Source organism: Mageeibacillus indolicus UPII9-5 (assembly GCF_000025225.2).
GTDB lineage: Bacteria > Bacillota > Clostridia > Saccharofermentanales > Fastidiosipilaceae > Mageeibacillus > Mageeibacillus indolicus.
The window spans coordinates 1,557,131-1,672,473 of the sequence record NC_013895.2 but is presented as its reverse complement, the minus strand read 5'-3'; the positions used below and the strand labels follow the sequence as shown (position 1 = coordinate 1,672,473).

Sequence of the window (115,343 nt, the reverse complement as noted above, 5' to 3'; positions counted from 1 at the left end):
TTAAAATTCTGGTCAGCAAAGTCAAAAAGGTGCCGGACAGCACGTTGGTAAAACAACTGAAAATATCCAAATATGATTTGCAGATGATTAAGTTTTATAACATGTTTATCGTGACATAAGTAGGATGCCTAATAGTAGCATCAAAGCTGGATGTTCGCTCAAATTTTAAAAGTGCGGTAATGTTTTCCTTGATTACTATTCGTTCTTCTTTGACCCTTATAATCCGGCCCGGTATCGGTAGCGACACCGGCGACGGCAGCGACCTTGGCCTCGGTGTATAAAGCTTCGGGTCGACAACCGGTCCGGTGCCGGTAGCGACATCGGTCATGCTGAAATGTAGCTGAGACCGGTGTTGGCAAGCCGGGAGACAAAGGCAGGAAGCGGTTTGTGGGGTTCGCGGGGGTTGCGCAAGCTGAGCTAGCCGCTTTAACCTGCCTGAAGGTCTGAAGATTTTCGCCAGCTTCACTAAGCGGCTTCAGTCTATGGATTGCAAGTGCTTGTCTTTTAAAGTAGCGCCGGTCTTGGCTAAAGCTGCATGGGTAGCTTCGATTTCTTTGGCGCGGCGTATTTTCAAGGTTGTGGTCAGGTTAAAGTCCTTTAATGTATATATACAATAGCGTATATACTTGTATTCTGCAAGCTGTTGATTCAATGCCGCGATATGCTCATCGAGATATTCCCGTACAGCGACAGTATCCAAGACTGAGTCGGCACCGACTTCGGTTACCGCAGCGGTGTCAGCCGGGCGGCGACAGTTTTCCGGTAATTCTTCCGGGTTAAGCTGCAACTTACAAACGACATCGACTTGTTCGCGATTGCCGGGCTCCCCCCAACAAAGGGCATTTTTAACGCCGGCGATCTGGCAAAGCTTGGCCTCGATTTCTTCCGGAAAAACTTTTTTGCCGTTGTTGAGGACAATCATCGACTTTATTCTTCCGGTTATGAACAGGCAGCCTTTCTCATTGAGATAGCCGACATCCCCGGTGTGCAGCCAACCTTCGGCGTCGATAGCGGCAGCCGTGGCCTCCGGGTCCCCAAAGTAGCCGAGCATGACATTTTTGCCCTTGACACAGATCTCACCTTTAACCGGCTCAGTCTCATTAGAGGTGAAAAAACGGAAAATGTTAAACATGTTGAGGCCGCTGTTGTCGGCGGTGTTTTCGTAATGGGCGGGTTGTTCGTCTGAAACTATTTTTAAAGACAAATCGGGGCAAACGACTCCGACCGAGTTGAGTATACTAAGTTCTTGGTTGTTGCAGGAAACCAACGGAGCCGATTCTGTCAGGCCGTAGCCGGTCCATAGTTCAATACCGATGTCGTTGAAAAAAGCAGCTTCGACTGGATCGAGGGCGGCCGCACCGACAATCATCCAACGTAAATCGCCAAGCCGGTCCAAAATAGCTTTGAATATTTGCCGGCGATTATCGAGGCCGACCATACGCATACTGTTGCTGGCCAATCTGGCCAGTTCGACTTGCCGCTCTTTGTTTTGCTTTTTTATTGTTCGCTGAATTTGCTTGTACAGCGCATCGACAATGGCCGGCACACATAGGACGAACTGTATTTTCCAATCTTGCAGATTGTACCCGACATAACGTAGGTTGTCGTTGATATGCACGGTCACACCGTAATTCCAAAGTCCGTAAAGCCCACAGGTGTTTTCAAATGTGTGGTGTAAAGGCAGGAGAGATAAGGCTCTTGTGCCGGTTGGAATATCTAACAGTCGCGCCGCCTGCCCCGCATTGTAAGCGATATTGCGATGGCTGAGCAACACTCCTTTAGATTGGGCGGAAGTACCGGAGGTGAAAATTAGGGCTGCCGGGGCGTCCGGGTCGAGACAGATACGGCTGAAACGGTCATCGCCGGCAGCCAAAGCCGCCCGTCCACCAGTTAAAAGGGTGTCAAGGCTGATGATTTGCGGATTCTCCGCCTCCAATTTTCGAGCAAGATTACCGTCATCCAGCAATACGAGGTGTTTAAGCGTGGGTACATCTGGCAAAACGGCGGCCAAAATCGGATAATGCTTGGCATCAAAACATATGATGTCGACTGCGGCGCGATTCAATAAGACTTTTAACTCGGGTTCGGAAAGTTGTTTGTCCAATGGCACGGAAATGCCGAGGCCGAAGAGATTGGCGTTGTGCTGCAAGATCCAAGCGTAGGAATTTTCACCGATAACGGCAATGCGAGATCGCGCGGAATCAAGTTCACAGCAGGACCCCGGTTCGCCGTAATGTGGTGGCAAAACGTCCGGAGTCGCTGCGGATCGGCGGGCGTAATCATCGGGGAGAGTGACCAGGCCGCGGGCCAAAAACCCGGTGCCGAGCGCGTTTATGTCGTCCCAGAAAGCCTGGTAGGTTTTGTGAGCACACCGGCCTTTAGGCTGCAAACGATAGACATAAGCATCATGGGAGGCAAAACGTTGCCGGCAGTTGTCAAGCAAGGTGCGTAAATCGGAAAATACAGGATGGTCAACATAAGTGCGACCGACAGTTGATTGCATGGTCAAAATCCTTTCACCTAATTTTTGTGAATCAAGTTGGTCTGTTTTAAACTTCAAAATTCAAGCTCCAAACTTCAACTTCCAAAATTCGACTTCCAAACTTCAAGTGCGGAACTTAAATTCCCAACTTTCAATTATTCTAACATCAAACTAACAAAAATTAAAAGCGGTTACATACTGTTTTGTAAGATAATAGTATTGTTGGTGTCAATATTTTTTAGAAATATAACAAACGACCGTAATATTTAAGCCGCGATATCAACCAGCCATATGTTATACTTACGCACATGAATTTTCAGAGCAGAGCAGGTCGACGGTAGGGTTAATTGCGGTGCAGCGATGATTAGTGCGGTGAAACAAGGGCGCAAAGAGCAAAGGAACAAATACTAATCTTAATTTTGCGCTAGATAGAGTAGGGCGCAACGAACATTGTCCGCTACGCCCTGATGATTCACAAGAAATTTCGAATTAAGACCTCAATTTTTGGTGCTTTCAATAGTTTGCTCGGCTTCCTTTACCTTAACTTTCAGCTCTTTGCACGAAGCATCAAGTTTCCCCTGCTCTTCTTCGGTTAAGCCGCACTGCAAGATAGACTGCACACCGTTGGCGTTGATAACCGCCGGAACACCGGCATATATACCTCTTTGATTATACTCGCCTCGCAAATACACAGAAACCGTCTGAATGGAATTTTCGTCTCCCAAAATAGCTTTGGTAATCCGGTTAAGCGCAGTTCCTATGCCGTAGTAAGTCGCCTTTTTAGCTTCAATAATTTTATAAGCAGCGGTTCTGACATCCACCTCAATTTTGGTTAGGGCTTCCTTGCTATAAACGCCGTTCGACTCCTCGACGATCTCAAGAATAGGCTTGGTTGATACACAAACGCGGCTCCAAGGGACGAATTCCGTATCACCATGCTCACCCATAACATAACCATGAATGCTTCGCGGATCGATTTTCAGATAATCGCCTAACAAATATCTCAATCTTGCTGTGTCCAGCGAAGTGCCGGTACCGATTATTCGCCGCGGATTAAAGCCGGACAAATCATATACAACTTTGGACATTACATCAACCGGGTTGGTAGCGACCAGGAAAATGCCGTTGAAGCCTGAATTTGAAACCGGCTCAACGATAGATTTAAAAACCGCAGTATTTCTTGCCAACAGATCCATTCTGCTTTCGCCGGGTTTCTGAGCGACGCCGGCACAAATTACTACGATATCAGCATCTTTGCAGTCCGAATAATTGCCGTTCCAAATTTTCATGTGCGAGCCGGAAAAAGCGAGACCATGATTTAAGTCCATCGCTTCACCTTCCGCCTTTTGTTTCACGTAATCAATCAGGACCAGTTCATCGCAGGTTTGCTGATTAAGCATTGCGTAAGCGTAACTCATACCAACCATTCCACAACCGACTAAAACTACTTTTCTTTTATCTACAGACATATTGTCCTCCTTAATATATGAAATAAGAAATACAACTACATCTATTACTTTATCACAAAGTGTTTTGCATGTACGAGATTTTTGGAGCAAAGAACAGAAAATTTTTTGGCTGACCAACCGTTGACGCGTGCGGCGGAGTTATATCCCCCACCGGGGCTTACTTTGAGGCGCTTAAGTCTGTAAAATATCAGTGCTTCAAAAGGAATAGCAAGCGTATGTCGAGAGACTTAACGTTGCGATGAAGGCGAAAGTGCGAAAGTATATGCAAATTAAATCTGCCGATCAACAGGCCAAGCGCGAATCAACGGAACAAACAGCAAAACCGGATCTTCCCACGATGGATGAATACTGGCAACTTCGCGCTGAAACATATGATCAGCACGTTGCTTACGAGATAAAGCAAGGCGGCTGCGAGGCCTGGTGGCAAGTCCTCAGCAAGTATGTCGGCGAGGTTTCCGGCCGAAAGGTTTTGGACCTTGGAACCGGCCCCGGTATGTTTGCGGCCATTTTTGCTGCTCATGGTGCTGCTGTGACCGCCCTGGATAAATCATCCAACATGTTGGCTATGGCTCGCAAAAATTTAGGAGATCTGGCGGCGACGACGAAATTTGTCTTGGGAGATGTGGAAAGCTATGCCTTTTCCGATGAAACTTTTGATTATATTGTGATGCGCAACGTCACTTGGATGCTCAAGTTCCCGGCGGTCACTTATGCTAAATGGCAAACTTGGCTGAAACCTGGCGGCAAGCTCCTTATAGTAGATGCCAACTGGTATGCTTATTTGCATGACGAATCGTTAAAATTACAGATGGAAAAAGATTTTCAGCTTGCGCTGCGGCACGGTTTGCAACCCCGGATAAGTGCAGCTGAATCGCAAGCTTGTGCGGCTTTGGCGGCGGAATTGCCGTTTACCTACACAACCAGGCCGAGTTTTGATTCGGCATTGCTGCAACAACTGAAGTTTAAGCGAGTCGAGACGGAGGAAAACTTGGATAAGCGTGTTTACGCCTTGCCGGAACAGATAGCTTACCGCACTAGCCCGACCTTTATCGTTGTCGCCGAGCGTTGATTAATACTGAGACTAAAAATATGAAGAAGTATATATTTACAAAAATTATGCATGGGATTTTGTTGCTGCTTTGCATAAGCTTGCTGGCGTTTGTGACTAATTTCCTTGCAGAAGGTGATCCGGTGGAAATGTATTATATTGCTCACAATGAGCCTCTGCCGTCCCCTGAGATCTTGGCGCAAAAGCGGGCGGAAGCTGGGCTTAATGATCCATGGCTGAAGCAATATTCACGCTGGCTCGGTCACTTCATCGAGGGCGATATGGGGCGGTCTTTTCGTGACGGACGCGCGGTCAGCGACAAAATTAAGGAAGCTTTGCCGCTCAGCCTGAGGTTGGCTTTGCCGTCTTTCGTATTTACATTTGTTTTGGCGATCGCGGCCGCCGTTTTATCTGCTTACCACAAAGGTGGTTTCCTTGATCGGCTGATCGGAGGGGTAAGTTTTACGTTAGCGTCGATCCCAAGCTTTGTTTCGGGCGTTATTTTATTGATTGTTTTTGCCGTAAAATTGAAAATATTTCCGGTGCTGGCCATGGGTAACGCGAATGGTTGGGTGTTGCCGTCGATCGCGCTCTCACTGCCGATGATTGGTAAATATACTCGGCAGATCCGAGCCGGTTTGATTGATGAACTCGGCGCACCCTATGTAACGGCATTAAAGGTACGAGGGTTTAAACCGTCGATTATTCTTTTCGGTAATGTGCTCAAAAATTGTTTGCCACTGGTGTTTAACTTGATGGCGATGGCACTAGGTTATTTGATGGCCGGGGTGACGATTGTGGAAAATCTTTTTGCCTGGCCGGGTTTGGGTTCGTTGGTAATGGAGTCGATTTTGTTCCGCGATTATCCGACAGTGCAGGCGTTTGTTTTGATCAGTGGGTTTACTTATTTGATTGTAAATATGCTAAGTGATATTTTACATAAGTTGGTGGATAGGAGGCCGGCGTTGACGAATGGGCAAGATTAGGCAAAATAATTTTCGCAGCGGCGCGGCCGACGAGGCCGCAGGCGGCGGAAACGCGGCCAACAGCGGCGCGGCCAACAACGGCGCGGCCAAAAATGGCGCGGCCAAAAATGGCGCGGCCAACAGCGGCGCGGCCAACAGAAGCGCGGCCGAACTGCCGATCCTTCGTATTTGCCGCCACACCAAAGCCAAGGTGCGCCGCCCCGACAAAATCCTTTATGTGCTTGTGGCCGTGTTCGTGGCGCTGCTGCTAGTCGGCCTTTTCGCCGATCAACTGGTGCCGAATCCCCCGAATGAAGCGGTGCCGCTACGGGCATTACAAGCGCCATCTGCGGCTTTCCCTTTTGGCACGGACAGCTACGGCCGCTGTGTTTTTTCGCGAGTGCTTGTCGGGATCCGAACCAGCCTGATTCCGGCGATCGGCTTGGTAATCGTTTCTGCTGTGGTTGGAACAGCAATCGGCATGATCAGCGGCTACTACGGCCGCGCCGTGGACGAAATTTTGATGCGCCTGACCGACCTAGTCATGGCTTTCCCGTCATTGCTGCTAGCAATTTTTATTTCCGGGATTTTAGGTGGCGGCGTCAAAAATGCCGGCCTGTCCCTACTTTGCGTCAGTTGGACCAATTATGCTCGATTGGTGCGAGCCTTCGTCCTATCGCATAAAGAAGACCTCTACGTCAAAGCGGCAATTTTATCCGGAGAACGAGGCCCGGAAATCCTGTTCCGTCACCTGCTGCCTAACTTTTGTTCGGTTGTTGCCGTAACGATGAGCCTACAAGTTGCAACCATGATGGTGAGCCTGGCCGGCCTGTCGTTTTTGGGCTTAGGTGCGCCGCTGCCCCAAGCAGAGTGGGGGTCAATGATCAGTGAAAATGTTCCGTACCTGCAACGTGCCGCTTGGACGGTACTTTGCCCGTGCGCTGCATTAATAATTTGCTCTTTTTTATTTAATATAATGAGCGATAGATTAAGGAAAAAGCTTTCATAACATGAAGGTCACAAAATGGAAGTAATAACATGGAGGTAAATATGAAAAAAATAATATTGGGACTTTTGTCCGGACTACTTGCCGCGAGTATGCTACTTACATCTTGCGGTGAAACGGCTAAAACTACCGGCGACACGACGAAAAATCCGGCAATGACGCAAGCTGCGGCAGCCGATAAAACCGCCGGAAGCAAAGGGGAAAAAGTGCTGAAAATCGGTTCATCCTACATCTACGCGTCTAATGATCCGCATAAGGATTGGAACGGCTGGGAGTTGGTAAAACTGGGCGTAGGTGAGACCTTGTTCACCTTGGATGCCAATTATAAATTGGTTGGCAATTTAGTGGAATCATACATGAATGTGGATCCGCAAACCTGGGTAATACAATTAAAAAGCGGACTTAAATTTTCGAATGGCAACCCGGTAACCGCCAAAAAAGTTGTCGCCAGCCTGCAAAGAACGATTGAACTGAATCCGGAAGCCGCCGCGCTAAAAGGCACGGAATTTCAGGTAGAAGAGAACGAATTCAGCATGAAAACGCCGGAACCGAATGCAACTGCTTTGAATGCCTTGGCCGATCCGCATTTCATTATTTGTGATGTGACCGATACATCGGAAATTGCTACCAAACCGATTTGCACCGGCCCATATATGATAGATAAGTTTGAACCCGAAAAGACCATGGAGTTGGTGCCGAACAAAAATTATTGGAACGGTACGCCGAAACTCAGCCGTATTGTGAATAAAGCAGTCGGCAAATCGACCACCTTGGGGCTAGCGGTTGAATCTGGTGATGTAGATTTGGCTCAGGTCGACACCGATACGGCAGATCGCTTAAGCAGCAATCCCGATTTTACTGTTACCCGCACCCCGAGTTCACGTGTGTACATGATTTACGCCAATCCGACCAAACTGCCTGATCCCAAGGTACGTGAAGGCCTTTTCCGGGCGATTAACCGGGAAGAAATTGCCAAAGATCTTTTGAAGGGCGGCATCGAAACCATTTACAGCCCCTTCGCACCCAATCTGCCTTTTGCTCTGAAAGAAAACGAGAGTGTCGGTTTCGACGCGGCAAAATCGAAAGCGTTGGCTGACGAGACGAAAGCCGGCGGAAACAAAGTAGCATTGAAGTTTTATGAGCGTTTGAATATTCCTAAGATCGCCACACAACTGCAAGCACAATTTACTAAAGCCGGTTGGTCAGTCGAAGCAATCCAACATGAAAATTCCAAATACTTAAATAAAGGCGACTTTGACTTGGGTATGTATGGCATGGTGACCCTGCGTATTGGTGACCCATATGACTATCTATCCTCAGTTTTTGGCACGAATGGGACTGCCAATTTCAACAAATACAGCAACACTGAAGTCGACGCCCTGCTGAAACAGATGAAAAGCGAATTTGACGCAACCAAACGTGATGAAATGGCGCGAAAAATTTTAAAGCTTGCATTGGCTGATAATCTGCATTACTATATCGGCAATGTAAAAATTGATCTGGCTTACAAGAAAAATGTCAAAAACTTGGACATCAGTCCATTTGAATACCGTATCGTTACGGTGAACACCGATATTGAATAATGAATCTATTAGAAGTAAAAAATTTGTATGCCGGTTATGGGGCCAAGGAAGTGCTGCACGGCCTTTCCTTTGACCTGCGACCGGGCGAAGTACTGTGCATTGTCGGTGAATCCGGCTCTGGCAAATCCACTCTGCTCAAGGCGGTTATCAATGCCGCCTTGACAGATTTTTATTATCGCGGTGAAATAAGACGTAATTCTGATTTTGGGGTTGTGTTTCAAAATCCATTTTCGTCTTTCAACCCGACCAATTGTATTTGGACACATTTCAAGCAGTTGGCGCACAGCAAGAGTTCGCTGCGTTCGTCTGAGATCAAAAATCGGGCGGTGCATTTGTTGGAAACAGTCGGCTTGAAGGACGCGGAAGAGTTGTTGCATGGTTACTCATACGAAATGAGCGGCGGTATGCTGCAGCGTATCTCGATTGCTATGGCTTTGTTTTTTGAACCGGGTTTCATTGTCGCCGATGAACCGACGTCGGCACTGGATATGGGCGTACGAAACATGGTCATGAAGGAATTCAGCCGTATTAAGGCGGAAAACAGGTCTATTTTGCTAGTAACGCATGATATGCGGGTAGTGGAAAAGATTGCGGATCGGGTGATGGTAATTTTTGGCGGCCATATTTTGGAAGCCGGCAGCCAAGCAGAGGTCATAGGGCGACCTATTCACCCGTATACAAAAGCGTTGTTGGGGGCGGTGCCAAAATTTAACGAAGGTTTGCCGGCGAAGGTTTCCTACAATGATTTTGACTACGGGGAGTTGCAGGAATATTTGTTGCAACCGGATTCGCGGCACTATGTTGCCCCGTGGCGCATAGTGGAAGAAAATTAAGTGAAAGAGGGTGAGTTACAATGGCCAAGCCGTTGATTGAACCAGAAAATGATTTGCCGGGTGCGGCAACTTCAGCTGAGTCGGGTGCGGCAACTTCAGCTGAGCCGGGTGCGGCAACTTCAGCTGAGCCGAGTGCGGCAATTTCAGCTGAGTCTGGCGAGGCAGCCTCAGTTGAAACTAGTGTGGCAACCTCAGCTGAGCCGAGTGCGGCGACTTCAGCTGAGCCGCCGTTAATCAGCTGTGCCAGCGTTACGTTGCGATACGGACGCAAAAAGGTGCTAAGCAAGCTCAGTTTTGACCTGCAAAAGTTTCAGATCCTCGGCTTGCTAGGGGACTCAGGCTGCGGCAAGTCCACGGCTGCCAGAATGCTCACGGGGCTGGCCAAGCCTTCTTCCGGCGAAGTTTTTCTCGATGGAACCAGCATTTATGCGCATATTAGGCTCAGTCGCCGTATTATAAACCAAAAAGTTCAAATGATTTATCAGGATTCGACCAATTCTTTCGATCCACTAAAGACGATTGGCACTTCGTTGGATATCGGTCAAAAACGAATCCTGAATCTAAACACGGCCGAGAGCAGAGCGCGGAGTCTTGCAATGCTGCGTCGGGTCGGGCTCGATGCCAAAGAAGCTTATTATGCCAAACCGGGCGATTTAAGCGGCGGCGAGTGTCAACGCGCCTCGATTGCGAGAGCTTTACTGACCGAGCCCAAAATTTTGATCTGTGACGAAGCAACCTCCAATCTTGATGCGGGGGTGGCGGCCAATATTATTAATTTATTGAAAGAACTGAAAGAGGAATATAAAATGTCGATCCTCTTTATTTCCCATGACTTGGTTTTGGCAACAGCTTTTTGCGATGAAATATTAATCATAAAAGACGGCACGATCTTGGAGCGGCTGCCGGCGAAAAGGATTGCCGAGACTATGAAAAATCCCTACACCATACAGCTTTTTTCGGATATAATCGGCAAGGATTCTCAAAGGCTTTGAGGAATACATGATAAAAAAAGATTTTTTGCGCTTGGCCGTTCCGCTGGCGGGGCAAGGCCTGTTTTTGAATTTTGCTATTTTGCTCGATTTGGCTATGGTGGGACAGCTGGGAATTGCCGGGTTGGCGGCAGTCGGGATTTGTTCACAGCCGAAAATGGTCTTGAGCATTTTGTACACGGCTTTGGCAGTGGCACTAACGGCTTTGGTGGGGCGGCGCTACGGTGAAAAAAATATTGAAGAAGCGAAAAGAATCTTTACTACCGGTATGCTTATTACGCTGGTCATGTACACAGTGCTTACCGTGCCGGCGATCATTTTTGCCACCGATATCGTGAAAATCGCGGGGGCGAAAAGTGATTACAGCGCAATTGCCGCGGCGTATTTTAAGTGGATAGCGGTCAGCAGGTTTTTTGATGCAATTAGCACGGTGTTGGCAGTGCCGTTTATGATGACGGGGCGCGGCAAAGTGATATTTTTCGCTGGAGCGGTCGGCAATATACTCAACGCCGGGCTAAATTACATTTTTATTTTCGGCAATTGCGGGGCGCCGGCCATGGGGGTAGCCGGAGCCGGTTTGGCGACCATGATATGTGCGGCTACAACGGCACTGATTCTCGCGCTCAGGCTGCAAAATACGGGCCTCGGCTTTACCAATCGTTTGATTAAGCCGCTTAAAATGGCTCGCCTGACAGTACATGCGGTGTCAGAGCAGATTTGTGAGCGTATCGGCTTGTTTATCTTTGCTAGGCTGATTGCCGATTTGGGCACGGTCGGCACGGGGACGGGCTACGTGACGATGATTATAGAGGATATTTTTTATTATATTTTCATCGGCATGGGACAGGCGGAGGCTACGCTAGTTAGCAAAAGTTTAGGGGCGCATGATGTGAAACAGGCGCGGCAATACATTCGCACGGGCTTGCTGTTCAGTTTGAGTGTAGGGGTATTGGGGTCGTTTTTGTTCATCGCGTTCGGGCGCAGTCTGGCCGGCTTGATGATGGCGGAGGGCGAGGTTCTGAGTCTGGCAACCCGGGTCTTGTTCGTGAGCGGCATCGCCCTGATTCCGGAGGCTATTGCCCCGATCAACGCGGGTGCTTTGCGCGGCGCCGGCGATACGTCTTTTGTGGCCAAATATTCTTTGATAATTATTGCCGTTTTCCGGCCGATCATAACGTATCTATTTATCTATCCATGGGGATTTGGTTTGCCGGGTGCCTGGATGGCGATTGCTTGCGACCAAGGTTTACGCGCTTTGATTTCGGCGTGGCGACTGCACGGCAATCGTTGGTGTCAACGGGAAATTTAACGAGTGATTAGTGATTCACCTGTTCTCACTTTCAAACGGAGTGGATTTGAGCCGTAGGCGAATAATTTCTTGCCGCAAGAAGAGCAGAAAAGCAACGGTGGTGACGATAGAGGAAATTATGTCGCTGACCGGTTCTGCGATATAGACGGCGTAAATTTCCGGCTTTATGAAATTTGGCAAAATGAAAATTAGAGGAATCAATAATACGATTTTGCGGAGCAAGGCCATGACAGCGGAAAGTTTGGCCTGTGAAAAGGCGATGAAAGCCTGTTGGCAGCTAATCTGCAAGCCGATCACGAAAGTTCCGGCCACGTAGATGCGCAGACAGGGAACGGTCGCGGCGAGCAGCTGATGATTGGCGGTGAATAAGCCGACAAAAAAGTGCGGCCAAAGTTCCAAAATTCCGGTGAACACAATGCCTACCGCCAAATTGGTGCAGAGCAAATATTTCAATGAAGCTGTGAGTCGCTCAATATTTTGCGCCCCGTAATTGTAGGAAATTAAGGCTACAGCACCTTGCGCAAAGCCGAAAATAGGTAGAATCGTCATCAGACTGATCATTGAATTGATGGACATAGTTGCGACTGCCAAATCACCGCCGAATTTAAAGAGTGAGCGGTTAAAAGATATTTGTAGCAACGATTCGGTGGCATTCATAATGAACGGCGAAAAGCCGAGGGCGAGGATGGCGAGTAGAACTTTGCCGCGTGGTTTTTCAAAGCGTAGCCGTAAAAATGACTTCCCGGAACGCAGAAAAGTGATAACGTAGCCGGCGGAAACGGCTTGTGAAATGATGGTTGCCCAAGCGGCTCCGGCTACCCCTAATTTGAACACAAAAATAAAAAGCGGGTCGAGAAAAATGTTCAAGACGGCACCGATTACGGTAGTGAGCATAGCGGCTTTGGCGAACCCCTGTACGGAAATGAATTGATTCATGCCCAAAGAAAACATCACGGCGGTCGTGCCGAGCAGATAGACGAAAGAGTAATCATAGGCGAAAGGAAGGGAATTAGGCCCCGCACCGAGCACTTGCAACAGCGGTTTCAAAATACTTATGAACAGGATGCTTAAGCCGATTCCGATGCCTAAAGAGGAAGATGCAGCCGTGTTTAACACGGACGAAGCGCCGCCCTGATCCCCGGCTCCCAAAAGTCGCGAAGCCCTTGGGGCACCGCCTGCCCCTAGCAAAACGGCAAAGGCGGAAACGGTCATCAACAGCGGTGAAGCGATGCCGATTCCGGAAAGTGCGATCGAGCCGACTTCCGGCATGTGACCGATGTACATGCGGTCAACCATGGTATAAAGCAGATTGACAATTTGTGCTACCAACGCCGGGATTGCTAGGCGAAAAAACAGGCGACCTATATTTTCTTGACCCAAGGGGTTAGAAGCAGCGGCAGCGAAATTAATAGAGATATTTCCTACCCCCTTGTGATTATTTTTGGTGCCTTGGGGATTATTTTTTGCTAACATTAAATTTAATAAAGCCTTTCTTTAAAGCATGAATTTTAGAAAATGCTAGTATAACGAGTATAAATTAAACTAATATAAAATAAGCACGAACTACTACTTAGCTTGAACAACGATTTAGCTTGAACTAGATAATTGCTGTGAATAACTATTTTAATGCAGTAAATTAGCTAAAGCAAGTCCGAAGGTGCGGAAAAAACTTTTGATGGAATAAAGCTTTTAAGAGATTTGGTATGATAGCAAATATTATGGTATAAGAACTTTGAAACGAAACAGACAGAATGAATGCAACAGTTGTGAAATGATGAGGGTAAGATAATGAAAAATGAATCGTTCATACGCGCGAACTGGCGAATTACTTTGCTGACGGAACGGCTAGTGCGTTTAGAATACGATCCGAGGCGGCGTTTTACCGATGCTTGCAGTTTAATAGTGGTAAACCGTGATTTCCCCGATGTGACGGCAGAAATAACGGAACAGGACGGAGTTGTGGCCATAAAAACTGCCGCGGCGGAGGTGTGGCTTAACACGGCTAAGGACCCTATGGATAATTTTTGTCCGGCAGAGGTTGAGGCGGATGGTGGTGGTCTAAATCGTGGCCTGAAATGTAGCCTAAACCGCTGGGCGAAGGTTATTGCCGTCCGTTTGGCCGGAAAGCAGAATATTTGGACGTGGGGCGAAAGTTTGCACAATTTGGGCGGAACGGTTCGTACTTTAGATAAGGCTGACGGGGCGGTCAGAATGGATGACGGCTTGTTTTCGCGGGAAGGTATCGGCATTTTACGTGACGACAGTTGCTTGCGCCCTGATGCGCAAAGTTTTTGGCCGCGGCCATCAGGCACGGAAGATATGTATTTATTCTTGTACGGTAAGGATTTTGTGGGCGGCTTGCGCGATTTTTATCGGTTGAGTGGGGCAACGCCGCTGCTGCCTGCTTTTGCTCTGGGAAATTGGTGGAGCAGGTATTGGCGCTACAGCCAGGCGGAATATCTGGCTTTAATCGAACGTTTTAAGCGAGAGAATTTGCCGTTTTCCGTGGCCGTAATCGACATGGACTGGCATTTGACTGACGTACCTGATGGCGGCAATGGCTGGACCGGGTTCTCGTGGAATCGCGAGCTGTTCCCTGATCCGGCAGGGTTCTTGCGGCGTTTGCATGCTGCCGGGCTAAAAACAGCTTTGAATCTGCACCCGGCGGCCGGGGTACAGCCGTTTGAAGACGAGTATCAAGCGTTTAAAGTTGCAATGGCGGGATCGGCGATACCGACTGCGGTTGCCGGCGGCAAGGAGGGCGGTACTAGTACAAGCGGAACGGAGACGGCAAGCGGAACGGGGACGATCCCCTTTGACTTCACAGACCCGAAATTCCGCCGGGCCTATTTCGACACGCTGCTTGCGCCGCTCGAAGCAGACGGCACGGATTTTTGGTGGATCGACTGGCAACAAGGCGAAAACAGCAAAATACCGGGACTTGACCCCCTGTGGTTGCTTAACTGCTACCATTTTGCGCATGCCGCCAGGCAATCGTTGCCACGATTAATTTTGTCACGCTATGCCGGCCCCGGCTCGCATCGCTACCCGATAGGTTTTTCCGGCGACACAGTGGTTTCGTGGGCGAGTTTGGCTTTTCAGCCGTATTTTACGGCCACGGCGGCCAATATCGGCTACGGTTGGTGGAGCCACGACATCGGCGGACACATGAACGGCATCCGCGATGACGAACTAGCTTGCCGCTGGCTGCAATTCGGCGTTTTTTCACCCATTAACCGCTTGCACAGCACCTGTAATCGCTTTGCCGGCAAAGAACCTTGGAACTATAGCATAGAAGTACGGACAATAATGGGAAATTTCCTACGTTTGCGCGCCAAGTTACTGCCCTATCTGCATTCTATGAATTACCGCAGCCATTTAGACGGGATACCTATAGTACGGCCACTCTATCACGCCTGGCCGGAGGAAGAAGCGGCCTATCATTACCCGAACGAATACCAATTCGGTTCCGAGATGCTCGTCGCGCCGGTGACGACAAAAATGAATGCCCTGCTCAGGCTGGCAGAAACAGAAGCTTGGCTACCCGAAGGGATGTTTTTTGACTTTTTCACCGGGGTGAGGTACCGGGGCGGCCGACGAGTAAAGCTGCATCGTCCTTTAGCCGAAATACCGGTGTTAGTGCCTGCCGGCGGTATTGTGCCGTTAGAGGGAGATAGCTTGACCATAAGGCTGTACCCGGGAGCTGACGGCGAGTTTACTTTATATGAAGATGATGAGTGTGGGGCGGATGGCGACTCCGCAAATCCGCGAAAAACTTGCATTCAATTAAAATGGGGCGAACATTCAGTCGAAGTGAATTTCGGGCTGGGCCGGATAAAATCGTTTGAAAAAGGGTTTGAGTTGCACTTCATGCGAACAAAAATAGAAACGATAACTTTGACGTTGAAAAATGCAAATACGTTGCAGCTTGAACCGCTTTATGAGGCGGCAACCCAAACGACTCGGGTGCTTTTGCCGGCGGTCGAGGACGTAAACTGCTTGCACCTTAATTTTACAGTTAGTCAGAATTTGCCCGGCACGGGAGCGGAGCAGCGCGAATTTATTGAGCCTTTGCTGGAGAAAATTCTCAACTATGCCCAGATTGACTTCGACTTTAAAGAACGAATTTTTCACCGTTTGCAGGCGAACGGTTTCACAGTTTGCCCGGATTTAGCGGAAGTTGCCGATGAAGTGCAAGTAGGGGTGAGCAAGGCAGCTCGCGAGATTTCCGGCTTGTTGACTGACGTTATAAATGAGCTGCTATAGGCTTTTCGGACGTGGGCGAGTGGAAGCTTAAGCCCAAGCCCAAGCCCAAGCCCAAGCCCAAGCCTAAGCCTAGGCCTAGGCTTAATTTTCAGGGCATTGTATGTTATACATGGCCAGAATAGCGGCACGTATCTCTTGCATTGTGCGGGTTTTGCGGATGTGGTTGTTTTCACAATAAGCTACCCGCCAAGCAATGGGGTGATTGACCGGCAGCATTTTCAACTGCTCGTCCATCTCTTTAGTAAAATAATTGCGGACGATTTCTGGCATCAAGCTGATGTAGTCAGTTTTAAGCAGACAGCTTACCTGAAAGTCCCAACCAGAGGTGGCGATCCCGATTTTTGGCTTCAAGCCACGCGAACGAATGGAGTTGACGATCAGATCATAAGTAGGAAAATGCGGCCCCGGGATAGCCAGCGGATACGGAACGATTTCCCGCCATTCCAAAATCTCGCGCCCGGCCAAAGGATGGTTGTTCTCTAAAACGGCCATGAAGCGTCCCTGATCAATGGTGACGACAAACAAACCGGCGCTGCGATAATCATTGGGTTCGGTGATCAGCCCGATATCGAAATGACCTTTTAATAATCCGCGTTTCAGCCCGGCCTCGTCGGCTTCACGAAAAAGGAACTCTACTTGGGGAAAACGATCTTTTAGAGCAAGCAGTATGGCAGCGGCGTAACTGCGGAGCAAAAAAGGCGGGGCGGCAATGGTGACAGTCTCCGAATCGTCGCTTTCGATACGCCTAGCCTGCTCTAAAATTTGGTTGTATTTGCGGAACAAAAACTTGCATTCGCCGTAGAGATATTTACCGCAGGGTGTAAGGCCGGTGTAACGGCCGTTGTTGCGCACGAACAGCGTCAGCTCTTCTTCTTTTTCAATGGCGTGAATGGCGTTGCTCAGGGCCGGTTGTGAGATAAACAGGCTTTGCGCCGCTTTGGATAAGTTGAAATTTTGTTCAACCACTGCCATAAAGTAGCTCATTTTTTGTAAGTCAAGCATCAAAACCCCCAATTAACTTTTGTGACTGCGTTTTTGCGCTGCGCCGGACGACCGGATATCGTTCTCTATATCCAACATCCGGAATCCGCGTATAGTTTAACACAAATAAATGGTGCAAAACGAATCAAATAGTCGAATGAAAATTTTAGCCGAAAAATCAATGAGCAGAATAAAAAATTCAGCGTTTTATTTAATTGCAAGAAGAAGGAGTATATTACAAAGAAATTACAGATATCATAATGCGTTTAAATTCTCTGGGGAAGTGGTAAAGTAGTAAATGTATAGTTTTATTTTGCTGTGAATAAATATGATTTCGCTGCAGCCTAAGGCTAGCTAAGATTAAAATGATTAATGTGCTCAATGATTAATGTGCTCGTAGATAATACAGTTGGAGGCAGGATATGAAGAGTTTTGTACGAAAAGTTGCGGCGGTGCTGAGCCTGACGATGTTGCTTACATCAGTGGATATCGGTTCTTTAAAGGTGGTTCGCGCTGAAACTGAGGGGAATAATCCGGTCAAACCGCCGGTAGCAGGCCCGGTTGTCGCTGGAAGTGGAACGGTAACGCCGGCGAGTAATGCGCCTGCGAGGAATACTCAAGGTGCCGGGAGAGCCGCTGCCGTCGGTGGCGGGGCGGGAGAGCAAGGCCGCGACCGGAGTAACGATGCAATCGGGGGCATCAAGATGCTTACTGCTTCGCCCAAAGATGCATATGATGCGAAGACCGATCTCGAACAAGGCGAGTATAAGGAACCCGGTTTGGATCCGAAAAACTTGGGAACCGATTACTTAAATAGAAATCTGCCTGCGTATGCTACGATATTAAGCACTAAAGATCCGAGTGACAAAAATGCCGCGAATGATCAGATCAAATATCCAGACAGCCCGAAAATCTACACTTATACGATGCATTTTAAGCTTGGAAAAGACACGATAAAAGATGGTAAATCAAATAGGGAATACAAGGAGTTTTACCAGCCCTATCAAATTACTGTTGGCAGCAAAGATGTGGCTACAGTTACGAATCCTGACGGTAGCACCGAACGAAAAAACTTTCCTATAACCTTCGAATTGCCGAAAATACCGGGATATAAAACGCCTACGAAAGGGGCTTCTAACCTTCCTGATGCCGGTACAAAATTGGAACCGTTAAGTGACGGAAAGTATAAAATTACTTTCGAAAATTCAGATGCGGTGAGAAAATTATCCCAAAAAACCTCTGACCAAAGTGGTAATCAAAATGGAGTGGTTTCCTTTTCGGAAGATTTCAATTACGAGCCTAAGAAAATTAAATATGAAATTTATGCTGATTTACAGTGGGTAAGTCAACCGGAAAAATTCGGCAAAGCCAAAGATAAAGAAGAAGCAGAAACAGAATATGGTTATACAGATGAAGAATATTCAAAAAAGATAGGCAATGGCGAAGCTACAGTCGGGGCGAAGATATATGTTAATCCGCCTACTATATACGGCTTTGAACCTGTTGTCAGCAAAGAAGAACAGGAAAAAGGCATTAGCTGTAACGTTCCTAACTCTGATGAAACATTTAAACTCGTAATTCGCTATAAACGTCGTATGTTCAATGTCGTCTTCCAAAAGGGCGTAACAGCCGCCACCGATGTGCCCAGCAAGTGCCTTGTTCACGGTCAAACCTTGAAAATGCCTGCGCTTCCATCTGCACCGGGGTTTACATTCACAAACTGGAGACCTAGCGAAAGAGAAAAATTCACAGCGAATGGTAAGGAGTATTATATAAACGATTTAATTGCTCCTCAATCTGAGTTAAAAAAACTTGAACCAACAAAGGAATTTTGGGAAAAACATTCTGGAGATGCTGTTCCGGATTTGATTTTTAGCGCAGATCATAATAAAGCGAAGATTGCCGACTACACGGTTACTTACTGGTTGGAAAAAGCTGATTATACTTTGGCCGATAAAGAGGCCCCTGATTCATTCGGCAGAACGCATGCTTTCCTTTTTTCCAAAAAATATAGGAGTGCTGTCCCCGAGGACCAACCGAGAGGCGGTAATACTGCTAGTCAGAACAGTGGTTCTACGGCCGGAAGTAGCAATCCTGTCACAAGAGATGCAAGTTCCGTTGAGATGAAAGACTATCCAGGAAAGCCAGAAGTACGTGAAAATTGGGCGAAGGAGATCCTCAATAATGCCTCGGAAGAAGAATTTAAGAAAGAAGGCCTTGCCGACAGGAATATGGGATTTGAATATGATGCTGCCACTACGGAAGCTTTAAATGCTGGCTTGAAATTCCCATCTGAATCCGGCATCACCAATGTTGCGATTGTTTTCAAACGCAAACGCTACCACTTTGTTTTTGGTGGCCGGCTCTCTGACATTGATTCGAACTATCTGCCGGTGGATAGTGCTAACAAGAGTATTGTGGAATACAAACTGACCGCAAAATATAGTGGAGAAAAGGATGCTGAAGGAAACCGTTTGCTAAGTAGCACTGGGAAACAGGCTGTAGAGATAAAACATAATACGAAATTGTATGATGATAATGAGTCGGTAGTTACGAAGACGCTTCCACTTGCTTCCGGTTGTCAGCAGCCTTATCAGTTCGTTGCACGTTTCGGTCAAGAGACAATTGGCCTCTGGCCGCTGCCGTTTAACAACTGCGAAATTTTCGGACTTCAGTATGGTAGTAAAGATAAGGACGGCAATCCTGCATACGGTTTTAACGGCTGGATTGCATCTGGTTACACCACTTTCTATGACAATCCGCCATATAGATTTGATGCCCGTATGTTAAACGGTAAGTACATGGCAGCCGATATCAATGGTAATGTGAATAAAACTAAGATATTTTCGCCTGTCGATAAACCAACAGAACAAGAACAACAAGCAGGTGAATCTCAACAAAACAAACCGAAGGAAATATTTGATAGAAAAGTGTTGACATTCTTCCCTACGGCATATCCAGGTGACCATATCATATACACTGAGTTTAAGATTCCTAAGCTTGGAGGCGGTTTTGATTTTAATTATCGCCACTTGTATTCCAAGCGCACAGATGCTAAGTATCACGATGGCCAAGTTTTCATTTCTCCTAGTCTGCGAGGATTTTCTCCCACTGAAGAAGAAACAGGAAATAAAAAATTGCCTGATGGTAGTAATAAGAAAGGATTCTCTCAAAAAACCTTTAAATTTCCTGAAGGAAAAGTGGAACCTACTGAAAAGGAACCTCCTGAAGTGAAAGCTGTTAGAGATCATCTTTCAGGTGCCGGTATGGATCCTGCTGCTCTCAATGATCGCCTTGGCAAAAACGGCTTTTATAGCGATTTTACTAACCCAGATGCAAATATAAAAGCAACAGAAGACATAGGAATTATTGTAGCTAAATATACACGCAATACCCATAAACTTATTGTGAATAACGGCGATAAAAAATACGAAGACAAAGGCGTCCCCTTTGAAACACCATTGGGAGGAAAGAATGGTGATACGGGTGCGTTGGGTGAATTGAAAAAAAAGTACAATATTGATAAGCAACAAGCTGCGGCAGGTCATCCCGAAACTTGGGAATTTGGCGGATTTTACCTCGATAAGGCTTGCACGATACCGGTCCCGAAAGAAGAAAAAATGCCGGATTACAATTTAAACGTGTATGTAAAATGGATTGACCCTAATTTTTATATGATTACGGTCGACTTGAATGTACCGAAAGACGAAAAGCTGCAAGGTTATAATGATATTCCGGTAATGCAGATGTTCCCGGAACTATATCAGAATGAGATAAATTCTAAACCTGAACTGCAGGATTTTTATGCTAAACATAAAGATCCTGTCGGTAGTCTGAGGGACGGTATACACAAAGCAACCTACTATATAAAATCAGGTGGCTCGATTCTCCGCCCCACAACTCCGAATGGCGGAAAAGAAGGCTTACATGCATTTGGCGGCTGGGAAGTGGTACACTGCAAAATTAATAGTGACGGAACACCGGAAGTTGATGAAAACGGACATTTGATTCCGCTTGAGATCGATAATAAAAATAAAGCGCCAGAGTACTTTTGCTTCAGTAGTAGCGTTGCAGAATCTTGTATTATTCGAGCGAAATGGTTAAAAATAAAAAAAGTTCCTATCCGAATCGAGCACCACTTCTATAACAAACGGGACGAGGAGATTGTGGGAAAACGGAATGATGGACAAGATTATGCGTATCATCAAGATGACTTTGACGGTGAGCCCAAGCTAATTAAGGATGGGCTGAAGGGTGTGCCGGAAGGATACAAAGGATACATAGGCATTGATCCTAATGGCATACCGACTATAAAATATGCCGCAATTTCCATTAGTGATGACACGTGGAACTTGATCGCCGATTCGAACACTCTTAAAAAAATTACGGGTCATACGGCTGAAGAGGTGAAAAACTATCAAGTAAAAAGTATTGAAGCCAAACAGTTCCCATCAGATGAAGAAAAAGAAAACAACCCGAACGTTATTAAGTTTTATTACCAACCGTTCAAGAAACGCTTCTACTACAAGAAATATGTCTGCACCGCGCCGAACAGCTTGCAAGGAGATGCGCAAACTGACAAAGCGGATATTCCGGTCAAATTGACCAAACTCGGAGAAGAGGAGAAAGATGCTCCCAAGCCTGACCCGTTTTTGATTACCCTGCCGGAAAAAGTCAAGAACGACAATCGTGATTTAGATACTTGCAATTTCCTTAAGATACCCGGCTTTAAGGTGAAGACAAAAGATATACAAAAAACGGTTCATTTTGAACTTAATGATAAAGGCGACATCCAGAAAATTAATGGCCAGTCCGTCCCGCCCTACGATTCGAAAGAGGCAAATATGGATCCGGAAAAAAGGAAGCATACGATGTCTCAAGGTGAACTTAGACGCGGCAAGGATAAACTTGGGGTCGAATTTGAATACATCGATGTCCGGGTCATCCTCCGCAATTCCGAGAAATCGCCTACACCGGACGGTTATCATCGGGTAGTAGTCACGTTGCCCGAGGAAAAGCTGCAATTTACCGACGGTTATGCAGGGTGGATTGACGAAAAATATAACAATGTTCCTAAGCCGCCAAAAAGAAATGTCTATGTCGTTGATGTAGTAGACGGCTACGAAGATGCCAATATACCCATACCAAACGTGGAGCCGATCAAAAAATTGCCGGTTAACAAGATTTGGTTGGATCAGCGCGGTCATAACGTCTACAGCGATGAGAAATATCCTGATTTGCCGGAAGACAAGGCTGAGGAGGAGTTGGATTTGGAAAGCGAGCTTGATGAAGCTGTCAAACCGATACCTAAGGTGTATTCCAAACCGCTCATGTTGCCGGACGAGACAACGATTATTTTTAGGAAAATTGTTGACGGCAAGGTTGAGGCTGAGAATCAGCCAATATCTGTTGCGATGAAAGCTCCGGACAATCTCAAGGTAACGGATGCTGACGGCAAGGCGATTCATCAGCCGTACTGGGCGAACAAAGTCGATCTGCCGATGCGCACCCCGTTTTTCTTGAGTTATATCGGTAACCTCAATGCGAACGGCCAACCCGGCGCTGCGCCTGGTGGCAATGCGAACGGCCAACCCGGCACTGCGCCTGCTGACAATGCGAACGGCCAAACTACCCCGCCGCCATCCCTTCATTTGAGCGATATAGCCGATAAAGACTCAACATGGGGAGTGAAGGACAATAGTAATCCGCCGGTTACTAGGTTTTCTGTTAACAGAAAGGATCCCTGGACTCACGAAGACTATGAAAATTTAAAGAAAATAGACAAAAAGGAGTACAGCTACTACCAATACACCGCTACCGAAAAAAATGCGCATGACGAGTTTGACGGCTACGAAAGGGGTGTGTTCATATACCACAAGGTAAAGTTGCACGAAAACGACCCGGATGCAGCCAAAAAGACCCGCCTGTTCGAGGTTAAACTCGGCGGAGTCAAAGAAAAAATGAAAGACGGGAAAAACGAAGTAATTCCCCCGAAGTCGATTGACGGCGAAGGAATTTCGGTTAATGAGCTGAAAGAACTCACGGTACTTAACGACGAAGTGCCGACCATAGATGTTGAAGTGCAAAAGAAATGGTTCGGGAAATACGGCAAGCCGCTCGATTTCAACACTCTGTCCGTAGGCTCGGCGGCCAACCCGAAACCATTGACGATGGAAATGCGCTTCATGGATCCGCTTATTGCGAAACATCTGCCGACCCGAAACACGGCGTTGACGGCCGGGAGCAAGTGGCATGGCTGGATAGAGGCGGTGCGGCTGAAATTCCGGCGCACCAGCCCACGCACCTATGATTACGAGTTGCACGAAGTCGGCGATTCCGGCGGAACGCTCAGCTATGGCGGCAAGAAATTTGACGCAATCTATATCGGGCGCTGCCTCGATGGCTTCAAGGTGATCAACCGCGAACAGACCTACGGCTTCCCACCGGTTGTAGCGATTTGCGACTGCGCCAGAATGGGCATGAACAAGGCTTATTCAGTCGCTGACAGAGCCTATACGGCCGTAAGCGAGGCGGCCAGCAAAGCCGGCAACTACATTAAACGCCAAGTCGGGAAATTGTTTGGCGGAAACGGTAGGCAGACTGAAACGAATGGACAGGGCGGCTGCTCGTCCTGCCATTTGGATTGAGGACAGACTGAAGTTGGAATGAAGTCGGACTGCAGCCGGACTGCAGTTGGACTGCAGTATTCGGCCGAGTCCTGTACATGAGCCAAGGGAACTTTGACGGAACCCTTCTCGGTTCGGGCATTTTTGCTCAGAAGCGGGGAGGGTTTTCTCTATTTGTTTTTGTGTGTTTGGATTTATTTTATTAAATAAAAATCAAGATAAACTGACGCGGTTATAGGGCGATTCTTCTTGTTACAAGTATTAAATTTGTGTTAAAATATGAAGTCGCAAAGGACTCAAAGCGCAACAAGCGCGTAATCTTTTTCTTATAATTTTACTACTAGGCGAGGCACAGCCGTTGTACCGCCGAAAATGGAGAGAATTATGAATAAATATCTACGTAAAATTGCCGCCGTGCTCAGTTTGACTCTTGTGCTTACTTCTTTTGATTGCACAGCTTTGCGAGCTGTTAATACGGCCGAAATAAATGCGGTGAGCAAAAATTTTAATGAAATGACTCAGCAGGGCGATGCGAATAAGTCTGACCAGGCGAAACCTGCGCAACCGAATGCAGCGGAACCTAACGCAGACAAAGCTGATGGAGCGGCAAAAAATCAATCTGCAACAAAGCAGGGTGAAGGCAAGGCGGAAGCGGATAAAGCAAATACTAAGGCTCTCTCTAAGCCGCAACCAAAATATATAATTGCTGAACCGGTAAAAAAAACGGGTGCCCGGAGTAAACGCTCCATCCGCGAGTCAGGCAGCGTTTCCGATGCACGGCAAGGATTGTTAGCTGACCTCAGTGCCTATCGTGATAATCATGTACAAGTACCGCTCGGGCTAGAGCAAGCGGCAGACGGTGGTATGGATCGTGCTGCTTACGAAGATCGCTCCGAAAATGGCATGGATCGTTCAACCCCTGAGGCAGGAAGTACGACAGGCACTCCTCAGCTTGGCGGCGCCAATAAGGCTGACAAAAATAGTGCCAACAGCTCAATAAAGTTCGGTTCGGAGCCGGACGGAAAAAATGTTGGCTTGGAAAAAGGCGAAAAACCGGATCCGAAGATCACGGAACCGGAAGGCGCTTACCTCAACCGCCATCTGCCGTTGCAAGCGCGTTATTTAGGCGATCCGACCGATCCGGATACAGCTAATGAACAGGTGAAAAACGAAGCACCTCCGTCGACTTACAGCTATAAGATGCATTTTGTGCTGAGACGTGTAATACAACGCAAAGGTGAACAAGATCAATATAAGTATGTCGAGTTCCATAAGCCTTACCAAATTACCGTGGGTAAATATCCCGATAAGAAACATCCAGTAGATGGTATAAAATACAAATTGCCGATCAAAGACGGTTATAAAAATCCTGTCCCATATCATGGGGATCTGAAGATGTTCGAAGAGCAGGCCAAAAATACGGACGAAGATAAAAAACCCAAGCAGATTACCTCTAATGCAGTTGCGGAAATTGAATTCAGACATGGTAACGATGTTCAGCTCGAAGCTAGTGATAACGGCAGAAAGGGCAATATATACTACGTGAAAAAATTGGCCGAGCTTCAACCAGAGAAGAAAACAACAGCTGAAAAAGATGCCGAAGGAAAAAACCAGAAACTGCGTGAAGAAATCTTCATCTACGAGCCTAAGGAAGCTTGCCTAACTCTTGAATACGAATTTCAGTCACAAGGAGATTCAACTAAATTTGAAACATCGCCCAAGGGTGGTAGTCGGGAAGTGCCATCAAGTATTGGAGCGGATTATGCTCCGAAAGGTGACGATATGTTACCTGAAACAAAACCTGGCGATGATTTTTCGGATGACGTTAAGAATGGATTTGAACCGGCGAACAAGGACATCCACATTCTCGTTCCTGAAACAGATAAATGCGGCGATTTTAGGGTAAAACTGCGTCTGCTGCGTAAAAACTCTCAATGCATATTTGATGTTGCGGCAGATAAGGCAGAAAAAGTACCGACACGGCAATTTGCATTCGGGCAAACAATTACGCTCCCGAAAAAAGAACCTAAATATGAGGGCTACAAGTTCTTAGGCTGGGAGCCCGATTGTGATGTATACGAGTATGATGTTTCCGGAAGTCGAGTAAAGCCTGTTTTTGACCATAAAGCCAAAAGTGATAGCCGTGAGGAGATTAAAAAGAAGTTACGTGACGGCCTCAGTGACGAAGAAAAAAAGATCAACGGTAAAGTGATGGATGATGAGGCTCAAGTCAATTTTGCTCTAATGAAAGCGAGCAAGGACGACGCAAGTGCAAAAGAAAAGGGCTTGCTTAAAGAATATAAGGACACTCTTCTGGGAAATAAAGACGTCACCAATGCCATGCCGGCGAAGAAGATAACTTTCAAGGCGCACTGGGTGATGAACACTTCGGCTAAATACACCTACAGTTACTGGCTGGAAAAACCGGAAGACCCGCAAGGGGATAACTTTGCCGATAAATATGTGTATCTGTATTCGGAGCCTAGTGAGCATGATGAAGCAACTTTTACTTTGTTCACTCCTCCCAACTGGGATTCCAACCTTCCCACCTCTCGGCCCCCTTGGATGAAAAAGCTTAAGGATAAAACAGATAAAATTATATCGGATGCCAATAATGACAAGTCTAAAAAAACTAATTTTTATGAATGGGACAAATTAAAAAAAGATCTGTACAATCGAGCAAGGTTCGATGACTTCTTTGAGTACGATGAAAAGGCGACTGCGGAAGCAAACAAAGGCATGTACGTAACGGGTGATGGCCGTGCGGACTGCAAGATTATCTTCAAGCGGCGGCGCTATACGGTGGTGTTTACGACCAATCCTTATAAAGACAATCCCAGGCTTCCGTATTCATTGACTTTTAGAAGTAAGGAAAAGGACAAGCTGGGCAACCCTATACTTTTGCCTAAGGATTCGAAGGAGGGAACTGAGTATACTTTCAACACGCCTAAGGATAGCAAAGTGGATACATTGCCGGATAAAATACCGGAGCTGAATGAGGAGGAACGCAAGACCGCACCTTATCAGTTTACGGCGCGTTTCGGCCAAACGCTTTACAATGTGTGGCCTAATCCCTATGAGAACTGCACTTTTAAAGAACCAGGCAATGATGAAAATTTTGATTTTAGATTCATAGGGTGGTTACCTATTGCATCTAAGTATTCGGGATACTTTGACTCGCCCCCGTATGTTCTTTCCTACGATATGCTATATGTACAGCGAGAAAATGTTAACAAAGAGGGTGCGCATTACTATAAATGCGATCGTAAGGGCAATGTTGTTAAAGAGGAGACGGGGATAAATAACGAAAAATTACCTTCAGTTATTTCTTTTTATCCGGATACTACTACGGAAAGCAATATGAGACCGTTTATAAGTGCCCTAAAAGTTCAGGGCTTGGACGGTAAATTGTCTGCTAAAAAAACAGAAAAATTTAGAACTTTGTATCTCAGAGGTGACGTGACAAATAGCGCTAAAAATTTTCCTAAGCCGAATCTGATTGGGTTTACTGCGGTAGCTAATGTAACAGAGGCCGAGAAAAGCGTTAATGAACCCATAAGTGGGGATACATCTGAAATTCCTACAAAGTCTTTGGATATGGATAAAATTAATGATATGGTTGATTATGTTCTAGATCCTAGCGGAACTGAAGATGATGAAAAGAAATCTCTAGAGGAAGATTACGGGGAAATTTTAAATAAGGATTATCTAGAGAAAATTTGTTTGTTTTTAGTTAAAGTTAAGAGGCTAATTGACGAGATGGACCCAGACGACGATGAAATAAAGGAGGAAGATAAAAAAATTCAAGAAGAGGGTATTTTGTCGGTGATTAAAAAAAATAAAGATGGTGAATATGAGTCATCTTTTCCTACTCTTGATAATTTGGGTGATTTTGGTGATATCGCTTATTTACAGTACTACTACGCCCGCAACCGCTACCCCATCACGATAAAAAATGTCAAGAAGGACATAACCCAGAACACTTTTTATGATGACAGCCTTCTCCATGCCTTGTATTCAAAGGATGCCAAGACTGGAAAAGAAAAACCGCTAGTCGATGATGAAAAAGATCGCCCGGACAACGACGACAAAATACAGCCAGGCTGGGTGTTCGACGGCTACACTTTTGATGAGCAAAACAAACTCCGCATTGATCAACCCGGCTACACCATGCCCGACAACCCGATTACCGTCTTTGCCAAATGGATGGATCCTCAAGTCTACGACTTGACGATTGACTTACAAGGCGGCCATTTTGATAAGTTGCCAGAACAAAGTGAGTTGACCGATTATCCATTCAATGATACTTTCTACAAGGCCGAAGCCAACCAAATTAGAGTGAATACCAAAGATGGTGAGAAGGCTGTCCCGGTTGACAAACTGAAGGATTGCGATCCGTATAGTGTAGATAACATAACCTACCGCATCAAATCCGGCAAAAACGTCCTCCCGTTTACCGAAGTCCCAACTAAGCCTGGCTACCTATTCCTCGGTTGGGAGGCGGTTCGCTATGAGCTTAACGACAAAAAAGAAATACAAAGGAAGGACGGCAAGCCGATAGAAGATAAGTCATATTGGGATAACTACAAAGCGCATGAATTTTTCTCTTTCAACAACCCGATGGCTGAACCTATGGGCATCCGCGCCATGTGGCTTCCTATAAACTATGTCCCAGTGTATTTTGAGCACCACTTCTTTGACAAGGACAATAACGAAATCGGTAGCCCGATAAATGTTTCAGAAGCGGATTTGCTCAAGTACATTAAGTCAAAAGATGTCAAGGCTTTCCCGCAAGGATTGAAAGGTGTTGTCGAGATTAATAGCAACGGTCAACCGGGATCTAACATGGCGGCTATGGCTGTCTACGAAGGCAAAGACTGGGTTTTGCTCAACTCAGAGGAATTGGCTACAGTCTATGAAAAGAATTATGGTGGAGATCTTCCACCCGAAATTACCAATAAATTTATTCAGAACAAATTTGTCTTGGATAGGGAGGACGGTAATCATAACCTCTTGACACCGAGCCCCAACATCTTTAAGTTCTACTATCACACGTTCGCGCGGCGTGTCTACTACAAGACTTACAATTGCGTCGATGACAGCGGTGAAGGCAGCAGTGGCACTGACCCAAGATACCAGATTATGCGTGAACCTGAAAAGGAAAAAAATGACAACTTCGACTATGATGTCATCAATTACAAACCGATTCACGGCTATAAGTTGTACAAATCCGACCCGAATGATCAGGAAGCTATGCAACAGGTAGCTAGGTTTAAGGACGTTGATGGCCATTTGGTGATCAATGATGATAAAGAAGACGGCAATAATTTCAAATTTAAGTACAAGGATTACCGGGTGTTGGTGCGCAATTCTGAAAATGCTAAAACGCCTAACGGCTACCACCGTGTTATCTTTGAGTTGGACAAAAATATGAAATTTGTGACCAACTATGAGGGTGCGTTTAACGGCATTACCAAAGGCAGTAAGCTAAAAGATATTGTTGATGGGCAGGGTAAAAACAAAACCATTTCCGATCTTCTCGGTATGGGGGATGAGTTGGATTATCGCGCGATAGATGCTGATAAAGTATGCAATCGTCGCTACATTGTCGATGTGGCCGACGGCGTTGATGATGCCAATATTCCATTGCCGCCCATCCATCCGGTTCGTTATCTGCCGGTGTCCTTGCTTTGGATCGATCAAAAAGGCCTTAATTTCTATAGCCACAAGCTGTATGAAAGCACTCCCGGTGAAATCGAGGAGGAAGACTTGGAAAAGACTTTGGATGAGGCAGTACCGCCGCAACCGGAGCCGGAAAGAAAGCTTTCATTCTCGAACGAATATAAAGTTAATGTTGAACTCACGCCGAAGAATAAAGGCACAGAACCGACAAAGAAGCTTACCCTGATGCCTAAAAATTTAAATGACAAAGGCGACTATAAGGATCAGCCGCGCTGGGTAAAGATTGAGGACATTCCGGCCAGCCAGGATCTTATTTGCCAGCGGGTCAGCGGCAGTCCGCGTAAGGATGCGAATGGCGCTTTGCCGGAACCGAAAGCACTCACAGATGGAACTTTGGCGAGAAATGAAAATGCAGATAATGCAAAATTAGAAGAAGATGCCGTGAAATGTTTGCACGATAAAGATTGCCCCGATCGTGCAAGTAATGCCGAGGGTCACAAAGGCGAGGGTAGATGGAATGTTGAAGAACCTGCAATGAATAAGCTGGAACTGACCGACTTTGCGGATTTGCAGGTAATTTGTGAAGAGAAGGTAACGCCTGAAGAACCAACACCGGCAGATCAACAGGGCAAAGTGCCGGATTGGCAAAAAAAGCCATACAAAAATAAGACAATTAAAGCTTTTGCTAAGGGCTCTGACGAAGCCACCGGTACACAACCAGGTCAGTGTGGACAGCCGGCACCGGGCGGACAGCTGACTCCGGGTACACAGCCTACACCGGGTGTACAGCCGACTCCGGGTACCCAACCTGCTCCCGGTACACAACCAGACCAAGGCACTGCCCCGGCTGCTGGGCAACCAGACTCTTGCAAGCAGTGCGACTTGGATAGTAACAGTTCAAAATTTGAAGATGACAAACTGCCACCCCGTATTTGGACCAAGGCCTTCCTGGATAAACTGAAAGAAATTGACGGCCAACCCCACGATATCTTCGAATGGTCTGCTTCTGAAGAAGGCGCACAAGAACAAACCGACGGAGTGGAGAAGGGCATTTTCGTCGAACACAAGGTTTTAGTCAATAATAAAGAAAGCACACGACTCTTCGAGGTCGAGCTGTTTGGCAGCACCGAAACTGAACTCTTCGTGGTCAACAGTGAAGTGCCGACCATTGATGTAGAAGTGCAGAAGTATTGGTATGGTAAGTACGGTCAGCCGCTCGATTTCAACACCCTGTCCGTAGGCTCGGCGGCCAATCCAAAGCCGTTGACGATGGAAATGCGCTTCATGGATCCGCGGATTTTGCTGAAACCCCAGACGGTAGATCTGACTGCTGCCAACAAATGGCACGATTGGATAAGAAATGTTCGTCTGAAATTCCGGCGCACCAGCCCACGCACCTATGATTACGAGTTGCACGAAGTCGGCGATTCCGGCGGAACGCTCAGCTATGGCGGCAAGAAATTTGACGCAATCTATATCGGGCGCTGCCTCGATGGCTTCAAGGTGATCAACCGCGAACAGACCTATGGCTTCCCACCGGTTGTAGCGATTTGCGACTGTGCCAGAATGGGCATGAACAAGGCTTATACGGCGGCCAACAGAGCCTATACGGCCGTAAGCGAAGCGGCCGGCAAAGCCGGCAACTACATTAAACGCCAAGTCGGGAAATTGTTTGGCGGAAACGGTAGGCAGACTGAAACGAATGGACAGGGCGGCTGCTCGTCCTGCCATTTGGATTGAGGCGCGATAAGAGGATGACACGTATGGGAAAGACAATAAAAATACTAGCCGGAGCTTTGACGATGACCATGCTGGCCACGAGCGGGGTGACAGCGTTGGAATACACATCATTCAGCCGCGAGGAAGCGAAACTGGTAGATCAGCTTTTTGAGGAACAGAACCGCGGCAAGGCGGCTGAGGCAAACGGCGCGAATGGCGGAGCGAAAGCTGCAGCTGACCAAAACGGCATGATTGAGCCGAACGTAATATATAAGTCATTTGCTACGCCGGAGTTTTACCGGACGCTTAAAAGATACGATCAAGCGCAAAAATCGGTCGCCCAGGACGCGGACGTGGTCGGTGCGCTCGGCACGGCAAGATGTGTAGCCCAATTTCGTTTGGACGAACTGAATCGCCAAATCTGCGCCACGCGTAAATTGATGGAATTGGCGGAAGGGATCAAACGCATCGACACCTACCGTTATAAACGTTCGCGTAAGACTAGCAATCCCAACAAACCGTACCAATTCTACCGCAATGATTTTCCGGTGATTACAGATGCTGTGCGCAGTGCAGCGAGAATATACGCGCTCGACAAAGATGCCCAAGCTCTGGACAAATTGATCAAGACGAATGCTGAGTTGGCTAGCAAAAACCTGAACGAAAAGCCGAAGTACGAGGCTTTAGGTATCGAATACATGGATCGAGTGACCGGGCGCGAGTTGAAAGACAACGTTTTGGCGATTCGCACCCTGATCGACAAAAAGATCATGACCCCGTTATATCGTGGTCTGGTCGAGAAACTGATGCTCTTTTACGGTAACAAACAAATCGCGGATCACACGGTGGGCGAATTGACCCGGCAAGCCAAGGTCGAGGCGGCCAAGATCCACCTGTTGGAGGCCTTTGCCAAGCAGAAGAAGTTCAGCCTGCGTTCTTGTCCGTTATGCGATTACGGTGCCAAAGTAACGCCTTTAGGAGTCGGGGCAGCGGAATTGGCGGAGAAGATCAAGCAAAAAGATCCGAACAAGGATGATGTGCCGAACACGGCGGCTGCAGTTGCTGCAGCTCCGGCCAAGCGTTTCGCTAACTGAGTGCGGTGACCTATTCTCGTCTGCTAATTGTTGGCAACTACCGCGGCTGGGTCAAATTACAGTTAAAGCTGCGGTGGCTGGCCGATGGCAGTAGATTAATCGGAGTTGACGAAGTTACGCAACTGATGAGTGCCATACAAAATATGTAAGCAAGTGAAAAATCCCTGCCGGTCTTGTTCCGGCGAGGGATTTTCCTTTATGGATAACTTGATAGCGGCTAGCGCGTGCGCGTTATTCCGCCGCGTCAATGGTGTGACTTCGGCTCGGCTCAGCGTGGGCGCATTATTTCGCTGCGTTAGTGCGACTGGATCAGCGCGTGCGCCTTATCTCGCCGCGTCAGAGCGGCTCAGCGTGAATCTTGAGCAACAACCGAACCAAGATAAATAAATGCAAATCATTGAAACCATAAACAAACATTTTATTACAGAAAGAATTACGAATCAAGAAAAAAAGTTAAATAAAAGTTTGCAATAACTAATTAACTGCGGTAAACTAGGTATGAAAAATTTCGCTGTTCTATTCTAATGTTTATAATTATAATTCACATTTAGAGTTTGGAGACGGCGTTTAGGGAGGCGTTATATGCGCAATAAAACAGGTTTAGCGATGCTGCTTGCCGTGTTACTGGTTATGCTTTTGCCATTAAGCTCAATAGTTGAAGCCAAAACCGCAAAGAAAAAGTACGCTAACTTTCAGGAAGTGGCCATCGACATGGAAACTTGTTTTCAGCGGGCGATCAAGTCCATTGAAGACGGTGACTCGAAGGCAGCTTACAAAGCAATGAACGATGCTTATTTTGGCCATTACGAAATACAAGGTTTTGAAAAATACGTAATGGTAAACATTTCAGCGAAGCGGGTAAGCAAAATTGAAGGAATGTTCCGCGATATTAAACATTCCATTCTCGGCAACATCAAAAAAGATAACAAAGAAATCATAAATAACATTAAGACTCTCTCCATGTGCGTCTGTCGAGATGCCTTGATTTTGGACGGCGTTGTTGGCGAAGACGCGCCGGAAGAAGAGGGCTTGAAAGTTCTCAAAGGCACTACCGTAACGGCTGATGCAGGCAAGGTCAAGCTTAAGTCATTCTTCGCGTCATTCGGCTTGCTGATTCGTGAAGGCCTTGAAGCGATCTTGGTTTGCATGGCCATAATCACCTATTTGATCAAGTCGGGCAACAAACAACTTTGCAAAGGTGTTTACCTCGGCATGTTGGCCGGCGTCGTCGGCAGCGGAATCTTGGCTGTATTGATCGATATTGCTTTACAAGGTGTCGGCCAGGAATTGATGGAAGGCTGGACGATGTTCTTGGCAGTGGCGGTTCTGTTCTACGTCAGCCACTGGATGTTGCATCAATCGGAAGAACACGCATGGAATGAATATATCAACAAAGCGGTGCAGAAATCAATTGATAAGCGTAATCAGTACGTTTTGATCGGTTCGGCGTTCTTGGCTGTTATCCGTGAAGGTGCTGAGTTGATCCTCTTCTACAAAGCCACATTATCCGGCGGCACAAGCAACGGAACATATGCGTTTTTTGGCTTTGTGGCTTGCGCAGTGGTTTTGGCTGCGATATACTTTATCATGCGCTATACGACGGTTCGTCTGCCGTTGCGCCCATTTTTCCTGTTCACCAGTATTTTGTTGTTCCTGATGTGCTTCACTTTCATCGGCAAGGGTGTGCAGGAACTCACCGAAGCCGGATTCATCTCCGGTGCGACCACACTGCCGTTTATGAAGGGCTTTAACATACCGGATCTCGGTTTCTACGATCGTGCTGAAACGATGCTGCCGCAGATGATGATTGTTATTGCTTCGTTGTGGCTGATTATCGGTAACCATGTAAACCGCAAAAGAACTATCCGTGAGGCCAAAGCGAATGCGTCGGCTGCCGTAGCAGCGGCAAATGATCACGCTGAAACGCCGGTGACTACCGCCGAAACAGTCGAAACAACTTCAGCTGAAACGGCGACTAAAGCCTAAAAACTGCGGTCGGAGGCTGGCGTTACTGCCATTGGCCTGTGACATAATTACGTGTACAATAAGTCATACTTCCGGTATGACCTGTCGAACAAAGTAGTAAAGAACCAATACAAGCTGTCAATAGTCGCAAGACTTTTGAATAAAAATTTAGGAGGATTAAGATGAACAAGAAATTTCTGAGTATTGTTTTAGCCGGTGCTATGGCTATGGCTATGGTTGCATGTAATAACTCGGAGAAACCTGCCGAGAGCAAAGCTGCTGAAAGCAAAATGGCAGAAGAGAGCAAGATGGAGAAAGAGTCCAAGCCGGAAGAAACCAAGGCTGCTGCTGAAAGCAAAAAGGACGAAAAGGCTCCGGATGCCAAAGCTGACGATAAAAAAGATGACAAAGCTGTTCCGGGTAGCTCAGGCTTTAACGAAATCCCGATCGGTGAAGCTACCGATTCCGGCCCGTTCCACATTGAAGCTGTTTATTTCCAAGCTGTTGATATGATCCCTGAGAACAAACAACCTTCAGCGGAAGAATCCGATATGCACTTGGAAGCTGATATCCACCTGAAGCCTGAAGCCGGTAAAGCATTTGGTTTCGGTGATGGCGAAGACATCTGGCCGGCTTACTTGACCGTTAACTACAAAGTTATGTCAGAAGATGGCAAGAAAGAAATTACTTCCGGTACTTTCATGCCGATGAATGCTGATGACGGTGCTCACTATGGTATCAACGTCAAAAAGGGTGTTATTCCTGTAGGCAAGTACAAACTGGTTCTGGAAATCAAAGCTTCTGATGACTATCTGCTCCATGTCGACAGCGAGACCGGTGTTCCGATCGCTCAAAAAGAGGGCAAAGAAGCCGCTGCTAAGTACTATGAGAAACAGACAGTTACTTTGGACTGGAATTATGACGGTAGCCAATTAGCTTCTAAGTAATTAGACAGTATTGCAGTTGACGAGGTCGACTACTGTGTAGTCGGCCTTTTCTGCATTATTTGTTCCTGAGAGGGGGACACAGTGTTAAGTTTTTTAATATATGTATTAGGAATGCTGTTGTTGTTTGCCGGAATTTTCGGCTTAACTATGGCTTATATTCGGCGAATTGAAGAGAATAACTTCCTGAAATATATTTTGGGTGTTTGCACCGGTATCGGTTTCCTAGCAGGAACAGCGATATATGTGGCAAAGAGGCTGCAACCGAAAAAGTTATTGCGTGCGTTGACCGCACTTAACCGGCAAGTTATCGTTGCGGCCTGGATGATTGCTAGTGTCGCGCTGATAATATTTATTGTGTTTTTGCTGCTACGAGCCTTCAGTTCGGCCGGCAAGACAGAAAATGGAAGTTTGCTAAGTTCCAAACCCGGGGCGGCAGGTTGCCGGGTGGGAAATGTTCTTTTATATGTAGCGTTGATATGTTTTTCACTGTCTTTAATTCCGTTGATGGCGCATATTTTGCCTCAACTCTATTTGAAGACGGGTGAATTTGTCGCTTTTAACGAAGAATCGGTGAGCACTGGTACTTTGTTCCGTTTCGGCGGCTATGCACTTGGCTGGCTGCTGGCATTTTTGACTTGCCTGAGTATATATCAAGCTTTCAGGCGATTAAACACCGATTCAATGTTGTTTGTGGGCGGCCTGTTCTATGTTTTACTTATCTTGGACTTGGCGATGCGCGGTATCAGCAGCGGTGCCAGACTCGGTATTTTGCCGCGGCGCAATAGCTTCGTTTTTGAGGTGATGATTTTTGAGGACAAGAGCATGCCTTATTTTGCCGTAGGTTATTTACTGATAGCCTTGATCGCGGCGATTATTGTTTATCTGTTGCATCGTAGTTTAAAAGGGGAGTTTCAAACTTCCGCCATGCGGCGTAAAGCGGCTTGGTGGCAAAGAAATTGCCGCCGTTGGGCCAAGAGTCTCGCCGTATTTATGTTGTTGAGTTGTCTGATGCTTACCGTGGTAAATGACTATATTACACGCCCGGTCGAGTTGGCCCCGGCCGAAGCCTATCAAGAAGAAAACGGTCGGATTATAATTCCGCTGTCGGCTGTGGAGGACGGCCATCTGCACCGCTTTGCGTATATGTACGAAAAACACAATATTCGTTTTATTGTCGTGCGCAAACCGGGCAGCAACGCTTACGGTGTCGGTCTTGATGCCTGTGAGATTTGCGGCATAGCCGGTTATTTTGAACGCGGTAATACGGTTGTCTGCAAACGCTGTGACGTTGTAATGAATAAAGCAACCATCGGATTCAAGGGCGGCTGTAACCCGGTACCCTTCCCGTATGAAGTCAAGGACGGTCGCATAATAATAAATAAATCCGATTTGGAAAAGGAAGCTAATCGTTTCCCGGTAGGAGCATAATATGTTTTGGAGAATGGTCGGCGGTACACTTTTCCGCCAAAAAAAGAAAATGGCAATGATTGCCTTCACGGTGGCGCTGGGAATATCTCTGGCGACAGCTTTGATGAACGTCATGCTAGGCGTGGGGGATAAAATAAATCAAGAACTTAAAGTTTACGGTGCCAATATCACGGTCGTGCCGAAGGATGCGTCATTGTTAGATGACTTGTACGGCATTCAAGACGGTGTTGGCGTTACAGATAAATATCTGTTTGAAGAAGATGCCCCCAAAATAAAGCAAATATTCTGGGGTTACAATATTGTTGATTTCGCTCCTTATCTCAAAGCCGGAGCGAAAATTGATGGCACAGAAGAAACTGTGCGAATGATTGGAACTTGGTACACCAAAAAACTAAGCTTGCCGACCGGCGAAAAACTGGAGGCCGGTGTGCGCAATTTAAAAACTTGGTGGCGGATAGACGGCGAATGGCTCAAAGATGAGGATGAAAACGGTGCTTTAGTCGGGTACTTGCTGGCGCAAGAACATAATTGGCAAATCGGCAGCAGGATCACGCTGACGAACGGCAGCCGTCACTCGGAATTTGTCATCCGCGGCTTGTTGAATGCCGGTGGCGATGAAGATAAGCAAATATTTGTTAATTTGCCTGCCTGTCAGGCTTTGGCCGGTTTAGCCGGAAAAATTTCCGGTATCGACGTATCAGCATTGACTACGCCGGACAACGATTTGGCGAAAAAAGCTTCCCGCAATCCGGATTCTCTTACCCCTACCGAATATGAAACATGGTATTGCACCGCTTATACCGGCTCGATTTGTTACCAGATTCAGGAAGTGGTACGTGACGGTGTCGCCAAAGCCATTCGTCAGGTCGCTGAATCGGAGGGTGCGATTTTGAACAAAACCAAACTGCTGATGTTGCTGATAACCATCTTAAGCTCAATCGGCTCGGCCCTGGGTATCAGCAATCTGGTCACCGCTTCAGTTATGGAGCGTGGGCAAGAGATCGGCCTGATCAAAGCGATCGGTGGGCGCGATATACGAATCATTCTATTGATTTTAACGGAAATCATGTTGACCGGCTTGTTCGGCGGGGCGATCGGCTACGGCATCGGGCTTGGCTTTGCTCAGATCATCGGTTTGACCGTTTTCGGTTCGACGATACCGCTGGCGGTAATGGTTATCCCGATTGACATCGTTTTGCTTATAGCGGTTATTTTGGTCGGCAGCATTCCGTCGATAAGATATCTGTTGAGATTAAAACCTACAGAAGTTTTGCACGGGAGGTAAAATCAGATGCGCAATAAATCGATGTTTTTTAAAATGGTATTGAGTTCTTTGCTGCGTCGCCGTTCCCGTATGGTGGTAGCCTTGCTGGCCGTGGCCATAGGTTCGACGATTATGTCCGGTATGATCACGATTTACTATGATATTCCGCGGCAGCTGGGCAAAGAGTTCCGTTCTTACGGAGCCAACTTTATGGTTCTTTCATCTACCGACAAAAAAATAACTGAAAAGCAGTTTGATGCTTTAGGCAAAGCACTGCCGGCGAAAAAAGTGGTCGGCCTAGCGCCTTACCGCTATGAAACGACAAAAATTAATCAGCATCCCTACATTTTGGCTGGAACTTATATGGAAGAGGCGAAGAAAAACAGTCCGTTCTGGTACATAGAGGGCGAATGGGCCACCAATTCAGATAAACAGGATGTCATGATCGGTAAGGAAGTGGCCAAAACATTAGACCTTAATTTGGGCGACACGTTCAAGGTCGAGGGCGTTAAATACGGCCGTGAGGTAGTGGCTTCCAAGGTAAGCGATTCGGCGGAAGCTAGCAAAAAAAAGGACGCGGCGGAAGATTATTACAGCAAAAAATTTCGAGTCAAAGGCATTATTACAACCGGCGGAGCGGAAGAAAGTTTTATCTTTCTGAACATCGACGTGCTGGACAAAATGCTGGAGGACGAAATGCGGTTAGACGGTGTCGAATGTAGTATTGAGGGGAATGCGATGGAACTTGACAAGACGGCAGCCGATTTGGCCAAGCGTGTTCCCGGTATTGTCGGTCGACCGGTGCGGCGAGTTACGCAGTCGCAAGACATAGTGCTCGGGAAACTGCAAGTTTTGGTATTGCTTGTTGATTTGGTCGTTTTACTGCTGACGATAATTTCCGTCCTAACCACGATGATTGCAGTGGTCACGGAGCGGCGCAAGGAGATTGGCCTGAAGAAGGCTTTGGGTGCATCTGACCGCAGTATTATTACAGAGTTCATGGGCGAAGGCGCCGGCTTAGGAATTTTGGGCGGCGTTTTGGGTGTGATTTTAGGCTTCTTCTTTGCCCAACAGGTCAGCTTGAGCGTTTTCGGGCGCACGATTGAATTTTCTTGGTGGATTATTCCGGTCACCCTGGGAATTTCAGTGATCATTACTATCGTGGCCAGTATTTGGCCGGTTAAACAAGCGACTAAGATTGATCCAGCGTTGGTTTTGCGTGGAGAATGATCTCGGCAAGTTTTTAGGCGAATCATTGATGTAAGTATGAGACGTAAATTTGAGATGTAAGTATGAAGTGAGGAGAAAAAATATGTCCGAAGAACGTTTAGCGAATAATGCGGCGGCAATTGAGCGTCTGCCGGGGGACACCGATCCGCGTCCGGTAATTTTGTCGATTAGAGGTATTTCGAAAATATATGAAAGCGTAAATGCTTTGCAAAATATCAACCTGGATGTGCATAAGGGAGAATGGGTTTCGATCATGGGCTCATCCGGCTCGGGTAAAACGACAATGATGAACATTATCGGTTGTATGGATAAACCGTCCGCCGGTTCTGTCTATTTGGATGGGCAGGATATCACCAAAAAGAATCAACATGAACTGACGACGATTCGGCGCGAGAAGATCGGCCTTGTTTTTCAGCAGTTCCATCTGATCCAGTATTTGACCGCGGTAGAAAATGTAATGGTGGCGCAATATTACCATAGTATGCCGGATGAAAAGGAGGCTTTGGCGGCCTTGGCTAAGGTCGGGCTGGAGAAGCGGGCCAAGCACTTGCCTAATCAGCTTTCCGGTGGTGAGCAGCAAAGAGTGTGCATAGCGCGGGCGTTGATTAACAATCCGGAAATCATTCTGGCCGATGAGCCTACAGGAAACCTTGATGAGGCAAATGAGAACATCGTTATCGGTATTATGCGTGAGCTACATAAGGAAGGTGCGACAATTATTGTAGTTACCCACGATCCTGAAGTCGGTGAGGAAGCGGAGCGCAAAGTGGTGCTGGATTACGGCAAAATTAAGGAGATCGTTACTTTGAAGCATTAATTTAGTTCCGAGATGCGGCGGGGCTACACCCATAGCGGAATTGCCGGCCGTCAGGGCTCTCGCGCTTTGCTTATGGGCAGGCCCCCTGAGCTTTGCCCCATGAACTAGCCCCACACCGTGGCCGTCGGTAGTTAGTAGGTGGCAGGTATTTGGCAGGTGGTAGGCGGCAGTGCGCAGGCAGGTTGCAGTTGCAAGTGGTAGGCAGGTGGTAGCTGCAAGAGGGTATTGAACCGGCTGCCGCGGGACGGTGCGATGGTCGGCAGTTTTCGCCCGATTTGTTGAATAACGGTTGAAAAGAGAATGCGTAACAATTATAATCATATCGGTTAAGTTAACTATATCTAACGTAAACACGTTCCGTAATGCTAAGACAAACGCGAGCGTGAAAATTTAGAGCAAGAGGTGGCTGATGAAAAAATTATTAACATTAGCAGTTGCGGCGGTCATAGGAATAACGGCGATGAGCCTGACGGCTTGCAGCGACAAAAAAGACTTCCAAAAGATGAAGTTGAAAGACGGAACATACACCGGAACCTACACATCCGAAGACGGAATGAAGGCAACCACTGAAGTTAAAATAACGATCAAAGACGGCAAAATAACCGCTGCCGAACGGGTCGAAAAAGATGCCAAGGGTGAAGTCAAAGATGAAAACTATGGCAAGGAAGCCGGCGATACCAACTTTGCGATAGCTCAGAAATCAGTAAAAGGCGCATCAACTTATGCCCCCAAACTGGTCGAAGTACAGGACCCCGACCTGGTCGATTCTGTTTCCGGAGCAACTGTATCCTACAAATCGTTCAAAGCGGCGGTTTGGGATGCTCTGAGCAAAGCGGAATAAGGCGATAAACTATTGCCGCACCTGCATAAATTTATGATGAAAATAAAGCACTGATGGGGGAGACATAGTGCTTCTCGCTTGCGAGAAAATTTTAAATTGAGGAGGTGCTGTTATGCACAAGGAAAAATGTTTAAAATCTATTAGTCTGATTCAAGTGATTATGGGAATCATCGTAGCGGCGATGTCCTTCGTTTTGGTACCGGTTTGCGGACCGATGCCCAACGGTAAGTACATGTCTTGTCACTATACCGGGATTTTGATTACCGTAGCCGGTGTGGTTTTAATTGTTCTCGCCTTGATTAATTATCTGGTGAAAAACGGCGCTTTGAATAAGGTTCTGGCCATTGTCCAAATCGTTGTCGCCGCACTGAGTTATATGATCCCGAGCAAGATTATTCCGGTCGCGATCGGAGTTGGCATGAACGGCAAAACCAGATACATCGGTCTCTGCATGAAACCGATGCAGTGCTGGAACAGTTTCCACGCTTCCAGCGTTTGCCTACTGATTGTCGTGATTTTGGCTTTGATTTATTTAGCTGTGCATTTTGTAATGAAAAAGGACTGATATATCTTCGGTAACAACCGATAGAGCATGACCGGAGGTCGCCGGGGCAAATCAACCGGCGACCGTCCTATGTCCGGTTAAGCGACAAAAAGGATAAGGATTTAATAATGAAAAAGAAGTTTAGCTTTCAAAAGATTGCTAAAGCCAATATACAGAGTAAACCGTTGCGCAGTTTCTTTTTGCTGCTGATGGTGTTTATTTTCAGCTTGGCGGTGTTGACAGGATCGTTGTTCATCAATGCCTTGTCGGACGGGGTGACCAAAGTTTCTAATCGAATGGGTGCGGACATAATGATCGTGCCGTCCGGCTACAAAACGAACGTGGAAGATGTTTTACTTAAAGGCGAACCTTCCACGTTTTATTTACCGGCCGATACGCTTGAAATTTTGCGTGACAAGCCCGGCATTTCAAAGATGACTCCGCAACTGTACATTGCTACGTTGTCCGCCTCGTGCTGCTCTTACCCTTTGCAGATCATCGGGATTGATACCAAAACCGACTTTCTGGTCCAACCATGGTTGAAAGAAACTCTGCCTCGCGAAATGAAAGACGGTGAGGCTTTGGTCGGACATAATATTGTCGGGGAAGCGGGTGAAAAGATCCGATTCTTCGGGCGTGAATTAAAAATCGCGGGGCATTTGAGCAAAACCGGTATGGGCTTTGACGGCACGGTATTTGTTAATATGAATACCGCTAAAGAGCTTGTTTTGGCGAGCGAAAGCAAAGGCGTCCAAAAAGCGGTTGATAACAGCCAGGTCAGCGTAGTTATGGTCAAAGTCAAATCGGGACTAGATCCGATCAAGGTGGCCGGCTATATTTCAAAAAATTTCAGCAACCGAGGTATTTTTGCGATGGCGAGCAAAAGTTTCGTCAATGACTTGGCCGACAAGTTGAACATGTTGGCCGGGTTCATTAAATTTTCGCTGGGTATCTTATGGTTGATGTCGATAATAATTTTGGCAATGAGCTTTACCACGATGATCAATGAACGGAAACGCGAGCTTAGTGCTTTACGTATTTTGGGGGCAACCGGCCAACAGTTGCGCCGCATCGTTTTGCTCGAAGCATGGCAGCTAAGCCGTGTGGGCAGTCTGGTTGGAACTTTGGTCGGCTTGGCGGTTACCGTGATTATGTTCCCTTTGATGGCCGATAAGTGGTCGATTCCCTTACCCGTCCCGACGTGGCAGACATATGTGGCTTACGGTATATTTACTTTAATCATCGGTATGCTGGTTGGACCGCTGGCTTCTTTACCGGCGGCGTGGCGAGTTAGCAAACGTGATGCTTATACGAGTATGCGGGAGACGGATTAATGTTACAAATAACTAATTTAACCAAAAAATATCACCGCGGCGAGCATGAGGTTTGCGCGGTGGATAACTTGAATTTACACGTTAAGCAGGGGGAATTTGTTCACATAATCGGGCATTCCGGCAGTGGTAAATCAACCCTGCTGAGCTTAACGGCCGGTTTGTTGACCCCTGACAGTGGGGAAATACGTATCGCCGGCGAGGCCTTTTCTTCGTTACCGGCTGAGAAACGGGCGGTTTTCCGCAACCGGCACATCGGGGTAGTCCCTCAAATGCCGACTCTGCTGGCTTCTCTTAATATTTTTGATAATGTGGCTTTGCCTTGGTACTTGGCCAAACGTGATGGCGATGTTTCCGGCCGGGTTTACTATTTATTGGAAGAACTGGGGATCAGAAATCTGGCTGAGTCAATGCCGCATACCCTTTCCGGTGGTGAGATTCGGCGCGCCTTGATTGCACGGGCGTTGATGATGGAGCCGGAACTTCTTTTGGCCGACGAGCCTACGTCTGATTTGGACCCGGAACGGACGACGGAAGTTATGCAGCTTTTCCAGCAGATTAACAAAAACGGCACAACTTTGTTGGTGGTTACGCATGAGCTTGATACGCTCAGCTACGGTGACCGGGTGCTGGAATTGGCGGGCGGTAAGTTTAAAGAATAATTCAGAGGTTACATACAATGTTTAATGTTAAACGGACCCTCAGTCTTGGTTTGGCTGTCGGCCTTATCATGGCTGTAGCGGCCGGCTGTGGCGGTAACGAAGCAAAGCTGTCCGAGGCGGAACGGGCGTTGCTGAAAGACAACGACAAGAGTCAGACGACGGCAAGCGTTCGGACGGATTTGCGCTTAGCGATCCAAACTGCTCCGCGTACTTTGCAACCTGAAATGCCGCATGATCTCAGCGAAAAAGCCGTGCTGGATCAGCTTTACGAAGGCTTGGTCAATTGGCGCAACAACCGGATTCGCCTGCAGCAGGCGGAAACAATTGAACCGGCGGAGGACGGCAAAGTTTGGCATGTCAAGCTGCGCCCTGATTTGAAATGGTCGGACGGCAGCAAATTGACAGCGGATGATTACCGCCGTAGCTGGCTCAAACATCTGACTACCGCCGGAGCCGAGGCCTACCGCGGCTTTGTGATTGAAAAGGCGGCAGAGTATAGTCGTGGCGAAGTAGCCGCTGAAGCAGTCGGCTTGCAGGCGGCCGGCGATATTCTGACCATAACTTTGACTCAACCCCAAACCAATTTCCCGGCTTGGCTGACGCAAGATTTCTTTTTCCCGACGAAAGAAGGGGCGGATGGCAAGCCGTTATACAACGGCGCGTATGTTCTGGAAGGCCAGGAAAAGGATGCGCTTACGCTGAAGGCCAACCCCGCATATTGGGATTTTGCTAATGTTTGGCTGAAAAATGTGCATATCGCGGTTATTCCGGATGAGGTTCAGGCCTATGAGGCTTATCACGCCGGCAATATTGATTTTATCGGAGATCCGTTTTACACCATCGGCAAAGATCGGCGTCAGGCCGCTTTAAGCAGTCCCGAAAAGCTGAGTTTCTCGGTTGCCCGGCTTGGTTATGTTAAACTAAACAATTTCACGCACAAGCTATTTGCAACTGAAAACAAACGACAGGCATTATATGATTTAACGGATGCTCCGTTCCAAGCCGATGTCATTTTGAAGGATGGATCAACCCCGTGGCCGCAGCGGAAGACGCCGACTCAAGCGATGCGTACCGAAATAGCGGCGCAGTTGACGGGTGATTTGTCAAAGCAGGAGCTTGAGGATCTGAAGGAAGAGTTTACGGTCGGTTTGGGTGGACCTACGATTTTGGAAAATCGGCTTTTGGTGGGTGTGAGCAAGGACTGGCTGAATGCTGTTAAAATTAAATTCCGTCTGATTCGGGTTCCGGATTCCGCCAAAGTGCCGGATTTTGAGTATACAACCGAGTTGGCACCGAATGGCGATATTGACGGTCTGCTGCGTTTGTGGGATTTGCGTGGCTGCCTAAAGCTTGACTCGACCGCAAAGGCGGCGGTTTGGGCGGATGGTGACCAAAAAGCGGCGCAGGCGGCAACTTTGGAAACTGTTTGGCAGCATTTGGCCGGAAAAAGTGGAATACTGCCGCTCACTACCCGCAATGCATTGGTCTTGGCCAGGCCGCATCTGGTTGGGGTAAGTGTCGATACGACAGGCAAAATGTTGCTCAGTGATTTGCAGTGGCGAGCAGCCGTGCCGCGCTAGTCTTTTCGTGTTAGGCTCTTCCATAGCGCATAAAAATGAACTCATAAAAATAAGGTCGACGATATGTCGGCCTTATTTTATCGGGGTACGGTTCTGTACCCTGTACTCTGCACTCTGTACTCTGCACTCTGTACCGATGCTGGCCCCGGCGTCTTTTAGGAGCTGGCCTAGAGCTTGTAGCAAGTACTTTGGAGCTTATACCAAGTACTTCGGATTAAACCATGTATTTCTTAATCTCAGCCGGAAGTGTTTCCGGTTCAGCGCTGAGCATGACCGTAGCATTGAACTTTTTGTCTTTGACAAAACTGTCGAGCTTGTCTAAGAAACCGGCCAAACTTTCCAGACATTCGGAACGAGCTACTTTGTAAATGCTGTCAATGTATAATTCATCCAAATCGAAATCTTTGGCACTGATGCCGGCAATAAATCCCAATAATTCTTGATAGCCGGTTACGGGATAATCTTCGATGTTCACCAGACGAACGGTATATTTGACATTTTTATCCAAGCGCTGCCCCGGTTCAATACACACAACATTTTTGCCTAGGGCGGTAAGTTGATTGAGTTCATCAACTAATCTCTTGGTCTTGCCGCTTCCTTTTAGTCCGACGATTAGTTTTACCATACGCTACTCTCCTTTGTTTAAATTGAGGTGTTCAGCTTTTGTTCATTATAACAAAAAAAAGTGTCTGCCGCTATGATTTTTGCTGCAAGAGCACGTAGGTTTTCTTGCTGTGGTTACTTAAAAGAGAAAATAGTAATGAAAAAATGGTCATTTACATGTTAAATAGGTCAGCGTGGTCTTTGTATTTAAGGTCTAGCGTTTCCCTAGCACAGAGTTTGTCAAGGACTTCTTTGAGTAAATAGATGTCAAGACCTCGCTTTTTGATGCGCTTGTAGTCCTTACGGAACTTGGATGTCGTTTGGATTTGAAGCATATAACCTAGTCCTCTGTATTGAGTGCTTTAAGAATCTCATCTGTGGTTTTATAGGATTTGGCTTGAATCTTACCGGACATGATGTCACGTGCTTCTTGCATTGCTGCCAGTGTTTCAGCATTAAATCTTGGTTGCTTGATTGTGAAAGGGAAACCACCTTCCATAATGGATGTACGCAAGAAAATATTGATGGCATCTGTTACAGAGATACCAAAGCTACCAAAAAGATCTTCAGCGTTTTGTTTAACTTCGGGTTCAATACGGACATTGATGTTTGCAGTTTTAGCCATAGTTTTATACCTCCTACTGGCTATATTGTATTTCAAAAGTGAAACAAATGCGACCAAAATAATGTTCAGGGGCGGTCAAAATCTCTAAAAACCTATTCCATGGGGAATGGGCGCATGGTCTCGCGTGCAAAAACAGCGTATTCAAAGGGTAATAGGGAAAATCAAACAATGTCGGCGGTCGTGGATTTCTTTAAATTGCCTTGTCAAAGCTGGGACGATGTGCTAGAATACTTATGTATTTATGCGTTCCGTGTAAAGAGTGGGTTTTGCCCACTCTTTCGTTTTATATTCCTCTCCGCTCCAAGTGAGCATGAGAAAAGGCAATTTCAGCTATTTGCCGTTGACAGTCAGTGCCGCTACAGCAGTGCCGTGACAACCAGTGTTGCGACAGAGCGCGGTCGAGCGGTGCGTGTAAAACGCGGTTTTTGAGATAGGAGGAAATATGGCCAAAAGTAAAATTGCTGCACAGGCGGAAAGCTTATGTGCGAAACTGATCAACGATATGGGCTACGATTTGGTGGACGTGGAGTTTGTTAAAGAAGGACCGGATCGGTTTTTGCGGTTTTATATTGACAAACGTGGCGGCGTCGGTTTGGACGACTGCACCGAGGTGAGCCGGTCCATTGACCCATTGATAGATGAAAACTTGACGATAGATCAGGCCTACTACTTAGAGGTATCCAGCCCCGGCCTTGATCGCCCGTTGAAAACAGACAGCGATTTGTTGCGCCATCAAGGCGAAAAAGTGGAAGTAACCTTGTATCAGGCCCGGGACGGTCACAAAAAATTTGTCGGCGAAATTGTTGCCGTGGATGATGGCGTTTTAAAGCTAGCGGTAGAAAATATGGGGGTTTTGAGCTTCACAGCCGCCGAGCGAGCAAAGGTCAAGCAAGTAATTACATTTGACTGAAATAACATGAGTTTAAAGATAATAACATATAAGATGCGAAAGGAAGGGCGAAACAGATGAATGTTGAACTTATAGAAGCTATAAAACTTTTGGAAAAAGAACGGGGAATTGACGCAGAGATACTTTTTCAATCAATTGAAGAAGCCTTGGTGTCAGCCTATAAACGTGAGTTTGACGTAAAGTCTTCGGATAATATCCGGGCTGAAGTAGATCGCGAAACCGGAGATATGCAGGTTTTTTTGGAAAAAGAGGTTGTGGAAGAGGTTGCCGATTCATCTTTGCAAGTTTCCTTGGAAGAAGCGCGCAAGTTTTCGCCGGATTTTGATATTGGCGATGTTTTGGAATACCAACTTTCACCGCAGGATTTCGGTCGTCTGGCCGCTGCTACCGCCAAAAATGTTATTAATCAGAAATTGTGCAACGCGGAACGGGAACGGATCCAAAATGAGTTCAGTTCGCGAATCAATGAATTGGCCAACGGGGTCGTGCAACGCCGCGATCGTCGCGATGTCATAGTTGATATTGGACGGGCTGAAGCCATTTTGCCGGGCAATGAGCAGGTTCGAGGTGAGAACTACGATTTCAACAAGCAAATGCGCCTGTATATTTTGCGCGTAAATGAAAAAATGGGTCGCCCGGTGGTCTACGTGTCCCGCAGCCATCCAAACCTTGTCCGCAAACTGTTTGAACATGAAGTGCCGGAAATCAAAGACGGCACAGTTGAGATTATGGCGGTTTCACGGGAAGCCGGTTCTCGCTCAAAAATTGCGGTGCGTTCCAATAATGAAAACGTTGACCCACTCGGTGCGTGTGTCGGCCAACGCGGCATGCGGGTGCAGGCGGTCATGGATGAACTGAATGGCGAAAGAATTGATATTATTCAATGGAGTCCCAACCCGGAAGAATTCATCGCCAACGCTCTTAGCCCGGCCAAAGTGGTCAGCGTTGAAGTCGCGCCGGAAAGCAAAATGGCCGCGGTGGTAGTTCCGGACAATCAACTGGCTCTGGCCATCGGCAAGGAAGGACAAAATGCGCATCTAGCGGCACGTCTGACCGGCTGGAAAATAGATATTAAGAGTGAAAGTCAAGTGCGCCAAAATTTGGAACAGGAATTAATACATCGTTTTGACCGCGCGGCCAGCGAATATGAGGCTGATAATGGCGAAAAAAATTGAACGCATGTGTGTGGTCTGTCGCCACAAAGGCGATAAAAGGCAGTTCCGCCGTATCGTTAATTTTGCCGGCACGATAGCCTTGGATAGAACTGGCAAGGCTCCTGGCCGCGGTGCTTATGTCTGCCGCAATACAGAGTGCTTTTATGGCGGTTTGCTCAGCGGCAAGCTGGCTGCGGCACTAAAGGCCCCAATTTCTGCTGCGGCCGCGACGGCTCTGCGAACTGAATGGCAAGAGTTGGAAAATGGAGAACGACCGGCTCAGGTGTTGGCGTTAATCGGATTGGGGCGGCGAGGGCGTAATCTTGTGGCCGGCAGTCAGGGGGCGGAGCTGGCAATTAAGCGCGGTGAAGCTGAACTGCTAATTTTGGCCGAGGACGTGGCGGCAAATACGTACAAGGATTTTGCGGAATTATGCCGTGACCGTGCGGTTGAACTGTATCGAATCTGCACGAAGGCGGAACTTGGACGGGTGACAGGGGCTGATATGCGGGTGGCAATCGCAGTCACCGGCGCTGATTTGGCGGCCGGGTTGCGCAGTGTTTTGGCTGGCGGCCAGAACATGGCCGGATCCGGTGACTCAGACGTCGCCTTGAGCGCAAATCTGACTACGGCCACGGATGTGGACCATGACTCGGCGGCCATCTCTATTCCGGAGACGTCCGAAGCCGAGAACGGGAAACGTAGCTAGCCCAAGAGCTGGCCACTGACTTGGCGGTTGTGGCAGTTGACTCGATCTTCGATGCGCCCTAAGGCCGGACTGCCGGTCAGGACGACGAAACGATAGACACCGAGGCCGGACTGCCGACAAGTTGTATAAAGTTGGTGTGTTAAAGAAGTTAAGTATATAGTATAATTATCGAATGAGTCGTTTGTCGGCGCAATCTTTTAACATTGCGACCGTTCAAAACACGGCGGCATGAATTGGAGGACAGAGAATTTATGACAGAAAAAGACCTGAAAGATATGGAAGCCGGCGCTTTACCAAATGAGAATCTTAAGGAAGACGAAGAAGGAAACCGTGGGCCAACCATAGTTATGCAGGGAGTTTCAGGTAAACGAATTACCGCAGATGTAAAAATGATTAAAGTCAAGAAAAAATCTGCCTCTAAGACCGCCGCAGACGACCTGACGGACTATATGGAAAACACAGCAGCCACAGCAGGTCATGCCGAGCAAGATACCTCGGATTATTCCGATGCATCGAACAAACAAGCTGAAGAGCAAGCGTCCGAGACCGCCGCCAGTTCAAACGGCACTGCGGACGGCATGCAAGGCGGTGGAGCTGAGGCAAGTAAAGAACCCCAATACAGTTCTAACAGCCTGAGCGAATATCCCAATAGAACTAATGAAAATAAAAACCCCGAGTTGAAAGATGAGGCCGAGGGCGGAAATAAGCACGCAAAAACCGGCACGGGTGAAACGGTAACCGACGCAGCGACGGCAACGACCGATGCTCAGTCATCAACTGCTAACGTCAGTGAAAAACCGACAATGCCGAACGCAGTGCGTGAATCAGATGCTGGTTTAGAAGTCGGTGGGGTGCCGACAGCCACAAAAGAAACATTGGCCGGAGCAGCTGCCGGAACGAAAACCGGAGAGGGTAACGCAGCACAAGCCAACTCGGACGAACCGACAAAATTGAAACAAGACAACAAAGCAGCGAGTGCTGCCAACAGGTCAAAACGACCTACAGAAGATAATCGTCAGCCCGACTCAAACGGGCATACAGTCAAGCATGGGGAGGGCAAAACGACGATAAATTCAGCGAATGTTTCAAAGGAAAATTCAGGCGAAAATAAAGGCGGTGAAGTAACCGGATCGGCTGCTACAGCCGATATGACCCGCGGATCTGGGAAAGACACTAAAAACGAGACGCATAAACATGTTGCCGGCACCGGAACAACTGCCCAACCGAACAAACCGGTAACCCCCGGCAATCCGGCCGGCGCGGAACGTAAGGTCGGCGCGGTGGTTGACCCGGCAAAGAGTGCATTGGCGGCAACTGCAGCCCGCTTTGCAGCTCAGGCGGCGGCGCGTAAGAAAGCGGCGGAGCAAAGAGCCAAGGCTAGCTCGCAACGCAGCAATTCCCCGGCCAACTATGGCAATCGCCGCAACGGCCAGGGCGCCGGAAACGCCCCTTACCATACTGAAAATGGTGGTAACTCTGCCAACAACAGCAACAACGGCAACAATGCCAACAACGGCAGCCGTGGCGGCAATGGATATGGTGGTAACCGCAATGGATATAGCAACGGCAATGCCGGCAGTAATGGCGGCTACCGCCAAGGCGGCTACGGCCCCGGCCGTGGCGGTCGCTCCGGTTTAGACATGAGATTCTCCGGCAAAGACAAAGACAGCGAAGACGAGCCAAAACTGCAAAGCCACTCCCGCAAACAGCCGGCCAAGCGTCCCGCATTTGAAGTGGAACTTCTGAACAACTCCCGCGAAGCGAGCCGGTCAGCCTTTGCGACCCGCGACAGCGCCGCCGGTAAGAAAAACGATTACCGTCACAAAGACGGTGACAACTTACGCAACCGGATAACCGCCAAACGCCGCAACAATGAAGTTTTTGACGACAGCGAATTTGAACGCGGCCGCCGCAACCGCGTCCGTAACAAAAAAGAGGCCGTTCCAGCCCCGGTGATCCATGCTGTATTGACCAACGTCAGCCTGCCCGAAATGATTACCGTGAAAGAGCTAGCCGAAGCCCTAAAAAAGACCTCGGCCGAAGTTATCAAGGTGCTTATGAAAATGGGCGTGATGGCAACACTTAACCAAGAACTTGATTACGATACAGCGTCAATCATCGCCGGCGAATTCAACATACAGACCGAAAAAATCGTTGAGGTTACCGAAGAAGATATTTTGTTTGATGACAGTGACGACAAAGATGAAAATCTGGAAACACGGCCGCCGGTCGTCTGCGTAATGGGCCATGTCGATCACGGTAAAACCTCACTGCTTGATTACATCAGAAACTCTTCCGTTGCGCACGGAGAGGCCGGCGGAATCACGCAGCACATAGGTGCTTACATGGTTAATTTGAACGGCCGCAAGATAACATTCCTTGATACCCCCGGCCACGAAGCGTTCACAACCATGCGTGCTCGCGGAGCACAAGCGACAGATATAGCCATTTTGGTAGTGGCTGCTGATGACGGTGTTATGCCCCAAACCATTGAGGCCATCAACCACGCCAAAGCGGCCAACACCCAAATTGTAGTCGCTATAAACAAAATTGACCGCCCTGGAGCCAACCCCGAACGTGTTAAAGAAGAACTGGCTGCACACGAATTAATTCCCGAAGAATGGGGCGGATCTACCGTTATGGTACCGGTTTCCGCCAAAACCGGGGAAGGCGTAGCGGAACTGTTGGAAATGGTGCTTTTGACGGCGGATATTTTGGACTTGAAGGCTAACCCCAACCGCCAAGCCAAAGGCATAGTTATTGAAGCGAAATTGGATAAACAACGCGGCCCGGTGGCTACGCTGCTGGTTAAACGCGGCACCTTGCATACCGGAGACTCTGTGGTTATGGGCGACATTTTCGGCCATATCCGGGCGATGACCGATGCTAGAGGAAAAACCATCAAACAGGCAGGACCGTCCGTTCCGGTAGAGATCATTGGTCTGCCGGGAGTGCCAGAAGCCGGTGAAACTTTCTATCAGGTGGCCGACGAAAAGACTGCCCGAGTTTTGGCCGAGAAACGCCGCATCAAAAATCGCGAAGCCTCAATCGGTGGCAGCTCGCGGATGAGCTTGGACAATCTGTTCAGCCGCATGGCCGCTGGTGAAGTAAAAGAGCTTAATTTGATCATTAAAGCTGACGTTAACGGTTCGGTTGAAGCGGTGGATCAAGCCATGCAAAAGCTAAGCAACGATGAAGTCAAGGTTAATATCGTCCACAGCGGTGTTGGCGCGATTACCGAAAGTGATATTCGCTTGGCCGAGGTTTCCAACGCTATCGTTATCGGCTTCAATGTTCGTCCGTCCGGCAATGTTGCTGACCAGGCGAAAGATGCCGGGGTTGACGTTCGCCTTTATCGAGTCATATATAATGCGATTGATGATGTTGAAGCGGCAATGAAAGGAATGCTGGCACCGAAAGTTGAAGAAGTAAACTTAGGTCAAGTGGAAATTCGACAGGTTTTCCGGGCCTCAAATATTGGAACTATCGGTGGCGGCTACGTTACCTCCGGCAAAATTCAGCGCAATTGCATGGTTCGCCTAGTGCGTGACGGTGTACAGATTTGGGACGGTAAACTAGCATCTTTAAAACGCTTTAAAGATGATGTCAAAGAGGTGGCCCAAGGCTATGAATGCGGTCTGTCTCTGGAAAATTACAACGATATTAAAGAAGGCGATGTTATAGAAGCTTACGCCATGCAGGAAGTTGAGCGTGAATAGTATGAGTGCGTTACGAGCTGAACGAGTAGGCGACCAAATAAAACGTGAGCTGAGCAAAATTTTGCAAAGAGGCCTGAAAGATCAGCGTGTATTACCGTTTACGGCGGTCACCGCCGTAGACGTTACCAATGATTTGAGCCATGCTACATGTTATATCAGCGTGTTAGGCGACGCGCTTGCGCAAAAGAATTGTTTGCTCGGATTGCAGTCGGCTTCCGGTTATTTACGGCGGCAGATTGCCGGGCTGATACGGCTGCGGATCGTGCCGGAGCTTCATTTCAAACCGGATAATTCGGTACAGGAGGGGCTGCGCATGGACAAGCTGATTGATGCTACGTTGGCCGCGGATGCCAAGGTGCGTGCGCAGGCAGCAACTGTGGCGGATAAGGATGAAGAAAGAGAACAAGATGAATAATTGGCTTGACTTTAATGCTCCGGCATTTGAAGATATGTCTCAACTAGCAAGCGACCTGCCGGCGCACTGCCGCGACGGTCGTTTTGTTTCGATTTTCCCGCATATAAACGCTGACGGCGATGCTTTAGGAGCGGCGATGGCTTTGGGGCTGGTTTTAAAGAAGATGGGTGCTTGTGTGCAAATTGTAGCCGAAGAAGCGGTGCCGCAGAAGATGCAGGTACTTCCGGCAAGTGGACGGGAGTTGGTAAAGGTATGGCCGGAGGCTGAGGTCGCGGAAGTTGGCATAGTGGTTGATTGTGGCGGAGGAGCGAGAATTGGCGAACGGGCCGATTTTTTTGCTAAGCATAAATTCAAATACATGATTGATCATCACATCGCTGAAAAGGACGCGCAGGCCGAGCGGGGTTGTCAGGTTTTGCGCGATTCCATGGCGGCGGCCACTTGTGAACTTTTGACCTACCTTATATATATGATGGAGAAAAATATCGGGGGCGACTTGTTCGATTTCGATGTGGCCGTTGCTTTAATCGTCGGTATAATCACCGATACCGGCCGGCTGTGTTATTCAAACACGCGTGAACAGACCCTTTTCGCGGTTGCTTTTTTGCGGCGTTTCAATGTTCCGGTGGCGGAACTGGCGGTGGCTCTTTTCGATGCCTGTACGCCGGCTAGATTGCGGTTGCTCGGCTTTTTGGGCGAAAATACGAAGTTTTACATGGCAGGCAAACTGGCAGTGTGTTTGTTCCCAGCTGAATTTATACAGAAAGTCGGTGCGGAAGACAGTGATTTTGAAGGGCTTACCAATCAAATTCGCAATGTAAACGGGGTCGAAACAGCGGTCGTTCTACGGGGAGAAGGCGGCGGTAAATGGCGCGGCAGTGCTCGGAGCAGTGAGAATTTCGATGCACAAAAATTGGCGGCCGGGCTGGGTGGCGGCGGTCATAAGCGTGCGGCTGGTTTCACAGTGACCGGGTTGACGGCGGAGGAGATTATTAGCCGAGTTGTGGCAAAAGCTATGCAGCAATTGGAATGATTTTGGGATAAGATAACCGGAGATGATCCGGAAAATACATCGAAATTCTTAATGTAGAATCATACTGAACAGATAATGGAGAATATGGAAACTCAGGGTATAATAAATATATATAAGCCTGTCGGGATGACTTCATTTGATGTCGTTAATCGGTTGCGCCGTTTGACGAGCATTAAGCGTATCGGACATTGCGGCACTCTTGATCCTTTTGCTGAGGGTTGTTTACCGATTTGCTTGGGTCGGGCGACTGCAGCGGTAAGATTCATGGACGGTTATGATAAAAGCTATTCGGCAACTTTGGTGCTTGGTGCGTCTACGGATAGCGGCGACTGTACCGGTCGGCTGACGGATGCTGATTCTCGTATCGCAGAAAAATGGTCTACTTGGCAGGCCGCGGACGGGGAGACTATTCGTCGGGCTGTTGCTAACTTGACTGGTGAGCAAATGCAGGTCCCGCCAATGTATTCGGCGGTCAAAGTCAACGGAAGGCCGCTTTACAAAGCAGCCCGGCAAGGCTTGGATATTCCTCGTTCTGCCCGTAAAATAAATGTTTATGCGGCTGCTCTGGCGGATTACGGCCTGACTTCAATTCCGGATTTGCCTGACAAAATTGGGGCGACAGAATTGAACTTTAAAGCCGCGGACGGTCCTGAAGCGGCAGAATGGCCGTGGTTGCGGTTAAACTTAGACGTGTCAAAAGGGACATATGTCAGGGCGTGGGCGGAACAACTGGCCGAGGCACTTGGTACCTGTGGGCATTTGATCGCCTTGGAACGTACCCGCTGCGGCCCGTTTACGTCTGCGGATGCGGTAAGACTGGTTGATCTAACCACGGAAAACTGGCAAAATTTTTTGTTACCATCGGAAACCGCGATACAGACTTTTCCACGGCTGGATTTGGAATATCGGCAAGGAGAAGACTTGATCAACGGCAAGCACTTACCGGTAGCTTGGCTTAGTGCTGAACAGCAGGCGATTTTGCGGCAAATCAGAGTAAGGTCTAAGGAGGCGGCTTCGCTCCAAGGGTCTGGAGCAGATATTTGTGGGGAGACGGCCGGCGACTCGGAGTTTGTTGCCATGTTTTATAAAGACTGCTTCCTCGGCATGGGTTTCCCGGCTGAAGAGAAGCCGCAAAGTTATCACCGTGGCCTTGCCGCGACGCAGGCGACAATCAAGGTATTATGCCCGGAAAGGATTTTTATTGCTCGTGAAGATTATCGAAACTGAATTATATTTGGCAAAATCAGCGACGGCTGGAGTGAAAGATGGCGTAAGTGAGGCGGGTGAGGTAAGTGAGGTGGTTTTTACCCCGGCACTTTCCGATGTCAAAGCGGAATCGGCGGCACCGGAGTTTTCGGCCTGCAACGGGGTGGGACTGTGCCTCGGCTTTTTTGACGGCGTGCATCAAGGCCATCGTGAACTTTTGCGCACCCTCATATACGAATGTGGCAAACACGGCTATTCCCCCGACGTCTGGACTTTTGACACTTTGCCCAAATTTAAACGCCCCGGCATTGTAACCGGCTTACTGCAAACCAAAGAACAGCGTTTACATGATCTAGCTTCCATAGGGGTAGCACGGACTTTCATCCAAAAATTCACCCCCGCCTTAGCCGATTTATCCGGTGAAGATTTCTTGACCAAAGTGGTTTTGCCCAATCTGCCGGTAAAACTGATTGTTGTTGGCTACGATTTCCGCTTCGGGCATAACATGTCTTGGGGCGTTGAAGAACTAGCGAATTTTTCGCGTGAACATAATATTGAGCTGCGCGTTGTTCCTCCGGTTACAATAGGGACGGAAACGGTACATTCCGCCAAAATCCGTACAGCTATCGCGGCCGGCGATCTGAGCTTGGCGGCAAAATTAAGCGGCAGGCATTTTACGTTGGCCGGCAGAGTAATCAAAGGCAATGCTATTGGCCGCGAACTGGGTTTTGCCACGGCGAATATTTTAGTGGACGAAAGCCGAGTTTTGCCGCCGCACGGCGTTTACCGTTCACTCACCCGCGTCAACGGAAGGGCTTATCGCAGCATATCTTTTTTAGGCATCAGACCTACAGTAAATGAAAAACAAAAGCATTTGCAACTGGAAACTCATATTTTTGATGCCGCAATTGACTTATATGGTAGTGAAATTAATGTAGAACTTTGGGAATTTATGCAGCCCGAGAAAAGTTTTGCGGACTTGGCTTCTTTGAAATCGGCGATAAAACAGTATTGTGCCACCGCGATCAAGCCAAACAAGGTAATGGAAGAAATGTATCTGAGCATGACCGTTGGCAATATAAATGTCTATTACCTCCCGACGGACCGTTTCGTCCTCAGCCGCGCCAGAATAATGTTCAGCCTGCCTCTCAAGCCGGAAAGTGCAGCCGTGTCTGTCGCTTTGAGTTATTTGACGTCGGTAACAGCGGCCTACCCGGAAGAAAATTTGTTGAATAAGCATTTAAAAAATTTGTATAACGCTTCGATTTATGCAGATGGTCAAAAAGCCGGTGACATTCAAGAGACGATGATCAGGGTCAATGCTTTACACCAGACCCCCGACGGGAGCAAACCCTTTGCCGAGGCGTTGGATCTGGCCTTGCAATGCTTACTCCGCCCGGCACTGAATGAAAAAGGAGGGTGGCGGCAGGATGTTTTTGACCGCGTGAAGCAAAATGCCCTTGATGAATGGGCGGCACAACAGGCCTACAAACCGACCGCGGCATGGTGCAAAACCTTGCGGTTAGCTTTTCCGGACAGCGTGTACAGCATGTCATCGATAGGTGATATAGAGTATTTGCGGCAACTTTCTATAGCGGACGTAGAGCGGGCTTACCGGGAGACTTTGTCGCGAGCCAAAGTCGACATATACATATTGGGACGGCCGGATGCGGATCTTGAGGCGGTTTTGGCAGAAAGATTGCCTGAATTGGCTAAGTTTTTCACAAACCCAATCGTAGAAATCGTGCCGGGACGCCGGCCACATCCTACATCCATACAAGGTTGTGGTTCATTCACGGATAACGGTCAACTGGAGCAAAGCAGGTTAAATGTGCTTTTGGACACGAAAATACCCTATACATCAATAAAACTCATCAGTTTGGCTTTGCTGAATTATGTTATAGGTGGGGACAGCAGCTCATTGATCTTTGACTTGGTGCGCGAAAAACACGGTTTGGCTTATGAAATTTATACGTCGATTTTGCCGTTTCGCTCCGTGCTGGCGGTTTGCGCCGGTATTCACCCCGGCGAGGAAATAAAAACAAAAACTTTGTTGCGGGAAGCTCTGCAAGAATGGAAGGAAAAGGGTTTGCCGGAAAAGGCGGTAGCTCGGGCCAAAAAAATGATGCAAAATGAGAAACTTCTGCTGCAGGATCGCCCGGCGGCGTTGCTCGAATATTATATCCGCCAATTGCAGTCCGGTTGGAATCTACGCCCGGAAACGTATTCTGAAATAGTGAAAGCCGTAACATTGCCGGAACTGCAGGCCTTGGCAGCTCAACTGGAGTGGAAAGTGGACTACAGTTTGCAACCGACGACAGATAACAAAAATTTTCAGGAGGAAATGTGGGGAAAAATAAAATAGCCAATTTTGTCGGCAGTGAAAAAAAAGTTCTAGGAACAGCCTTGACTTTGCGAAAGTTCATCCATGAGCCTACCGGCTTTGAAGTCACGTTCGTTCCAATGCCTGGCCGTGTGAATAAATACGCGCACTTTACCGTGCCATACGGCTCTAATTTCCTAAACTTTCGTGACTTGAACTATCATGGAGCGTCTGCTTCTGCGGCAACCTATACTGTCCCAGCTGGCACGGCCCATTATTTAGAGCATTGCGTTTTCAGCCGCGATGAGGATGGAGGCATGCTGAATCAGATGGCGATGCTAGGCTTTGACGCTAATGCTTTTACCTCCAATTATCATACAGAATTTTACATGAGCGGCCCTGATTTTTCCCCGAATGGCGAGAATTTTTTAACGGCCTTAGATGCCTATTTTAAAGCTTTGATGCACCCTGAGATCACCGCCGAACGAGTGGAAGCAGAACGCAAAATAATTTTGGCTGAATACAACATGTATTTGGACGACCCCGAGATAAACAGTTATTTGGATCTGATGAATGCTTTGTTTAAAAATCATCCGCAAAAAATCGATATCTGCGGCACGATTGAATCGATTACGACAATGACGGCGGAAAATTTGCAACCGGCGATCGATAATTTTTATTTGCCGAATAAAATCAAACTGACTTTGTCGGGTGAGTTGCCGGAAGAAGCTGTCTTAACCATGCTGGATAGACGACTGTCAGAATTGTTGCGGCTTGGGCGAATTGTGTCGCCGAGTGAGGCTCCCCAGCCTGAAATAATCTTGCCGTCGGAACCTTTTGCTGTAAATCTTCCGACTATTACGGTTGAGCGCGAAGTCGGTATTGATGCATTTATGTTGGGTATTAAAGATCCAATGGCGAATCCGGCGCAGCCGCTGACTGGTCGGCAATTGATCGAGCGACGATTGGTCGGCCAAATTTTGGGCGAGATACTTTTGGGGGACAGCAGCCCAAGCTGGCATAAACTTAGCGCGGCCGGTCTGATCAACGACAGCTTTGCCTGCCAATACATTTGCGAACCGGATGCGGCTTTCTGGTTCATTTGCGGTGATAGTCATCAGCCACAGTCGGCTGTTGCTGCCTTGAGCAAATTTTTGCAGACAGCGGAATTGAAAGTGTCACCGGAAGTTGTGGCGGTTGAAACAAGAGCCGTGATGGGCTCGTGGTTGGCGAGTTTGGATTCGGTTGGCTGCTGTGGATCGTCGAACGCCCGTCTGTGCGCCGAGGGCTTGGATTTGGCGGATTTTTCACAAATAGCCAAGGAAATAATGGCTGATTTAGATAAAATCATCGCAAATTTTGCCTATTTGAGTGACGAGATGTATTATTGTACAGTGTACGTAAATAGAAAGGATTGAATATAATATGACGGGTTTTAATGTTAGTTTCCCCGGTTTGGGCATTCATGATTTGCCGATAAAGCGTGAGCTTATCACCGTTTTCGGTTTCCCGATTTATTGGTATGGATTTTTAATTGCTGTCGCTGTGCTGCTGACTTTGTTTCTGGCGCGTCGGGCGAGCAAATCTTTCGGCATCAAAGAGGATGATGTCATTGATACGTATTTGATTATATTGCCGACAATAATTGTCTTTGCTAGATTGTATTATGTTATTTTCTCTTGGTCGGAATATAAAGATAATCTGTGGTTGATTCTCGATACGCGCCGCGGCGGACTGGCTTTTTATGGTGGTGTGATCGGCGGAATTCTTGCCTTCGCCTGTATTTGTGCTTTCAAAAAGAAGAGGTTTGTTAATTGGCTGGATTTTTTCGTTGTTTATTTGCCGCTCGGTCAGGCTATCGGTCGCTGGGGAAATTTTTTCAACCAGGAGGCGTTTGGCAGTAATACTGAACTGCCTTGGGGGATGATTTCTGAGGGGACGCGGGCTTACTTGCAGACTTTGCATGACAGCAATCTGAATCCTGCCGCCCCGGTACATCCGACATTTTTGTATGAATTTATTGGTAACATGTTGATTTTTGCGATTTTGCTTTACGTAAGGAAACATGCTACATTCTATTTGGAGACGGTGGCGTGGTACATCATGACCTACGGTTGTTTGCGTTTCTTCGTGGAGGCGGTGCGAACGGATGCGTTGTTCATCGGCAATACGGGGATCAGAGTTTCGATGTTGTTGTCGTTTCTAATGTTCGTGGCCGGAATTGTTTATCTGGCATACGGCTATTGGCAAATATCGCGGCAAAAGCTGCCGGCTAAACTGCGCCTGAGCTGGGGGGCGGCATTGGAAATCGCAACGGCCTCGGACGCTACAGCTACTGCGGCAACTGATACGTCAGCCGAGGATGTGCCCCTTGAGAACCCGTCATCTGAGGAAGAGAATCCGGCAGATGAGAATCAGTCCCCTGAGCACGAGAACCAAGCAACCGGGGCGACGGCTTCGGACGCTACAGCTACTGTAGCAACTGATACGTCAGTCACGGCGGAACAAAAGGCAGCTGATCAATCTGCCCCGACAACAAAAAATGATAATTAATTTTATAAAAGGAAGCGAATTTATGGAAGAAAAATATAAAGAATATGCCCACCAATTTGTCACCAAAAACCATTTTTGCCGATTTATGAATCCGGAGGTTCTGATGGTGTGTAAGCACTACGTTAAAGCAAGACTGCCCCTGCGCCCCGATTTGGAGAACGGCCTTGGCATGTTTCACGGCGGCATAATCTACGCTTTTGGTGATAGCATGGTCGGGATGGCGGCCCTGTCGGAAGGCGAATTAGGGCTGACATTAAGCGGCAATATCAGCTACTTTAGCAATACGAAAGAAGGCGGACTTAACGCTGAAGTCATTTGTTTGCATGACGGCCGCAGCACATCCGTGTATCGGGTCGAATTCCGCGATGACGGGGGCAAATTGCTGGCGGAAGGCCGTTACACGATGAAAATGCTAAACCGCGAACGAGCCGCCAACTCATCTTTATTGCGTTGACGTCGCTGATAAATTAATGAACTAACCGCACTGAACTTAAAAAAGGGAAATGACTATTGGCAAAGGCTTGAGAGCAGGGGCGAGTTATCGAAGGCGTTTAACTACGATAATTATGCAAAGCTACAGGTCTGTTCTATCCGCCCACAGCTCACACTGAGTCATTACTGTTTTGACAGCATCATCCAAATTAGGTCATCTGCTGCTGAATACTTGACGATAACGAACTAGACGAAAATTCAGCTATTAAGAAATACTTAATAACTGCAAACGACGGAAAATTATATAGTACAAAACACTATAACCTGCAAGCGATTATTGCAGTAGGGTTTAAAGTTAATAACGAACGTGCCGTCCAATTTAGAAAGTGGGCAAACCAAATTGTAAAAGATTTTACAATTAAAGGTTGGGCAATGGATGAAGAAAGACTCAGAAATTCGGGCACAAAACTTACCAAAGATTATTTCGAAAAATTACTTGAGTTTTCGAGCGTTTTTTGAGTGACAACGATTGAGTAAAGTAGAAGTTTTGTCAAACCAAACACATGAGCTATACCGACCAATAAAAAAGGTGAGTCATAAACAATTTTTTGATCGATTGATTTAAGTAAACTAAAAATTAGGCCTAAAAGCGGGAGCAATAATGAAAAAAGGAATAGTCGTATAGCCTGATACACAGATTTCTTCATGCCAACCTCCTTAAATTTATATTGCCAAGCGGATGGATATTCATAGATAGACTATTTTTCACTCATTTTACGTTAATTTATCTTACTCGGAAAGGGCGGATAAGTCTGGCCAAGAAAACCTAAAAGACCGTGTTTTTATCAAGGCTGTCCGAATCTAACTATTGCAGGTTTTGCGATGAATGTACCAATTTTATTTTTTATACAACTGTAAAATTAACGTAATATGAAAAACTATTCTATATAGAATTTATTTTGTATAATTAGCTCAAGAAGATTAGCGTATAAGGTTGACAAGCCATGAAAAGACAGACAAAATCCCAGACAGACAGACTAGCTCTGTCTATTGGTGATACAGATTTTATGATCGACAAAAGTATGTACCTAATTGTTAGGTGCGTATTTTGTCGATTTTTTATGGGCATTTTTTACAGAAAAAGGAGGCAAAGAAGATGAAAGCTTTATTAAAAAAGGCGATGAGCTTATTAATGGGCATATTCGTCACATTCGCTGTAATGGCAGGGACTACCCAAGTGTTTGCTGAAATCAATAACAATGCTTCAATAGCTCAACGAAGGTATGACTATTTTAAAGAAGAAGATTATAAAACAGGCAAAGTCCCTACATTTGATGAATATACTAACAAAGTATTGGCTAAACAAAATGAATATAAGACTTTAGCCGAAAAGACTGTTAAACAAAATTATTGGTCAGATCTTGTTTGGTATGAGAATAAAAATAATGGCTTTGGGGGCTTTATTCCAAAAGATTTAATTCCTTATTTTCAAAAGAATAAATTGGATTGGACAGACAAGCTGAATGAATCGGGCTATTGTTTAGATTTTCCAACGATGGGTATTTTTGATGATACCGAAGAAACAAAGAAGATTATTGAGGGCAGTGGTTCACTTACCTTTATGAGACCATTTAAGATTGTGATGCTATCTTATGAAGCCTATGCACTTGATCATTATCCAGCTATAAAACATAAGGAAAATCCACCATATGACTATTGGAAAGATGGCAAAGTATGGAATCCCTATAACTTTGATGCAAAAAAAGATTTATTGTATTCAGATGAGTTGAAGAAAATAAATGATGACCTGATTGCGGGTAAAGAGTCTAAGCTTGAGGGCAACTATGATATTCGCGCTGATATTAAAGAAAAAGATCAAAAATCTTCAACCATGGTTGAACACCATATTGGTGATAAGCTTGATTTAGAATTTACCGTTGATACTGATTTAGTTCGTCGCATACAGAATTCCATACTTTTAGGAATTATTGGTTCAGAATTTCCTGCCTATTATACGATGGTGAATAACACGCCGGAGAATGGATTGACGCAAGCTGATGGCAATTTTGTGTATCGCATGAAATTACCTAAGGGCTTAAAACCGACGAAAGATACCAGTTATACAATCAGTGGCGCTCCTGATGATTTTGAAGTCAATGTTAAAAAATATGATGAGCAAAGTAATGAAATTACGGTAGGCATTCGTATGAAGGATGTTAACCCTACAAATGACAAGAATAAATTTGAAAAGCTGAAAGATCGTTTTAAGAAGATACAACAATTAGGAAAAATTACCTTATCTGTTAAACAATTAGAGATTGGTAAAGATGTTGAAGTTAACAAACCAAGTCAGGTGATCGGGCGAGCTTCGGGTGTTTATGAATATTTCTATTCCACAAGTGATGAAGCGTTAAAGAACCAAGATCCTTATCCTTTCAAAGATCAATATCGTCATAAAGATCAAGTAACAACCGAAAATAATGAGGCCCACCATTCTTATGTGGTCTTTCCTGTTGTGTTTGCCGCTAAACAGTCTAGTGATGGTATTGATGAAGCCTTAGAAAAAGATGACAAGGGTAAGGTTAAACAGCCAAACTTGATTTCTTATAGCTTTATTGTTAAGAAGCCTGCTCAAAGCACGGTTACTTTCAAGGATGGCGATAAGACGCATGCAACGGTAAAGGTAGAAACTGGTAAGGCTATTGATACTGATGCGTTGACTGATGAGTCTATGCCGAAGAAGCCAACGAAGGCTGGTTATACATTCAAAGAATGGAATACGAAGGCAGATGGTAAAGGTACTGCGTTTGATGGGAAAACTACTGTTAATGGTGATATGACTGTATATGCTATTTACACGAAGAATCCTGAACCGACGCCTGACCCGACACCAGATCCAACTCCCAATCCGCCAATACCAGAGCTAAAGCCACAGCCCGAGCAAGTGCCAAGGCAAAAGGATGATGTGCCAAATACCTCTGCAAGCGAATGATGAATTGCCTAAGAGAGGTGAGAGCCACCTTTTTATATGCAACCTTTTTTGTCCAACAAATTGATTTACGCCCAAAAACAAGTATAATTGGACGAAAATAAATTAACTGGACGAAGGAGTTATCATGAGATCGTTTGATTGAAACCGCAAAGATATGGAGTACAGAGGCATTAAATAAAATTGAAGGAATTGTTACCACAAGCACCCGTATGAAACAGCTTTTTGCAGAGAAAGTAGCTCTTAAGAGGAGGCTCGGGCAGAAACACATTTTATGTCCGGGCAGAAATAGAACGACGGTGATCTCTTTTCATGGCTTTTGGACTCGCCAAAACTAAATTTTTATTGACGCGGTTCGGGAATTGGCTAATTTGACATTCCTAAAAATATTTGTTACGCTTTCACTAAATAAGGATGGTGTCCCGCTACCATTAAAGGTGGAACATTAAAGAAGGTGTCTCACTACCTATATCCTAAAGGTGAAACATTAAAGCGAACAGAGAGGCTCGGTCCTCTCTGTTTTTTTAGGAGAAGGCAATGACAGAAACGGTTAAATATGGATTTTACCCCAGTATCTTCAGCAAAAGAAAAACACAAACGATGGCGTAATGTTTCTGATGCAAAAAGAAACCGGCCTTATAAGAAGAGCCAATTGTAATTTTTCAGTGCTAGAAAAAGCAATGCTTAACTGGAATTAGAAACTAAATTTTTATTGACGCGGTTCGGGAATTGGCTAATTTGACATGTTCTAATTGCCGTGGTACTATAAATGTAACATGGTACTATAAATGTAACCAAGGGCAGCTCGTTTAGGTGGTGCTGACAGCACAATTTGACTCGATTTAGCCCAGCGAGCCGCGTTGGCGAAACAGGAGGAATTCTATGGCTGAACTGGAGGTAGATAACAAGATATGCGAATACCGAAAAGCCATGGGCTTGACGCAACACAAATTAGCCCGAGCTGTCGGTTTGAAACGCCGTTCCATTATGGCTTATGAAAATAAAACGATCAGTCCAACAATAGAAACAGCGTACAAGATTTGCCAAGTTTTGGGACGAGATATCAAAGAAGTTTTTATTTTTAAGGAGGATAAATAGATGGGAATGTTTTTCACTAAAAGCTCGGATGTCTGCAATATGGTCCGGGAAAAATTCGGTACAACAGACAACTATCTTGTGGCGGTTAAACGGAATAGCGCACCCAAAGATCTCTTGGAATGGCTACTATTACCAAAATTGCTCTATGCGATAGACAGCGGCAGAACGTTTGTTCTTTATTTTGACAATACAGGAATATATGAGAAGGAATTAAGTTTTACAGACAATGCTCCATTTTTGCTGATCCCATGGCGTGAAGTATATGACTTCAGCTTTAAGGATAAGGGAAACAAGATATACCTCAATGTCAATCATTTGGGCAAGACCTATTCCTATGAAATTTCGTTTAATAATTCTTTGCTCAAAGGAAACAGGGAACGTCTGCAGCAGCTGCTTGAACACAATTTTTTTCGCGCGACCGGGAAAGTCGCTAAGCCTGCGAACTAAACCAATTGAGGTGGGCTGGTACAAAGTATGCAAAGCATGCAAAGTATGCAAAGCATGCAAAGTATGCAAAGCATGCAAAGTATGCAAAGCACGATGCTAGGCTGAAAACCTGAACAAGGGCTGCAAAAGAGGTAGATCTGTGGCGCGAAACTACACTAAAGAATTGATAGTAAAAGAGCTGATCAAACTTTTAAATCAAAGAAGTTTACACAACGTGACGGTGACGGAGCTGGCGAAATGCTGCAACATAGAACGAAAAACTTTTTACTATCATTATGAAAACCTGTTCCAAGTAATAAAAGAAATTTTCGCGATGGAGTTGGCAAAAGTCATTGACGAGTTCAATGAGACCTTGTCGTGGGAAGAAAGCTTTATTTCAGCGGCCAAATTCATCTTGGACAATAAAAGCTGTATCAAACATCTCTATGAATCAGACTACAAACCTGATTTGGAAAAATATATATTTTCGTTGGCCGGCGAAATTATGCAACAGTATGTAGGACGTATCGCCAGATCTACCAAAGCGCATGCGGTAGACATAAAGCTGATTGCCTATTTTTACCAATGCGCTTTAAGCAGTGCTTTAATCCAATGGATGGCAAGTGACATGCGGGCGGATCCTAAAGCTATTACCCGAAGAATCGGCCAGCTGATGGACGGCAATATTTTGTTGTCGTTGCAGCGAAGTGAGAAGCTAGCGGCGTTTACCCAAAACTTCGATTTTGAGTAAATATGACTCAAAAGGAAGATTTTGGTAGGGGCTACTCGTCCCGGTGAATGTTTTAATGTTCCTGAAGAAGTTACAAACTTGAAGAAGCTACAAACTTACTCAGGAGGTCGTTATGGTACTGCAAACTTATGATAAAAGACTGAAATTAACCAACGGCGATTTGCAAAGGCTGGTTAAAGCTAGAAAACCGCAAGGCATTGAAAATAAGCGGGCGTATCTGGTAGGAACCGGCATTGCGGCGTTAACAGCGGCTTGCTTTTTGATTAGAGATGCGCATATGCCCGGTAACAAGATCACCTTCTTGGAACAGTTGGACATATCAGGTGGTTCGTTGGACGGCAGATGTCTGGGAACCAGAGGCTATGTGGCCAGAGGCGGACGCGAAACAGGTGAACATTTTGAATGCTTGTGGGATATTTGGAGCTCAATTCCTAGCTTGGAAGATCCGGAAATGAGCATTTTGGATTCTTATTATTACACGAATTATGACGATCCCAACTACAGCAATTGCCGCATTACGCATCAGCAAGGAAAACGCTATGATGACGGAAGATTTAATTTGACACAGAAGCAGGCTCGCGAGATTGTCAAACTTTGCATAACACAGGATGAGTATTTGGAAGGCAAGACGATTGCAGATGTTTTTTCCGACGGCCTTTTGCATTCCGATTTTTGGACCTATTGGCGCACAATGTTCGCCTTTGAAAATTGGCATTCGGCTTTGGAAATGAAGCTGTATTTGAACCGTTTCATCCATCATGTTGGCGGCTTGACGGATTTGTCGGCCCTGAGATTTACCCGGTATGACCAATATAATTCGATTGTGCGGCCGATGGTGCGATATTTGACAAATCACGGTTGCAAATTTCAATACAACACCAAGGTGACGGATGTCGACTTCAAGTTTGAAGGAAACAAGAAGGTTGCTTGCAAAATTATCGCGGAAGACAATTATGGCAATGATAAATCCATTGCTTTGACGGAAAACGATTTGCTGTTTATTACAAATGGTTCGATGACGGAAAATTCAAGCTACGGCGATGACTACACGCCGGCGCGGTTGAACGATGAACAGGGTGGCTGTTGGGAAATGTGGAAAAATATCGCGAAAAAGTCTGATGATTTTGGCCATCCGGAAGTTTTCTGCTCCGATGTCGAAAAAAGTAACTGGGAATCCTGTACGATTACTTGCCACGATACTAAAGTGCCTGAATATATCGAAAAAATAACGAAAAGAACTCCTTACGGCGGCAAGGTCGTCACCGGCGGTATAGTAACTTGTGTCGATTCATCGTGGCTGCTATCATGGACGATAAATCGGCAGGGGCAGTATCCGGAGCAGCCGCAAAACGATGTAGCCGTTTGGGTTTACGGGTTGTTTTCCGATAAAGAGGGCGACTATGTGAAAAAGAAAATGCGCGACTGTACCGGTAAGGAGATTACAGCTGAATGGCTCTATCACTTGGGCGTTCCGGCAAGCAAAATCAATGAGTTGGCGGAAAGCTGTACGGCTATTCCCGTTATGATGCCTTACATTACCTCGCAATTTATGCCTCGAAAAGCCGGTGACCGGCCATTTGTAGTGCCGCACGGAGCAGTTAATTTCGCGTTCATCGGGCAGTTTGCCGAAACTTTGGATAAACCGGGAAGAGATACGGTGTTTACAACCGAATACTCCGGCCGGACGGCTATGGAGGCGGTATATGTGCTTTGCGGGGTGGAGAAAGCGGTCCCGGAGGTATATGCTTCGCGCTACGACTTAAGATACCTGCTCAATGCGACAGTAGCTTTGCTGGACGGGCAAAAACCTAAGCTGCCGCTTAATCCACTGGCTAAATTTAAACTGGCCAAGATGATTAAAGGGACGGATATTGCCGAGATGTTGCGAGAATTTAAGATAATTTAATTGTTTAAGATGTTTAAGATGTTTAAGATGGTTTAGTCGATCGAGATTTTACTGCAAAAAAGAGGACGGGTTTGCAACTCGCCCTCTTTTGTTTAGCGGTAATGAACAAAAATAAATGCTGTTAGTATAAATAGATTGACTAAATTGACAACTGTGCTAATATCTATTTACAGAAAAACGTTTGCAACGCCGAGGGCTGGCAAGGAGGACAAATTGCGTATTTTAAACATAGGTTCATTGAATTTGGATCGTACATATGCTGTGCGTGATTTTGTTGCCCCCGGTGAGACGATCAGCGCTCTTGATTATCAGACTCATTGCGGCGGCAAAGGCCTTAATCAGTCGTTGGCTTTGGCGCGGGCGGGGGCGGCGGTAAGTCATTTGGGTACGATCGGATTTGACGGCGGGATACTAAGGGACTCGCTTGCTCAAGCAGGGGTAGATATCCGTTTTTTGCGTCAAAGTGACACGGCGAATGGGCATGCGGTAATTCAGGTTGACGCACATGGCCAAAATTGCATTATTGTTTGTGCCGGCAGCAATGCAGAAGTAACCGTTGAGCAGATTGAGGCTGGGTTGGCTTCGTTGCAGCCAGGAGATTGGGTGCTGTTGCAAAACGAAACATCCAATTTGGCTTATGCTGTCGAACGGGCAAGTGCCTTGGGTTTGAAACTTATTCTTAATCCGTCGCCGATCAATCCGGCATTGTTGAACGCTGATTTGCGCCCGGTTAATCTGTTTATTTTGAATGAAACAGAGGCCCGGTTGCTGGCGGATCAGCAAACGGACGAACCGATGAAACTGATGGCAGCTTTGCGGACGATTTACCCTCAGAGTGAAATTTTGCTTACTTGCGGGGCGCAGGGGGCATTTTATCAAGACGTCGCCCCGAACGATCTGACCTACTTCCGGCCGGCTTACCAGGTTGCGGCGGTGGATACGACGGCGGCAGGCGACACGTTTACCGGCTATTTCTTGGCGGCGATGAGCCGACAGGCCGGCGTGCAGGCGGCGCTGCGTTTGGCAGCCGCGGCAGCAGCTTTGGCGGTTAGTCGGCCGGGGGCGCAAAGCTCTATTCCTGAATTGGCGGAGGTGGAGAGATTTATCGCCGAACGGGAGATAGAGGGTGCAGAGGCGGAATGTGTAACGGCAGCGCAGGACAAGAGGCAGGCGTCAGCACAAAGTGATTCCGGGCACATGAAAGAGATTACAAATTGAAATACATACAATTTGTCGAAGTTGCTCAATGAGCAAAGATGGGAGGAGAATATGAAAAAACTGTTATCTGTTTTATGTGTCGGCGCGATGATGCTGGCGATGCTGGCCGGTTGCGGCAACAGCCCTGCTAAATCAGGTGAAACCGGGAACGGCAGTGCTCCAGCGGAACAGAAGGAAGCGGCGCAAAAAGACGGCGAAAAAAGGGAAGGAAAGAAAGTATACAATGTCGCTTATCTAGTCAACGGCAACCTTGGCGACAAGTCTTTTTTTGACTCAGCTCAGGCTGGTTTGGAAACCCTCAAAAAAGCCGGCCGCATTACCTTGAAAACAATCGAAATGGGCGGAACGGACGCTGACAAACCGAAATGGCTTTCAACTCTCTATGAAGTTGCCGAATCGAACGAATACGATGTAATCGTTTGCGGCACATATCAGATGCCCGATTTTTTGAAAGAAGTTGCCGAAAAATATCCGGAACAAAAATTCATTACCTTCGATGATGACACCTATGCCGGCAAATGCAAAAATGTTGTCAATCTTACGTACAAACAAAATGAGCTCGGCTACATCATTGGAGTTTTTGCAGCGTGTATGACCAAAGACACCAAGGTCAAGAATATCAACCCGGAGAAGGTTATAGGTTTTGTCGGCGGTATCGACAGCCCGGTAATCAACGACTTCCTGTATGGATATATTATCGGAGCCCAGAAGGTAGATAAAGATATTAAGATCGATACCCGTTACACCAATGACTATGTAGATACAGCAAAGGCAAAAGAATACGGCTTATCCATGATCAGCGACAACAAGGCCGATATCATCTGGGGCGTGGCCGGTAATGCCGGTAACGGTGCTGCCGCCGCAGCTTTGGAAAAAGGTAACGCTTGGTTCATCGGTGTTGACTCAGATCAGGAAGCCACCTTCCCGGCCGATTTGGCAGCCATAACGCTTACATCAGGCTTGAAAAATATCGGTAATTCTCTGGTTTACATTTTTGATGAACTGGATAAAGGCAAAACTTACTGGGGCCAGCTCGTCAGCTTCGGTTTGGACAAGGACGGCGTCGGCATTGTTACCGATAAAAACTTTGCCAAATATGCTTCGGAAGAAACCAAAAAAGCGGTTAAAGAAGCTATTGATGATGTTATTAAGGGCAAGGTAAAAGTTCCGACGGTTTTAGGCGGAGCTAACGAAGATGAACTGAAAAAACTGCGGAATTCCGTACAACCGTAAATTCATTCGGCGTAAAAAGGAGGCTTATGCCTCCTTTTTATATTAATTTGCAGTGGGCAGGAGGCTGAGGATGGAAGATATTGTCGTCAGTATGAAAAATATATGCAAAGTATATCCCAACGGAGTAATGGCCAATAAAGATGTCAATTTGGATATCCGTCGGGGCGAGATTCATGCTTTGATGGGCGAAAACGGGGCCGGAAAATCCACCTTGATGAAGATGCTTTTCGGTTTGGAGCAACCGACATCGGGTGAAATTTGGCTCAACGGTGAAAAAGTTGTCCTTCCTTCGCCTAATGCTGCTATCGGGCACGGAATAGGCATGGTGCATCAACATTTTATGCTTGTACCAAGTTTGACCGTGGCAGAAAACATTGTTCTCGGCATGGTTCCGCGTAAGTCACAGATATTTGTCGATATAAAAAAAGCGGTGAAAATAACTGAGGAGTATTCGGAGCGTTTTAACCTGCGGGTGGATCCGATGGCAAAGGTGGCCGATATTCCGGTCGGAATGAAACAGAAAGTAGAAATACTCAAAGCGTTGGTGCGCGGGGCCAAAATTTTGATTTTGGACGAACCGACGGCGGTTCTCACTAAACAGGAAACGACGGAACTGTTTAAGGAACTGCTTGCTTTAAAAAAACATGGCTATACGTTAATTTTTATCTCGCACAAGTTGCAGGAAATAATGGAAATAACAGATCGACTGACCATTTTACGGGGTGGCCGCAGTATGGGGGTTTACAATACCTGTGATGTCAGTCCGGCGGAAATTTCCCGCCTGATGGTTGGCCGCGATGTTTTGCTCAATGTAACTAAGACAAAAGCTCAGCCGCAAAAAGTTGTTTTGCAGGTCCGAGATTTGAATTATGTAAATGAATGGGGCAAACGTATGCTCGACAATATTTCGTTTTCCGTCCGCCAAGGCGAGATTTTGGGTATTGCCGGAGTGGAAGGAAATGGGCAAAAAGAGCTGGTGGACATGCTTTTTGGGCTGAACCGGCCTGACTCAGGGACCATAACGGTTAACGGTGAGAAGATAATCGGCATGAATCAGCGAAAATTGCGCGACCGGCATATTTCTTTAGTCCCGGAGGACCGCATGCTTTACGGCATCGCGGCAGAGGCCAACATTGTTTCGAATACTTTGTCGGATCGTTTGCATAATAAAAAATATAACGCTGGTCCTTTGTTTAAAATGCGTGCTTTGCAGGAAGAAACGGATGAGCTGATTAAGGAATACCGCGTTTTGTGCAAAAATAGGGAGCAAAATGTGGGGATGCTTTCCGGCGGCAACATTCAAAAAGTGGTGGTGGCCAGGGAATTCAGCAATTCGCCGCAGCTGATCATTGCCGATCAGCCGACCCGAGGTATTGATGTCGGTGCAACGGAATTTATCCGTCAGAAGCTGGTTGAGTTGGCGCGCAGTGGGGTAGCGGTACTTTTGGTTTCGGCAGATTTGAATGAAGTTATGGAACTTTCGGATAGCTTGATCGTCATGTATGGTGGCCATATAACGGGATATTTTAAGGATTCGCGAGAACTTGATGACGAGAAAATCGGCAAATATATGCTGGGATTGGCTCAACAATCGGCCGAAGAAATCACAGGAGTTTGCTATGAATAAGCGCAGAAATTTAATCTTTACTCTGGTGCGTGCCGTTCTAGCGATAGGCATAGCCCTTTTGGTAGCGATGGCATTGATATTTCTTTGCTCGGACAAAAACGGTTTTGTGGCGAGGTTGGTGGATACATTTAAAACTATGCGATATATGTTGATATCGCCGCTTTTCCGCAGTAACGGCAGCTTCAGTGTCAAAGGTTTGACAGATGTTTTGGCACTAACTGTTCCGATCATGTTTACCGGGCTGGCGACCACCGTTATGTTTTCGGCCAAACAATTTAACTTGGGCGCGGAGGGTGGCATTATGCTCGGCGCGTTCACGGCCGGCGTTATCGCCGTTTACGCGCCGCTGCCGGCGATTGTTTTGCCAGTGGTGGCGGTCATCGGGGCTTGCGTGGTTACGGCGGCGATGATGTTGATTCCCGCGGTTCTCAAAGCCAAATATAACGTCAGTGAGATGGTCAATTCACTCATGCTCAACTACGTCATAATGTATGTAATTAAATATTTGATGAATACGTACTTATGCGATACTACACGGGGCAGCGTTCAGACTTTGCCTTATCAACCACAAGCGACTTTTGCGCCTCTGATCAATAACGGTTCCAAACTTTCCTACGGCTTTATTATTGGTCTGTTTATGGCGGTATTGATTTGGCTGTTCATGTACCGCACCAAGTGGGGTTACGGCGTGCGTATGATTGGCATCAACCAAAAATTTTCCCAATATTCGGGCATTAATGTTGCCAAGGCCGTGATCATCTGTCAGGTTATTGGCGGTGTCTTGGCCGGTATGGGCGGGGCGGTAGAACAGCTCGGCCGTTATCAGGCTTACGACTGGATGGCCTTGACCGGACACGGCTGGACGGGAATAACGGTGGCGATTCTGGCCAATAACAATCCGATTTTTGTTCCCTTGGCGGCCTTCTTTATGTCGTATTTAGACAAGGGCTGCCAACTGATGACGACTCATTCACCGGTGCCGGCGCAGTTGATCAATATAATTCAAGCCGTCATTTTCTTGTTCTTCGCCGCCCGTAAGTTCCTGGCGCGTTATCGTCAACGTTTGGTCGTTAAAACAGCCAGAGAAGATCAGGCCGCGATGGAACGAGCGGCTGCCGGACTTGCTGGGTTAGGCTCGAAACAAGCGGCAGACGGGCGATCAGACGTGGAGGTGAAGTAATATGTGGGACATGTTGTCAATGATTTTTACTACTGATCTTTTCTTCTCCGTTTTGCGGATCACCGCTCCGATTTTGTTGGCTACCTTGGCGGCTTTGATATGTGAAAAGGCCGGCATCTCCAACATCGGCTTGGAAGGAACGATGATGATAGCGGCCCTGGCTGGTTCCTTGGGAGCCTATTATTCTGGCAGTTGGCTGGTCGGCCTGATTTTGGCGATCGTGGCCGGGATGCTGGTGAGCGCGGTGATGGGCTTTTTTGCGTTCAATCTAAAAACAGATATTATTTTAACCGGTACGGCGATAAATATGCTCGGCTCAGGCGGTACGCTGTTTTTGATTAAGGTGATAACCGGCTGGACGGAAGGCCAACAATATGCCTCCACCAACGGAATGATCAATCAGGGCTTGCAAATCCCGACGATTAATATTCCTTTGCTGAAAGATATCCCTTATCTTGGCGAGATTTTCTCCGGGCATTCACTTTTGACCTATGTTACTTTCATCCTCGTTTTTTTGGTCTGGGTCATGCTTTATAAAACGCCGCTCGGCTTAAACATTCGCTCGGTGGGCGAAAATCCGAATGCTGCGTCTTCGGTGGGAATCAGTATAACGCGGATCCATTATGTGGCGATTATTTTGGCCGGTGCTTTGGCCGGCATGGGTGGGGCATTTATGTCGATGTATTATGCGATTGGTTGGTCGCTCGACATGGTGGCCGGGCGTGGCTTCATCGCCTTGGCGGCTTGTGCTATGGGAAATAATGAGCCGGTCGGCGGCATGTTTGCTTCGCTTATCTTCGGTTTTGCTCAAGCGGTCGGCATTAAATTTTCGGCAGTGGGCGTGGACTCTAACCTCGTTTCTCCGATCCCGTACATTGTGACTATTTTGGGTCTGGTAATATTCGCAGTAAAATCTATTCGCAAAGCAAAACGTAAGCAGGCGGCCAATGCCCTTGAAGACAAAGGTAATGTGGCTTCGGGTAAAGAAGCTACAGATAAATAGGCAAGGTGGATATGAAAATAAAAAACGTACCTAAACCAATAATTTTAGACGGTGATCCGGGTCATGACGATGCGATTGCCTGGGTGTTGGCTAAAGCAATTCCTGAACTGGAAATTAAAGCAATCACCACGGTTGCCGGTAACCAAAGCTTAGCTAAAGTTACACTGAATGCAAGAAAGATTGCCGCCTTAATCGGCTTTCACGGGCCTATCGCGGCCGGCGCGGCGCATCCGTTGACCGCCGACCCGGTTACGGCCGGAAACTTTCACGGCGACAGTGGCCTTGACGGGATCGAGTTGCCGGAGCCGAAAATGGAAATTTCTCCTCTCAGTGCGCCGGAGCTGATGGCGGCTGTCCTGCGCGCCGCTGACACCGAAATTACCATTGTGGCAACCGGTCCGTTGACTAATGTCGCCACTTTTTTGTTGCTGTATCCTGAGCTAAAAGCCAAAATCGGCCGAATCGCTCTCATGGGCGGCGGCATTAGAAATGGTAATTGGACGGCGGCGGCAGAATTCAACTTTTTTGAAGATCCGGAAGCGGCGGCAATCGTGTTCCGTTCTGGTATCCCGATTACCATGGCCGGGCTTGATGTAACTGAACAGGCTGTGATCACCCCTGATGATATCGATGTCATAGCGAAAATTGACAATGCGGTAAGTAGAGTGGTAACTGCGTGGCTGAAATTTTTTATCTTGCATCATCAGAATCTCGGACTGCCCGGTTTGCTTTTGCATGATCCATGCGCTCTGCTCAGTCTCACCGTCCCGGAGTTGTTTGAAGCAAGGCCGGCCTATGTGGAGGTTGAGTGTACCGGAATCTACACCCGGGGAACCTGTGTCGCGCGGTGGCGAGATTTGTTTAACGGAAAAAAGGCGGTCGGGATTGAAAAATCTGTCCTCGATGGCGCGGCATTGAGCCCAGTGGATGTGTTGGTCAAACTTGATCGTCCGGCTTTTATCCGAGAGATTTGCGCATTATTAAGGACGTATAACTGAAGTCGGACAGCCGGCGACAAATGGACAGCCGGCGACTAACGTATGGCTGACGACTAACGTATGGCTGACGACAAACGGACGGCCGGCGACAAATGGACGGCCGGCAACTAATAAAGGGAAGTTTACAGACATGAAAAAAATACCTGTTTGGATCGATACGGATACCGGAGTTGATGATGCGGCGGCACTTCTGGTTGCCTGCCGTTTGCCGGAAATTGAGATTGTCGGCGTTTCGGCGGTAAATGGAAATACAAATCTAGCCAACACTTACCGCAATTCACGTGACGTTTTAGCGTTGGCCGGTCGAGAGGATATCCCGGTATACAAAGGAGCGGCGGAGCCTTTGGTAGTACTTGCGGAATCCGCCGACGACTTTCACGGCAGAAACGGCTTAGGCGATGTGACCTTGCCGCCCAGTCCTGCACCGCATCAGACGACAGAAGCCGGGGAGGCTTTGCGGCAAGCTTTACAGAAATACGGCCGAGAACTGCGCCTGGTGGCGGTCGGTCCACTTACCAATATTGCTCGGCTGCTGCTGAAACACCCTGATGTCGCTGAAAATATCGGCGAATTGCTAATTATGGGTGGAGCTGTTAACGGCGGCAACGTGACCCCAAGTGCTGAGTTTAATATATATGCTGATCCCGAAGCGGCCGAGATTGTTTTTAAATCCGGCATCCAGATAAAAATGTTCGGGCTTGACGCTACAACGGAGGCTTATTTCACCCCGGAAGAGTTCGCGACCATGACGGAAAAAGCCAATCCAATCACTTCATTTTTGCAAGGAGCGACTGGCCGGGCGTGGAAATATTATAACGAAGGGTACGCAAAGGGCTTGATTTTGCACGATATTTGCCCGGTTATTTATTTAGCTGATCCGGAGATGTTTACTTTGCAACAAGCCGGGGTGCGGGTTGAATGTTGTGGTCGATTGACTTTGGGCAAGACCGTTTGTGACCTTTATAGCGACTTTAAGTTCAGCAAACGAAATTGTTTGGTCGCCACGTCTGTGCGGCGCGAGCGGTTCGTGGCTAAGGTGCGAGAGGTTATCGCGCTTTATTGACCGACTTACACAAATATAGGCCTACACAAATATAGGCCTATACAATTTGAGTGAAAGGACAGTTAATTTCATTCTTGGCTGATGCCGGCTGTATCGCGCCTAATTGCTTCCAACGCCAGCTGAATTTCCCGCCCTTCCCCCTGCAGGCACATGGCGGCGGCATCGACGTAATCATTGATAGCAGCGGCCGTATCTTGGCCATAGACAACAACATTGTTTAAAATGGAGCAGGCTTTTATGCGGCGTAGTCGGCTTACTGTCAGCAGAGCGGCGGTTTCCATGTCTGCGCCCAGAACGCCGGTTTTCGACCACTTTTTTTCTTGAGCGGCATTATCATCAATATAAAAGCTTTCGTGGCTGTGAACAATCCCGAGGTGGTGCGCCCAGTTTTGTTCGATGGCGTAGTCTCGGCAATGCTGTATCAGAGAAAAATCGCTTACCGCTGGAAAAATTGGGTCTATATAGGCTTTGGACGTGCCGTCGTCGCGTACCGCCCCGGTGGCGATGATCAGATCGCCGATGGCGATGCCGGGTTGCAGAGCTCCGCATGAGCCGATGCGGATAAGTCTTTTGATGCCGAGAGCGTATAATTCTTCGATGGCGATGGCGGTAGATGAGCCGCCAATGCCGGTTGATAAGGCGATTACTTTGACACCGTGATAAGTACCGCTGAGAGAGCGAAATTCGCGGTTATAGGCTAGTTCTTGCACGTCATTGAGGTATTCTTTGATATGGTCGAGGCGGCCGGGATCGCCCGGCAATATGGCTGAATTAGCCCCGTGCAAACTGTCGAGTTTTATATGTGGTTGTAGCATTGAACTTTCCTCCTGGGGTGATTGTGGCCGTGCTGTTATGACCGTGGGTGCTAGCTATGGCAGTACCGGCTGTGCCCGTAGCAGTACCGGCTTTGTTTGCGGCATGCGTTGTTCGTGGGCAATGTATTTTATTTCAATTATAATCCAAATCTGTTTTCAGCATATAGGCAGTATTTAAGCAGCTCGCCGGAAGTGGATAAGAAAACTTCGCCGATGGCGAGTATAACAATAGCTAACAAACCGGCGAATTGGTATAATTGAGGATAGTCAGGAGGCAGACATGGCCGAAAGAAACAATAATGAAGTCAACATACTCTCCACCCTATACGTACACCCTAATTTATCTCGCTCCGATTTATCCCAAAGATTGGAGTTAAATAAGGCGTCAGTTTCGGAATATACCAATAAGCTTTTAGACACCGGCATCATCCGAGAAAACGGGACTGGAGATTCCACTAACAAAGGTGGGCGCAAACCAATCTGTCTGGAAATAAATTACCGTTACGGCCTGTGCCTGGGCATAGATTTGGCCCCGGACGAGATATCATATATCCTGTGCACATTGAATTTAGAAGTCGTGTCGGAAGGCACAATTAGGACGGCGGTTTCGTCTGCGAACGTACTTGAACAGCTCACGGTCATTATTCAAAAAGCGGTTAAAATGGCGGCGGCTTATACAGGCGGCTTGCTGGGCGTGACTTTAGCCATCCACGGTATTGTTGATGAAACAGATATAAGATTTACACCAAACTATGACATATATAAATGTGATTTACATGCCGAGCTCGGCAAACTTTATCCGGGACTACCCGTTTATTTTATTAACGAATCGAATGCGTCGGCGTTGTGTGAAGCCTATGCTCAGCGCATAAAAAATTTGGTGGCGGTTAATATAGGCCGAGGGTTGGGTGCCGGAATTGTTTTAAAGGGGCGAGTTTTGCATGGAGTAAACGGTTATGCCGGAGAAATAGGGCATGTCGTGATTATTCCGGACGGCAAGAAGTGCAATTGCGGCAATCGAGGCTGTTTTGAACGTTATTGTTCAGATGAAGCACTGCTTGAATACTACAATTCTCTCGCCGCCAAACCGATAACCACGATCAAAGAATTGGCCGAGCGCAGGGCAAAAAAGCAACCGGAAGCCATTGAAGCTATTCGCTATAATTTAAAATATATGGCTTTGCTAATGAATCACCTGATGAAAACGATTGCCCCGGAAATTATAGTGATCAACAGCGATTTGGCTTATTACATCAATAATTATACCCAGACATTGCAGGATATGACGTATAAGACCTACAAACAAAATGTGGTCATTCGCCCGTCCGCATTCAATCACAAGTCGGTTATGCTCGGTTCGGTTTATCTGACAATTCAGGAATTTATCCACGCCTTTGCTCAATTTACCCAGCCTGCAAGTACTCCGTCTCGTTAAGTATGCTAATTAACCGTGTGTACACTATTCGTATGTAAATTTACCGGCCTATATGTAAATTGGCCAATCCTTTTGCGAATTCGCCGGCCCTTTTGTGAATTTCCCGAAAATCCCCTGATTTTGCTCAGCATTATATAAATGCGTCTGAGTATTTAGTGTAATGTTCCGAATGAATGCTGATTTTGTTTAATACCTATAAAAAAATGTTATTTTCTTGCACGTATATTGACAAATGAACAAGAAAGAAATATTATTTAGTTAGTTTAAAAAACTTACTAACGCGAGGCTTGAGTCAGATATGCAAGAATATACCATCCAAAATGACTATATTGCTTTGTCGGTATTAGACTATGGATTGCGCATAAAAGAAATTTTTTTGAAGCCGATTCAACAAAATGCTGTTTTAGCTTACGCGGAAAATTCCGAATATTTACAGGAAGTCAATTTTCTAGGTGCGACAATCGGTCCCAATGCTAACCGTATAAAGGACGGTAAGTTTTCCATTGCCGGCACTGAATGGAATTGGGAGAAAAATGATGGGGCCAATAATCTGCACAGCGGGAAATACGGTCTTCACTTAAAATATTGGCACTGCAGTGTTATCGAAAACCGTATACATGCCAAATATTTCCAAGAAATACCGTTTATGTGTGAATATGAAGCTGTATTCAGTTTGAATAACTCGCAAATTGAAGTGGAATATTTTGCCGTGCCAGACGCTCCTGCCCTGATAAACATGACGAATCACAGTTATTTCCACCTTGATGCGGCGGCGACGGTGCTGGATTATCAACTGAAGCTGGCGGCCGATTTCTACACTCCCCGCACTGCTGATGGCATTCCTACCGGTGAAATACGTAGTGTGGCCGGCACGGCACTCGATTTCCGCGAATATAAAACCATTAGCACGATGCTGGCAGCGGCTCGCCAAACCGGTCTGACAAAAGAAGGTTTTGACCACAATCTGCTTGTAGCGAGCAAGGGATTCCGCTTGTTGGCAAGTGTTTTGACCTCACGGGTTAAGCTAGATATTTTTTCCGACGCCCCCGGTTTTCAATTTTACACAGCTGAAAATTTAATCAGTCACGGTAGACGCACGCCATATAAAGGGCTTTGCATCGAACCGCAATACATACCGAACAGCATCAATTGTAGTTATTTGAAACAACCCGTATTCACGGGTGCTCAGCCATTTCATCAAAAAACTGTCTATGCTTTTGAATTTCCTGATACTGGCAGCGAGCATTTGTATGGGACAGAACGCAATTAATAATCGGGAAACATAGGGAAAGGAAGTTACAATGTTTACTGAAATTGTTGATCGTAAGAATACGAATTCCGCCAAATGGGACGAACTGATCCAAGATACCGGCGAGCCTGATATTATTCCGTTGACTGTGGCGGACATGGACTTCAAAACAGCTCCGGAAATTGTTAAAGCGACAGCAGCGCAAGCCGATCACGGAATTTATGGCTACACTAATGTAAGCAAAGATTATCTGTCACTTACGCGGAAATGGATTGTGGACCATTATTTTTGGCAGCCGGAAGTCGAGGAAATTGTTTTTTGTCCGCGAATAATCAACGCCTTGGCTCAGATTGTACAAAATTTTACGAATCAAGATGATAAGGTACTGATTTTTACGCCGCTTTATGACCCGATTCAAAGCATTGTTAAACTAAACGACCGTAATTTGATTCATACCTCACTGGTTTTGCGAAACAACCGTTATGAGATTGATTTTGCCGATTTGGAAAATAAGCTGCGTTCCGGCGTTAAGCTGATGATTGTGGTTTCTCCACATAATCCTACCGGGAGAGTTTGGCAGGAAAAAGAGATAGAGAAAATAGTTGCTTTAGCAAAAAAATATAATGTGCTTATTTTTGCTGATGAAGTTCATGCCGACTTTGTGTGGGAAGGTAAGTTTACAAGTTTTGGTAAATTTTTGCCTGTTTATGATCAAATGATGATAGGAGTGTCGCCGGCTAAGACATTCAATATTCCGGGTATCGAAGCGGCTGCGGTTGTAATAAAAAACACGGCCTTGCGTGAGAGATTTATCCACTGCCTGCGCAAGTCCGGCTTTCACAATCCTAATTTTTTCTGCAATGCAGCTGTTGAAGCGGCTTACGGGAAAGGCGAAGAATGGCTGGCGCGGGTTAAAACGGTGATTCTGGAGAATCGTCGTCTGGCGATCGATTTTATAAACAATAATATGCGGCCGTGCAGGGTGGTTCCGGGGGAAGGAACATTTTTGCTGTGGGTCGACTATACAAAGCTTAACATTTCTGAAGAAGCGTTGAAGGAAAAATTTATTCATGAGGCTAAGGTTGCCTGTTCTATGGGTAAGGGTTTCGGGCCGGAGGGGGCCGGCTTCTTCAGAATAAATATTGCCCAACCGTATGCGTTGTTAAAAGTTGCTCTCAAAAAAATCAGTGAGGTAATAGAGGAGGTAAGAGTATGAAAGCAAAAGAGAAGAAGGTGCCGACGGTGTTTCAGGCAAGCATACCGATATTGAGTATGCTGATTATTCTCGGAGTCGGGATAGGGGGATTCGGGTTGCCGGCGGAGCCGCTGATTGTATTGGCCACGGTCGTTTCCGGCGGAGTTGCGATCGGCCTAGGCTATTCTTACGCGGAAATAATGCAATCAATAGCGGAAAAGATCGCTAAAGTTTGGGGTGCGCTATTGATTTTGGTTATTGTCGGTTTTATGATCGGTGCTTGGATGTTGGGCGGTACGATTCCGATGCTGATTTATTATGGCTTGAAACTGATCAGTCCGCAATTTTTGGCATTGACCGCCTTTGTCGTGTCGGCAATCGTTTCGGTGATGACCGGAACCTCGTGGGGCTCAGCCGGTACTATCGGGGTGGCTTTTATGGGCGTTGCGATTGGCATGGATGCTAATCTTGCTTTGGTTGCCGGCGCAGTGGTTTCGGGGGCGTATTTCGGCGATAAGCTGTCGCCGCTTTCGGATACGACCAACTTGGCTTCGGCCGTGTGTGGTGTCGACTTGTATCAGCACGTATACAATCAGCTGTGGACTACTGGCGCATCGGCAATCGTCGCCTGTGTCTTTTACGGAATCTTGGGACATGTAAGCGCAGGTGGAAATGTGAGTGTCCCGGAAACCGTACAAACTTTAATGGGTACATTGGACAAAATGTTCAGCTGGAACGTTTTTTTCCTCATCCCGTTGATTGTTGTTTTGGTTGGATCAACAATGCGTAAACCGACAATTCCGGTGATGTTGCTGGCTTCGCTGATTGCCTTGATTAATGCGGCGATTTTCCAAGGTGCGAGCTTTAAAAATATTGTCGATGTAACTTTAAATGGTTTCAATGTTTCTATGCTCGGCTTTGACAAGGCTGCCGTTGCTCCGGACTTGGTGCGTCTGATGCATCGGGGTGGTATGATGGCGATGATGAACACGTTGCTGATTGCTGTTTGTGCGATATCTTTTGCCGGTACGATGACCGTAACCGGGGCTTTGGACGTCTTAGTAGCCAAGTTGCTGACCAAAATTCGCGGTACTTTCCAACTGGTGGCCGCAACCATCGTTACATGTTTGGTAACTACCGGTGTGACGAGTAACGGCCAAGTTTCGATTTTGATGCCGGGAGAAGCATTCAAAAGTGCCTATGCAAAACGCGGTCTGCATCCGAAAGTCTTGTCCAGAACTTTGGAAGACTCAGTAACCTGTACGGAATGTTTAATTCCTTGGACGGCAGCCGGTGCTTATATGGCTAGCACGTTAGGTGTTGCGACCTTGAGTTACCTGCCCTATGCGATTTTGAACTACAGCGGTATGGTTTTCGCTCTGATCTGGGCGGCTACCGGCATCGGTATAACCAAGTTGAAATCTGAACCTGTGGCGGTCGGCTCGAGCGAGCAGGCAGTAAAATAAAGCGAAAGCAAAGAGAACAAAAGGAGTGAATAAAATGAAATTTTTTGAAAATGTCCCTAAGGTAAAATATGAGGGAAGCAAGTCTACCAACCCGTTTGCATTTAAGTATTACAATCCTGAAGCGGTGATTGCCGGTAAAAAAATGAAGGATCACCTGAAATTCGCGATGTCCTGGTGGCACACCATGACGGCGACCGGGCAAGACCAGTTCGGTTCGGGGACGATGAGCCGAATATATGACGGGCAAACTGAACCGCTGGCCTTGGCCAAAGCCCGAGTGGATGCGGCTTTCGATTTCATGGAAAAATTAAATATCGAATATTTTTGTTTTCATGATGCCGACTTGGCTCCAGAAGGTAACAGTTTGCAGGAACGCAACGAAAATTTGCAGGAAATGGTGTCTTACCTGAAACAAAAGATGGCCGGAACTTCGATTAAGCTTTTATGGGGAACCTCGAATTGTTTCAGCAACCCTCGTTTTATGCACGGGGCAGCCACATCTTGCGAAGCGGATGTGTTTGCTTGGACCGCCACTCAGTTGAAAAATGCCATCGATGCTACCATCGCGCTTGGCGGTAAAGGCTATGTTTTCTGGGGCGGCCGGGAAGGCTATGAAACCTTGCTGAACACTGATGTCGGCCTGGAGATGGATAATTATGCAAGAATGCTGAAAATGGCGGTTGCATATGCGCATTCTAAAGGTTATACGGGTGACTTTTATATTGAACCTAAGCCAAAAGAACCCACTAAACATCAATATGATTTCGATGTCGCCACTTGCGTTGCTTTCCTTGAAAAATACGATTTGATGCGTGATTTTAAAGTAAACATTGAGGCTAATCACGCTACTTTGGCCGGTCATACTTTCCAACATGAGTTACGCATGGCGCGTACCTTCGGGGTATTCGGCTCGGTTGATGCCAATCAGGGCGACAGCAATCTGGGCTGGGATACCGATCAGTTCCCGGGCAATATTTATGATACGACTTTGGCCATGTATGAGATTTTGAAGGCCGGTGGATTTACCAACGGAGGCTTGAACTTTGATGCTAAAGTGCGTCGTCCGTCATTTACCCCGGAAGATATTGCTTATGCTTATATTTTGGGCATGGATACGTTTGCCTTAGGCTTGATTAAGGCGCAACAGCTGATTGAGGATGGCAGAATTGATCGTTTCGTAGCGGAAAAATATGCTAGTTATAAGTCGGGCATCGGTGCTGAAATCTTGAGTGGTAAAACCGGTTTGCCGGAATTGGAGGCTTACGCATTGAAGAAAGGCGAGCCTAAGTTGTATAGTGGGCGGCAGGAATATCTTGAAAGTGTCGTTAATAACGTAATTTTCAACGGAAATCTTTGATCCGCTAAGAGGGCTCATCGAATAAGTAGAATGTGGCGGCTACAAATTTAATCAACTGAAAAGCGGCGGATGCTTCAAAAAAGTATCTGCCGCAAATTATTATGAGGAGTGACACATGAGTTATTTAGGAATCGACCTTGGCACATCGGCGGTAAAAATCAGTTTGCTGGATTCTGAGGCGAATATTGTGAGGAGCGTTACGGCAGATTACCCGCTCAGTTTCCCATACCCCGGCTATGTGGAGCAGGATCCGGCCGATTGGTGGCGGGTGATAAAAAGTGAGGTGCAAAAGCTTTTGCAGGAAAGCGGTTGTGATCAGCTTGCAGCTATCGGGGTCGGTGGACAAATGCACGGGCTTGTGGCACTTGACCGAAATGGCCAGGTGATTCGCCCGGCGATCTTATGGAATGACACACGCACAGAAGTTGAAACCGCTTTTCTTAATGAGCAGGTCGGTAAGGCAGAACTGATTTCAGCAACCGGAAACATTGCCTACGCCGGATTTACTGCCCCTAAACTGCTCTGGCTAAAAAAACATGAGCCGGAAAACTTTGCTCGGCTGGCACATGTGTTGTTACCTAAAGATTATATAGTTTATATGCTTACGGGTGAAGTTTCTACGGACTTTTCTGATGCTTCCGGTACGCTGCTGCTCAATGTGGCTGCTGGTAGCTGGTCGGATAAAATGTGCCGCCTTTGTCTGCCTGACAAAAATGTTTTGCCACGGTTGCACGAAAGCTCGGAAGTTGTGGGCGAGATAAGGCCGGAAATACAGTGCGCTTGGGGGCTGAAAAATCTACCCCGGGTCGTTGCCGGCGCCGGCGATAACGCGGCAGCCGCCATTGCCACCGCCACGGTTAATGAGGGTGATTGCAATATTTCTTTAGGCACCAGCGGCACCGTGTTTATGCCGTTAAACAAGTTTCGTCAAGATGCACAAGCCGGTTTACATGCTTTCGCCGATGCTTCCGGTAAGTATCATTTCCTAGGCTGCACGCTATCGGCCGCATCTTGTTATAAATGGTGGACGGAAAACATAATCGGCGGAGAAAACAGGTCCGGTCAGCCTGCTGAGGAAAAATTTTTGCATAATTCGGTATATTTTATGCCTTACCTTATGGGCGAACGTTCACCGCTCAATGATACCACTGTGCGCGCCGGTTTTTTGGGCCTGACGGCTGGCACGGTTCGCCAAGAAATGCTCGTTGCAATATATGAAGGTGTCGCGTTTTCGATTAAAGACTGTATAGAAGTGGCCGAAAACTTAGGAATTAGGGTAACGGCATCAACTTTGGTTGGGGGTGGTGCAAAAAGTGAGCTGTGGTGTCAAATAATGGCCGATGTTTTGCAACTGCCGCTAACGAAACCGGAGGGCGAACGTGGGGCCGGCTACGGGGCAGCTCTGCTTGCTTATGCAGGGTTTAACAAGGTCGCGCCGGCGGCGATAGCTAAGGCGAAGATGGTTGCCGGTAAGGTGTTTTATCCACGGGCGGCAGAGGCTGGTTATTACAAAAATAAATATAAAAATTATAGGGAACTTTATCCGGCTTTACGCGAGTTTTACCGTAATTTGTGATTCTTTTCAATTTAATGTTCGGGCAAAAAACTCGGCGCCAACGGCATTTTGCCGCTTACGCCGAGTTTTATTTGCTTTTATTTGCAACAACAATTAATTAATTGAAAGGTTATCCAACGCAAAATTTGTTGCGTAACGCAATATTTCATTGCGGAGACGAAATCGAACTGGAACCTGAAACCGCCACCTCAAAGCTCAATAACCTGACCGATGCCTTTTTTGACAGCGGCTTCGTATACTTTCTGGGCGACGACGAGATCCAGAACAGCACTGCCGGTGGTTTCAAAGAAGGTGATTTCCGAGTCGGATTCACGTCCGGGAATCTTTCCGGCAATTTTAGCCCCCAACTCTCCGGTTATTTGCGATTCTTTGAGCACACCTTTCTTTAACGGCTGGATCAAATCACCTGACTCATTGACGGCTCCGTCCCACGTGTCAACATAAATTTTATCGGCATGGGTTACCAGATATTCAGGCACTTCTGCCATTTCCGGTGTATAAGAGCCAACACCGTTAATATGTGCGCCCGGCTTAACCAGTTTGCCGTCAAAAACAGCTTGCTTGGCGGTGGTTACGGTGGTTATGATATCCGCATCCTGAACGGCTGTGGCAGCATCGGCGACTGCTTTAATGGTGACCCCGAAGGCAGGGCCGAATTTTTCTTGCATAACTCTGGCAAAGTTTTCACGTCTTTCAGCTGAAATATCGAATACTCTAACTTCTTTTATGTTCCGCACGTTTAACACGGCTTCGAGCTGAGCTGCCGCTTGGCCGCCGGTGCCGAACAAGGCAAAAATAGATGCGTCTTTACGCGCCAACTCATCGGTGGCCGCTCCGGCAACTGCTCCGGTTCTCAGCTGGGTTAGATAGGTCCCGTCCATCAAACAATTAACTTCACCGGTTTCACTGTTTAACGTTATCATGGTGGCCGGGACGCTGGTCAAACCGCGTTCGATGTTGTGGGGATAGACGGAAACGATTTTGACACCGGAAGCTTTGGCCGGAGCAACATAGCCGTACATATAAAGGCTCTGCCCATCGTGCTCAGGGATGTCCAGATTGGCGCGCAAAGGGATGTTGCTCTTCTTATCAGAATAGATTTTCAACGCTTCTTTGTCGGCGGCAATAGTGTCTTTCATAGATAGAACTTGTTTAATTGAATCAGCATTTAAAACAACAATTTTCATTCGGATAATTTCTCCTTTTTTCTCAAGTTTATTGCGCCTTTAAGCATTGAAATAGCGGAATACAACACGACAATTACCACGATCCATTGCAAGGCGGAGGTGTTTAAACTTTTTACGACGAAAGCGGCAACCAAAACTCCCAACACGCCTAAAGTAGAGGTGAATAAGGTGATTTTACGGCTGTACGAATCTAACTTGATAAATTGAATGGAGCCGATAGGCACGGAGAAGGTGCAGGCACCCATCATGATTGGGAAAGCGACACCCGGATTTAAACCCAAGGCGTAAACGGTGGCCATGGTTAAGGCGTAGGAGCCGATACCGATGTTGTTCAATGCACCGTACAGTACGCAAAGTACAGCGAAGAGAACGAGTTTGCCGCCGAACAGGGCGGTAGCTTCGCCCCCCGCAGGATACAGGCCGAATTTACCGGCAAGGATCAACAGACCGGCAACGAGAAGGCCAATTGAAACGAAAATTTTGATTACACGTGCGGGCAATTTGGTGACGTAACGCGGGCTTACATAAGCACCGACAATCTGACAAATGATGGCCGTGGCCAGAGTAATCAGTCCGACTTTAATCGATGAAATATAGGCCAAAGCCATTACAGCAACCGGGATAACACATTCAGTGTTTAATGTTCCGGGCAGCTTTTTGTCATCCACCCATTTTGCCTTGGGGTATAAAGATGAGCCGATAGCAAAGTCGGAGATCCCGAAAGTTGAAAGAAGAAACATTAGAAAGGTCACAATGCCCATAACAATGGGATTGCCGGGTTCCTTCATGACATCGTTTTTGTGCTTGAGCAAGTCCCTGATAAACGTAATCGCAAACCAACCGTTTACAATTACTATCAAGCAAAGAATAGCTTTTACCAACATAAAATTCCCTCCATTATTCGTTTAATTTAAAAACATCTCTTACTTTTTTCATAGTCGCCCCGAACTCTTCGACTGCACTTGCGCGTAAATGCTCCAAAATTCGCAAGCAGTAGGCATCGTGGAGGATGTATTCACGTGCGAAAAGTGCCATCGATGCTTCCTCGGTATAGATTGCCTTGGTCATGCCGGTTTCGTTCAGGTTGGCGTAAAGCATATGATTCCTGTCGACCGTAATCAGCATCCAACGGCCGTTCATATCTTTCAGCTTTTCTTCCTCAAAACCGTGGTGGTAAATACGGTGCAATTCAGTTTTGCGGGTTTTTTCCAAGTCGTAATAAATAATGATAAATTTTTCCAGTTCTTTTTCCTTCTTCAGCAGAGCAGCTTCGATCGCCGGGGTTAACTCATTTGACCAAATTTGAACCATCAACTGATCCTGCGCGCTTTGAATCATATTTATGGCTCGTGTTTGTACAATGTCCCAGTCGGCCAATTCCCAAATCTGTTGATCTGCTTTGGGCGGGCTTAGATAAGCCGATGCCTGCTTTAACTCGGCTAAATTAGCATCGGTTTTTTTGCGAATTACCGTGCTTAAGGTGTCAACCGATTCGGCGCGGTAGATTTTGGCCCGTTCGGATTGCGTGTAGCTCAGCGCACCTTTTTGGAGGAGACTCTCTATGATGTTGTAAATCTTTGAGCGGGGGACACCGGAAAGCTTGCTTATTTCATAACCGGTACAAGGTCCGTTTTCCAAAAAAGCCACGTAAACCTTGGCTTCTGATTCAGTAAAATTAAACTGCTCCAACAGGCGAATGAGTGTCATACCATCTCCCTCACTTTTAAAATTGTACGATCATACTAGTAGTTACTTGAGGTAGCTACTAGTATATGTTTACAAAATATCGGGCAAAATGCAAGAAGTAGTTTACAAATTAAACGAAAAGCTTGCTTTTCTTGGCTATGAAGTTTAATAAAATTGCTAAATGTATTTAAGCTTACTTGGAGGTTTGGCGTAAACTGCAGCTGGCAGGCGAGGCGGAAGTTTGGGAAAATCGGGGGAACATGGGGAAGGGGAATGAACGCGATCGCAATCATGCTAAAGCTGTGGCTGGCGGTGAGACTCTGTCGTACCGTGGCTGCTAAGTCCCAAGCCCCAAGGCATGAACTGAGTCCGCCAGCGCTAGGCCTCGATTTTTTGCCGATTGGCATCTTTGATTGTGCAGTTCTTTGCTGCCAAAAATTTATGCAAGCGTTCCAGCTCAAGCTGCCGCCGCACTTTGAGTGTGGTCGACAGACACATGCCTTTTTCGCACCAAAGGAAATAGCGAATGAACTTATACTGCGGTGTTGTTTCATTGACTGCGGCGATTTGCTTGTCCAACCAGTCGACGATGATGGCGTCGGCAGGGTCGCTTGCTGCGTTGTCTCCAGTAGCCCCAGCTGCTTCGGCGGCGTCTACCTTGGCAGAGGTGGCGACAACTTCGGCAGCTTTGGCAGCGGTTTTGGCAGAGGCGGCAGATTTCAGTTTTTCGCGTATTTCAACCGGCAAAGAATTGCGGTCGATTTGCAGGGCGGCACAAATATCAATCGTGCCGCGATTATTGGGTTCGCCCCAGACAAAGGCGGCACCGATGCCGTCGATGTGTTGTAGGATGGTTTCCAATTCCTCCGGAAAAACCTTTTTGCCGTTAGTGTGTACGATCATCGACTTGACTCGCCCGGTTATGTACAGACACCCATCTTTGTCCAAGTAGCCAACGTCGCCGGTGTGCAGCCAACCATCGCTGTCGATAGCCGCCGCTGTGGCCGCGGGATTCTCATAATAGCCGAGCATGATGCTTTTGGAACGCCCAAGAATTTCGCCCGTGTGATTGGCATCGCTGTAATCAAGACCGTTGTCAATCTTGATTTCGTGATCGGCCAAGGGCTGTCCGACTGACCCGGGGCGTAGCATTTTTTGACAATTGGCAGCCAGCATCGGGCCGGCTTCGGTCAACCCGTAACCGAGCATGCAGTCGATGCCGATATCATTGAAAAAAATACTGATTTTCGGATCCAAGGCGGCCGCTCCGGCGATGATCAGGCGCAGCTCACCCCCGAATTGTTGTAGGATCGGGCGAAAAATCTGGCGCCGCAAGTCGATGCCGCATTTTAAAAGCAAATGCGAAAGATGCCGCATAAAGTTAATTAACTTGCGCTTGCCGGTTTTGTCCAGTTTTTGGTTAATTTGTTTGTAAATATTTTCGAGTAAAAGAGGCACGGCCAATATGGTTTGGATTTTCCATTCTTTCATATTACTCAAAAAATAGCGTAACCCGTCATTGAAGTAAATGCAGTTGTGGTGAGAAAGCTGAGCGAACATACCGACCGTGTTTTCAAAAGTGTGGTGGAGGGGCAGAATGGACAGGACGCGGCTGCCTTTGCGGGAATACAGGGAACGCACTCCGTTGCGGAAGTTCTGCAGGATATTGTCTTGTGACAAAAGCACCCCTTTGGAGTCGGAGGTTGTCCCGGAGGTGAAAAATAGCCCGGCGGCGGCGTGGGGATCAAGATGAACAGTGGCGAATGTCGTGTTACCGGTGGCTAAAGCACCGGCTCCGGCGGCCATAATTTCCCCACAGGTATAGAGCGGCACCTTGGCGGGCTCGGTTTGTTTCTCGGCGGTTAAATTAAGTATCTCTTCGGGCTTGTGTAAAATTATCAAGGCTTGGATTGTCGGGCATCCGGCCAAAAGTTCGTTGCGGTATTTTAGGTAGCTTTGGTCGCAGAACAGCAGGCGGCAGCGGCCGCGATTAATTAAAGAAATGAGTTCAGAAATCGCCAGATTTTTGTCCAACGGGACGGAAACAGCGGCGTTTAAAATTATACTTATGTGCGCCAGTGACCAAGCATAACTGTTTTCACCGATAATGGCGGCATGGTCATGGGGGGCCAGCAATTGCATGGTTTCAAGGCCGGTGCCAAGTTCCTGAACGTCTTGCCACAGTCGGGAATAAGTTTTGTTAACGGTAGCGTCTTTAGGCGTGAGGTGATAACCGTAGGCCGGCCAATCACCAAATTTATCGGCGAGTGTTTTGAGCATAGCCCGCATATCCGTATAGGCCGGTTCGTTGTAATGTTGAATACCTTTTTGATAAATCATTTGGTTATCTCCTTTCGGGGGGAGGAATTTAAATAAAAAGCGGCAAAGTCTTCTTCAGTTAAAAAGATTTCTGCCATCAGTTTCAAGGCGATGGCATGGCAAATGTTGCATAGAACGGCGGCACTGCGGTTTACTTGATAAGCCGGAAAACAGACGGTTTCTTCCTCGATGACGGTTGGTGAAAAGACATATTTACCGGCGGATTCAAGCTGGTCGATGAACATGTTGTACGCATTGGCCAAGGGGGCGATCTCCATTTGCAAGCGGACGTATTTGCTTATTTCGTGTATGGTCAACACTTTTTTCAACAGGCTGATGGCCAAACCCCAAGCGAGGTGACGGCGATCATAACGCTTGCCTTCCGGTCGCGGTAGTAGTTGAATTTTCACGTAATTCTGCACCATAGTGGTGGTGATGGGGCGAATACGGCCGGGAAAACAGCACAAAATTGAATTGATATATTTGACCAGTTCACAGTTGGTAAGTTCTTTGTCCGGCAAGTCCTGCCAGCGTGGCAAGTGCAACGTACCCGTTTTGAACTCGGTTGTGTCAATATCATTTTTTCCGTTCGTCCAGCTAACTTTGTTGGTGTCGTTCATCAGTCCGTTCCGCTCCTTTCCCCCATCGGCCGCAAAAGTGCCATCTAGTTTTTTAAACTACATTACTTCTACTCTAAGATAAAAAAATTTCCTTGTCAATCGAAGTATGGCCCGAAATCTGTTGACAAGCCTGTTAACTCTGCTAAACTTTTTGACGGAAGTTTGGCATTATTAACTTATGACGATCGGCAGGGAACAAAGATGAAACAAACGATGGAACAAATGATGCGAATGAAGACGTGGACTAAAAAATTGACGGCGGTTTGGCTGGCTGCGCTTATCGGGGTGTTTTCCTTTAATTACGACCCCACGGTGCAGGCGAGTGATGCATCGGCTGCACCGCAGCTGAAAAGTTTTTTGATCTTCGATCAGTTTGAAATAATAGTTAAACCGGAAGGTATTATCGGCAATTTGAATGGCCTTAAATTGAACCGGAATGAAATGAAAGAGGTTACTTCAAAAAATGACATCACACAGGGTAAATACTACTTGGATATTACCGGTAACACTATTTACATGCCGAAACTTGCCACCGGCGATGTGCTTTCTCTGGAGATGAAAGATGGTAAAGAGTATAGCTACTCATTTGCCAAAAATGAAGGATCGATGGGTACGTTCACTCTGCAAACAGGCAAGCAAAATCCGGTCACTCCCAAACCGCAGCCCGGTACGCCGGATGATCCCGGCACTTCTGAACACGGTATCACAGATGCTAACGCCCCGAAACTTACCAATTCAGAAGACTCTTCCTTTGGCAACGCCGTTTTGCAACTTGAGCCTAAGGACACCGCGGCAAAGATCACTGATGTTTTTTTCGACAGTATAAAGCAAGAAAAGAAGGACAGTAAATATCAAGTCTTCAATGGTGGTTATTATATCGACCTCGCGGCTGGTCAAATCATTTTCCACTCACCGACAAACGATAGACTTATAACTATTGAATTGAATAATGGCAAAAAATACACCTATAAATACGTGCGCGATATGAAGGCCGATACGGAGCTTGCCCTGCAGGCGGACGATTCGTCGACGCTCAAAAAGTTTTTGAAAATCAGGCTTGTCGGCCATTTTGAAGGCGCGATTCAGGGTCAGTTGAAGTATGACGCGATTTCCGGAGCCAGTACTCAAGTCACGGCAAATAAAAACAGCGACGTGCAAGTGCAGGCCGCCGAAGTTGCCGATCCGAACGCGCCGGTACCGAATGAGGCCTGGAAGCCCTTGAACCAAGCTAAAAACTTATCCGGCAATCGCAAAAACTTTAAAATTGACCTTTCGCCTGATTCAGGCATGGTAGGTGTCTACAACGTTTACGATAGCGCGATAACTTTGTCGGGAACGCCGAATAAGACCGGGATATATCCGGTAACGGTAACCGTACAGGATGCGGCCGGAAACAATGTCATTTCCAATTCTTTAAATTTTAAAGTTTTCGGCACGAATGAAGTCCTGAGTGATTATTTAAAACTTTCGGCCGACAGCATGCGGCATATGAAGGACGGTAAATACATCTGGGATATGGAGCCGTGGGTCATTCCGCAATTTACACATGACGGCAACAATGAAGTCACCGTTCCCCCGGAAATCAAAGCTTGGTACGGTTCTAATACGCGAGGGGTGTACGGCCGCTTGGGAGAAGGCCTTGAACAGGACAAACCCACCAAACATACGCTGATTATTCCCTCCGGGGCCAATTTAACCATGGTTAATATGATCGTTAACAGCAGTGTTAAAATCGTGGTAAAAAACGGTGCTAAATTTAGCCTTAAAGATACTTCAATTTACGGCAAGGTTGTCGTCGAAAACGGTGGCACTTTTTCGATGAACCATGAAGTCCAACCTGGAGGCGAGAAAAAATTTATTGACGGGGCGATGATTAATGGACAACTGATTTTGGAAGATGGCGCGACTTTAGCCTCATCCAAAATTTATTCCAATGCCAATTCCCTCACGGATACCAGAAAGGCAAAACTAGTTGAAACGCCGGTGGTGGTTGCGCGCGGTACGGTGAATATACAAGGCGATGTGTTTATCAGGGGTGATGATTCGGCTACGGGTCATCACGATGACGGAAGTCTTTTGAGGGCGCAACCGGCTTTGCGGGTGGAAAATGGTAAGATTAATATTCCCAAAGGATCGACTTTAGGCGTTTACGGCGGCGGTCGTACAGCTACCACTTCGGTCGCCGGCGATGCTTTGCAGTTGAATAACAGCGAAATTGCCGGAGATGGCAGTTTGATTGCCATCGGTGGTAGCGGTACGCACGGCAGTGGCGGCGACGCTGTCAACGGTACAGGAAAAATCACGGTCAGCAAGGCTCTGCTGTTCGGCGGTAATGTCTACGGTAAAAGCGGCGAAGGCCAAGCTTATACGACTGGGGTAACGGTTTTCAAGCGGACGGTCGGCGAGGCGAAGAATGGGCGCAGGCTTACGCTTTTGACCGATAGTGATCAACCGTTATACTGGAACGACATTACTGGTCTTCCGACGCATGCGGAGTCCTTTTTCGGATCGAAACAAATAAATCCGCAAGGTCCGGACGTCGAACATAATCCGCCGGTACCTAATCCGCCGTCTCCGCTTCCGCCGTCAGTTGATAAAGTCAAGATTACCTTTGCCCCGGGAGTTGGTGGTAGCGGCACGATGAAAGCGGTGGAGAAGACTAAGAATGCTGAATTTGAACTGCCTGCTTCTAGATTTACCCCGCCGGAGGGTAAGGTCTTTAAGGCGTGGTCAGTAAACAGCGATTCGAAAAAACCGGGCGAAAAGATAAAAGTCACGGCAGCGCTTACCGTGACCGCGTTGTGGAAAGATTTCAAGGCAAAATGGATCGGTGAAGTTGCTGAATGGGATGAAGTGGATGAGGCACAGTACGAGGTCGTGCTTTATAAAAATGATCAGCCGCTTCAAAAAGATGGCGCACAATTACCGGGCAAAGTTGGCGTGATAAACCAGTGCGATATGAGCAAATTGATCCAAGCGAATGGCGATGGCACCTATAAATTCGTTGTGCAGCCGCTGTCGAAGGATGGGCAGGCCATAGGGTATGCAATTTCCGACACCTTAAAAATTGGCAATGCCGGGTCTGAGCAGCCGTCCCCCAATCCGCCGGCTCCCCCGTCGGCAGCGGAAGAATTTACGATTACCGTTGACCCTGCCGGGGGCAATTGGCACGGCGAAACGAATCCCAAGACCTTTAGGGTAAAGAAAGACGATTATATAACTTTGCCGGAAGCTCCGACCAAAGATGGTTATACTTTCCTATACTGGAGAGGTTCGAAATACAAGCCCGGCGCCCCATATCAGGTGAAAGGGACTCATACCTTCACGGCAGAATGGCGGCAAATGCCCTTGCCGCCGGCTCCAAATCCGCCCACCCCGGCCGGTACAGACAAAGAAACAGCCGGCACATATTTCGACCTGCTCAGCCTAGTTGAGATGCCAGAGCAATTTTGCCTCTTGGCCTCGGATAAACAACTGACCGGCAGCGGTATAGCCGGACGAAACAAAGTGGCGAATACGGGTAGCGTTCCGAAGTCGGATCGCGTCCCCAATACGGGCGAGAAAACAACCGAATATCCCGAAGCGTTGCTCGCGATTTTGCTGGCCGCCTTACTGCTTGGCACGGTTCTGTATCGTGCAAATAACCACCAGACTGCTTGTTCCGAGCGTCACCGTTGCAAATGACGGCGAATAATATACCATAATAAATGATTACAAATTACCTCCTACGATGTGCAAGTGGGGGGTAATTTTTTCTGAAAATGCAGCCTATCGAGCGGCATACTCTCCGGCCGCGAGGGGAAGTTTAAGCCCTTGAACGGCATACTTTTGTCAATTTCAACTAATAGTGACGTAAAGAAAAGCGGAAATTTGGGCGATTGATAAAACATTGCAGTTTTTTACCAAGAATTGCAGGAACAGACAATGACGGTTAATATGCACAAAATATATACTTGAACTATAAGAAATTTATGTAATTTCACAAGATTATAGGAGGATGTTATGAAAAAGATTTTGGCAAGTTTAGTATGTCTGGGCTTAACCTTATCCTTAGTCGCTTGCGGTGGAGCACCGGCCGGACAAGGCGAAAAAGCCGGAGCCGCAGATAAAAAGGGCGGCGCGATGTCGGCTACTCAAAAGATTATTAAAGAAGCTCAAGGAATGACCATGGAACAGCTGGCCAAAAAGGCGATCGAGGAATCGAATGGCAAGAAGTTCTACGGCCTTGGCAATTCCAGCCGTGGCAAAACCTCATTGCCACTTTTCATTAAATATCTTCAAACAATTGATCCTAAGTACACCATGGAATTTGAATGGCAACAACCGAAGAATAACAAGATTTTCGATCAGCTAACCGCCGATTCACTCAAAGAAGTTGGTACTTTTGCGATGACTCTGATTCAAGATGGCAACCAAATTACCACCAAAATGGTTAAACCGGGCATCCTCGACACCTTTATTCCTAAAGAATGGGCCGAAGCGAAGGGAACGAAACCGGAAGAATATAAAGGCTATCTTTCCTTGCAAACCCTGAATAAAGTTTTTATGGCCAACAACGCGGGCAGCAAGAAATATAAGAATGTTTGGGATTTTGTCAAAAAAGACGAGCATGGACTTTACATGGATATCGACTCGGAAATCGTCGGCAAAAACTTCCTTTACATGCTGACCAAAGAAGAATATGCGACCTGCTTGAAAGATGCTTATGACGCTTTAAGCAGCGAAGAAAAAAGCTATTTTGAACCTACCGTTAAAGAAATGGAAGCTGTTGCCAAGAACTTTAACTTGGGTGAAAACGGCAAATACGCTTTGGCTTGGATTAAACTCTGGGTCGGTTCCTACAGCGCCCAAACCGACGACGGTCCGATCTGCAATATTCTGGTCGATAAATCGGCTAAGGATCAATTTGGCCTAATCGTTTATTCGAAATTGCGCAGTGTTGAAGAGTCAGCTTCTGTATCGGTCAACAACGTTACGATTCCTGCCTACGAAAAGGGCTTTAAAGGCTTCGGCGGCTACGGCTATGATCATTATCTCTTTGTAACAAATAACAGCCCGTTACCGTGGACAGCATGTGCTTTTAACGCCTACATTACTTGCACAGCTGAGGGTTTCGCGGCTTGGGGCAAAGACATGGGCGGTTATTCTTCCAACCCGAAAGTTTATGCTGAAACGGAAAAGAAATTTAATCACTCCAAAGGTGGCTATGTAGATGGCACCAATAAATTTGATGCTAAAAACGACCGTGGCTATGAGTGGTGGACGAAGGAAGGCAAGTTGGTTCTGGAAGATCCGGAATACTGCGCTTCTGTGGCATATACCGTAGGAAGCTGGATTGAAACACTCAGTCGTTACAATGCCGGCAAAAAATAATACGAAGAACAGTTCTGCCGCTTCGGCTAACGACGGCTCAACGGCTTGAGTTTTAGGGAAAACACCCGGAGGCCGCACTCTCGGGTGTTTTTCTTCTCAATGCTTACAGCCTGCCCGCCGCCGGAACGCGACCATCGGTAATGCGATAACCGGACAGAGAAGGAGATTTAAATGAATACATTACAAGCATTACCCGTAAGCAAAAAAACACTGGTTTATAACAAGCTTAAGACTTATCTGCGAGAACCGTACAATATAATCCTGCTGTTGCTCGGGGCGGTTTTGACAGTCACCACAGTAGCTCCGATCATAGCTATCATCGAAGATACGATAAAAATTCATCCTGGCACGATTGACGCTCACCTGACGGGGCGGGACTTCGGCTATACTCTGGTCAGCTATATCGATTTGTTCACCGGGCCTTTGGCAAAAATGAACCTTTGGGAACCCCTATTGAACACCTTGTTTTTAGCTATCGGAACCTGTGCTTTCGCCATTATTTTTGGTGGGCTGGTGGCCTTTTTCATCACTCGGACCAATATGGCTTTCCGCAAATACATCAGTGCCATATTCATCTTCCCCTATATCATGCCGCAATGGACTTTGGCTAACGTATGGCAAAATTTATTTAATTCCAACGCGGTTACGGGAACGTCGAACGGTTTGATGGCAGCGCTTTTTGGCGTAGAAATGCCGCTCTGGTGGTGTACCGGTCTTTTCCCGTCGATCGTTGTTTTGGGATTGCATTATGCGCCGTTTGCTTACATTCTGATTGGTGGTATTTTCCGCAATATGGATGCTAATTTGGAAGAGGCAGCAACGATTCTAGACACGCCTAAGTGGAAGATTATGACCAAGATAACTTTGCCGATGATCAAACCGGCGATTTTATCTACCGTTTTGCTGGTTTTTGGCTCTGCTATGGGATCGTATCCAGTGCCGCATTACCTGAATTTAACCACGTTGGCGACTAAATATGTTTCGATGAATTCGCGTTATCCCGGTGAAGCGGGTGTTTTAGCGATAGTTATGATGGTCTTCGGCGTAGCAATTATGCTGCTGAATGTTCTTTCTCTGCGGTCGCGCAAAAATTATACGACGGTCACGGGAAAATCGGGGCAATCTTCCAAAATTAATTTGGGCAGAGTCGGTCGTTATTTGTCGGCCACTGTCATCGTTGTACTTACTTTCTTTACCGGCGTGTTTCCGATTATTTCTTTCGGATTTGAAACTTTACTGCCGAATCCTGGCGACTATTCATTCCTGTACACGGGCGACACGGCCAATTTGACTTTCAAATGGTGGACAGCGGCTGCCGGTAACAGCGCGATGTTTGGCCAGTCGGGTATCTTGTACAATGACACGATATGGCAAGCTTTCAAAGGTACTTTGTGGCTTGCGATCTGCTGCTCGCTCATTGCCGGTAGTATAGGTACCATGATCGGCTATGCGGTAGCGAAAAAAAGGCGCAGCAAATGGGCCAATTACGTCAATTCGGTGGCTTTCCTGCCCTATTTGATGCCGTCAATTGCGGTTGGCGCAGCGTTCTTCATTTTGTTTTCCAATCGGCATGTCAACCTTTTTAATACCTATACTTTGCTGATCCTTGCCGGTACAATCAAGTACATTCCGTTCGCCAGCCGTAGTGCGCTAAATTCAATGTTACAGCTTTCGGGCGAAATTGAAGAAGCGGCAATTATTCAAGATGTTCCGTGGTTTAAGCGGATGATAAAAATTATTATTCCAATTCAAAAATCATCGATCATCAACGGTTTCATGCTGCCGTTCATGACTTGTTTGCGTGAATTATCTTTGTTCATGCTGCTCTGCGTACAAGGATTTATTCTGTCGACGACACTTGACTATTTTGACGAGATGGGACTTTACGCATTTTCAAGTGGAATCAATTTAATATTGATCATAACTATTTTAATTGTAAACTCCTTGGTCAACAAAGCTACGAGAACAAGCTTGGACAAGGGTATAGGAGGATAAGGCAATGCCGAGAATTGAACTGACCAACATAACTAAACATTGGAAAAACTTTTATGCCGTGGACGATTTGAGCATGGTTATCGAGGACAATGCTTTTGTCACGCTGCTGGGACCTTCCGGCTGCGGCAAAACCACCACTTTGCGCATGATTGCGGGTTTGGAGACCCCTACCGAAGGGCGGATAACCATTGGTGATACGGTCGTTTTTGACTCAGCTGCCGGTATCAATATTCCGGCTAACAAACGCAAGGTTGGATTCTTGTTCCAAAACTACGCGTTGTGGCCAAATATGACGGTGTACGACAATATTTCTTTTGGTCTGAAAAATGTCAAAGAGGAGTTGCCGGTGCGCAATATGACGGCGGTACGGCTGAGCGGCCTGATTAAGGCCTTGGCCAAACCGGAAGAAATCCGTGATATCATCTTGGAAAGCGCGGACAATCGCGGCCGGGTTGATCAAAAACGGGCCTTGATCCGTTTGATCGACAAGTATGAGATTTCTATGTCGGCCGCCAAAGAACTGTGGAGTTACAAACTGCATGAGGAAAATGATGTCCGAGCTGCAGCAGCAACCAGATTGACCCGTTTGGAAGCTGATTTGCAAGCGGAAAAAAACAAGGCCGCGGCAGCTGGGTATACATGGACGGAGGATTTCTGTTGCCTAAAAGATGGCAAGCCGGTTACCGAGACGCGCAAACTGACCAAAGAAGAAATAGATTTGACCGTGCGCCGGGTCGCACGAATCGTCAAAATCGGTATGTTCATGGAACGCTATCCGGCTGAATTGTCCGGCGGTCAACAACAGCGCGTGGCAATTGCCCGTACTTTGGCTCCAGAACCGAAAGTTTTATTTATGGACGAACCTCTTTCCAATCTTGATGCCAAATTGCGGCTGGAAATGCGTTCAGAACTCCAACGTTTGCATCTTGAAACCGGCTCGACTTTCATTTATGTGACACATGACCAGATGGAAGCGATGACCTTGGCCTCAAAAATTTGCCTTATTGAAAACGGTAATTTACAGCAATACGATGTGCCCCTGAATGTCTATAATTATCCGGAAAACATTTTCGCCGCTGATTTCGTCGGCAATCCGTCAATCAACCTTATTGAAGCCAAAGGTAAAGTATCTGCTGACGGCAAGCTGGCCTTGGAAGCTTGGGCGGGACGGAAGATGTGTTTCACTCCGGTTGAACCGCTTGATCTTGAGGCCTGGTATGCCGAGTATGATCGCGCGGAGGCGGCAAAAAAAGCAAAATTAAGTGAAAAAGCTGCCCGTAAAGGTTATGTGGCGAAAGGTAACAAAGATACTTTGTTTAAATATAACATCGCTATGGTGGAAGAGCCGACGGTTACGTCGCCGACTGAGGTGACCCGGGAAGATTTCGTTATCGGCGTAAGACCGGAGCAAATTAAGCTCAATCCGGATGGCAAGCTTACCGGCGAGGTGTACAGCGCGATGCCTACCGGTATGGAAACAACTGTTATTATTCGGGTTGGCAATTTCTTATTGACGGCGGTTGTGTTCGGCGGTATTTTGTATGAAATCGGTAGCAAAGTTAATTTTGATATAGTTGGTAGTCGGGTCTGTCTGTTCAGCCGGCAAAACGGGCGCCGCATTACTTTGGGCGAATTATCGGTGAATTAAAGATAAGTCACCTATGTTCAGAGTCCGGTCGGGCAATTTGTCGCGGCCGGACTTTGTTGTATTGTTCTGTGTTGCTGTATAATATTAAGTATATACTTCATTAGCAGAGGGAGGGTGTATGAAACGCTCGTTACGGTTAAAGTTTTGGCTGTGTCTCTGGACGTGTCTGCTAACGGCTTGCGGCAGTTTGAGTGGGCATATTGCTGTTTCGGACGTGCCTCATCCGGTCGACAGTTTGACTGTTTATACCTCCTATCCGGCATCGATTTACGCTCCTATAATCAAAGAATTTCAATATAAAACCGGCATTTGGGTGGAACCGGTTGAAGGGGAAGCCATTGACCTGCTAGAGCGCATCAAAGCGGAAGCTCCCACTCCGACGGCGGATGTCATGTTCGGCGGTGGAGTTGATACTTTACTGGCTTACAAGGAATTTTTTGCCGTTTATGAAACGCCGGAAACATTGAATTTTTTGTTGCACAGTAAGCCTTACGAAAAAATAGTTACGCCATTTTTGATAAATCCTCTCGTTTTTGTCTATAATCCCCGCCTTGTCGGCCTGACAGAGCTTTTCGGTTGGAACGACTTACTGAATCCGGCTTTTAAGGGGCGGATCGCCATGGGGGATCCGATGAACTGCGCGATATATTATACGGTGCTGCAGACTTTTCTGGCTATCAATTCGGAAAAATATGAAAAAAATATTGCGGCGCTGCTTTTAAATTTGAAAGGGAAGTTGTACGATTCGGAAGCGGCGGTAGGCGAAGCCGTGGCCTCTGATGAGAAGGCGCTCGGCATCCTTTCGGAAGCGGCGGCTTATGAGCTGCAAGCGCGAAATAAAGATATCCAGATTTTTTATCCACCTGATGGTACTACGGTGGTGCCGGATGGAAGCGCAATCGTTAAAAACTCAGCTCATGCTGCTGCGGCCGCAAAATTTATTGATTACTTAAGTTCTTTGCCGGTGCAGAGGTATCTTACTGAAAATGCACGGCGGCGGACGGTGCGCAAGGCTTTGCCGGACCCGGCAGGCAGGCCGTCGTATCGGGAACTTAAGCTGCGCGGCTATGATATTCAGCAGGCCGCCTCTCAACAGCGGTTGGTGGCTAAATTGTGGCGGTCGATTGCCGGACGGGTGGCAGAAAAATGAGCATAAAGCATGGGGTAAAATTACGCCGCAAGTTTTTACTGGCATTTATGGTGACCGGTTTCTTGCCGTTGGTGCTCAGTCTGATTTTTTTGCTGAGCGATTTTCGGCTAGCGACACTGAATTATGCAAAATCCAACACAACTGCGCAACTGGCAGCTGCCCGTGGCCGGCTTGTCCCGGCGTTGGATGGTATGCGCGAAAAAATGGAGACGATGAAACGCAGCACGTCGCTGAGTGAGGCATTACAGAACCGTGAGCTAAGGCTAGGAGCGGCGAGAAATGGACAGCAACTGAAGGCACAGCAGCAATCGCAGCAGGTGTCACAGGAACAGACGCAAGACGCGGCGGCGATTTTTGCAGTTTTTGCGGATAGGGAGTCGTTGCCCGGGAGGTATCGTTTGTTAAATGTTGACGGCAGCGAGATTGGGCGAAATGAGCAGGAGAATAAATTGTCGCGGCGAACGGAGCGGTCGCTGAAAGACGGTGAAGATGCGGATGTGTTGTCGAAAAATTGGGGAATTTTAGCCGTGGCTGTCAAGTCCGAGCAAGTTGTCATACGCAATGCGCAGCCGCTGAATATCGTTCGTGAAGGGAAGCGGGGGAGTTACGTTGATGTAGATCATGCCGGTTGGGCTGAGCGTGAGTCGGCTACGATTTGTTTGCGGTTGGCGGTAGCTTTGCGTGGCAATGACGATCAACCGGTCGGTTTTGCCGTTGCCGAATTGCGCCGGCAAGACTTAGAGGAACTGCTAGAGCCGACTATTTTGCCACATAGCCGTCTACTGGTCTTGGACGAATTTTGGGAACCGGTGGCTTGCGTGGTGAAGGCTGGACATATCGGTAAAATTGCACCGGCAGCCTCTGCGGACAAGCGGAATATTTTGTGTGAGCGAGCTGAGCAAGGAGCGGCGACCGGTTTCACCCGGGCTAAGTCGCTGTATGAATTACGGCAGGCGGCCACGGCCGGTCGGGCTGCGGACTGGATAGCCGAAACGGGGGGCTATTTTGAATATTTGCCCGGACATAAACTTTATTTGGCCCTGCTTTCCGATGAATCTTTCAGCGGCAAAGTGGTGCCACAGCTGCGCTTGGCCACAGGCATCGTGATTTGTTTGAGTATTTTGCTGTGCCTAGCTGCGGCTTGGCGATTCAGCCGGCAGTTTGCCCGGCCGATAGCGCGACTTAATGAACAGATGAAGTTGGTAGAAAACGGTGACTGGTCGGCGCGGGTGGAGGTTAGCGGAACCGATGAAGTGGCACAACTGGGCAGTCGATTTAACCTGATGACCGCTGAGCTGGCAACAACTTTAGAACGGAGTGTGCAGCAGGAAAAACGCCTTAACGATACTCGCATTCGCATGATGCAATCGCAGCTAAATCCGCATTTCCTGTACAATACGTTGGATACAGTAAAATGGTTGGGCAAAATCAACCATGCCCCCGATATCAGCACCATCGCGACAGACCTTGCTTACATCCTCCGCAGCAGCATCTCGGGCGAAGAATTCGTACCATTAGCCAAAGAAATCGCTTTGGTTGAGAATTATTTGGAAATACAAAATATTCGCTTTGAAAATCAGTTTCACCTTGAACTTAAGATAGAAGATGAGGCTATGAATTTAATTGTACCTAAGCTTATTTTGCAACCACTAGTCGAAAACTCTTTGCTGCACGGCCTGAAAAATCGTGATGAAGGAACGGTGATAATTAAAGCAGAAGTTACGACTCAAAATTTAAAAATTACGGTTGCGGATACGGGTGAAGGCTTTTCGCCGGAAAAGTTGGCCGAATTTTATCAGAGCCGTCGCGCCGAGCGAACGGGGCATTTAGGGCTTTACAATGTGGACGCAATTTTACGTTTGCATTACGGTCAGGCGGCCGGTTTGCACATTGGCAATCGTCTGCCCCATGGTGCGGAAATTGTGTTTACCGTTCCGCGAAACGAACCTGTTGATCAGTTCCACAATGGGATGAAAGAAGAAAATTCGCCTTGATCAGTCGGTGGAGCGGACGAAAAATGCGGTGGTGAGTGAGACTAAGTGGGGAAAAATATGTTGCGAGTTTTGGTAGTTGAAGATGAAACTTTGGTTCGGCGGGGAATTGTCAATGGAATTGATTGGCTTTCACTCGGCTGCGTTATTCAAGCGGAGGCTAAAAATGGGGTCGAAGGTCTTGCCGCATTTCAGCGTGAACCGGCCGACATTGTTCTTACAGACATACAGATGCCTTTGATGGACGGGCTGACGATGGCAGAAAAAATCCGTGAAATTGACTCGGAAGTGGCGATCATTATTCTGACGGCCTACAGCGAATTCAACTATGCGCGTAAAGCATTGCTGGTTCGGGCAGTAGACTACTTGCTTAAGCCGTTTCATGACGGGGAGATTGAGGCGTTGATTCAAAAAATTGCCGGAAGTAAAATCCGGAACCGGGCGATTAACCGTTGCTTGAGCGATTTGCCGCAGGCGGCGAACTGTGGGGAAATTGTGCGATCGGCGATGGCATATATAGCTGAGCAATATGCGGTGGAAACTTTGAGCATTAGTGATATTGCGGGGCATTTAAAAATCAGTGAAAGCCACCTGAGTCATGTTTTCAAAGAGGAGACTTCGCTCTCCGTTTTGCAATATCTAATACGTTATCGAATGCAGGTGGCCGCCTATATGTTGGAAGACAGCCGCCGCCGCGTTTCCGAGGTTGCCATTGCGGTAGGCTATTCTGACCTCAGCTATTTCAGTCGCAGTTTCAAAAAAATTATTGGTCGTGCTCCCTCGGAGTATCAAAAATATTAAATTTTCGGGTATAATCAGACGGGGGTAAAATATATATGAAATATAACCGGAAAAATATTTTATTCGCTTTACTTTTTACTTTGAGTTTGGCATTTTGCGTGATCCCGGTCGGGATTAATGCCGAAACTGAAGAAATTTACGATTGTACCGGCGACAAAAATGTCACCAATCCTTTCCCTGAGGTGATTACCGCTGCGGAAGTGAATGAGTTACAAAATAAAACCAAATCTGCTTATCCTTTTCCCTGTATTGTAAAGACATTTTCGACGCCGGCTGGTAAGGAATTTAGGGTTGTCAACGGGAAAGGTGTGGGCGACACTGAAGAAAATGAAGAATTATTAATTCCCTATATGAACAGGCCAGGCAGAATAGATATCTATATATTTATTCCGCGGGTAGATAGAGACGATGTATACGACGGTGATGGGGAAATACGCCTTTACAAATCCTCACGCGAATTTACGTATCCGGACGGCTCGACGGATTTCGACGATAATAAGGCTCCTAAAAGGAATATACCGTATACGCTTGAAATAAACAACCGACTAATCGGCTCCGATATAACTCGAAAAATTAGTATTAAATACAACATGAGAAAAAATCAAACTTTTATCCATGTGACGATGTACTTGAGCAAAGATGATGAGGCTATCTTCGGGGGGCTATCCCTTAATTATGAAGGCAGTGCAGCTGCACCTGGGTATCATGCGTGGGTACCATTATGCTCAGCTCAATTCCATTTCGTAGACGATCTATTTTATCGCTGGGCAGTGAATATCGCCGGTTCAAGTGAAATCCCCCAGCGCAGTGCCGGTGAAACGGACCATTTTTCCACGAGACCGTTTAAAAGGCTGGATTTGCCGGATTTGACAGCGGCAAAGGTGATAAGCAGGATAAAATTTGCCAACAATCAGTCATTCAGCCCTTATTTTGTGCCTCTTCTGAGTTTTGACCAGGATCCCAAGAAGACCTCGGTGCCGCGGCCAACCATGCAGGAACTGACCGGCACTTCTATACCGGGTTATCTTTACTACGGCAACGACATTGATACCCCTGCCGGCGGGCAATTTACCGCAACGAACACCCAAAAAATCGGTAATTATGATTATGGGGTTGTCCGCGACAAGGACGACAATCTTGTGACTGAAAAGCATTACTATCTCACCTTTCGGCCGGAGCCGACTCGGTTGGTGGTGCGTTACAAGGACTTGCAAAATAAGTTTGAGACAGGTAAGCCGTTCGCGCTTTACACCCAAAATAAACTCATCAGCAACAAGCTCATCAGTAATAAGCTTTTGACCGCTGAAGATCCGGAGCCGCCCACTAAAGCTGCCCTTCAGAAAATGATACAGACCGAAACAACCACTTTGCTCCCAGGCGCAGCAGGTTATTTGGCCGAAGGTTTTGCTTATTTGGCCCCCGGTGAATATCTGGTAGAGCCGAATATCGCGCCGCCACAGGGCTATGAATGGGTTGAGGAAGGGTCTGATCCTTTCAGCCCGGCAGGTAAAGCCAAGGTCGAGATCGCGGCACATAAAAAGGAAACAGATCCAACTCAGAAAACGGTCACGTTTGTGCTGCGAAGAAAGTTGGTGGCAGTGCGTTTTATCAGCAATAATCGGTTATACGCGAATGTTAGAGTTCAAAAATCCAGTTCAATTGATGGTGATGAACTGACAACGGAATCGATGCCAGCTGAACCGAGTAAGGACGGTTATGTTTTTAAAGAATGGAATACGGCTGCGGATGGCAAAGGTGGAACAACATTTACTGGTTCAACTGTCGTGAATGATGATATGACGGTGTTTGCAATTTTTGTTGCAAATCCTTATCCGCAACCGGGACCGCCGGAGCAGCCTATCAAGCCACCGGAGAAGCCTCTCAAGCCGAACTTCCCATTTTTGCCGGTGGACTGTGAAGGTGGCGAACCGGGTGACGATTTACCGTGTCCGCAGCCGGCCAGTTTGATTGGACTGCCGTCTTGGCACTTAACCCGCGCATTAACAGGGAGTGATGAGGCTGCCTCGTTGGCTCCTTTACCGGCGACCGGTGAAAGGATTTACTTCGCATACCGTTTGACAGCAATCATCGCTTTGCTGCTCAGTGGTATGACGGCTTTGGCGCGGTGCTTACACGGACGGATGCCCACGCCCACGCGGTAACCGTGCTGATAACCGTAGCTGATAACCGTAGCGATATCCATAGCTGATAGCTACAGCCTTGATGATTTTCAAATCACCCGCTTTTCCTGTGTACAGAGCACCCAATCAAGATTGACCATTGGAATACGAGTGTGACAGAAACGGCAGACTTGATCCCCGGCCTGTTCGACGACCTGATGAGCACCGCAATTGGCACAGGTAAACTGATCCGGCATGTAATGCAGCGGAGTCACTGTCCCGTATCGCCTGGCCAAACACACCGACATCTTTTTTCGCTTTTCCTCTATATGCACGCGTTTACCGGCGCGAGACAGGAACAAGGCATCAACCTTGCCAACACATTCAACGATTTCCAAGTCGCCATCATGCCGATATGTACGAAACGTCAAATGCTGAACATTCTTAAAAATTACCCCGATGGGACATTCGCCTGCTCCGCCGCTGCCGTGATCAGAACCATTTCCAGCTGAATGCAGGACGCCCCATGCCGCAAGCGCAGTTTCAGGCTGTCCGGTCAGCAAATCAATGAGGCGCATGGTAAAAATTTCGACAGAAAAACGGGGGTCGTGCTGCCGGATTTTTTGGATGACCGTGCTGTGGCGAAAATACGCTCCGAAACTTCTGAGCATAGCCAAAATAATTACAATGGAAAAGACCACTCCGAAAAAAGTGGAAATGGAGTTCACCTGTGCTTGAGTTATTAGTCCTTTTACCTGAGAAATAGCGATAGCCAAGGGTATCAGCAGCACGAGAAAAACATAGCGCATATTGCGTAGCGCACCTTCAATGAAGAAGCGCGTCAGCAGGTAGTGATAAGCCTCTGCCTGATAGCGAGTCCGGCAATAGGGACAAAAATAGTTCTCGCCTTCAGCGTCCAGCCTCGCGCCGCAGTTAAGACACCGCGGCGAAGCTGTTTGCTCACCTGATTGTCCGCCGATCAAAACTTTATCGGTGCGATAGGCGAAACTTTCAACAAAAGCGTTGTGGATTGTCCGCTGATAGCACTTCCGGTTGCGCTCATCACGATAAGTTTCTTTTACTTTGGCGTTAGATGCAGAGATAATAACTTCCGCCTTGCCGTCAGTAGACTTCAGCCCCGACTCATGCTTTTGCCCCGCAGGAAGACGAATATCTAATTCTTTGTGCAAGCCGAAACGCTGCAACGTTTCCAACTCGTGTTGAAAGCGTTCTATTTGCGAAAATCCGGCGTAAGCTTTTATTTCGTCGATGGAGCCGGTTTCATACATCCTCTTTATGACTGGAATATATTGGAGATGATTAAATTCATAGGTGAATACGCCTAAAGGCACGCAAGATCCCCCCCTATCAATGTTTATTTCGCCGACGCAGACGCAGGCGGTAGATAAACCCCCACGGCTGACGAACCATCAACGAATAATTGCCCGGTTGTTCGAGCAGCCGCCCCCCGAAGCCCTTTTTGAAATTAAGAATTCCTTCGTCTGATTGACCGGAATGTTTGCCCATAGTTCCATAATAGTTATACCGGTTGATACCATAGCTTAGAGCTTTAGTCTGAGCATAATGTTGGATCAGCTGTGCGGCGCAGAAACCGAAATATTCTTCGTACGAACCACTGAATAAATACGTCATCTCCCCATTGTAAGTGACGAAAGTCGCGCCGGAAAGATATATTCGGGTTGTGTTTGCACGCTTGAGCGAATTGACGGCGGCGATGTTTTTGTCATAAGCCTTAAGCTCGATCAGACGCGATTTAAGCTCTCCGGCTAAATATTTGCCGGCTCCGGCGGCAAGTTCGGCTTCAAGCTGTTGGCAATGCAAAGCTAAATCGGCCTTCTGCTGCTCTAGGTTTTTCAAAGACTCGGCCGGATCAATATAGGCCAAAACGATCATGGCTTTGGCACGTCCCTGATTGAAATAATGTAGAAATTGCTTATAGTATTCGACCGAACGAGAAGAAAAGTTACGCCGCTCGGCAGTGCGATCGATTAAATCCGCGAAAACCTTCAACCCTGCAATATCGGTGGCAGCTACCTCTTCGCAGTGAACGGAAAATTTTTCAGCCTTGCAGATGTGATTGCGGGCTTTACCGGTATAGCTTTCCCAAAGCTCGGCGGAGGTTTTGAGCGCGGTAAAATCTTTCACAAAAAACCAGCGGCCTACACCATTAATATAATTGTTTTGAAACCCGTCATGGACAAATCCGGCTGTGGCGAGATGGCTATTTATCGTGGGCAAAGCGTCTGAGCACTCCAAATTAGGGGTGATCGATAAGAAAATTATCCCTTGCTGGCGAAAAAAGTCTTTGACGGCTGCAAAAAAATTTTCCACTAACTTGGCGTCAGTATAGTCAAGCATTGGGCCTTGATTGCATTTGGCGATTTTGAAAATTTTCATAGCCTGATAGACGGAAAAAAGTCCTCCGGCGATGCACTTGCCTTCGGCATTCTTCATTATCAGGGGAAAACAGGTTTGGCCTTTGCTGTTGAGGTAGGTGGTCATGTTACCACTTTGCGTAAAACTAGCCGGATAAACTGGTGCCACTGGCTGCCAGGCCAGGGCGAACTCGTCCCACTGCTCGGCAGAGGCGCGTTCCAAAGTAAATCCGTTTTTCTTCAATATAAATTTATTCGTTGAATCGGAAGTGTTATAAGCCATAATTTGTATCTAATACCCTCCTGCTCAATTCACGCTTTTCTTTGATGAGTGAACGATATAAGCATAGCACAAGACTTTTGATTACTTCAAATTTCATTTAAAGTAGAGACAGTTTTGATGAAAATTGTGTGGAAGATACGCAATATATTTATTTAATTCTATTAAAATAAATTAGAAATAAAGTAACATTAAACCATATCGGATGATCAGATAATATCTGCGCTGAAAAGATGCTCGTTTGGATATAATACTGCTAAATAAGCTGGTTTAACAGCATTTATACGAATTGCTTATACATTCAGTTTGATGGCAAAAGACATCGTTTGCATTCAATTTTTTCTTGGATTAGACAAGAAGAATTGAAATTTATCTTGACATAATTACTAATTAAAGTATAATGATTTTAGAAGTACAAATTCAATTGCGACAAAACATTCACAGTATTAGGAGGGAAAATGAGCCGTTTTAAATTTAATTTTAGTGGAGTTATTGGCACTTTAATAATGGTATTGCCTTTGATTGGTCTTTTTGCTGTACCAGTTATGGCAGAATCCATTTCAAAGCTAAACTTGGACGTTAAAAATGAACAAATTGAGCAGTGGAATGCCGAACTGTTAAGGCGAATTTCAATTGCTCCGGAATTAGGCGATTTTAAAACTCTCCAAGATAAAACTTTAAGAGTGCCTGCAGGGTGGACTTGGCGTGATGGTGTAATTTGCGTGACAAACTCGGTTTCTACAATTGCGGGAATTAAAGTTGATCATGGGCATGCCGGAATAATTGCAGCGGAACCGTACTATTATGCAACAATTGAAGCTAACCGAGATAAGGGTGTCCATGTAGCTTATGGAGATTGGATGCAAAAATATACCGGAACGATATGGCAAGTAGGGGTGAATAGTACGTCAGTTCAAGAAGATCATCTGGCAGCAGTATCGGCAGCAGAACATTTGCATAAAAAATATAAATTCCCTGTCATGCTGGATAATCGTAATGAGTTTTATTGTTCCCATTTGGTATATGCTGCTTACAAAGATGCTACCGGTGTTGATCTTGCTGTAGGAAAGATTCCCGGCCTTATTTTGCCGTATGATTTGTTGAATCCGGATATAGTTTCTTTGATATATAAAAATCGGTAGTTGTTATAACTTGTATGGTGAAATAGCCGCTTCATTGAAAAAACATAATCACATCTGGGATTAATTAAATATCATTGAAGCGGCTCAGCTTTTTTAAAAATAAGGAGGGAAAATGAACAGAAAATTTTTCTGTGGCATCGTATCCAGCTTAGTAATAATCTGTATGCTTTCATCATGTTCAATCAGGCTGGGGGACAGCGGGCCGTCAAAGCATGACGACGCAATAAATTACGGCATTGAGACTTCCGACGCGGATTACATAATCTATGATTTTGATTCGATAAATGTCTTTAAAAAAGACAAAAATAATCAGCTGGAGCTGACCAAGCGGGTGAAGCGAAAAGATTCAGATATAAGATATTGGCGTGAGTTTTTTAGAAATTTCGGCAATACTTATGCGACCAGAAGCTCCGTATCTCCGGATAACAATAGGGTATCTATGGTAACGATTGATTCATCCACATTAGCACAGAAGAGATTTGAATTGGATAAAAATGACGATATGTTCAGCTTGTGCATTGATGACAGTTATATTTATTTTTCCACCCCTTATGCATATAGTAAAATTATTTTTCACCGCTTGAGCCACGATTTAGCGGATGTTGAAAAGTTTGAGTTTAAATGTGATAAGGCTGTGCAATTCCCCATTGCCATGCAACCAGTAGGCGACAACATTTTTGTTTTGACCGGTATGTACGGTTTCAAAAATAAGCCCACTGACTACCTCGAAAATCATCTTTTTAAATTTGACCGGAATTTTAATTTAATTAAAGATATAGACTTGAATTTTAACGACAGCGGCTATCAGGGAATGGCTTATGACGGGAAACATAAGTTATACATCACCAAGTCTATTGAAAAGGTTGTCAATAATAAAATCGTGCCGAGCCGTGAAATAATTTGCTTTGACATTGAAAAAGAAAAAGAGCTAAAGAGATATCAGCTGTCAGAATCGATGCCGCGTTTCATCAAGTTTGATGCAGAGAGAAATAAATTGATCATAATGAGAGATTATTACCAGCCGGGCGACCTTTCGTTTACGATACTTTCTTTGGCCAACGGTGAAGAACAAGTGTTTTCACTTCAAGATGCATATTCTCTTCCCGGTCAGCCTAAACCACCATATTTTTCTATGAAAAATGGCATTTGTCATTTCTTACTAAGAGATCGAATAGTTGTATATGACACCTACAAGAAAGAACGAGTAGATTTGCCTTTGACAAAATGCGATTTGAAAGAACCAAGTTTTATGATTGTTAAGACACTTCCATCGAATTTACGCAAGTAATTGAAGATGGAACAAAATATTCTTGTGTTAGATTTAAAAAATGGCATATAATATATATATGAATGTTGCATAAATTTTGAGAAGTGAATATCCGTCATTGAAAACAAGAATGCCATCACTGTAGACAAAAGGATAAATTAGGCTAATGCAAAAAGGTGTTAAATTTAGAATCTATCCGAATAAGGAACAGCAAACTATCATCAATCAGACTTTAGGGTGTTGCAGACTAATCTACAACAAGGGTCTTGCCATGCGTAATGAAACGTATCAGAATGGCAATAAAATTGGCTATTCACAGACTTCTGCAATGCTGACAGACTTAAAGAAAAGTGATGATTTTGCATTTCCTAAAGCGGTAGATTCTATTGCTTTGCAACAGTCTTTGCGTGACCTTGACAGAGGTTTTGTAAACTTCTTTCAGAACCGTGCATCCCATCCGAAATTTAAAAGTAAACATAATCACCACCAGTCCTACAGAACAATCAATCAGGGCGATAAGATCCGCATTGTGGGAAAATATATAAAACTTCCCAAGTTAGGATTGGTGAAAATCCGTCAAACTATGGGAGTTGAGAAAATCAATAACGTAACCATTGAGCATACACCGACGAATAAATATTTTGCTGTTCTGAATGTGAAATTTGAACCACAGCCAATGAGTAATAAAGGTGGCAAAATTGGCATTGATGTGGGTATTAAAGAGTTCTATTCCGACAGTAACGGAAATGTGGTACACAACCCTAAATACCTTGAAAAATCAATACGTAAGCTCATACGTGAACAACGGAAATTGTCACGCAAAGAAAAAGGTTCAACCAATCGCAATAAACAGCGTGTTAAGGTTGCGTTACTACATGAAAAGATTACTAATCAGAGAAACGATTTTTTACAAAAACAATCTACTATGCTGATTCGTGAAAACCAAACTATCTGCATAGAGGATTTAAAAGTAAAAAATATGATGCGTAATCACAAATTAGCACAGCATATAGGTTCTGCATCGTGGTCTAAGTTTTTTGATATGTTGTCCTATAAATCTATTTGGTACGGGAATGATATTGTAAAAGTACCTACAATGTACCCAAGCAGCCAAACATGTTCCTGTTGTGGATTTAAAAATCCCATTGTAAAGAATCTTGCAATTCGTAAATGGGAGTGTCCGGAGTGCCATACAAAGCATGATAGGGATACCAATGCAAGTATCAACATACTGAATAAAGGACTGAAAATGCAGTCAGCATAGTAAACATAAAACAATAGAACATATCAACTGCACCGTAGGGCATACGGGAACAGTATAATCTAGCTTGTGGACACTGTGTAAGACATTGAGATATCGAATGGTATCAGCCAATGCAGTAGTGGTTGAAGCAAGAATCCCCATTGCTTTAGCTGTGGGGAGTGTCAAGATTGTTAAGTGAACCTTTAAAAATTCTGGTAATAAAAACGGAGAATCGTCTAAGGCCATGCATGAGGTTAGTCTCGCGCTGGCCTTTTGTTATACAGCGATCTTGCAGGAAAATAAATTTTGTTATACAATTTGCCCTTGTAAATAAAATTTTAAAAAGGCAATTGTGAACATAGTGAATTTAGAAAAGTTTATAAAGTGTGGCGAGGCTAGATTAAGATCCGCTCTTTCTGCTGTTTTAAGTGTAGGAATAGGGCTTGCCACGGCGGCATTTTTGCTGAACGTAGCGCCAACGGAAGTGTGGGCAGACGACCTGACCTGGACACGCGAAGATTTCAATATTACAGAAGATGGCAAGCAAATCGGCTATCGTAAGAATATAGAGGTACCGGCCAAGGACGGCCAACCGGCACATACAGAAAATATTATAATCCCCGGGCTTAATGCTAGAGGGCGCGAGAAACTCAAGAAAAATCCGCATTTGGTTATCCCAGACGGCATTGAAATTATTCACGAGGTAGCATTTACGGGGCATTTGCAAGGCAATAATGAATACATTCCCGGCGAGCCGTATATTGAAGAACTTACTTTACCGCAGTCATTAAAAGTAATTGAGTACGGTGCCTTTGGCTGGAATAAAATTCGAGGAACGGTAGTTATTCCACCAAAAGTTATATCCATACATAGTGGAGCTTTCCTCAGTAACGAAATAGAAAAGGTGGTTTTTCAGGGTGTATTGGACGGGAAAGGCAAGCTTAACCCGAACGATCCGGACGACTATTACTTGGATGGAATCGGTGAAAAAGCTTTTCAGGCTAATAAAATAGCCGAAATTGTCGTAAAAGATAACTTAGGGAAGTATAAATTTCTGTGCAGAAAAGATGATCCTAGTGCCGCTCCGTTTAATAACCAGGAATTGGGTATAATCAATATTGAGTTGGGTGAAAGCTATGTGCGTCCGATTAAAGTTACGCAGGAAAGTGGCCGGCATCCTGTTATGACAATGGAGGGTTTTAAAGAGGACGGTGTTGTAACGCCGATCAATAACTCCAAGTATTTCACGCGTGATAATAGCGGCAAACTTATAGCGACTAAGACTGGCCAAATTGAAGGCCAGACCATGCATTATGATTTGTATAATAACGAGTATAGATACGTAGGTACATGGCATTATGCGTACAACATATTGCCCAAGAGTATAGTTTGCACGGTTACGTTTGTAAACGGTACGAATAAGGACTATGTGAAAGTAAAGAAAAATAAATCTATTTCGGATCGCAGTGTAGCTGGTCAGGCGATGCCGGCTGATCCGGTGCGGCCGGGTTATGTTTTTAAGGCATGGAACACGGCGGCAGATGGCGCGGGTACGGCCTTTGATGCTCAATCGGTGGTAACAGGAGATATGACCGTGTTTGCTATTTTTGCGCCCGCACCTCAGCCTCAACCTGTGCCGAACCCGCAGCAGCCGGAGCCTAATCCGCAACATCCGGGCGGCGAACCGAGCCAAACTCATGGAACCCCGTTTCCCCCGGTGATCCTACAGCAGCCCGGCTGTGATGCCGCTCCCAAACAAGCTGAAGTGACAAAGAAAACGGCCAAGCCTAGTTCAGCGCGAGGTGAAACGACGGTGACGCCGCAGGACGACTTGCCAAAGACGGGTGAAGCGATGACACAGCTCATCTTGCCGGGGGTTCTGATTTTGGCCGGCCTGAGCCTGGTAGGCGTAGTTCTCCGCCGCCAGACGAAGCACCTCAAACAGGAAAAGTGATACTAGGATGAATTGTAATTTAATTGTAAGATAAATGTAAGTTTAACTAAATAAAATATATACAAAAAACTCTTTTATTTCCGCAGAAAAATGTTAAAATCAAGTCAATGAAATTCTTTTGAAGAGGTTGACAGCATATGACTTTTTCAGGCATGATTTTGACAGACAGACAGACAGACAGACAGACAGACAGACAGACAGACAGACAGCTGTAAGTTTCGGCTGCCTATAGTTTATCAGCAAAAGTATACGAGATCGCGTTGCGGTTCGGACACTTTTGCTTTTTTGTGTGTAATCTTTCCAAGACCTTTAAAAATTGTTCGCTTATAATCAATCGATATTATAGAGACAAGGATTAGCAAAATAAATAGAATCAATCAAATCAGTTAAATACATCTCCAAAGGAGGACAGTTTGAGATGAGAAATCGAGGCCATTTTAAAAAGTTTTTAGCAAGTGGTAGAGCGTTGCTCAGCGCGGTTGTTACAGTAGCTGTGATCTTGGGTGGAGTGGTGCTTTTACCGAGTGCAGTCAGGGCTGAAGATAATTTTAATGGGTTTCCTAATGATGTAACATCAATTTCTTTAAATGATCGATATTATTCAAGTGGATACATCGAAAAAACTTTAAGGGAAAATAAACCAAATTATAATCGTTTTGCAACAGTTACTGCCGATGGGAAAAATCTTGATGCAGATTCCTACGCCTTTTGCCTGGCTAACGGGAAAAAATTTCCTACGTATAAAGAAGAGGGTAAAGCTGAGGGAATATACAGCATGGTTCGGAATATTGATGAAGATATGTATAATAAACTTTTAGCTGAGAATCATAAGTTTTCTCATATTGCCAACAAAAAGTTGGCCTGGGATACATTTTCACGCCTAACTTACATCTATTTGGCTGATCCAACTGGAATTGTTAAACGTGTTTGGGGTAAAGAAATTGGTACTGCTCGTGATGCCTTTCACCAGGTAATTCAACTTGAAATTTGGCGTTATACAGACGGTTTTCTTGTTTCGCCGACGCAAAATTACTTTGAATATAAGTATCTTTCTAATGAACAGAAAAAAGCACTGGAGCTTGTGCGGCAGGATTTGTGGAATTTTGCCGTTCCTTACGACAAACTTGAGTATCGTTTCTATAAGCCGGAATTCAAGAGAGGCGCAGGCTATCAAGCCTTGGGAACGGTCAGGTTTAAGAAAAATGACATTACTGTCAATAAGGTTTGGATAAATCTAGATTCA

At 46.6% G+C, this 115,343-nt stretch carries 82 protein-coding genes and 1 pseudogene (2 of these 83 running past the window's edge); 66 read left to right on the top strand and 17 right to left on the bottom strand.

The annotated features are described in order from the left end of the window. A protein-coding gene (locus HMPREF0868_RS07135) for a helix-turn-helix domain-containing protein (RefSeq protein ID WP_012994064.1) crosses the window boundary here: on the top strand, positions 1-119 show its 3' end. The gene continues 613 nt to the left of window position 1, outside the view; the window shows 119 of its 732 coding nt (coding positions 614-732); its start codon lies beyond the left edge, outside the window; it ends in the stop codon at positions 117-119. A 356-nt stretch (positions 120-475) separates the two neighbouring features. Here the strand turns inward: HMPREF0868_RS07135 and HMPREF0868_RS07130 are convergent, their stop codons facing one another. Beyond that, on the bottom strand, positions 476-2,560 hold the full coding sequence (locus HMPREF0868_RS07130) for an AMP-binding protein (RefSeq protein ID WP_012994062.1): 2,085 nt from the start codon (positions 2,558-2,560) through the stop codon (positions 476-478). 419 nt (positions 2,561-2,979) lie between these two features. After that, positions 2,980-3,951 (bottom strand): L-lactate dehydrogenase, encoded by a 972-nt coding sequence (locus HMPREF0868_RS07125; protein WP_012994061.1) that lies wholly within the window; start codon positions 3,949-3,951, stop codon positions 2,980-2,982. Between the two features lie 250 nt (positions 3,952-4,201). On the opposite strand from HMPREF0868_RS07125, the gene HMPREF0868_RS07120 reads away from it, so the two are divergent. From HMPREF0868_RS07120 to HMPREF0868_RS07090, 7 genes are read left to right on the top strand one after another with little or no spacing between them, the layout of a single operon-like run. Then, the gene (locus HMPREF0868_RS07120; RefSeq protein ID WP_157667978.1) at positions 4,202-5,020 is read left to right on the top strand and encodes a class I SAM-dependent methyltransferase; all 819 of its coding nucleotides are present in this window, start codon (positions 4,202-4,204) and stop codon (positions 5,018-5,020) included. Positions 5,021-5,040: 20 nt separating this feature from the next. Next, on the top strand, positions 5,041-5,985 hold the full coding sequence (locus HMPREF0868_RS07115; RefSeq protein WP_012994059.1) for an ABC transporter permease: 945 nt from the start codon (positions 5,041-5,043) through the stop codon (positions 5,983-5,985). After that, positions 5,972-6,973: an ABC transporter permease gene (locus HMPREF0868_RS07110; protein WP_012994058.1), complete on the top strand. Its 1,002-nt coding sequence runs from the start codon at positions 5,972-5,974 to the stop codon at positions 6,971-6,973. Before HMPREF0868_RS07115 ends, HMPREF0868_RS07110 begins: the two co-directional genes overlap by 14 nt. Before the next feature lie 41 nt (positions 6,974-7,014). Then, positions 7,015-8,553 (top strand): ABC transporter substrate-binding protein, encoded by a 1,539-nt coding sequence (locus tag HMPREF0868_RS07105; RefSeq protein WP_041705721.1) that lies wholly within the window; start codon positions 7,015-7,017, stop codon positions 8,551-8,553. Continuing rightward, entirely contained in the window at positions 8,553-9,386 is an 834-nt protein-coding gene (locus HMPREF0868_RS07100; protein ID WP_012994056.1) for an ATP-binding cassette domain-containing protein, read from the top strand. Before HMPREF0868_RS07105 ends, HMPREF0868_RS07100 begins: the two co-directional genes overlap by 1 nt. 20 nt (positions 9,387-9,406) lie before the next feature. Further along, entirely contained in the window at positions 9,407-10,378 is a 972-nt protein-coding gene (locus tag HMPREF0868_RS07095) for an ABC transporter ATP-binding protein (RefSeq protein ID WP_012994055.1), read from the top strand. Between the two features lie 7 nt (positions 10,379-10,385). Next, positions 10,386-11,684 (top strand): MATE family efflux transporter, encoded by a 1,299-nt coding sequence (locus HMPREF0868_RS07090; protein WP_012994054.1) that lies wholly within the window; start codon positions 10,386-10,388, stop codon positions 11,682-11,684. Between the two features lie 15 nt (positions 11,685-11,699). Here the strand turns inward: HMPREF0868_RS07090 and HMPREF0868_RS07085 are convergent, their stop codons facing one another. After that, entirely contained in the window at positions 11,700-13,157 is a 1,458-nt protein-coding gene (locus HMPREF0868_RS07085) for an MATE family efflux transporter (RefSeq protein WP_012994053.1), read from the bottom strand. A gap of 315 nt (positions 13,158-13,472) precedes the next feature. On the opposite strand from HMPREF0868_RS07085, the gene HMPREF0868_RS07080 reads away from it, so the two are divergent. Beyond that, the gene (locus tag HMPREF0868_RS07080) at positions 13,473-15,950 is read left to right on the top strand and encodes a glycoside hydrolase family 31 protein (protein ID WP_012994051.1); all 2,478 of its coding nucleotides are present in this window, start codon (positions 13,473-13,475) and stop codon (positions 15,948-15,950) included. 81 nt (positions 15,951-16,031) lie between these two features. Here the strand turns inward: HMPREF0868_RS07080 and HMPREF0868_RS07075 are convergent, their stop codons facing one another. Continuing rightward, on the bottom strand, positions 16,032-16,952 hold the full coding sequence (locus HMPREF0868_RS07075) for a LysR family transcriptional regulator (RefSeq protein WP_012994050.1): 921 nt from the start codon (positions 16,950-16,952) through the stop codon (positions 16,032-16,034). 401 nt (positions 16,953-17,353) lie between these two features. Here HMPREF0868_RS07075 and HMPREF0868_RS07070 point away from each other — a divergent pair, with 401 nt between their 5' ends. The 14 genes from HMPREF0868_RS07070 (at position 17,354) to HMPREF0868_RS07005 (ending at position 44,661) form a co-directional block, all read left to right on the top strand. Next, positions 17,354-23,578, top strand: a complete 6,225-nt coding sequence (locus HMPREF0868_RS07070) for a hypothetical protein (RefSeq protein WP_012994049.1) — start codon at positions 17,354-17,356, stop codon at positions 23,576-23,578. 363 nt (positions 23,579-23,941) lie between these two features. Next, positions 23,942-30,979, top strand: coding sequence for an InlB B-repeat-containing protein (locus HMPREF0868_RS07065; RefSeq protein ID WP_012994048.1), 7,038 nt, complete (start codon positions 23,942-23,944; stop codon positions 30,977-30,979). A gap of 23 nt (positions 30,980-31,002) precedes the next feature. Continuing rightward, positions 31,003-32,052, top strand: coding sequence for a hypothetical protein (locus HMPREF0868_RS07060; protein ID WP_012994047.1), 1,050 nt, complete (start codon positions 31,003-31,005; stop codon positions 32,050-32,052). Between the two features lie 582 nt (positions 32,053-32,634). Then, positions 32,635-34,038 (top strand): FTR1 family iron permease, encoded by a 1,404-nt coding sequence (locus HMPREF0868_RS07055; protein WP_012994046.1) that lies wholly within the window; start codon positions 32,635-32,637, stop codon positions 34,036-34,038. Positions 34,039-34,199: 161 nt separating this feature from the next. Further along, positions 34,200-34,964, top strand: a complete 765-nt coding sequence (locus HMPREF0868_RS07050; RefSeq protein ID WP_012994045.1) for an iron transporter — start codon at positions 34,200-34,202, stop codon at positions 34,962-34,964. An 81-nt stretch (positions 34,965-35,045) separates the two neighbouring features. Continuing rightward, positions 35,046-36,392: a Fe-S-containing protein gene (locus HMPREF0868_RS07045; RefSeq protein WP_012994044.1), complete on the top strand. Its 1,347-nt coding sequence runs from the start codon at positions 35,046-35,048 to the stop codon at positions 36,390-36,392. Between the two features lies 1 nt (position 36,393). Beyond that, positions 36,394-37,677 (top strand): ABC transporter permease, encoded by a 1,284-nt coding sequence (locus HMPREF0868_RS07040; RefSeq protein ID WP_012994043.1) that lies wholly within the window; start codon positions 36,394-36,396, stop codon positions 37,675-37,677. Positions 37,678-37,683: 6 nt separating this feature from the next. Further along, positions 37,684-38,886: an ABC transporter permease gene (locus HMPREF0868_RS07035; RefSeq protein ID WP_012994042.1), complete on the top strand. Its 1,203-nt coding sequence runs from the start codon at positions 37,684-37,686 to the stop codon at positions 38,884-38,886. Positions 38,887-38,968: 82 nt separating this feature from the next. Continuing rightward, on the top strand, positions 38,969-39,703 hold the full coding sequence (locus tag HMPREF0868_RS07030; protein WP_012994041.1) for an ABC transporter ATP-binding protein: 735 nt from the start codon (positions 38,969-38,971) through the stop codon (positions 39,701-39,703). Positions 39,704-40,112: 409 nt separating this feature from the next. Further along, positions 40,113-40,544: an FMN-binding protein gene (locus tag HMPREF0868_RS07025; RefSeq protein ID WP_012994040.1), complete on the top strand. Its 432-nt coding sequence runs from the start codon at positions 40,113-40,115 to the stop codon at positions 40,542-40,544. Between the two features lie 112 nt (positions 40,545-40,656). Beyond that, the gene (locus HMPREF0868_RS07020; RefSeq protein ID WP_012994039.1) at positions 40,657-41,109 is read left to right on the top strand and encodes a DUF4418 family protein; all 453 of its coding nucleotides are present in this window, start codon (positions 40,657-40,659) and stop codon (positions 41,107-41,109) included. A 107-nt stretch (positions 41,110-41,216) separates the two neighbouring features. Then, positions 41,217-42,422: an ABC transporter permease gene (locus HMPREF0868_RS07015; protein ID WP_012994038.1), complete on the top strand. Its 1,206-nt coding sequence runs from the start codon at positions 41,217-41,219 to the stop codon at positions 42,420-42,422. After that, positions 42,422-43,081 carry an ABC transporter ATP-binding protein gene (locus HMPREF0868_RS07010; RefSeq protein WP_012994037.1) on the top strand — a complete coding sequence of 220 codons (660 nt, stop codon included), beginning with the start codon at positions 42,422-42,424 and terminating at the stop codon, positions 43,079-43,081. Before HMPREF0868_RS07015 ends, HMPREF0868_RS07010 begins: the two co-directional genes overlap by 1 nt. Positions 43,082-43,098: 17 nt before the next feature. Beyond that, positions 43,099-44,661, top strand: coding sequence for a peptide ABC transporter substrate-binding protein (locus tag HMPREF0868_RS07005; RefSeq protein ID WP_012994036.1), 1,563 nt, complete (start codon positions 43,099-43,101; stop codon positions 44,659-44,661). Positions 44,662-44,875: 214 nt separating this feature from the next. On the opposite strand, the gene HMPREF0868_RS07000 is transcribed toward HMPREF0868_RS07005, so the two are convergent. The 3 genes from HMPREF0868_RS07000 to HMPREF0868_RS06990 form a co-directional block, all read right to left on the bottom strand. Next, positions 44,876-45,286 carry a hypothetical protein gene (locus tag HMPREF0868_RS07000; RefSeq protein WP_012994035.1) on the bottom strand — a complete coding sequence of 137 codons (411 nt, stop codon included), beginning with the start codon at positions 45,284-45,286 and terminating at the stop codon, positions 44,876-44,878. Between the two features lie 151 nt (positions 45,287-45,437). Continuing rightward, positions 45,438-45,599, bottom strand: coding sequence for a type II toxin-antitoxin system RelE/ParE family toxin (locus HMPREF0868_RS08810; RefSeq protein WP_081470284.1), 162 nt, complete (start codon positions 45,597-45,599; stop codon positions 45,438-45,440). 5 nt (positions 45,600-45,604) lie between these two features. Then, the gene (locus HMPREF0868_RS06990) at positions 45,605-45,889 is read right to left on the bottom strand and encodes a type II toxin-antitoxin system RelB/DinJ family antitoxin (protein WP_012994034.1); all 285 of its coding nucleotides are present in this window, start codon (positions 45,887-45,889) and stop codon (positions 45,605-45,607) included. A gap of 442 nt (positions 45,890-46,331) precedes the next feature. Here HMPREF0868_RS06990 and HMPREF0868_RS06980 point away from each other — a divergent pair, with 442 nt between their 5' ends. The 12 genes and pseudogenes from HMPREF0868_RS06980 to rhuM all read left to right on the top strand — a co-directional run. Further along, positions 46,332-46,799 (top strand): ribosome maturation factor RimP, encoded by a 468-nt coding sequence (locus tag HMPREF0868_RS06980; RefSeq protein ID WP_012994033.1) that lies wholly within the window; start codon positions 46,332-46,334, stop codon positions 46,797-46,799. Positions 46,800-46,855: 56 nt separating this feature from the next. Then, positions 46,856-47,974, top strand: coding sequence for a transcription termination factor NusA (nusA, locus tag HMPREF0868_RS06975; protein ID WP_012994032.1), 1,119 nt, complete (start codon positions 46,856-46,858; stop codon positions 47,972-47,974). Beyond that, positions 47,958-48,662 (top strand): DUF448 domain-containing protein, encoded by a 705-nt coding sequence (locus HMPREF0868_RS06970; RefSeq protein WP_012994031.1) that lies wholly within the window; start codon positions 47,958-47,960, stop codon positions 48,660-48,662. Before nusA ends, HMPREF0868_RS06970 begins: the two co-directional genes overlap by 17 nt. Before the next feature lie 251 nt (positions 48,663-48,913). Continuing rightward, on the top strand, positions 48,914-52,381 hold the full coding sequence (gene infB / locus HMPREF0868_RS08110; RefSeq protein WP_012994030.1) for a translation initiation factor IF-2: 3,468 nt from the start codon (positions 48,914-48,916) through the stop codon (positions 52,379-52,381). 1 nt (position 52,382) lies between these two features. Next, positions 52,383-52,796 carry a 30S ribosome-binding factor RbfA gene (gene rbfA / locus HMPREF0868_RS06960; protein WP_012994029.1) on the top strand — a complete coding sequence of 138 codons (414 nt, stop codon included), beginning with the start codon at positions 52,383-52,385 and terminating at the stop codon, positions 52,794-52,796. Next, a complete protein-coding gene (locus tag HMPREF0868_RS06955; RefSeq protein WP_180978044.1) occupies positions 52,771-53,829 on the top strand; it encodes a DHH family phosphoesterase in 1,059 nt (352 codons plus the stop codon). The genes rbfA and HMPREF0868_RS06955 overlap by 26 nt, the downstream gene beginning before the upstream one ends. A 75-nt stretch (positions 53,830-53,904) precedes the next feature. Next, positions 53,905-55,056 carry a tRNA pseudouridine(55) synthase TruB gene (gene truB / locus HMPREF0868_RS06950; RefSeq protein WP_081470281.1) on the top strand — a complete coding sequence of 384 codons (1,152 nt, stop codon included), beginning with the start codon at positions 53,905-53,907 and terminating at the stop codon, positions 55,054-55,056. Next, positions 55,037-57,400: a riboflavin biosynthesis protein RibF gene (gene ribF, locus HMPREF0868_RS06945; protein ID WP_012994026.1), complete on the top strand. Its 2,364-nt coding sequence runs from the start codon at positions 55,037-55,039 to the stop codon at positions 57,398-57,400. Before truB ends, ribF begins: the two co-directional genes overlap by 20 nt. Then, on the top strand, positions 57,382-58,776 hold the full coding sequence (locus tag HMPREF0868_RS06940; RefSeq protein ID WP_012994025.1) for a M16 family metallopeptidase: 1,395 nt from the start codon (positions 57,382-57,384) through the stop codon (positions 58,774-58,776). The genes ribF and HMPREF0868_RS06940 overlap by 19 nt, the downstream gene beginning before the upstream one ends. A 7-nt stretch (positions 58,777-58,783) precedes the next feature. Next, a complete protein-coding gene (gene lgt / locus HMPREF0868_RS06935; protein ID WP_012994024.1) occupies positions 58,784-59,911 on the top strand; it encodes a prolipoprotein diacylglyceryl transferase in 1,128 nt (375 codons plus the stop codon). A 22-nt stretch (positions 59,912-59,933) separates the two neighbouring features. Further along, on the top strand, positions 59,934-60,365 hold the full coding sequence (locus HMPREF0868_RS06930) for a PaaI family thioesterase (protein WP_012994023.1): 432 nt from the start codon (positions 59,934-59,936) through the stop codon (positions 60,363-60,365). 206 nt (positions 60,366-60,571) lie between these two features. Beyond that, positions 60,572-60,844 (top strand): annotated as a pseudogene (gene rhuM, locus HMPREF0868_RS08300) (RhuM family protein); the annotation flags it as partial. On the opposite strand, the gene HMPREF0868_RS06925 reads toward rhuM, so the two are convergent. Further along, entirely contained in the window at positions 60,823-61,050 is a 228-nt protein-coding gene (locus HMPREF0868_RS06925; RefSeq protein ID WP_012994022.1) for a hypothetical protein, read from the bottom strand. The pseudogene rhuM and the gene HMPREF0868_RS06925 sit on opposite strands and share 22 nt — an antisense overlap. A 449-nt stretch (positions 61,051-61,499) precedes the next feature. On the opposite strand from HMPREF0868_RS06925, the gene HMPREF0868_RS08570 reads away from it, so the two are divergent. The 11 genes from HMPREF0868_RS08570 (at position 61,500) to HMPREF0868_RS06870 (ending at position 74,772) form a co-directional block, all read left to right on the top strand. Further along, entirely contained in the window at positions 61,500-63,335 is a 1,836-nt protein-coding gene (locus HMPREF0868_RS08570) for an InlB B-repeat-containing protein (RefSeq protein ID WP_012994021.1), read from the top strand. Between the two features lie 879 nt (positions 63,336-64,214). Then, positions 64,215-64,430, top strand: a complete 216-nt coding sequence (locus tag HMPREF0868_RS06915; protein ID WP_012994020.1) for a helix-turn-helix transcriptional regulator — start codon at positions 64,215-64,217, stop codon at positions 64,428-64,430. Then, positions 64,431-64,877 (top strand): hypothetical protein, encoded by a 447-nt coding sequence (locus tag HMPREF0868_RS06910; RefSeq protein WP_012994019.1) that lies wholly within the window; start codon positions 64,431-64,433, stop codon positions 64,875-64,877. Positions 64,878-65,016: 139 nt separating this feature from the next. Next, on the top strand, positions 65,017-65,607 hold the full coding sequence (locus HMPREF0868_RS06905) for a TetR-like C-terminal domain-containing protein (RefSeq protein WP_012994018.1): 591 nt from the start codon (positions 65,017-65,019) through the stop codon (positions 65,605-65,607). Positions 65,608-65,719: 112 nt separating this feature from the next. After that, on the top strand, positions 65,720-67,513 hold the full coding sequence (locus HMPREF0868_RS06900; protein WP_012994017.1) for an oleate hydratase: 1,794 nt from the start codon (positions 65,720-65,722) through the stop codon (positions 67,511-67,513). Positions 67,514-67,726: 213 nt separating this feature from the next. Then, positions 67,727-68,731, top strand: a complete 1,005-nt coding sequence (locus HMPREF0868_RS06895; protein WP_012994016.1) for a ribokinase — start codon at positions 67,727-67,729, stop codon at positions 68,729-68,731. A gap of 51 nt (positions 68,732-68,782) precedes the next feature. Next, positions 68,783-69,964, top strand: coding sequence for a BMP family ABC transporter substrate-binding protein (locus tag HMPREF0868_RS06890; RefSeq protein ID WP_012994015.1), 1,182 nt, complete (start codon positions 68,783-68,785; stop codon positions 69,962-69,964). 70 nt (positions 69,965-70,034) lie between these two features. Beyond that, positions 70,035-71,591, top strand: a complete 1,557-nt coding sequence (locus HMPREF0868_RS06885; protein ID WP_012994014.1) for an ABC transporter ATP-binding protein — start codon at positions 70,035-70,037, stop codon at positions 71,589-71,591. Continuing rightward, positions 71,584-72,771: an ABC transporter permease gene (locus HMPREF0868_RS06880; RefSeq protein WP_012994013.1), complete on the top strand. Its 1,188-nt coding sequence runs from the start codon at positions 71,584-71,586 to the stop codon at positions 72,769-72,771. Before HMPREF0868_RS06885 ends, HMPREF0868_RS06880 begins: the two co-directional genes overlap by 8 nt. 1 nt (position 72,772) lies before the next feature. Next, positions 72,773-73,774, top strand: a complete 1,002-nt coding sequence (locus HMPREF0868_RS06875) for an ABC transporter permease (protein ID WP_012994012.1) — start codon at positions 72,773-72,775, stop codon at positions 73,772-73,774. Positions 73,775-73,785: 11 nt separating this feature from the next. Then, complete coding sequence (locus HMPREF0868_RS06870; RefSeq protein WP_012994011.1) at positions 73,786-74,772, top strand: nucleoside hydrolase; 987 nt, start codon at positions 73,786-73,788, stop codon at positions 74,770-74,772. Here the strand turns inward: HMPREF0868_RS06870 and HMPREF0868_RS08495 are convergent. Beyond that, positions 74,755-74,904: a hypothetical protein gene (locus HMPREF0868_RS08495; protein WP_157667974.1), complete on the bottom strand. Its 150-nt coding sequence runs from the start codon at positions 74,902-74,904 to the stop codon at positions 74,755-74,757. The two genes, HMPREF0868_RS06870 and HMPREF0868_RS08495, sit on opposite strands and share 18 nt — an antisense overlap. Here HMPREF0868_RS08495 and HMPREF0868_RS06865 point away from each other — a divergent pair. Then, on the top strand, positions 74,903-75,835 hold the full coding sequence (locus tag HMPREF0868_RS06865; RefSeq protein WP_012994010.1) for a nucleoside hydrolase: 933 nt from the start codon (positions 74,903-74,905) through the stop codon (positions 75,833-75,835). The genes HMPREF0868_RS08495 and HMPREF0868_RS06865 overlap by 2 nt on opposite strands. Before the next feature lie 68 nt (positions 75,836-75,903). On the opposite strand, the gene HMPREF0868_RS06860 is transcribed toward HMPREF0868_RS06865, so the two are convergent. Continuing rightward, entirely contained in the window at positions 75,904-76,650 is a 747-nt protein-coding gene (locus HMPREF0868_RS06860) for a nucleoside phosphorylase (RefSeq protein ID WP_012994009.1), read from the bottom strand. 280 nt (positions 76,651-76,930) lie between these two features. On the opposite strand from HMPREF0868_RS06860, the gene HMPREF0868_RS06855 reads away from it, so the two are divergent. The 6 genes from HMPREF0868_RS06855 to xylB all read left to right on the top strand — a co-directional run bounded on the left by HMPREF0868_RS06855 (position 76,931) and on the right by xylB (position 84,928). Further along, positions 76,931-78,085, top strand: coding sequence for an ROK family transcriptional regulator (locus HMPREF0868_RS06855; RefSeq protein WP_012994007.1), 1,155 nt, complete (start codon positions 76,931-76,933; stop codon positions 78,083-78,085). Positions 78,086-78,383: 298 nt separating this feature from the next. Continuing rightward, positions 78,384-79,355, top strand: a complete 972-nt coding sequence (locus tag HMPREF0868_RS06850; RefSeq protein WP_012994006.1) for an aldose epimerase family protein — start codon at positions 78,384-78,386, stop codon at positions 79,353-79,355. Positions 79,356-79,386: 31 nt separating this feature from the next. Continuing rightward, positions 79,387-80,550 (top strand): MalY/PatB family protein, encoded by a 1,164-nt coding sequence (locus tag HMPREF0868_RS06845; RefSeq protein ID WP_012994005.1) that lies wholly within the window; start codon positions 79,387-79,389, stop codon positions 80,548-80,550. After that, on the top strand, positions 80,547-81,995 hold the full coding sequence (gene nhaC / locus HMPREF0868_RS06840; RefSeq protein ID WP_012994004.1) for a Na+/H+ antiporter NhaC: 1,449 nt from the start codon (positions 80,547-80,549) through the stop codon (positions 81,993-81,995). Before HMPREF0868_RS06845 ends, nhaC begins: the two co-directional genes overlap by 4 nt. A gap of 34 nt (positions 81,996-82,029) precedes the next feature. Further along, positions 82,030-83,352, top strand: a complete 1,323-nt coding sequence (gene xylA, locus HMPREF0868_RS06835; protein WP_012994003.1) for a xylose isomerase — start codon at positions 82,030-82,032, stop codon at positions 83,350-83,352. Positions 83,353-83,467: 115 nt separating this feature from the next. Then, positions 83,468-84,928 (top strand): xylulokinase, encoded by a 1,461-nt coding sequence (xylB, locus tag HMPREF0868_RS06830; protein WP_012994002.1) that lies wholly within the window; start codon positions 83,468-83,470, stop codon positions 84,926-84,928. A gap of 188 nt (positions 84,929-85,116) precedes the next feature. Here xylB and HMPREF0868_RS06825 read toward each other — a convergent pair whose 3' ends face one another. The 5 genes from HMPREF0868_RS06825 to HMPREF0868_RS08105 all read right to left on the bottom strand — a co-directional run bounded on the left by HMPREF0868_RS06825 (position 85,117) and on the right by HMPREF0868_RS08105 (position 90,740). Continuing rightward, positions 85,117-86,115: an ornithine cyclodeaminase family protein gene (locus HMPREF0868_RS06825; RefSeq protein ID WP_012994001.1), complete on the bottom strand. Its 999-nt coding sequence runs from the start codon at positions 86,113-86,115 to the stop codon at positions 85,117-85,119. Then, positions 86,112-86,999, bottom strand: coding sequence for a sulfite exporter TauE/SafE family protein (locus HMPREF0868_RS06820; protein ID WP_012994000.1), 888 nt, complete (start codon positions 86,997-86,999; stop codon positions 86,112-86,114). The genes HMPREF0868_RS06825 and HMPREF0868_RS06820 overlap by 4 nt, the downstream gene beginning before the upstream one ends. Positions 87,000-87,012: 13 nt before the next feature. Further along, positions 87,013-87,822, bottom strand: a complete 810-nt coding sequence (locus tag HMPREF0868_RS06815; protein WP_012993999.1) for a TrmB family transcriptional regulator — start codon at positions 87,820-87,822, stop codon at positions 87,013-87,015. A 357-nt stretch (positions 87,823-88,179) separates the two neighbouring features. Then, positions 88,180-90,141 (bottom strand): AMP-binding protein, encoded by a 1,962-nt coding sequence (locus tag HMPREF0868_RS06810; protein ID WP_012993998.1) that lies wholly within the window; start codon positions 90,139-90,141, stop codon positions 88,180-88,182. Beyond that, positions 90,138-90,740 carry a DUF1836 domain-containing protein gene (locus tag HMPREF0868_RS08105; protein WP_012993997.1) on the bottom strand — a complete coding sequence of 201 codons (603 nt, stop codon included), beginning with the start codon at positions 90,738-90,740 and terminating at the stop codon, positions 90,138-90,140. Before HMPREF0868_RS08105 ends, HMPREF0868_RS06810 begins: the two co-directional genes overlap by 4 nt. A gap of 201 nt (positions 90,741-90,941) precedes the next feature. Between HMPREF0868_RS08105 and HMPREF0868_RS08100 the strand changes: the two genes are divergently transcribed. The 8 genes from HMPREF0868_RS08100 (at position 90,942) to HMPREF0868_RS06765 (ending at position 105,860) form a co-directional block, all read left to right on the top strand. Then, the gene (locus HMPREF0868_RS08100; protein ID WP_012993996.1) at positions 90,942-94,424 is read left to right on the top strand and encodes an InlB B-repeat-containing protein; all 3,483 of its coding nucleotides are present in this window, start codon (positions 90,942-90,944) and stop codon (positions 94,422-94,424) included. Between the two features lie 318 nt (positions 94,425-94,742). Continuing rightward, the gene (locus tag HMPREF0868_RS06795) at positions 94,743-96,113 is read left to right on the top strand and encodes a hypothetical protein (RefSeq protein ID WP_012993995.1); all 1,371 of its coding nucleotides are present in this window, start codon (positions 94,743-94,745) and stop codon (positions 96,111-96,113) included. Positions 96,114-96,284: 171 nt separating this feature from the next. Beyond that, positions 96,285-98,108 carry an ABC transporter permease gene (locus HMPREF0868_RS06790; RefSeq protein WP_012993994.1) on the top strand — a complete coding sequence of 608 codons (1,824 nt, stop codon included), beginning with the start codon at positions 96,285-96,287 and terminating at the stop codon, positions 98,106-98,108. Positions 98,109-98,112: 4 nt separating this feature from the next. Next, positions 98,113-99,756 carry an ABC transporter ATP-binding protein gene (locus HMPREF0868_RS06785; protein ID WP_012993993.1) on the top strand — a complete coding sequence of 548 codons (1,644 nt, stop codon included), beginning with the start codon at positions 98,113-98,115 and terminating at the stop codon, positions 99,754-99,756. A 118-nt stretch (positions 99,757-99,874) separates the two neighbouring features. Then, positions 99,875-100,906 (top strand): ABC transporter substrate-binding protein, encoded by a 1,032-nt coding sequence (locus HMPREF0868_RS06780; RefSeq protein ID WP_012993992.1) that lies wholly within the window; start codon positions 99,875-99,877, stop codon positions 100,904-100,906. Continuing rightward, positions 100,903-102,900 carry a sensor histidine kinase gene (locus tag HMPREF0868_RS08095; protein WP_012993991.1) on the top strand — a complete coding sequence of 666 codons (1,998 nt, stop codon included), beginning with the start codon at positions 100,903-100,905 and terminating at the stop codon, positions 102,898-102,900. Before HMPREF0868_RS06780 ends, HMPREF0868_RS08095 begins: the two co-directional genes overlap by 4 nt. A 57-nt stretch (positions 102,901-102,957) precedes the next feature. Next, positions 102,958-103,698 (top strand): response regulator transcription factor, encoded by a 741-nt coding sequence (locus HMPREF0868_RS06770; RefSeq protein ID WP_012993990.1) that lies wholly within the window; start codon positions 102,958-102,960, stop codon positions 103,696-103,698. Positions 103,699-103,733: 35 nt separating this feature from the next. Beyond that, positions 103,734-105,860 carry an InlB B-repeat-containing protein gene (locus HMPREF0868_RS06765; protein ID WP_012993989.1) on the top strand — a complete coding sequence of 709 codons (2,127 nt, stop codon included), beginning with the start codon at positions 103,734-103,736 and terminating at the stop codon, positions 105,858-105,860. A 68-nt stretch (positions 105,861-105,928) separates the two neighbouring features. On the opposite strand, the gene HMPREF0868_RS06760 is transcribed toward HMPREF0868_RS06765, so the two are convergent. Together HMPREF0868_RS06760 and HMPREF0868_RS06755 are read right to left on the bottom strand one after the other, a co-directional pair. Then, positions 105,929-107,170 (bottom strand): hypothetical protein, encoded by a 1,242-nt coding sequence (locus tag HMPREF0868_RS06760; RefSeq protein WP_012993988.1) that lies wholly within the window; start codon positions 107,168-107,170, stop codon positions 105,929-105,931. Between the two features lie 16 nt (positions 107,171-107,186). Further along, the gene (locus tag HMPREF0868_RS06755) at positions 107,187-108,497 is read right to left on the bottom strand and encodes a lipid II:glycine glycyltransferase FemX (protein ID WP_012993987.1); all 1,311 of its coding nucleotides are present in this window, start codon (positions 108,495-108,497) and stop codon (positions 107,187-107,189) included. 455 nt (positions 108,498-108,952) lie between these two features. Between HMPREF0868_RS06755 and HMPREF0868_RS06750 the strand changes: the two genes are divergently transcribed. The 5 genes from HMPREF0868_RS06750 to HMPREF0868_RS06730 all read left to right on the top strand — a co-directional run. Next, complete coding sequence (locus tag HMPREF0868_RS06750; RefSeq protein ID WP_012993986.1) at positions 108,953-109,636, top strand: YiiX/YebB-like N1pC/P60 family cysteine hydrolase; 684 nt, start codon at positions 108,953-108,955, stop codon at positions 109,634-109,636. A 112-nt stretch (positions 109,637-109,748) separates the two neighbouring features. Then, positions 109,749-110,924 (top strand): hypothetical protein, encoded by a 1,176-nt coding sequence (locus HMPREF0868_RS06745; protein ID WP_012993985.1) that lies wholly within the window; start codon positions 109,749-109,751, stop codon positions 110,922-110,924. Positions 110,925-111,069: 145 nt separating this feature from the next. After that, on the top strand, positions 111,070-112,167 hold the full coding sequence (gene tnpB / locus HMPREF0868_RS06740; RefSeq protein WP_012993984.1) for an IS200/IS605 family element RNA-guided endonuclease TnpB: 1,098 nt from the start codon (positions 111,070-111,072) through the stop codon (positions 112,165-112,167). 331 nt (positions 112,168-112,498) lie between these two features. Further along, positions 112,499-114,100, top strand: a complete 1,602-nt coding sequence (locus HMPREF0868_RS06735; RefSeq protein WP_049779019.1) for an InlB B-repeat-containing protein — start codon at positions 112,499-112,501, stop codon at positions 114,098-114,100. Between the two features lie 418 nt (positions 114,101-114,518). Beyond that, positions 114,519-115,343, top strand: partial view of a thioester-forming surface-anchored protein gene (locus tag HMPREF0868_RS06730; RefSeq protein WP_012993981.1) — the 5' portion only. It continues 2,652 nt past the right edge of the window; the window shows 825 of its 3,477 coding nt (coding positions 1-825); it begins with the start codon at positions 114,519-114,521; the stop codon falls past the right edge of the window.

Coding starts and splice junctions, on each gene's coding strand:
- HMPREF0868_RS07030 (WP_012994041.1), top strand. CDS start 38,969: ATGTCCGAAGAACGTTTAGCGAATAATGCGGCGGCAATTGAGCGTCTG.
- rbfA (WP_012994029.1), top strand. CDS start 52,383: ATGAGTGCGTTACGAGCTGAACGAGTAGGCGACCAAATAAAACGTGAG.
- HMPREF0868_RS07080 (WP_012994051.1), top strand. CDS start 13,473: ATGAAAAATGAATCGTTCATACGCGCGAACTGGCGAATTACTTTGCTG.
- HMPREF0868_RS06795 (WP_012993995.1), top strand. CDS start 94,743: ATGAAAAAGATTTTGGCAAGTTTAGTATGTCTGGGCTTAACCTTATCC.
- HMPREF0868_RS07095 (WP_012994055.1), top strand. CDS start 9,407: ATGGCCAAGCCGTTGATTGAACCAGAAAATGATTTGCCGGGTGCGGCA.
- infB (WP_012994030.1), top strand. CDS start 48,914: ATGACAGAAAAAGACCTGAAAGATATGGAAGCCGGCGCTTTACCAAAT.
- HMPREF0868_RS06850 (WP_012994006.1), top strand. CDS start 78,384: ATGCAAGAATATACCATCCAAAATGACTATATTGCTTTGTCGGTATTA.
- HMPREF0868_RS06780 (WP_012993992.1), top strand. CDS start 99,875: ATGAAACGCTCGTTACGGTTAAAGTTTTGGCTGTGTCTCTGGACGTGT.
- HMPREF0868_RS06925 (WP_012994022.1), bottom strand. CDS start 61,050: ATGAAGAAATCTGTGTATCAGGCTATACGACTATTCCTTTTTTCATTA.
- HMPREF0868_RS07115 (WP_012994059.1), top strand. CDS start 5,041: ATGAAGAAGTATATATTTACAAAAATTATGCATGGGATTTTGTTGCTG.
- HMPREF0868_RS08100 (WP_012993996.1), top strand. CDS start 90,942: ATGAAACAAACGATGGAACAAATGATGCGAATGAAGACGTGGACTAAA.
- truB (WP_081470281.1), top strand. CDS start 53,905: ATGGAGAATATGGAAACTCAGGGTATAATAAATATATATAAGCCTGTC.
- HMPREF0868_RS07065 (WP_012994048.1), top strand. CDS start 23,942: ATGAATAAATATCTACGTAAAATTGCCGCCGTGCTCAGTTTGACTCTT.
- HMPREF0868_RS08095 (WP_012993991.1), top strand. CDS start 100,903: ATGAGCATAAAGCATGGGGTAAAATTACGCCGCAAGTTTTTACTGGCA.
- HMPREF0868_RS06990 (WP_012994034.1), bottom strand. CDS start 45,889: ATGGCTAAAACTGCAAACATCAATGTCCGTATTGAACCCGAAGTTAAA.
- HMPREF0868_RS06980 (WP_012994033.1), top strand. CDS start 46,332: ATGGCCAAAAGTAAAATTGCTGCACAGGCGGAAAGCTTATGTGCGAAA.
- HMPREF0868_RS07090 (WP_012994054.1), top strand. CDS start 10,386: ATGATAAAAAAAGATTTTTTGCGCTTGGCCGTTCCGCTGGCGGGGCAA.
- HMPREF0868_RS06765 (WP_012993989.1), top strand. CDS start 103,734: ATGAAATATAACCGGAAAAATATTTTATTCGCTTTACTTTTTACTTTG.
- HMPREF0868_RS08495 (WP_157667974.1), bottom strand. CDS start 74,904: ATGTCTGTAAACTTCCCTTTATTAGTTGCCGGCCGTCCATTTGTCGCC.
- HMPREF0868_RS07000 (WP_012994035.1), bottom strand. CDS start 45,286: ATGGTAAAACTAATCGTCGGACTAAAAGGAAGCGGCAAGACCAAGAGA.
- HMPREF0868_RS07110 (WP_012994058.1), top strand. CDS start 5,972: ATGGGCAAGATTAGGCAAAATAATTTTCGCAGCGGCGCGGCCGACGAG.
- nhaC (WP_012994004.1), top strand. CDS start 80,547: ATGAAAGCAAAAGAGAAGAAGGTGCCGACGGTGTTTCAGGCAAGCATA.
- lgt (WP_012994024.1), top strand. CDS start 58,784: ATGACGGGTTTTAATGTTAGTTTCCCCGGTTTGGGCATTCATGATTTG.
- HMPREF0868_RS06885 (WP_012994014.1), top strand. CDS start 70,035: ATGGAAGATATTGTCGTCAGTATGAAAAATATATGCAAAGTATATCCC.
- HMPREF0868_RS06865 (WP_012994010.1), top strand. CDS start 74,903: ATGAAAAAAATACCTGTTTGGATCGATACGGATACCGGAGTTGATGAT.
- HMPREF0868_RS06875 (WP_012994012.1), top strand. CDS start 72,773: ATGTGGGACATGTTGTCAATGATTTTTACTACTGATCTTTTCTTCTCC.
- nusA (WP_012994032.1), top strand. CDS start 46,856: ATGAATGTTGAACTTATAGAAGCTATAAAACTTTTGGAAAAAGAACGG.
- HMPREF0868_RS06790 (WP_012993994.1), top strand. CDS start 96,285: ATGAATACATTACAAGCATTACCCGTAAGCAAAAAAACACTGGTTTAT.
- HMPREF0868_RS07005 (WP_012994036.1), top strand. CDS start 43,099: ATGTTTAATGTTAAACGGACCCTCAGTCTTGGTTTGGCTGTCGGCCTT.
- HMPREF0868_RS07105 (WP_041705721.1), top strand. CDS start 7,015: ATGAAAAAAATAATATTGGGACTTTTGTCCGGACTACTTGCCGCGAGT.
- HMPREF0868_RS06745 (WP_012993985.1), top strand. CDS start 109,749: ATGAACAGAAAATTTTTCTGTGGCATCGTATCCAGCTTAGTAATAATC.
- HMPREF0868_RS08105 (WP_012993997.1), bottom strand. CDS start 90,740: ATGAACGACACCAACAAAGTTAGCTGGACGAACGGAAAAAATGATATT.
- HMPREF0868_RS07025 (WP_012994040.1), top strand. CDS start 40,113: ATGAAAAAATTATTAACATTAGCAGTTGCGGCGGTCATAGGAATAACG.
- xylA (WP_012994003.1), top strand. CDS start 82,030: ATGAAATTTTTTGAAAATGTCCCTAAGGTAAAATATGAGGGAAGCAAG.
- tnpB (WP_012993984.1), top strand. CDS start 111,070: ATGCAAAAAGGTGTTAAATTTAGAATCTATCCGAATAAGGAACAGCAA.
- HMPREF0868_RS06845 (WP_012994005.1), top strand. CDS start 79,387: ATGTTTACTGAAATTGTTGATCGTAAGAATACGAATTCCGCCAAATGG.
- HMPREF0868_RS07040 (WP_012994043.1), top strand. CDS start 36,394: ATGTTTTGGAGAATGGTCGGCGGTACACTTTTCCGCCAAAAAAAGAAA.
- HMPREF0868_RS06930 (WP_012994023.1), top strand. CDS start 59,934: ATGGAAGAAAAATATAAAGAATATGCCCACCAATTTGTCACCAAAAAC.
- HMPREF0868_RS07085 (WP_012994053.1), bottom strand. CDS start 13,157: ATGTTAGCAAAAAATAATCCCCAAGGCACCAAAAATAATCACAAGGGG.
- HMPREF0868_RS07010 (WP_012994037.1), top strand. CDS start 42,422: ATGTTACAAATAACTAATTTAACCAAAAAATATCACCGCGGCGAGCAT.
- HMPREF0868_RS06955 (WP_180978044.1), top strand. CDS start 52,771: ATGAAGAAAGAGAACAAGATGAATAATTGGCTTGACTTTAATGCTCCG.
- HMPREF0868_RS06870 (WP_012994011.1), top strand. CDS start 73,786: ATGAAAATAAAAAACGTACCTAAACCAATAATTTTAGACGGTGATCCG.
- HMPREF0868_RS07075 (WP_012994050.1), bottom strand. CDS start 16,952: ATGCTTGACTTACAAAAAATGAGCTACTTTATGGCAGTGGTTGAACAA.
- HMPREF0868_RS06820 (WP_012994000.1), bottom strand. CDS start 86,999: ATGTTGGTAAAAGCTATTCTTTGCTTGATAGTAATTGTAAACGGTTGG.
- HMPREF0868_RS06900 (WP_012994017.1), top strand. CDS start 65,720: ATGGTACTGCAAACTTATGATAAAAGACTGAAATTAACCAACGGCGAT.
- HMPREF0868_RS06810 (WP_012993998.1), bottom strand. CDS start 90,141: ATGATTTATCAAAAAGGTATTCAACATTACAACGAACCGGCCTATACG.
- HMPREF0868_RS06855 (WP_012994007.1), top strand. CDS start 76,931: ATGGCCGAAAGAAACAATAATGAAGTCAACATACTCTCCACCCTATAC.
- HMPREF0868_RS07125 (WP_012994061.1), bottom strand. CDS start 3,951: ATGTCTGTAGATAAAAGAAAAGTAGTTTTAGTCGGTTGTGGAATGGTT.
- HMPREF0868_RS08810 (WP_081470284.1), bottom strand. CDS start 45,599: ATGCTTCAAATCCAAACGACATCCAAGTTCCGTAAGGACTACAAGCGC.
- HMPREF0868_RS07055 (WP_012994046.1), top strand. CDS start 32,635: ATGCGCAATAAAACAGGTTTAGCGATGCTGCTTGCCGTGTTACTGGTT.
- HMPREF0868_RS07035 (WP_012994042.1), top strand. CDS start 37,684: ATGCGCAATAAATCGATGTTTTTTAAAATGGTATTGAGTTCTTTGCTG.
- HMPREF0868_RS07070 (WP_012994049.1), top strand. CDS start 17,354: ATGAAGAGTTTTGTACGAAAAGTTGCGGCGGTGCTGAGCCTGACGATG.
- HMPREF0868_RS06755 (WP_012993987.1), bottom strand. CDS start 108,497: ATGGCTTATAACACTTCCGATTCAACGAATAAATTTATATTGAAGAAA.
- HMPREF0868_RS06750 (WP_012993986.1), top strand. CDS start 108,953: ATGAGCCGTTTTAAATTTAATTTTAGTGGAGTTATTGGCACTTTAATA.
- HMPREF0868_RS06880 (WP_012994013.1), top strand. CDS start 71,584: ATGAATAAGCGCAGAAATTTAATCTTTACTCTGGTGCGTGCCGTTCTA.
- HMPREF0868_RS06970 (WP_012994031.1), top strand. CDS start 47,958: ATGGCGAAAAAAATTGAACGCATGTGTGTGGTCTGTCGCCACAAAGGC.
- HMPREF0868_RS07100 (WP_012994056.1), top strand. CDS start 8,553: ATGAATCTATTAGAAGTAAAAAATTTGTATGCCGGTTATGGGGCCAAG.
- HMPREF0868_RS06785 (WP_012993993.1), top strand. CDS start 98,113: ATGCCGAGAATTGAACTGACCAACATAACTAAACATTGGAAAAACTTT.
- HMPREF0868_RS06890 (WP_012994015.1), top strand. CDS start 68,783: ATGAAAAAACTGTTATCTGTTTTATGTGTCGGCGCGATGATGCTGGCG.
- HMPREF0868_RS06825 (WP_012994001.1), bottom strand. CDS start 86,115: ATGAAAATTGTTGTTTTAAATGCTGATTCAATTAAACAAGTTCTATCT.
- xylB (WP_012994002.1), top strand. CDS start 83,468: ATGAGTTATTTAGGAATCGACCTTGGCACATCGGCGGTAAAAATCAGT.
- HMPREF0868_RS06910 (WP_012994019.1), top strand. CDS start 64,431: ATGGGAATGTTTTTCACTAAAAGCTCGGATGTCTGCAATATGGTCCGG.
- HMPREF0868_RS07020 (WP_012994039.1), top strand. CDS start 40,657: ATGCACAAGGAAAAATGTTTAAAATCTATTAGTCTGATTCAAGTGATT.
- HMPREF0868_RS06770 (WP_012993990.1), top strand. CDS start 102,958: ATGTTGCGAGTTTTGGTAGTTGAAGATGAAACTTTGGTTCGGCGGGGA.
- HMPREF0868_RS07050 (WP_012994045.1), top strand. CDS start 34,200: ATGAACAAGAAATTTCTGAGTATTGTTTTAGCCGGTGCTATGGCTATG.
- HMPREF0868_RS06915 (WP_012994020.1), top strand. CDS start 64,215: ATGGCTGAACTGGAGGTAGATAACAAGATATGCGAATACCGAAAAGCC.
- HMPREF0868_RS07015 (WP_012994038.1), top strand. CDS start 41,217: ATGAAAAAGAAGTTTAGCTTTCAAAAGATTGCTAAAGCCAATATACAG.
- HMPREF0868_RS06860 (WP_012994009.1), bottom strand. CDS start 76,650: ATGCTACAACCACATATAAAACTCGACAGTTTGCACGGGGCTAATTCA.
- HMPREF0868_RS08570 (WP_012994021.1), top strand. CDS start 61,500: ATGAAAGCTTTATTAAAAAAGGCGATGAGCTTATTAATGGGCATATTC.
- HMPREF0868_RS06815 (WP_012993999.1), bottom strand. CDS start 87,822: ATGACACTCATTCGCCTGTTGGAGCAGTTTAATTTTACTGAATCAGAA.
- HMPREF0868_RS07060 (WP_012994047.1), top strand. CDS start 31,003: ATGGGAAAGACAATAAAAATACTAGCCGGAGCTTTGACGATGACCATG.